The organism is Bradyrhizobium algeriense, from assembly GCF_003062295.1.
In the GTDB taxonomy this organism is placed as follows: Bacteria; Pseudomonadota; Alphaproteobacteria; order Rhizobiales; family Xanthobacteraceae; genus Bradyrhizobium; species Bradyrhizobium algeriense.
This window is the reverse complement of record NZ_PYCN01000020.1, coordinates 1-113,084: the sequence shown is the minus strand read 5'-3', so window position 1 is coordinate 113,084 and position 113,084 is coordinate 1. Positions and strand designations below refer to the sequence as shown.

104 protein-coding genes, 1 tRNA gene and 2 pseudogenes (1 of these 107 running past the window's edge) are annotated in these 113,084 nt (G+C 63.0%); 49 read left to right on the top strand and 58 right to left on the bottom strand.

Annotated features, from left to right (window positions below):
• From putA to C7G61_RS29700, 3 genes are all read left to right on the top strand, one after another.
• Positions 1 to 874, top strand: the end of a protein-coding gene (putA, locus tag C7G61_RS29710) for a bifunctional proline dehydrogenase/L-glutamate gamma-semialdehyde dehydrogenase PutA (RefSeq protein ID WP_108520481.1). Its footprint begins 2,138 nt before the window's first position; 874 of the gene's 3,012 nt are visible here — the last part of the coding sequence; its start codon lies off the left edge, out of view; its stop codon occupies positions 872 to 874.
• Between the two features lie 98 nt (positions 875 to 972).
• Positions 973 to 2,178: a CaiB/BaiF CoA transferase family protein gene (locus tag C7G61_RS29705; protein ID WP_108520479.1), complete on the top strand. Its 1,206-nt coding sequence runs from the start codon at positions 973 to 975 to the stop codon at positions 2,176 to 2,178.
• Positions 2,179 to 2,189: 11 nt separating this feature from the next.
• Positions 2,190 to 2,837: a glutathione S-transferase family protein gene (locus tag C7G61_RS29700; RefSeq protein WP_108520477.1), complete on the top strand. Its 648-nt coding sequence runs from the start codon at positions 2,190 to 2,192 to the stop codon at positions 2,835 to 2,837.
• Between the two features lie 9 nt (positions 2,838 to 2,846).
• Here C7G61_RS29700 and C7G61_RS29695 read toward each other — a convergent pair whose 3' ends face one another.
• Together C7G61_RS29695 and C7G61_RS29690 are read right to left on the bottom strand one after the other, a co-directional pair.
• Complete coding sequence (locus tag C7G61_RS29695) at positions 2,847 to 4,361, bottom strand: hypothetical protein (protein ID WP_108520475.1); 1,515 nt, start codon at positions 4,359 to 4,361, stop codon at positions 2,847 to 2,849.
• Between the two features lie 90 nt (positions 4,362 to 4,451).
• Positions 4,452 to 5,480: a hypothetical protein gene (locus C7G61_RS29690; protein WP_420836805.1), complete on the bottom strand. Its 1,029-nt coding sequence runs from the start codon at positions 5,478 to 5,480 to the stop codon at positions 4,452 to 4,454.
• A gap of 238 nt (positions 5,481 to 5,718) precedes the next feature.
• Between C7G61_RS29690 and C7G61_RS29685 the strand changes: the two genes are divergently transcribed.
• The 3 genes from C7G61_RS29685 to C7G61_RS29675 all read left to right on the top strand — a co-directional run bounded on the left by C7G61_RS29685 (position 5,719) and on the right by C7G61_RS29675 (position 7,726).
• Positions 5,719 to 6,093 (top strand): Crp/Fnr family transcriptional regulator, encoded by a 375-nt coding sequence (locus C7G61_RS29685; RefSeq protein WP_108520471.1) that lies wholly within the window; start codon positions 5,719 to 5,721, stop codon positions 6,091 to 6,093.
• On the top strand, positions 6,090 to 6,902 hold the full coding sequence (locus C7G61_RS29680) for an MBL fold metallo-hydrolase (RefSeq protein WP_108520469.1): 813 nt from the start codon (positions 6,090 to 6,092) through the stop codon (positions 6,900 to 6,902). The genes C7G61_RS29685 and C7G61_RS29680 overlap by 4 nt, the downstream gene beginning before the upstream one ends.
• A 209-nt stretch (positions 6,903 to 7,111) precedes the next feature.
• Positions 7,112 to 7,726, top strand: a complete 615-nt coding sequence (locus C7G61_RS29675; protein WP_108520467.1) for a glutathione S-transferase family protein — start codon at positions 7,112 to 7,114, stop codon at positions 7,724 to 7,726.
• A gap of 245 nt (positions 7,727 to 7,971) precedes the next feature.
• Here the strand turns inward: C7G61_RS29675 and C7G61_RS29670 are convergent, their stop codons facing one another.
• From C7G61_RS29670 to C7G61_RS29660, 3 genes are read right to left on the bottom strand one after another with little or no spacing between them, the layout of a single operon-like run.
• The gene (locus C7G61_RS29670) at positions 7,972 to 8,469 is read right to left on the bottom strand and encodes a TPM domain-containing protein (RefSeq protein ID WP_108520465.1); all 498 of its coding nucleotides are present in this window, start codon (positions 8,467 to 8,469) and stop codon (positions 7,972 to 7,974) included.
• A 1-nt stretch (position 8,470) separates the two neighbouring features.
• Positions 8,471 to 9,355: a TPM domain-containing protein gene (locus C7G61_RS29665; RefSeq protein WP_108520463.1), complete on the bottom strand. Its 885-nt coding sequence runs from the start codon at positions 9,353 to 9,355 to the stop codon at positions 8,471 to 8,473.
• A gap of 22 nt (positions 9,356 to 9,377) precedes the next feature.
• Positions 9,378 to 9,986 carry a LemA family protein gene (locus tag C7G61_RS29660; protein ID WP_108520460.1) on the bottom strand — a complete coding sequence of 203 codons (609 nt, stop codon included), beginning with the start codon at positions 9,984 to 9,986 and terminating at the stop codon, positions 9,378 to 9,380.
• Between the two features lie 163 nt (positions 9,987 to 10,149).
• Between C7G61_RS29660 and C7G61_RS29655 the strand changes: the two genes are divergently transcribed.
• From C7G61_RS29655 to C7G61_RS29645, 3 genes are read left to right on the top strand one after another with little or no spacing between them, the layout of a single operon-like run.
• A complete protein-coding gene (locus C7G61_RS29655) occupies positions 10,150 to 10,998 on the top strand; it encodes an enoyl-CoA hydratase (RefSeq protein WP_108520458.1) in 849 nt (282 codons plus the stop codon).
• Between the two features lie 19 nt (positions 10,999 to 11,017).
• On the top strand, positions 11,018 to 12,166 hold the full coding sequence (locus C7G61_RS29650) for an acyl-CoA dehydrogenase family protein (RefSeq protein WP_108520456.1): 1,149 nt from the start codon (positions 11,018 to 11,020) through the stop codon (positions 12,164 to 12,166).
• A gap of 13 nt (positions 12,167 to 12,179) precedes the next feature.
• Positions 12,180 to 13,376: an acyl-CoA dehydrogenase family protein gene (locus C7G61_RS29645; protein WP_108520454.1), complete on the top strand. Its 1,197-nt coding sequence runs from the start codon at positions 12,180 to 12,182 to the stop codon at positions 13,374 to 13,376.
• Positions 13,377 to 13,498: 122 nt separating this feature from the next.
• Here C7G61_RS29645 and C7G61_RS29640 read toward each other — a convergent pair whose 3' ends face one another.
• Both C7G61_RS29640 and C7G61_RS29635 read right to left on the bottom strand, forming a co-directional pair.
• Entirely contained in the window at positions 13,499 to 15,826 is a 2,328-nt protein-coding gene (locus C7G61_RS29640; protein ID WP_108520452.1) for a xanthine dehydrogenase family protein molybdopterin-binding subunit, read from the bottom strand.
• Positions 15,827 to 15,972: 146 nt separating this feature from the next.
• Positions 15,973 to 17,076 carry a S1C family serine protease gene (locus tag C7G61_RS29635; protein ID WP_108520449.1) on the bottom strand — a complete coding sequence of 368 codons (1,104 nt, stop codon included), beginning with the start codon at positions 17,074 to 17,076 and terminating at the stop codon, positions 15,973 to 15,975.
• 337 nt (positions 17,077 to 17,413) lie between these two features.
• Between C7G61_RS29635 and ftsH the strand changes: the two genes are divergently transcribed.
• Positions 17,414 to 19,255 carry an ATP-dependent zinc metalloprotease FtsH gene (gene ftsH / locus C7G61_RS29630; RefSeq protein ID WP_108520544.1) on the top strand — a complete coding sequence of 614 codons (1,842 nt, stop codon included), beginning with the start codon at positions 17,414 to 17,416 and terminating at the stop codon, positions 19,253 to 19,255.
• 2 nt (positions 19,256 to 19,257) lie between these two features.
• Here ftsH and C7G61_RS29625 read toward each other — a convergent pair.
• A pseudogene (locus C7G61_RS29625) lies at positions 19,258 to 20,135 on the bottom strand (dihydrodipicolinate synthase family protein).
• 146 nt (positions 20,136 to 20,281) lie between these two features.
• On the bottom strand, positions 20,282 to 22,951 hold the full coding sequence (locus C7G61_RS29620; protein WP_244608523.1) for a M1 family metallopeptidase: 2,670 nt from the start codon (positions 22,949 to 22,951) through the stop codon (positions 20,282 to 20,284).
• A 411-nt stretch (positions 22,952 to 23,362) separates the two neighbouring features.
• Between C7G61_RS29620 and C7G61_RS29615 the strand changes: the two genes are divergently transcribed.
• Both C7G61_RS29615 and C7G61_RS29610 read left to right on the top strand, forming a co-directional pair.
• The gene (locus C7G61_RS29615) at positions 23,363 to 24,922 is read left to right on the top strand and encodes a peroxidase family protein (protein ID WP_108520445.1); all 1,560 of its coding nucleotides are present in this window, start codon (positions 23,363 to 23,365) and stop codon (positions 24,920 to 24,922) included.
• 42 nt (positions 24,923 to 24,964) lie between these two features.
• On the top strand, positions 24,965 to 25,378 hold the full coding sequence (locus C7G61_RS29610; RefSeq protein WP_108520443.1) for a hypothetical protein: 414 nt from the start codon (positions 24,965 to 24,967) through the stop codon (positions 25,376 to 25,378).
• An 18-nt stretch (positions 25,379 to 25,396) separates the two neighbouring features.
• On the opposite strand, the gene C7G61_RS29605 is transcribed toward C7G61_RS29610, so the two are convergent.
• Together C7G61_RS29605 and C7G61_RS29600 are read right to left on the bottom strand one after the other, a co-directional pair.
• A complete protein-coding gene (locus tag C7G61_RS29605) occupies positions 25,397 to 27,505 on the bottom strand; it encodes a BTAD domain-containing putative transcriptional regulator (protein WP_108520441.1) in 2,109 nt (702 codons plus the stop codon).
• A 38-nt stretch (positions 27,506 to 27,543) separates the two neighbouring features.
• Positions 27,544 to 28,905, bottom strand: a complete 1,362-nt coding sequence (locus C7G61_RS29600) for a YcaO-like family protein (RefSeq protein ID WP_108520439.1) — start codon at positions 28,903 to 28,905, stop codon at positions 27,544 to 27,546.
• 68 nt (positions 28,906 to 28,973) lie between these two features.
• Here C7G61_RS29600 and C7G61_RS29595 point away from each other — a divergent pair, with 68 nt between their 5' ends.
• Positions 28,974 to 29,528, top strand: coding sequence for a hypothetical protein (locus C7G61_RS29595; RefSeq protein ID WP_145963705.1), 555 nt, complete (start codon positions 28,974 to 28,976; stop codon positions 29,526 to 29,528).
• Between the two features lie 58 nt (positions 29,529 to 29,586).
• Here the strand turns inward: C7G61_RS29595 and C7G61_RS29590 are convergent, their stop codons facing one another.
• From C7G61_RS29590 to C7G61_RS29570, 5 genes are all read right to left on the bottom strand, one after another.
• Positions 29,587 to 30,036, bottom strand: a complete 450-nt coding sequence (locus C7G61_RS29590; RefSeq protein ID WP_108520435.1) for a helix-turn-helix domain-containing protein — start codon at positions 30,034 to 30,036, stop codon at positions 29,587 to 29,589.
• Positions 30,037 to 30,094: 58 nt separating this feature from the next.
• On the bottom strand, positions 30,095 to 30,421 hold the full coding sequence (locus C7G61_RS29585) for a hypothetical protein (RefSeq protein WP_108520433.1): 327 nt from the start codon (positions 30,419 to 30,421) through the stop codon (positions 30,095 to 30,097).
• Positions 30,422 to 30,680: 259 nt separating this feature from the next.
• Positions 30,681 to 32,321 carry a phosphoglucomutase (alpha-D-glucose-1,6-bisphosphate-dependent) gene (gene pgm / locus C7G61_RS29580; protein ID WP_108520431.1) on the bottom strand — a complete coding sequence of 547 codons (1,641 nt, stop codon included), beginning with the start codon at positions 32,319 to 32,321 and terminating at the stop codon, positions 30,681 to 30,683.
• A gap of 94 nt (positions 32,322 to 32,415) precedes the next feature.
• Positions 32,416 to 32,670: a DUF3551 domain-containing protein gene (locus C7G61_RS29575; RefSeq protein WP_108520428.1), complete on the bottom strand. Its 255-nt coding sequence runs from the start codon at positions 32,668 to 32,670 to the stop codon at positions 32,416 to 32,418.
• Positions 32,671 to 32,921: 251 nt separating this feature from the next.
• Positions 32,922 to 33,437, bottom strand: coding sequence for an acyl-CoA thioesterase (locus C7G61_RS29570; protein WP_108520425.1), 516 nt, complete (start codon positions 33,435 to 33,437; stop codon positions 32,922 to 32,924).
• A 355-nt stretch (positions 33,438 to 33,792) separates the two neighbouring features.
• Between C7G61_RS29570 and C7G61_RS29565 the strand changes: the two genes are divergently transcribed.
• Complete coding sequence (locus tag C7G61_RS29565) at positions 33,793 to 34,302, top strand: MarR family winged helix-turn-helix transcriptional regulator (RefSeq protein WP_108520423.1); 510 nt, start codon at positions 33,793 to 33,795, stop codon at positions 34,300 to 34,302.
• A gap of 17 nt (positions 34,303 to 34,319) precedes the next feature.
• Here C7G61_RS29565 and C7G61_RS29560 read toward each other — a convergent pair whose 3' ends face one another.
• Positions 34,320 to 35,963, bottom strand: a complete 1,644-nt coding sequence (locus C7G61_RS29560) for an ATP-dependent acyl-CoA ligase (RefSeq protein ID WP_244608522.1) — start codon at positions 35,961 to 35,963, stop codon at positions 34,320 to 34,322.
• A gap of 173 nt (positions 35,964 to 36,136) precedes the next feature.
• On the opposite strand from C7G61_RS29560, the gene C7G61_RS29555 reads away from it, so the two are divergent.
• The gene (locus tag C7G61_RS29555; protein WP_108520419.1) at positions 36,137 to 37,756 is read left to right on the top strand and encodes an AMP-binding protein; all 1,620 of its coding nucleotides are present in this window, start codon (positions 36,137 to 36,139) and stop codon (positions 37,754 to 37,756) included.
• 17 nt (positions 37,757 to 37,773) lie between these two features.
• Here C7G61_RS29555 and C7G61_RS29550 read toward each other — a convergent pair whose 3' ends face one another.
• The 7 genes from C7G61_RS29550 to C7G61_RS29520 all read right to left on the bottom strand — a co-directional run bounded on the left by C7G61_RS29550 (position 37,774) and on the right by C7G61_RS29520 (position 44,772).
• Positions 37,774 to 38,931 (bottom strand): ABC transporter substrate-binding protein, encoded by a 1,158-nt coding sequence (locus C7G61_RS29550; RefSeq protein ID WP_108520417.1) that lies wholly within the window; start codon positions 38,929 to 38,931, stop codon positions 37,774 to 37,776.
• 27 nt (positions 38,932 to 38,958) lie between these two features.
• A complete protein-coding gene (locus tag C7G61_RS29545; RefSeq protein WP_108520415.1) occupies positions 38,959 to 39,744 on the bottom strand; it encodes a cyclase family protein in 786 nt (261 codons plus the stop codon).
• A 29-nt stretch (positions 39,745 to 39,773) separates the two neighbouring features.
• Positions 39,774 to 41,015: an SDR family NAD(P)-dependent oxidoreductase gene (locus tag C7G61_RS29540; RefSeq protein WP_108520413.1), complete on the bottom strand. Its 1,242-nt coding sequence runs from the start codon at positions 41,013 to 41,015 to the stop codon at positions 39,774 to 39,776.
• Positions 41,012 to 42,190, bottom strand: a complete 1,179-nt coding sequence (locus C7G61_RS29535; RefSeq protein ID WP_108520411.1) for a thiolase family protein — start codon at positions 42,188 to 42,190, stop codon at positions 41,012 to 41,014. The genes C7G61_RS29540 and C7G61_RS29535 overlap by 4 nt, the downstream gene beginning before the upstream one ends.
• A gap of 26 nt (positions 42,191 to 42,216) precedes the next feature.
• Positions 42,217 to 42,645 carry an organic hydroperoxide resistance protein gene (locus C7G61_RS29530; protein WP_108520408.1) on the bottom strand — a complete coding sequence of 143 codons (429 nt, stop codon included), beginning with the start codon at positions 42,643 to 42,645 and terminating at the stop codon, positions 42,217 to 42,219.
• A gap of 9 nt (positions 42,646 to 42,654) precedes the next feature.
• Positions 42,655 to 43,455, bottom strand: coding sequence for an aspartate/glutamate racemase family protein (locus C7G61_RS29525; protein WP_108520406.1), 801 nt, complete (start codon positions 43,453 to 43,455; stop codon positions 42,655 to 42,657).
• 492 nt (positions 43,456 to 43,947) lie between these two features.
• Complete coding sequence (locus C7G61_RS29520) at positions 43,948 to 44,772, bottom strand: alpha/beta fold hydrolase (protein ID WP_108520404.1); 825 nt, start codon at positions 44,770 to 44,772, stop codon at positions 43,948 to 43,950.
• 140 nt (positions 44,773 to 44,912) lie between these two features.
• Between C7G61_RS29520 and C7G61_RS29515 the strand changes: the two genes are divergently transcribed.
• The 4 genes from C7G61_RS29515 to C7G61_RS29500 are packed head-to-tail and all read left to right on the top strand — an operon-like array spanning position 44,913 to position 49,620.
• Positions 44,913 to 46,061, top strand: coding sequence for an ABC transporter substrate-binding protein (locus C7G61_RS29515; RefSeq protein ID WP_108520542.1), 1,149 nt, complete (start codon positions 44,913 to 44,915; stop codon positions 46,059 to 46,061).
• A 39-nt stretch (positions 46,062 to 46,100) separates the two neighbouring features.
• Positions 46,101 to 47,144: a branched-chain amino acid ABC transporter permease gene (locus tag C7G61_RS29510; protein ID WP_108520401.1), complete on the top strand. Its 1,044-nt coding sequence runs from the start codon at positions 46,101 to 46,103 to the stop codon at positions 47,142 to 47,144.
• Positions 47,141 to 48,910, top strand: coding sequence for a branched-chain amino acid ABC transporter ATP-binding protein/permease (locus tag C7G61_RS29505; protein WP_108520399.1), 1,770 nt, complete (start codon positions 47,141 to 47,143; stop codon positions 48,908 to 48,910). The genes C7G61_RS29510 and C7G61_RS29505 overlap by 4 nt, the downstream gene beginning before the upstream one ends.
• Positions 48,907 to 49,620, top strand: a complete 714-nt coding sequence (locus C7G61_RS29500) for an ABC transporter ATP-binding protein (protein ID WP_108520397.1) — start codon at positions 48,907 to 48,909, stop codon at positions 49,618 to 49,620. The genes C7G61_RS29505 and C7G61_RS29500 overlap by 4 nt, the downstream gene beginning before the upstream one ends.
• Positions 49,621 to 49,642: 22 nt before the next feature.
• On the opposite strand, the gene C7G61_RS29495 is transcribed toward C7G61_RS29500, so the two are convergent.
• From C7G61_RS29495 to C7G61_RS29470, 6 genes are all read right to left on the bottom strand, one after another.
• A complete protein-coding gene (locus C7G61_RS29495; protein ID WP_108520394.1) occupies positions 49,643 to 50,620 on the bottom strand; it encodes a 3-hydroxybutyryl-CoA dehydrogenase in 978 nt (325 codons plus the stop codon).
• Entirely contained in the window at positions 50,617 to 51,708 is a 1,092-nt protein-coding gene (locus tag C7G61_RS29490) for an NAD/NADP-dependent octopine/nopaline dehydrogenase family protein (protein ID WP_108520392.1), read from the bottom strand. Before C7G61_RS29490 ends, C7G61_RS29495 begins: the two co-directional genes overlap by 4 nt.
• Before the next feature lie 63 nt (positions 51,709 to 51,771).
• On the bottom strand, positions 51,772 to 52,416 hold the full coding sequence (locus C7G61_RS29485) for a flavin reductase family protein (RefSeq protein ID WP_108520390.1): 645 nt from the start codon (positions 52,414 to 52,416) through the stop codon (positions 51,772 to 51,774).
• Positions 52,417 to 52,425: 9 nt separating this feature from the next.
• Entirely contained in the window at positions 52,426 to 53,337 is a 912-nt protein-coding gene (locus C7G61_RS29480; RefSeq protein WP_108520388.1) for a fumarylacetoacetate hydrolase family protein, read from the bottom strand.
• Positions 53,338 to 53,347: 10 nt separating this feature from the next.
• Positions 53,348 to 54,322 carry a cupin domain-containing protein gene (locus C7G61_RS29475; RefSeq protein WP_108520386.1) on the bottom strand — a complete coding sequence of 325 codons (975 nt, stop codon included), beginning with the start codon at positions 54,320 to 54,322 and terminating at the stop codon, positions 53,348 to 53,350.
• A gap of 40 nt (positions 54,323 to 54,362) precedes the next feature.
• Positions 54,363 to 55,535 (bottom strand): acyl-CoA dehydrogenase family protein, encoded by a 1,173-nt coding sequence (locus C7G61_RS29470; RefSeq protein WP_108520383.1) that lies wholly within the window; start codon positions 55,533 to 55,535, stop codon positions 54,363 to 54,365.
• Between the two features lie 278 nt (positions 55,536 to 55,813).
• Between C7G61_RS29470 and C7G61_RS29465 the strand changes: the two genes are divergently transcribed.
• The 7 genes from C7G61_RS29465 to C7G61_RS29435 are packed head-to-tail and all read left to right on the top strand — an operon-like array spanning position 55,814 to position 63,611.
• A complete protein-coding gene (locus C7G61_RS29465; protein ID WP_108520380.1) occupies positions 55,814 to 57,976 on the top strand; it encodes a thiamine pyrophosphate-dependent enzyme in 2,163 nt (720 codons plus the stop codon).
• A complete protein-coding gene (locus C7G61_RS29460) occupies positions 57,973 to 59,517 on the top strand; it encodes an indolepyruvate oxidoreductase subunit beta family protein (RefSeq protein WP_108520378.1) in 1,545 nt (514 codons plus the stop codon). Before C7G61_RS29465 ends, C7G61_RS29460 begins: the two co-directional genes overlap by 4 nt.
• A 2-nt stretch (positions 59,518 to 59,519) precedes the next feature.
• The gene (locus C7G61_RS29455) at positions 59,520 to 60,485 is read left to right on the top strand and encodes a PDR/VanB family oxidoreductase (RefSeq protein ID WP_108520375.1); all 966 of its coding nucleotides are present in this window, start codon (positions 59,520 to 59,522) and stop codon (positions 60,483 to 60,485) included.
• An 11-nt stretch (positions 60,486 to 60,496) separates the two neighbouring features.
• Positions 60,497 to 61,810, top strand: coding sequence for an aromatic ring-hydroxylating dioxygenase subunit alpha (locus tag C7G61_RS29450; protein ID WP_108520372.1), 1,314 nt, complete (start codon positions 60,497 to 60,499; stop codon positions 61,808 to 61,810).
• Position 61,811: 1 nt separating this feature from the next.
• A complete protein-coding gene (locus tag C7G61_RS29445) occupies positions 61,812 to 62,324 on the top strand; it encodes an aromatic-ring-hydroxylating dioxygenase subunit beta (RefSeq protein WP_244608521.1) in 513 nt (170 codons plus the stop codon).
• 12 nt (positions 62,325 to 62,336) lie between these two features.
• Positions 62,337 to 63,065, top strand: a complete 729-nt coding sequence (locus C7G61_RS29440) for an SDR family NAD(P)-dependent oxidoreductase (RefSeq protein ID WP_420836804.1) — start codon at positions 62,337 to 62,339, stop codon at positions 63,063 to 63,065.
• Between the two features lie 18 nt (positions 63,066 to 63,083).
• The gene (locus tag C7G61_RS29435; protein ID WP_108520367.1) at positions 63,084 to 63,611 is read left to right on the top strand and encodes a MarR family winged helix-turn-helix transcriptional regulator; all 528 of its coding nucleotides are present in this window, start codon (positions 63,084 to 63,086) and stop codon (positions 63,609 to 63,611) included.
• Between the two features lies 1 nt (position 63,612).
• Here C7G61_RS29435 and C7G61_RS29430 read toward each other — a convergent pair whose 3' ends face one another.
• A complete protein-coding gene (locus C7G61_RS29430) occupies positions 63,613 to 64,428 on the bottom strand; it encodes a dienelactone hydrolase family protein (protein ID WP_244608520.1) in 816 nt (271 codons plus the stop codon).
• A gap of 180 nt (positions 64,429 to 64,608) precedes the next feature.
• Here C7G61_RS29430 and C7G61_RS29425 point away from each other — a divergent pair, with 180 nt between their 5' ends.
• Entirely contained in the window at positions 64,609 to 65,538 is a 930-nt protein-coding gene (locus tag C7G61_RS29425) for a GlxA family transcriptional regulator (RefSeq protein ID WP_108520362.1), read from the top strand.
• Positions 65,539 to 65,567: 29 nt separating this feature from the next.
• On the opposite strand, the gene C7G61_RS29420 is transcribed toward C7G61_RS29425, so the two are convergent.
• Genes C7G61_RS29420 through C7G61_RS29390 form a run of 7 tightly spaced genes read right to left on the bottom strand, consistent with a single transcriptional unit; the run spans position 65,568 to position 72,695 of the window.
• On the bottom strand, positions 65,568 to 66,989 hold the full coding sequence (locus tag C7G61_RS29420; protein ID WP_108520360.1) for an aldehyde dehydrogenase family protein: 1,422 nt from the start codon (positions 66,987 to 66,989) through the stop codon (positions 65,568 to 65,570).
• 48 nt (positions 66,990 to 67,037) lie between these two features.
• Positions 67,038 to 67,799, bottom strand: coding sequence for an SDR family NAD(P)-dependent oxidoreductase (locus tag C7G61_RS29415; RefSeq protein WP_108520357.1), 762 nt, complete (start codon positions 67,797 to 67,799; stop codon positions 67,038 to 67,040).
• A gap of 11 nt (positions 67,800 to 67,810) precedes the next feature.
• Complete coding sequence (locus C7G61_RS29410) at positions 67,811 to 68,779, bottom strand: Bug family tripartite tricarboxylate transporter substrate binding protein (protein WP_190242019.1); 969 nt, start codon at positions 68,777 to 68,779, stop codon at positions 67,811 to 67,813.
• Between the two features lie 43 nt (positions 68,780 to 68,822).
• On the bottom strand, positions 68,823 to 69,902 hold the full coding sequence (locus C7G61_RS29405; protein ID WP_108520351.1) for an alpha/beta hydrolase: 1,080 nt from the start codon (positions 69,900 to 69,902) through the stop codon (positions 68,823 to 68,825).
• Between the two features lie 58 nt (positions 69,903 to 69,960).
• Positions 69,961 to 70,932, bottom strand: coding sequence for a DUF6282 family protein (locus C7G61_RS29400; protein WP_108520349.1), 972 nt, complete (start codon positions 70,930 to 70,932; stop codon positions 69,961 to 69,963).
• 28 nt (positions 70,933 to 70,960) lie between these two features.
• Entirely contained in the window at positions 70,961 to 71,893 is a 933-nt protein-coding gene (locus C7G61_RS29395) for a cupin domain-containing protein (RefSeq protein ID WP_108520346.1), read from the bottom strand.
• Complete coding sequence (locus C7G61_RS29390) at positions 71,877 to 72,695, bottom strand: HpcH/HpaI aldolase family protein (protein WP_108520344.1); 819 nt, start codon at positions 72,693 to 72,695, stop codon at positions 71,877 to 71,879. The genes C7G61_RS29395 and C7G61_RS29390 overlap by 17 nt, the downstream gene beginning before the upstream one ends.
• A 133-nt stretch (positions 72,696 to 72,828) precedes the next feature.
• Between C7G61_RS29390 and C7G61_RS29385 the strand changes: the two genes are divergently transcribed.
• From C7G61_RS29385 to C7G61_RS29370, 4 genes are all read left to right on the top strand, one after another.
• The gene (locus C7G61_RS29385; RefSeq protein ID WP_108520342.1) at positions 72,829 to 73,608 is read left to right on the top strand and encodes a DNA-binding transcriptional regulator; all 780 of its coding nucleotides are present in this window, start codon (positions 72,829 to 72,831) and stop codon (positions 73,606 to 73,608) included.
• Between the two features lie 208 nt (positions 73,609 to 73,816).
• Positions 73,817 to 74,362 (top strand): TRAP transporter small permease, encoded by a 546-nt coding sequence (locus C7G61_RS29380; protein ID WP_108520340.1) that lies wholly within the window; start codon positions 73,817 to 73,819, stop codon positions 74,360 to 74,362.
• A 1-nt stretch (position 74,363) separates the two neighbouring features.
• Positions 74,364 to 75,671, top strand: a complete 1,308-nt coding sequence (locus C7G61_RS29375) for a TRAP transporter large permease (protein ID WP_108520338.1) — start codon at positions 74,364 to 74,366, stop codon at positions 75,669 to 75,671.
• A 41-nt stretch (positions 75,672 to 75,712) separates the two neighbouring features.
• A complete protein-coding gene (locus C7G61_RS29370; protein WP_108520536.1) occupies positions 75,713 to 76,675 on the top strand; it encodes a TRAP transporter substrate-binding protein in 963 nt (320 codons plus the stop codon).
• 51 nt (positions 76,676 to 76,726) lie between these two features.
• On the opposite strand, the gene C7G61_RS29365 is transcribed toward C7G61_RS29370, so the two are convergent.
• On the bottom strand, positions 76,727 to 77,671 hold the full coding sequence (locus C7G61_RS29365; RefSeq protein ID WP_108520335.1) for a CobW family GTP-binding protein: 945 nt from the start codon (positions 77,669 to 77,671) through the stop codon (positions 76,727 to 76,729).
• 2 nt (positions 77,672 to 77,673) lie between these two features.
• Positions 77,674 to 79,164, bottom strand: coding sequence for an amidohydrolase family protein (locus C7G61_RS29360; protein WP_190242018.1), 1,491 nt, complete (start codon positions 79,162 to 79,164; stop codon positions 77,674 to 77,676).
• 782 nt (positions 79,165 to 79,946) lie between these two features.
• Between C7G61_RS29360 and C7G61_RS29355 the strand changes: the two genes are divergently transcribed.
• From C7G61_RS29355 to C7G61_RS29345, 3 genes are all read left to right on the top strand, one after another.
• Positions 79,947 to 80,855, top strand: a complete 909-nt coding sequence (locus tag C7G61_RS29355; protein ID WP_108520331.1) for a hotdog domain-containing protein — start codon at positions 79,947 to 79,949, stop codon at positions 80,853 to 80,855.
• Positions 80,856 to 81,156: 301 nt separating this feature from the next.
• The gene (locus C7G61_RS29350) at positions 81,157 to 81,819 is read left to right on the top strand and encodes a hypothetical protein (protein WP_108520329.1); all 663 of its coding nucleotides are present in this window, start codon (positions 81,157 to 81,159) and stop codon (positions 81,817 to 81,819) included.
• A complete protein-coding gene (locus C7G61_RS29345) occupies positions 81,816 to 82,082 on the top strand; it encodes an HGGxSTG domain-containing protein (RefSeq protein ID WP_108520327.1) in 267 nt (88 codons plus the stop codon). Before C7G61_RS29350 ends, C7G61_RS29345 begins: the two co-directional genes overlap by 4 nt.
• Before the next feature lie 26 nt (positions 82,083 to 82,108).
• Here C7G61_RS29345 and C7G61_RS29340 read toward each other — a convergent pair whose 3' ends face one another.
• Both C7G61_RS29340 and C7G61_RS29335 read right to left on the bottom strand, forming a co-directional pair.
• Positions 82,109 to 82,495: an addiction module antidote protein gene (locus tag C7G61_RS29340; RefSeq protein WP_108520325.1), complete on the bottom strand. Its 387-nt coding sequence runs from the start codon at positions 82,493 to 82,495 to the stop codon at positions 82,109 to 82,111.
• The gene (locus C7G61_RS29335; protein ID WP_108520323.1) at positions 82,492 to 82,785 is read right to left on the bottom strand and encodes a type II toxin-antitoxin system RelE/ParE family toxin; all 294 of its coding nucleotides are present in this window, start codon (positions 82,783 to 82,785) and stop codon (positions 82,492 to 82,494) included. The genes C7G61_RS29340 and C7G61_RS29335 overlap by 4 nt, the downstream gene beginning before the upstream one ends.
• 297 nt (positions 82,786 to 83,082) lie before the next feature.
• Here C7G61_RS29335 and C7G61_RS29330 point away from each other — a divergent pair, with 297 nt between their 5' ends.
• The 7 genes and pseudogenes from C7G61_RS29330 to C7G61_RS45550 all read left to right on the top strand — a co-directional run bounded on the left by C7G61_RS29330 (position 83,083) and on the right by C7G61_RS45550 (position 89,832).
• Positions 83,083 to 83,940, top strand: a complete 858-nt coding sequence (locus C7G61_RS29330) for a hypothetical protein (RefSeq protein ID WP_145963704.1) — start codon at positions 83,083 to 83,085, stop codon at positions 83,938 to 83,940.
• Positions 83,940 to 84,503 (top strand): hypothetical protein, encoded by a 564-nt coding sequence (locus tag C7G61_RS29325; RefSeq protein WP_108520318.1) that lies wholly within the window; start codon positions 83,940 to 83,942, stop codon positions 84,501 to 84,503. The genes C7G61_RS29330 and C7G61_RS29325 overlap by 1 nt, the downstream gene beginning before the upstream one ends.
• Before the next feature lie 456 nt (positions 84,504 to 84,959).
• Positions 84,960 to 86,171 carry a hypothetical protein gene (locus tag C7G61_RS29320; RefSeq protein ID WP_108520316.1) on the top strand — a complete coding sequence of 404 codons (1,212 nt, stop codon included), beginning with the start codon at positions 84,960 to 84,962 and terminating at the stop codon, positions 86,169 to 86,171.
• 314 nt (positions 86,172 to 86,485) lie between these two features.
• Positions 86,486 to 87,043, top strand: a complete 558-nt coding sequence (locus C7G61_RS29315) for a hypothetical protein (RefSeq protein WP_108520314.1) — start codon at positions 86,486 to 86,488, stop codon at positions 87,041 to 87,043.
• 427 nt (positions 87,044 to 87,470) lie between these two features.
• A complete protein-coding gene (locus C7G61_RS29310) occupies positions 87,471 to 88,220 on the top strand; it encodes a hypothetical protein (protein ID WP_108520312.1) in 750 nt (249 codons plus the stop codon).
• Positions 88,221 to 88,606: 386 nt separating this feature from the next.
• Positions 88,607 to 89,169 (top strand): annotated as a pseudogene (locus C7G61_RS45555) (HEPN/Toprim-associated domain-containing protein); the annotation flags it as partial.
• A gap of 66 nt (positions 89,170 to 89,235) precedes the next feature.
• The gene (locus C7G61_RS45550; protein WP_108520308.1) at positions 89,236 to 89,832 is read left to right on the top strand and encodes a hypothetical protein; all 597 of its coding nucleotides are present in this window, start codon (positions 89,236 to 89,238) and stop codon (positions 89,830 to 89,832) included.
• 126 nt (positions 89,833 to 89,958) lie between these two features.
• On the opposite strand, the gene C7G61_RS29295 is transcribed toward C7G61_RS45550, so the two are convergent.
• The 3 genes from C7G61_RS29295 to C7G61_RS29285 all read right to left on the bottom strand — a co-directional run bounded on the left by C7G61_RS29295 (position 89,959) and on the right by C7G61_RS29285 (position 91,145).
• Positions 89,959 to 90,348, bottom strand: a complete 390-nt coding sequence (locus tag C7G61_RS29295; RefSeq protein ID WP_145963703.1) for a hypothetical protein — start codon at positions 90,346 to 90,348, stop codon at positions 89,959 to 89,961.
• Between the two features lie 251 nt (positions 90,349 to 90,599).
• Positions 90,600 to 90,674: transfer RNA gene (locus tag C7G61_RS29290), tRNA-Glu, on the bottom strand.
• A 132-nt stretch (positions 90,675 to 90,806) separates the two neighbouring features.
• On the bottom strand, positions 90,807 to 91,145 hold the full coding sequence (locus C7G61_RS29285) for a hypothetical protein (RefSeq protein WP_108520303.1): 339 nt from the start codon (positions 91,143 to 91,145) through the stop codon (positions 90,807 to 90,809).
• Here C7G61_RS29285 and C7G61_RS29280 point away from each other — a divergent pair.
• Together C7G61_RS29280 and rpoH are read left to right on the top strand one after the other, a co-directional pair.
• Positions 91,144 to 92,172 carry an RluA family pseudouridine synthase gene (locus C7G61_RS29280; RefSeq protein ID WP_108520301.1) on the top strand — a complete coding sequence of 343 codons (1,029 nt, stop codon included), beginning with the start codon at positions 91,144 to 91,146 and terminating at the stop codon, positions 92,170 to 92,172. The two genes, C7G61_RS29285 and C7G61_RS29280, sit on opposite strands and share 2 nt — an antisense overlap.
• Before the next feature lie 215 nt (positions 92,173 to 92,387).
• Entirely contained in the window at positions 92,388 to 93,287 is a 900-nt protein-coding gene (gene rpoH / locus C7G61_RS29275) for an RNA polymerase sigma factor RpoH (RefSeq protein WP_108520299.1), read from the top strand.
• 219 nt (positions 93,288 to 93,506) lie between these two features.
• Here the strand turns inward: rpoH and C7G61_RS29270 are convergent, their stop codons facing one another.
• The 4 genes from C7G61_RS29270 to C7G61_RS29255 form a co-directional block, all read right to left on the bottom strand.
• A complete protein-coding gene (locus C7G61_RS29270; RefSeq protein ID WP_108520297.1) occupies positions 93,507 to 94,130 on the bottom strand; it encodes a peptidoglycan recognition protein family protein in 624 nt (207 codons plus the stop codon).
• A 35-nt stretch (positions 94,131 to 94,165) separates the two neighbouring features.
• The gene (locus tag C7G61_RS29265) at positions 94,166 to 95,395 is read right to left on the bottom strand and encodes a GGDEF domain-containing protein (RefSeq protein ID WP_108520295.1); all 1,230 of its coding nucleotides are present in this window, start codon (positions 95,393 to 95,395) and stop codon (positions 94,166 to 94,168) included.
• 720 nt (positions 95,396 to 96,115) lie between these two features.
• On the bottom strand, positions 96,116 to 96,733 hold the full coding sequence (locus tag C7G61_RS29260) for a LysE family translocator (RefSeq protein ID WP_108520292.1): 618 nt from the start codon (positions 96,731 to 96,733) through the stop codon (positions 96,116 to 96,118).
• A 68-nt stretch (positions 96,734 to 96,801) separates the two neighbouring features.
• Positions 96,802 to 97,197, bottom strand: coding sequence for a response regulator (locus C7G61_RS29255; RefSeq protein ID WP_108520289.1), 396 nt, complete (start codon positions 97,195 to 97,197; stop codon positions 96,802 to 96,804).
• A 149-nt stretch (positions 97,198 to 97,346) separates the two neighbouring features.
• Here C7G61_RS29255 and C7G61_RS29250 point away from each other — a divergent pair, with 149 nt between their 5' ends.
• Positions 97,347 to 98,189: an SDR family NAD(P)-dependent oxidoreductase gene (locus tag C7G61_RS29250; protein ID WP_108520287.1), complete on the top strand. Its 843-nt coding sequence runs from the start codon at positions 97,347 to 97,349 to the stop codon at positions 98,187 to 98,189.
• Positions 98,190 to 98,449: 260 nt separating this feature from the next.
• On the opposite strand, the gene C7G61_RS29245 is transcribed toward C7G61_RS29250, so the two are convergent.
• Positions 98,450 to 99,256 carry a lytic murein transglycosylase gene (locus C7G61_RS29245; RefSeq protein WP_108520285.1) on the bottom strand — a complete coding sequence of 269 codons (807 nt, stop codon included), beginning with the start codon at positions 99,254 to 99,256 and terminating at the stop codon, positions 98,450 to 98,452.
• A gap of 195 nt (positions 99,257 to 99,451) precedes the next feature.
• On the bottom strand, positions 99,452 to 100,204 hold the full coding sequence (locus C7G61_RS29240; protein ID WP_244608527.1) for a lytic murein transglycosylase: 753 nt from the start codon (positions 100,202 to 100,204) through the stop codon (positions 99,452 to 99,454).
• A gap of 321 nt (positions 100,205 to 100,525) precedes the next feature.
• Between C7G61_RS29240 and C7G61_RS29235 the strand changes: the two genes are divergently transcribed.
• Positions 100,526 to 101,407: an OmpA family protein gene (locus C7G61_RS29235; RefSeq protein WP_244608526.1), complete on the top strand. Its 882-nt coding sequence runs from the start codon at positions 100,526 to 100,528 to the stop codon at positions 101,405 to 101,407.
• Between the two features lie 51 nt (positions 101,408 to 101,458).
• Positions 101,459 to 103,039 (top strand): glycosyl hydrolase family 79 N-terminal domain-containing protein, encoded by a 1,581-nt coding sequence (locus C7G61_RS29230; RefSeq protein ID WP_244608519.1) that lies wholly within the window; start codon positions 101,459 to 101,461, stop codon positions 103,037 to 103,039.
• On the opposite strand, the gene C7G61_RS29225 is transcribed toward C7G61_RS29230, so the two are convergent.
• Positions 103,002 to 103,970 carry a DUF817 domain-containing protein gene (locus tag C7G61_RS29225; RefSeq protein ID WP_108520533.1) on the bottom strand — a complete coding sequence of 323 codons (969 nt, stop codon included), beginning with the start codon at positions 103,968 to 103,970 and terminating at the stop codon, positions 103,002 to 103,004. The two genes, C7G61_RS29230 and C7G61_RS29225, sit on opposite strands and share 38 nt — an antisense overlap.
• A 132-nt stretch (positions 103,971 to 104,102) precedes the next feature.
• Between C7G61_RS29225 and C7G61_RS29220 the strand changes: the two genes are divergently transcribed.
• Positions 104,103 to 104,339, top strand: coding sequence for a hypothetical protein (locus C7G61_RS29220; RefSeq protein WP_057849867.1), 237 nt, complete (start codon positions 104,103 to 104,105; stop codon positions 104,337 to 104,339).
• A gap of 116 nt (positions 104,340 to 104,455) precedes the next feature.
• Here the strand turns inward: C7G61_RS29220 and rpoD are convergent, their stop codons facing one another.
• The gene (gene rpoD, locus C7G61_RS29215; protein WP_108520276.1) at positions 104,456 to 106,564 is read right to left on the bottom strand and encodes an RNA polymerase sigma factor RpoD; all 2,109 of its coding nucleotides are present in this window, start codon (positions 106,562 to 106,564) and stop codon (positions 104,456 to 104,458) included.
• 387 nt (positions 106,565 to 106,951) lie between these two features.
• Complete coding sequence (gene dnaG, locus C7G61_RS29210) at positions 106,952 to 108,964, bottom strand: DNA primase (protein WP_108520274.1); 2,013 nt, start codon at positions 108,962 to 108,964, stop codon at positions 106,952 to 106,954.
• 191 nt (positions 108,965 to 109,155) lie between these two features.
• On the opposite strand from dnaG, the gene C7G61_RS29205 reads away from it, so the two are divergent.
• Positions 109,156 to 109,722: a chlorite dismutase family protein gene (locus C7G61_RS29205; protein WP_108520272.1), complete on the top strand. Its 567-nt coding sequence runs from the start codon at positions 109,156 to 109,158 to the stop codon at positions 109,720 to 109,722.
• 60 nt (positions 109,723 to 109,782) lie between these two features.
• On the opposite strand, the gene C7G61_RS29200 is transcribed toward C7G61_RS29205, so the two are convergent.
• Genes C7G61_RS29200 through C7G61_RS29190 form a run of 3 tightly spaced genes read right to left on the bottom strand, consistent with a single transcriptional unit; the run spans position 109,783 to position 111,939 of the window.
• Positions 109,783 to 110,181 (bottom strand): gamma-glutamylcyclotransferase family protein, encoded by a 399-nt coding sequence (locus C7G61_RS29200; protein WP_108520270.1) that lies wholly within the window; start codon positions 110,179 to 110,181, stop codon positions 109,783 to 109,785.
• Positions 110,182 to 110,212: 31 nt separating this feature from the next.
• Positions 110,213 to 111,025, bottom strand: a complete 813-nt coding sequence (locus tag C7G61_RS29195) for a transglutaminase-like domain-containing protein (protein WP_108520268.1) — start codon at positions 111,023 to 111,025, stop codon at positions 110,213 to 110,215.
• 2 nt (positions 111,026 to 111,027) lie between these two features.
• On the bottom strand, positions 111,028 to 111,939 hold the full coding sequence (locus tag C7G61_RS29190; protein ID WP_108520266.1) for a transglutaminase family protein: 912 nt from the start codon (positions 111,937 to 111,939) through the stop codon (positions 111,028 to 111,030).
• Positions 111,940 to 112,041: 102 nt separating this feature from the next.
• Between C7G61_RS29190 and C7G61_RS29185 the strand changes: the two genes are divergently transcribed.
• Positions 112,042 to 112,842, top strand: a complete 801-nt coding sequence (locus tag C7G61_RS29185) for an N-formylglutamate amidohydrolase (protein ID WP_108520263.1) — start codon at positions 112,042 to 112,044, stop codon at positions 112,840 to 112,842.
• Here the strand turns inward: C7G61_RS29185 and C7G61_RS45665 are convergent.
• Positions 112,833 to 113,084 (bottom strand): hypothetical protein (locus tag C7G61_RS45665; protein WP_210205916.1); only part of this gene is annotated, 252 nt, incomplete at its 5' end. The two genes, C7G61_RS29185 and C7G61_RS45665, sit on opposite strands and share 10 nt — an antisense overlap.

Genomic DNA, 113,084 nt, shown 5'->3' with positions numbered 1-113,084 from the left:
GGTGGCAGGCGCCGGCCGGATCGGCGGCGCGCTCGTGGCGCATCCCGATGTCGCCGGTGTCGTCTTCACGGGCTCGACGGAAGTGGCGCGAACGATCAACCGCGCGCTCGCCGCCAAGGACGGGCCGATTGTGCCGCTGATCGCCGAGACCGGCGGCATCAATGCCATGATCGTCGATGCTACCGCGCTGCCCGAACAGGTCGCCGACGACGTCGTGACCTCGGCATTCCGCTCCGCCGGCCAGCGCTGCTCGGCGCTGCGGCTGCTGTTCCTGCAGGACGACGTCGCCGACCGCATGATCGAGATGATCGCGGGCGCGGCGCGCGAGCTTGTCATCGGCGATCCCTCCGATCCCGCTACGCATATCGGCCCGGTGATCGATGCCGAGGCCAAGCAGCGGCTGGACGCGCATATCGAACGCATGAAGAAAGAAGCCCGGGTGCACTTTGCGAGTAACGCACCACAAGGCAAGTATGTCGCGCCGCATATTTTCGAATTGTCAGATGCCGGCCGGCTCACGGAAGAAATATTCGGCCCGGTGCTGCATGTCGTGCGCTACCGCGCCGAACGGTTCGACCTGGTGCTGCAGGCGGTCGAGCGCTCCGGCTACGGGCTGACGCTCGGCATCCATTCACGGATCGACGATACGGTGGAGGACGCGATCGAGCGCCTCCAGGTCGGCAACATCTATGTCAACCGCAACATGATCGGCGCGGTGGTCGGCGTGCAGCCGTTCGGTGGCCACGGGCTATCGGGCACCGGGCCGAAGGCCGGCGGGCCGCATTATCTCGCGCGTTTTGCAACCGAGCAGACGGTGACCGTCAATACGGCCGCAGCCGGCGGAAATGCAGCGCTGATGTCCGGCGGGGAGTAGTTGCATCGCCCCTTCGAGATAGGCCAAATGGCGTTTGAACCGGATCGCTCATCGCGATAATTCAGCAAGAGCAACAAACGTCACGGAGCGGCGCTACGATGGATAAGGGTATTTTCGAAGGCCTCCAGGTTCTGGACTGCGCGAGTTTCATTGCAGCGCCTGCGGCCGCCACCGTGCTGTCGGATTTCGGCGCCGACGTCATCAAGATCGAGCCGCCCGGCGCCGGCGATCCCTATCGCAACCTGCCGAATTTGCCGGGCTACCCGCATAGCGAGCATAATTTCGCGTGGATGCTGGAAGCCCGCAACAAGAAGAGCCTCGCGCTCGATCTCTCGAAGCCCGAGGGGCAGGCGGTGCTGCATCGGCTGGCCGCGCAAGCCGACGTCTTCATCACCAATTATCCGCCGCAGGTGCGCGAGCGGCTCGGCATCACCCACAACCATCTGGCACCCCTCAACGAACGCCTGATCTATGCCTCCTTCACCGGTTACGGCGAAAAGGGCGAGGAAGCCAACAAGCCGGGCTTCGACTCCAACGCCTACTGGGCGCGCTCGGGCCTGATGGACCTGGTGCGAGCGGACGAACACACGACGCCGGCGCGATCGATCGCGGGCATGGGCGACCACCCCTGCGCGATGGCGTTCTACGGCGCGATCGTCACTGCGCTCTACAAGCGCGAGCGCACCGGCAAGGGCTCGCATGTCAGCTCCAATTTGATGGCCAATGGCGTCTGGGCCGCCTCGGTGCTGGCGCAGGCCAAACTGGTCGGCGCGAAGTTCGGCGAACGCCGGCCGCGCGAGCGCGCGCTCAACGCGGTCACCAATCACTACCAGTGCAAGGACGGACGCTGGCTGATCCTGTCGCTGCTCAACGAGGACCGGCAATGGCCGACGCTGGCGCGCTGCCTCGGCCGCGAGGACCTCATCACCGATTCGAGATTCGAAACCAAGAAAGACCGCCATGCGCGATCGCTCGAACTGATCAAGATCTTCGACGAGACCTTTGCGACCAGGGATCTTGCCGAATGGCGCAAGATCCTCGACGGCAACGGGCTGGTGTTCGGCGTGGTCGGCATCCTCGACGACATTCCGAACGACAAGCAGATGATCGAGAACGAGGTGCTGGTGCCGTTCGAGAACGATACCATGCTGACGATCTCCAGCCCGATCTGGGTGGATGGCAGCAAGAAGGTGCAGCCGCGCAAGCCGCCCGCGATCGGCGAGCACAGCGACGAGATCCTGCGCAACGCGGGCTATGACGAAGCCGCGATTGGCAAGCTGCGCGCGGCCGGCGCGGTGGCGTAAGGAAGCAGACCATGCCCAGCTATCGCCTGCATTACTTCCCGGAGTCGGGAAACAGCTACAAGCTCGCGCTGATGCTCACGCTGTGCGGCGAGCACTTCGAGCCGGTATGGACCGATTTCGGCGGCGGCGTCACGCGCACGCCGGAATGGCGGCGCGACGTCAACGAGATGGGCGAAATTCCGGTGCTCGAGGTCGACGGCGAACGCCTGACACAGACCGCGCCGATCCTGCTTAAGCTGGCAAAGCAATTCGGCCGGTTCGGCGGCGAGACCGAGCAGGAGCAGTTCGAACTGCTGCGCTGGCTGTTCTGGGACAACCACAAGCTCACCGGCTACATGGCAACCTACCGCTATTTTCGGACCTTCACGCCGTCGCCGGACGAGCACGTCCTGAAACATTTCCGCAGGCGGCTTGATGATTTCCTGGCGATCCTCGAACAGCACATGCAGAAGAATGCATTCGCCATCGGCGAACGGCCAACGGTGGCCGACATATCGATGATGGCTTATCTGCATTATCCCGCCGATGAAACCGGGTACGATCTGGCGGCGAGCCATCCCGCGATCAACGCCTGGCTTAAGCGCATGGCGCAATTGCCGGGCTGGAAATCGGCCTATGATCTGCTGCCCGGCAAGCGCCTGACGCACTACGCCAAGTGACAGTTCGCGCTAACGGCTTTTGACGAAGCACATGCCGATGCGCGAGATCTTGCCGGCGGCCTGACAGGTCAGGCCCTCGGCGCAGGTCCAATCCCGAAAACTTCCGTCATTGCTGGCGGCCGGCTTACCCTGCACATAACAATGCGCGCCCCAGCCGTCGTAGTAATTGGTGCCGGCGAGTTCGGTGCTGCCGCGCAACTGCGGACGGCTGGCGAACCCGCGCGAGTAATCCGGCGTCTTGCCGTCGCGCAGGCTTGCGAGAATATCGCGTCGGCGGATCTGGTCGCCGAAGAAATGCGGCGACGCCGGCACGACCGTCGAGTTCGACGGATTTTCCGCCATCCAGTCGACACCGGGGAAGTGAAAGCCGCCGATGCCGCGCGTCTGGTGGCAGCCCGAGCAGGTCACGTCGTTGAGCCGCCGCTCGAACCCGGCAGGCGAGCGGATGTTCTGCAGCTTCACGCCGCCTTCCACGGCCTTCCTCAACGCTGCCACGATGTCGGCCTCGCTGAACACGGCACCCTCGCCTTGCACCAGTCCGAATTCCGGCTCCAGGTCCGACGGATCGAACCCGACCGGCGTCGGCGCAATCGCGCCGCTGGCAAGGAATTTTTCCGGGATCAGCGCGGTGCCACGATCGAACGCGACGAGATTGACGGGATCGAGCAGCCATGCTCTGAACTCGCGCTTGAGGCCATCGTCGGCCAGAAGGCGCGCGCGATCGATCTGGTTTTCCATCGGCGCTTCCGCGAAGACGCGCGCGTTCCGATCGTAGCGAAACACCTTCAACAGATAGTCGGTGCGGAAATCGCGAACCGACGATTTCGGCGCGTGCGCGATCTGCAGATTGGTCTCGATGCGGTCGATATTCTCGTGGCCGATCAGGTCGAGCGGGCCATCCTTTGCCGCCGGTGTCCCACCGAGCGGCGCGGCGAGCCAGCGATTGGCGATTTTGGAACAGGTGATCGTGGATCCCTCGCCTTTCGCCTTCAGCACGAGGTTCAACGTCATCGGCAGCCGCGGCGGCGAAGCGTTGTCGCCGGCCGCTTTGTTCTTCCGCGTCAGCCGATAGATCATGCGGATCTCGCCGCAGCTTGCTTCGGATGCGTAAGCGCGGTCCATCCGGTTAACGATGCCGGCCAGCACGAACCGCGTCTCTGCCGAATAAAGCAGCGCGCGGTCGAACAATTGGAAATCAAAGCCCTCGCCGACGCCGATCGTCTCCTTCGGCAGGTTCGCTCGGTGCCGCGCGACATAGCGATCGAACTCGCCATCGATCGCCTGCCGGACTGGCGCCATCGACGGCACGGCGAACAGCTCGCTATTGGCGAGCGGAATATCAGCCGGCCGCTCCGGCAGCAGCATGCGATCGAGACGAAATTTTCCGCCGTCGAGTTCGCGCAACGTCGCGGGATCGGTGATGGCTGTTCCGCGTTCCAGCGCCGCATCCTGTGCCGCGCGCGCCGGCAAAGCGCCGCACAGCAGAGCAAATACGATGGCGAGAAATCCTGGCGCGCGGCTCATGTCCCAACTAACACCGCGCAATGAGACCTATTCAAGAAAAAAGGCGCTTCACGTCGCCGTGAAGCGCCTTCCTGTTCATGTGTCGTCCCGTCAGCGCGCGACGATCAGGCCCTTGCTGGTCACGACCACCCAGCGGCCGTCCTGCCTGCGAATGGCGTCAACACGGCCGAGGCCGGGAATGGGATCGCCGGCATAGACCTCGTACATGCCGCGGCGGCCCTCGATCAGGGCGCTGCCGTTGGCGACGTCCCGCAATACCCAGCCTTCGACCGTCGGCAGCCGGGCAACCTCGGGCTTGGGCGGAGCTCCAGAGGTAGGAGGAGCCGCAGGCGGCGCGGCGGCTGCGGCTTGCTGCGGTATCGACCCCGTGACTTCCTTCGCAGGAGCCGGCGCAGCGGCAGCCGTCGTGGACGCCTGAGCGGCGCGAAGCTTGTCGACGGTCTCGCTGAGCTTGGCGAGTTTCGCGCCGGGCTCGGCCTGCGCCTTCTCGACCTTGTCGAGGCGGTCGCTGGCCTTGTTGAGCTGGCCCGTCGTCGTCTTGGAATTATGCTCGAGGCTTGATTTCAGCGCGACGATCTCGGCGTCGATCCGTGCCACCGAGGCTTCGAGCACGCTGTCCTTTGCCGACGCCTGGACTGAGGCTTGAGCCGATTCTCCGGCCATCAGCTTTCCAAACCCCGCGGTTGCCAGCGCGCCACCAAGCGCACCCGCCACCGTCGCCAGCGCGACCACGGCGGCCATCGCCCCGAATCGGCGCTTGCCGGACGATCCTTCCGCCGGCGCAGCCTTCGCATCGGCTCCGACGCGGTCGCCGGGCGACATGATCGTCACATTGCCGGGAAAGCGCGGCGCTTCCGGCTTCACGGCGTCGATCTTGGGAGGCTCAGCCTTTGAGGCCTCGACCTTTGGCGCTTCCATCTTGACGGCGTCCACCTTCGGGGCGTCCTTGGCCACATCGGGCTTCGGCGAGGTCTCTTCCTGCTCGGGCGCGAGTTTTGCCGCCTCGACCTCCGCCGCGGCCGTCACCGGCTCGCCTGGCGCAGGCATGTCGGGAGTGGCCGGCCCGGCGCCAAGAGTTCCGGTCTCACCGCTGGCGGGCTGGGGTTGCTGATCGCTCACGTTAGATTCTCCAGAATTGATTGACCATTTGGTAACTTTTATTACTTGCCAAATCCTTACCGGTGGCGGCCTTACCGAAATTTTAGGAACTCTTCCGGCCCGGTTTTGGGCCGCAAATGTCGGCCGGCCCGGTACCGAGCCGCCTAATGCTGCCCCGCGGCATCCTTGCTGGTTCCGTTTGCGCCGGTCTGTTTCCCGACTAACATGGACCAACCAGCCAGAAAGGCAGGTGGCCACCATGACCATCGAGAAATGCATCAATGAGTTTGATGTAGATGACGTCATTTTTGAGGAAGGCTCGACCGGGCGGGAACTGTTCGTGGTGCTCGACGGCCAGGTCGAGATCGCCAAGATGAACGGCCCCAGCAAGACGGTGATCGTCACGCTCGGCAAGGGTGAGTTTTTCGGCGAGATGGCTGTCATCGACGGCTCGTCCCGTTCGGCAACCGCCATTGCGGCCGCCCCAAACACCCGCGTGATGCGGATCAACCATGCCCGCTTCGTTTACCTGGTCAGCCAGCAGCCGGCCTTTGCGCTGATGATCATGGATGCGCTCAGTAAACGGTTGCGCGCGTCGAACGCTGTCACCTTCAGAGCCGCGGCCAATTCATGAGCGAGCGGAAGCCGAGCCCATTCAAGACGCTGTTCGAGACCGAGGTCTGCACGCTGATCCAGGCCGCCGAAGACGTCTATCAGATCCGCTTCAAGAATCGCGCGGCGAACGCTTATCTGGTGCGCGGCAGTTCGCGCACCATCATGATCGATGCCGGGCTGTCGTCGAACTATCCGCATCTCGTGAAATGCCTCGAGCACCTCGACTGCCCGCCCGAGAAGATCGACATGGTGGTGCTGAGCCACGAGCATCTCGACCACATCGGCGCGGCCTATCATTTCCACGGCCGCGCCTTCATCGCCGCACATCGGCTGGCCGCCAACAAGATCATGCTGCGCGACGACTTCTCGATGCTGCGCAAGATGTTCAACGAGCCGAACGTGCCGATCAATATCGATCTCTGGCTGGAAGAAGGCAACTTGATCGACCTCGGCAATTTCCGCCTCAGCGTGATGTACACGCCCGGCCACACCTCGGCCTGCATCACGCTGTTCGAACCGGACAAGGGATTGCTGTTCGCCTCCGATACGCTGATGCCGGGCGGCGTGATGGGCGGCGTGTTCGGCTCCGGCAGCATCGCCGATTACATCCAGTCGCTGGAGCGGCTGAAGGGCCTGAACTCGAAGATCTTGCTGTCGGGCCACGGGCGACTGTCCGACACCCCGCAGGACGACGTGCGGATCGCGATCCAGCGCTCGCACGGATTGCTGTCGGACACTGCGCAATTGTTCGACGCACTGGATGCGCGGGCGAATTTCGAACCGATCATGCAATCGGTTCGCGACCTCAACAAGCTCGACGACAGCTAGGCCCGTAGCCCGGATGGAGCGAAGCGCAATCCGGGAACAGCACGCAACAATTCAGGACAGCCCCGGATTACGCTCCGCTCCATCCGGGCTACGCTCGGTCTCGGCTCTGCGGTGCCAGGCCGCCAATAGCGCGCCATTTGACAAACGCTGCGGCGGAATGTTCAACGGCTCCCACAACCATCACAAGAAAATAAGGGAGAGACAGCATCATGAAGTTCTACGACTCGGTCGGACCGAATCCCCGCATCGTCCGCATGTTCATGGCGGAAAAGGGCATCGAGGTGCCGAAGCAGATCGTCGATCTGCGCAAGGGCGAGAACCGTGAAGCCGAGCATTTGAAGCGCAATCCGCACGGCCAGATGCCGACGCTCGAACTCGACGACGGCAACTATCTGTCCGAGATCACCGCGATCTGCGAATACCTCGAAGAGAAGCACCCGGCCCCCGCGATGATCGGGACGACACCGGAGGAGCGCGCCGAATGCCGGATGTGGACCCGCCGCGTCGACCTCAACATCTGCGAGCATCTGGGCAACGGCTTTCGCTTCGGCGAAGGTCTCAAGTTTTTCGAAAAACGAATTCCCTGCGCGCCTGAGGCCTCGCCCGGGCTGAAGATGATCGCTGCCAACCGCCTGCAATGGCTCAACGGCCAGATGGCCGACGGCCGCGACTATCTCTGCGGCAAGCGCTTCACGCTGGCCGACATCCTGCTCTATGGCTGGCTCGATTTCGCCGGCCAGGTCGGCCAGCCGCTCGATCCCGCCAATGCCAATATCGTCGCATGGATGGCGCGTGTGGGAGAGCGGCCATCGGCGAAGGCGTGAACGGAGCAATCGTCCCTCATCAAAAGAAAAGGCCGGCGGGCGTTACGCCGCCGACCCTGTCTTGCAACTGCCGGCTCGTGGGTCCGGTTCCGTTGCTTTGCATTCCGTTGCTAGAACTATTTTGATCAATAGCACCCGGTGCCGGCTGACGCCATTGCGCGCAGGTATTGCCGAACCGTACCGAGGTAGGCTCACACCATGGAAACGGATGTGCCGACTATCCATTGGTTTAGGGTGGCGGTGAGCTACATCACCACTGGCGTATCCGGCAGTTCATTCGAGCCGCTACCGCTCCTCGGAAAATACGTGGCCAATTCGCGCGACACGGCTTCTATCCCCTTGATCACGCCGCGTTCGAAATTCCCTGCTCTGAAGTCCGTTTCCATCTCCCGGCATATTCTTTCCCAGCCCGCTGTGCCCACCCTCGCGTTGATGCCGCGGTCGGCGACGATTTCGACATCGCGATCGGCGAGCAGAAGATAGATCAGCACGCCGTTATTGTGCGCGGTGTCCCAGATCCGCAACTGCGAAAAAATATCCAGCGCCCGCTCCCGCGCCGGCTGATTGCGAAACAGCGGCGCGCCATCGAGCGCTCCTTCCACCACGAAACGCACCTCGCCGGAATGGGTGGCTTCGCCTGACTTGATCGCCTGCTCGATCCTCGCCAGCGCTTGCGGCGGAAAGATGCGCCGCAGCCGCCAGCGGTGTTCGAGGAGATGCCTGCCGATGCGCCTAATGCTCATGCTACCAGCTCCCCGATGCGCCGCCGCCGCCAAAGCTGCCGCCGCCGCCACTGAAGCCGCCGCTCGAACTGCCACTGCTGCTGCGACTACCGCTCCAATCGCTGCCGCCAGTCGACCAGCCGCCACGTGTGCCGCGGCTACCACCAGAGGGTATCAGATCGATGAACGCAGAAATGAGGAACACGAGTACGCCGATAGCCGCAGCCGCCCCGAGGCTGCCGACGAGGAGCCAGGCCAAAGCTCCGACGAAGCCGCCGGTCGCGGCCGAACCGATCAGCCGGCCAAGTGACGCCCTTAGCGCGCCGCCGACAATGAACACGAAGGCAAGGACGAAAGGATTGAACGGGTCGATGGTGTTGAACAGGCCGGGACTTTGCCAATGCGGCGGCTCCGGCTCGGGTAATTTTTCGCCCTCGGCGACTCGGATTATCCGGTTGATCCCGGCAGAAACTCCGCCGGCGAAATCGCCGGTCTTGAATTTCGGCGTGATGTCCTCGTCGATGATGCGCTTCGTGGTGACATCGGTGAGTGCGCCTTCGAGGCCATAACCGACCTCGATCCGCAAGCGTCGATCGTTCCTGGCGATGACGAGCAGCGCGCCGTCGTCGATCTTCTTGCGGCCGATCTTCCAGGCTTCCGCGACCCGAAGCGAAAATTGCTCGATTGCCTCGCCGTCCGTCGTCGGCACGATCAGCACCGCGATCTGGCTGCCCTTTCGCGTCTCCAGATTCTTCAGTTGCTGCGTCAGCGAGGCGATGTCGCTGGCCGCGAGGGTGCCGGTCTGATCGACCACCCGTCCGCTCAAGGCCGGCACCGCGACGAGCGCCAGCGCCGAACAAGCCCAGCAAAGCAGTAGCGCGAGAATGGAGGCTCTTGCAGCGTTCATCGCAAGTCGCCTGCTCACCCCGTCACTTCGCGGGCGCCGGCGTCGGGTTGAAGTCCACCTTCGGCGCCGTCGAGATCGCCTTCTCGTTATCGACCGTGAAGCCCGGCTTCTCCTTGTAGCCAAAGGCCATCGCCGTCAGATTGTTCGGGAAGGTGCGGATGCCGACATTATAGTCCTGCACCGCCTTGATGTAGCGGTTGCGCGCCACGGTGATGCGGTTTTCGGTGCCTTCGAGCTGCGCCATCAGATCGCGAAACAGGGCGTCCGACTTGAGCTGCGGATAGTTCTCGGTCACCACCAACAGCCGCGACAGCGCGCTCGTGAGTTCGCTCTGGGCGGCCTGGAATTTCTGGAATGCGGCGGGATCGTTCAGCACCTCCGGCGTCGCCTGGACGCTGCCGACCTTGGCGCGCGCATTGGTAACGCCGAGCAGAACGTCCTTTTCCTGCTGCGCAAAGCCCTTCACGGAATTAACGAGGTTGGGCACCAGATCGGCGCGGCGCTGGTATTGGTTGACCACTTCCGACCAACCCGACTTGACCTGCTCGTCGTTGGTCTGGATCGCGTTGTAACCGCAATTGGTCAGGCTCAGCGTCGCCAGCGCCGCCAGCACGGTCCAAAATCTGCGCATTGGGCTCTCCCAAAAGAAATCAAACGCCAACCTACCAGATTGGTTGCGTCAGGTATGCAGGTGTGAGCCTGCCTCAGGTCTGTTTCGCAGCCGAAGGGCCCTTGCGTATCATTTGCCGAAATTACAACATGGCCGCCAACAATAAGGGAAACGCGAGGGCGTCATGAAGTTCGAGACCATCGTCGTGGAACGGCCGGAGTCACGCATCGCGCGGATCGTGATGAACCGGCCCGAGGCGCGCAACGCGCAGAACCTGCAGATGACTTACGACCTCAACGCCGCGTTCGACCAGGCGGTGCAGGACGACGCGGTCAAGGTCATCATCCTCGCCGGCAACGGCCCGCATTTTTCGTCAGGACATGACCTGCGCCCCGGCGGCAAGAACAACGCTGGCATTGATTTTCCGCCGGTCGGAAATTGGGGCGGCTTCGCCGAACCCAACGCCCACGGCCGCTTCGCGCGCGAGCAGGAAATCTATCTGCAGATCACGCGGCGCTGGCGCAATCTGGCGAAACCTACGATCGCCGAGGTGCACGGCAAGTGTATCGCCGGCGGACTGATGCTGGCCTGGGCCTGCGATCTGATTGTCGCAAGCCACGATGCAGAGTTCTGCGATCCCGTGGTGACCATGGGCGTCTGCGGCGTCGAATGGTTCGTGCATCCCTGGGAACTGGGCCCACGCAAGGCCAAGGAATTGCTGTTCACCGCTGACGTCTGGAGCGCGGACGAAGCGCACCGGCTCGGTATGGTCAATCATGTAGTGCCGCGCGACGAACTTTCTTCGTTCGTGATGAAGCTTGCTGAAAGGATCGCAGCCAAACCCTCGTTCGCGCTGAAGCTGACAAAAGAAGCCGTCAATCGCTCGATCGACGTGATGGGCCAGCCGGCGGCGATCGAGCAGGCGTTCGCGCTGCATCAGCTCTGCCACGCGCATAACCTGCAGCAATTCGGAATGATCGTGGATCCCTCAGGCCTGCACCCCTCCGTCAGAAAACCGGCACAAACAAAATAGAACGAGCAAAGTAGATCAGATGGACCTTACCCCAAGTGACGAGCAGCGGTTGCTGCGCGAAAGTGCCGACCGCTTCGTCAGCGAGACCTATACCGCCGATCATCGCCGCAAGGTCGCCAGCGATCCGCTCGGCTTCAGCGCCGACATCTGGAAGCAGTTCGCCGAACTCGGCTGGCTGGCGCTGCCGATTTCGGAGGCCAATGGCGGGCTCGGCGGCGGCGCCATTGAGATCGGTATCCTGATGGAAGCGTTCGGCCGCGGCCTCGTCTCCGAGCCGTATCTCTCGACCGTCGTGATCGGCGCGTCGCTGATCTCGGAATGCGGTACGGAAGCGCAGAAGCAGGCGCTGTTGCCAAAGATCGCCGATGGTTCGCTGTATCTGGCATTCGCACATTCGGAGCGTCAGGCGCGCTTCGATCTGGCTAATGTTCGGGCGATCGCGAAGAAGACGCCTGACGGCTGGCGCCTCGATGGACACAAGATTGCGGTGCTGGACGGCAACGCCGCCGAACAGATCATCGTCTCGGCCCGCGTCGACGATGGCAATGGCAAGCCAGGTAAGCTTTGCCTGTTCCTCGTGCCGCAAGGCACGCGCGGCCTCACCTCACGCGACTTTCCGCGGCTTGGTGGCGGCCGGGCCTGCAATCTCGATCTCCGGGATGTACAGCTTCCTGCAGACGCCCTGCTCGGCGACGGCGGTGACGCGTTGCCCGCGATCGAAGCCGTGATCGACCGCGCCATGGCCGCACTTGGCGCCGAGGCCGTCGGCATCATGCAAACGCTGCTCGACCAGACGCTCGAATACACCAAAATTCGAAAACAGTTCGGGCGGCCGCTGTCCGCCAACCAGGTGATCCGGCATCGCCTCGCTGATATGGCGATGCAATGCGACGAGGCGCGCTCGATGGCCTTGCGCGCCGCGCTGATGGCCGACGCCGAACCAGTCGCGCGCAGCCGGGCGGCCTCGGGTGCGAAAGCCAAGATCGGCAAATGCGCGCGCTTCGTCGCCGAGCAGTCGGTGCAGCTTCACGGCGCCATGGGCGTCACCGAGGAGCTCGATATCGGCGCCTACTTCAAGCGACTGCTCGCCTTTGACACGCTGTTTGGCGGCAGCGCCCATCACTATCGCCGTCACGCCGCGCTCGGCGGCCGTGCCGTTCAGACCTGAAAAGGAGCGCACCATGGATCTTGCTTTCAACGCTGAGGAGCGCGCCTTCGAGAAGGAGGTGCGCGAATTCATCGCGGCCAATCTCACGCCGGAAATGAAACGCGCCACCGCGCTGACGCCGTCGGTATTCTCCGATCCTGATATCGGCATGGCCTGGCAGCGCGCGCTTCACAAGAAGGGCTGGGGCGCGCCGGGTTGGCCGGTTGACCATGGCGGCCCCGACTGGACCCCGTCGCAGCGCTGGATCTTCGAGGCCGAATGCGCCCGCGCCGGCGTGCCCAATGTGAACGTGATGGGCGTCAAGATGGTCGGCCCCGTCATCATCGGCTTCGGTTCGCCCGAGCAGAAGAACTTTTACCTGCCGCAAATTCTCTCCGGCGAGGACTATTGGTGCCAGGGCTATTCTGAGCCGGGCTCCGGCTCCGACCTGTCGTCGCTGAAGACCCGCGCCGTGCGCGATGGCGACGACTACATCGTCAACGGCACCAAGATCTGGACCACGCATGCCCATCACGCTAACCGCATGTTCGCGCTGGTGCGCACCAGCGAGACCGAGCGGCAGCAGGACGGCATCTCCTTCATCCTGATCGACATGAAGACCCCGGGCATCACGACGCGGCCGATTCTTACCATCGGCGGCGACCATGAGGTCAACCAGGTGTTCTTCGACGAGGTGCGCGTGCCTGTCGCGAACCGCGTCGGCGAGGAAGGCAAAGGCTGGACCTATGGCAAATACCTGCTCGAGTTCGAGCGTGGCGCCGGCATCGCCTCGGCGAAATTGCGCGACGCGCTGAAGACGATTTCCGATCTTGCCGAATCCGACGCCACCGGCTGCGCCATCGACGATCCCGATATCGCGGTGCGGATGTCCGAGATCGAGGTCGATATCGATACGCTTGAAATGACCGAACTGCGGGTGCTGTCGGCGTTGCAGACCGGACAAAATCCCGGCGCCGTGTCGTCACTGCTAAAACTGCGCGTCAGCGAAATCCGCCAGGCCGTGACGCGGCTCGGCGTCGACGTGATCGGCAATGACGGCCTCTATGTCGAGCCGGTGCGGCCGCTCTACCGGCTCAACGAGGCGCCGGGAATCCCGGAGGAATTGCTGCCGGTGGTGCCGGAATATCTCAACAGCCGCGCGTATACGATCTTCGGCGGCTCGTCGGAGATCCAGCGGGATATCGTGGCGAAGATGGTGCTGGGATTGTGATTGTTGTCGTTCCGGGGCGATGCAAAGCATCGAACCCGGAACCTCGAGATTCCCGATGTGCACTTGCACATCTGAGGTTCGCGCTAGCGCGCGCCCCGGAATGACGGGTTGAGAGAACGTGCCTATCCGCCCGCAGCCCTCGCATCCCTTATCGCCTGCCACACTTTCGCCGGCGTCAGCGGGGTATTGAGCTGCTTGATGCCGAGTTCGCTCAAGGCATCCATCACACCGTTGGTGACGCAAGGCGGGCCACCGATTGCGCCGGACTCGCCGCAGCCCTTGGCGCCGAGCGGATTGGTGCGGCACGGCGCGGAATCATCCAGCGTCACGATAATCGGCGGGATGTCGTCGGCGCGCGGCACGCAGTAATCCTGGTAGCTCGCGGTCAATAGCTGGCCTTCCTCGCTGTAGGCGACGCCCTCGTACAGCGCCTGCCCAATGCCTTGGGCGACGCCGCCATGCACCTGGCCGGTCACCAGCATCGGGTTGACCGCGATGCCGACGTCGTCGACGGTAGTGTAGCGCACCACCTTGCTGACGCCGGTTTCCGGATCGATCTCGACTTCGCAGATATGCGTGCCGTTAGGCCAGCTTGGCCCGTCGACTTCGCCTTCGGAATCGACGGACAGTCGCGCGCCGTTTTCATTCTTCGCGATTTCGAACAGGCTGATGCGCTTGTCGGTGCCGACCACCGTCAGCCAGCCGTCGCGATACTCAATATCCTCGATGGAGGTTTCGAGCACGTTCGAGGCTTTCTCGCGCGCCTTGTTGATCATGTCGTTACTCGAAACCGCGACCGCCGTGCCGCCGACGAACAGCGAGCGCGAGCCGACGCTGCCGAAGCCGGTCGCCAGATCAGTGTCGCCCTGCACCACGTCGATCTTGTCCATGGGGATGCCGAGCGTGTCGGACACCATCTGGGTGTAGGTGGTCTGAAGGCCCTGCCCCATCGCCATGGTGCCGGAATGCAGGATGATGCGGCCTTCTGCAGTGGCATGCAGGCTGACCTTTTCGGTGTGCGCGCGCCCGCCGGTCCATTCGATGTAGCTGGTGAGGCCGCGGCCGTAGAGCAGGCCCTTCTTCTTCGCCGCCTTCTTGCGCGCGGCAAAGCCGTCCCAGTCCGAAAGCTCCGAGGCGCGCGACAGCATGTGCCCGAAGGCGCCGGAATCGTACACTTGGCCGACCGCATTGGTGTAAGGTAGTTGCGCAGGCTTGATGTAGTTCACCTTGCGGATGGTACGCGGGTCCATGCCGATCTGCCGCGCGGCAGCATCCATCAGGCGCTCGACGATGAACACCGCCTCGGGCCGCCCCGCACCGCGATAGGCGCCGACCGGCGCGGTGTTGGTCATCACCGACTTCACTTCGAAATGCACCAACGGCAGGTCGTAGACGCCGGTCTGCACGAACGGGCCGAGCACCAGCGGAATGATGTTCGCGGTCCCCGACGAGTAGGCTCCGGTGCCGCCGATCGAGCGCACGCGATAGGCGAGCACGCGGCCTTTGGCGTCGAGCGCGAATTCGCCGGTCGAAGTGAGATCGCGGCCATGGGTGCCGCCGACGAACTCGTCGGTGCGGTCGCCGCGCCAGCGGATCTTCCTGTTCAGCCTGGTCGCGGCGTAGGCGACGATGCCATCTTCGGGATAGAGGCTCGTCTTCTGGCCGAAGCCGCCGCCGATATCGCCAACCAGCACGCGAACGCTCTCCTTCGGCCGCTTCAGGATGGATTCGGCGAGCAGGTCACGGGTTGAGCCCGGGGTTTGCGACTGCACATGCAGGATCAACCGGCCGGTTTTCTTCTCGACCTCGGCGATCGTCGAGCGTGGCTCCATCGCCGAGGGCACCAGCCGCTGGCTGACCAGATCGAGCGAAACTTTATGCGCCGCGTTTGCAAACGCTTCTTCGACCTTGGCGGTATCGCCGTAGCTCATGGCGGCCACGATGTTGTCGGGCGCCTCGGGCCACACCGCGGGTGCGCCCGGCTTCACGGCCTCGATGGGATCGACCACGGAGGGCAACACCTCGTAGTCGATTTCGATCGCCTCGGCCGCCGTCTGCGCCAGCACCCGCGATGACGCGACCACTGCCGCCACCGCCTCGCCGGCATAGCGCACGATTTCATGGGCCAGCAGCCGCCGCGGCGGCACCGTCATCGGCTTGCCGTCCGGCCGCTTGAAGATCGCGAGAGTAGGCAGGGTGCCGATATCGTCCTTCACCAAATCCGCACCGGTGTAGACGGCCTCCACCCCGGCCATATCAAGCGCGGCCTTGGTGTCGATCGACTTGATCCTGGCGTGGGCATGGGGCGAGCGCAGCACATAGAGCCACAGCGCGCCCTCCTCCGGCTTGTCGTCGATGAACTGCCCCTTCCCGGTGAGCAGTCTCTGGTCTTCCAAACGCTTGACCGGCTGGCCCGCACCAAAACGCATATTGCCGGGAAGAATGTTCATCTGCTTGTCCTTCGAGCTTCTTGTCGGATCGGGCGGGGTTTTAGCGGTTTTTCCGCTCGAGACAACTCATTCAATTCGCTGCAATAAATGCGCCAACGCGCCGGGCGCGGGGCCGCGAACGGGCAGAATGCCGCTAATGGGGACTACTAGCCGCGGCCGATATCCACGATATCGACATTAACATCGCGCGTATCCGAGCCGCGTTTCAGCGTGATGCGGACGCTCTTGCCCGCGCCGACCTGCTCGATCTGGTCGGTCAGGTCGGAAAGACGGTGAACCGGCTTCCCATCGACTTGAACGATGACGTCGCCCAGCGCGCCCGAGGCAAAATCGACGCCCCGGATGCCGGCACGTTCTGCCGGACTGCCCGGCGCGGTGCGAACGATGATCACCCCTTCGACGCCCATGCGGGTCGTAACCGCTTCACCGGCAGCAACGATGCCGATTCCGGGCGTCGGCACGCGGCCATTCTTGATCAGTTCGGGGACCACGCGATTGACGATATCGACCGGGACCGCGAATCCGATACCAGCGCTGGAGCCCGAAGGCGAGATGATAGCGGTGTTGACGCCGATCAACCGCCCCGCCGAATCCAGCAGCGGGCCGCCCGAATTGCCGGGATTGATCGCCGTATCGGTCTGGATCACGTTGGTGATCTCACGGCCACTGCTGGTCGGCAGCCGGCGTTTGAGCGCGCTGATGATGCCGCTGGTCAGCGACTGGTCGAGACCGAACGGGTTGCCGATCGCAAACGCAATTTGACCGACCTTGAGATCGTTCGAACTGCCGAGCGCTACCGGCGGTGGCAGTTGGCGGGGATTCCTGATCCGCAGCACCGCGAGGTCGTAGTTCGGCGCCACGCCGACGATTGAAGCTTGGGCCACCTCGCCTGAGGCGAAGCGAACGGCAACCTCGCGGCCATTTTGGACGACGTGATTGTTGGTGACGACGTGGCCGTTATTGTCCCAGACAAAACCGGTCCCCGAGGCCGCCGCGCCGGCTTCCGCGCCTTCGTCCTCGGCGAATGGATTGGTGACAGCGGATCGCGCCGCGACCTGCACCACCGACGGCGAGACGCGCTCGAAAAGCTCTATGTTGGCGCGCTCAGCCTCGGACAGCGGTCCCCGCTGATCGACGGTCCGGGCGGTCGAGTTGGTCCATGGGCCGTAGCGAATATTGATATTGGAGACGGTCAGCGCCACCAACACGCCTGCGACAATGGCTGCAAAGAGCACGAAGCGACGGTTCATCGATCACTCACCTGGTCATGCCGCTCGCGTGCGAAGGGCAAATGTGAAAGCAAGTCGGCCATTCGAAGGGCCCAAATAGCCAAACGCCCAGAACAGCCGAAAGTTTCTGGTTATTCAGCGACTTGCCGGTGCACTGAAGTTCGTTTTCCCAGCAGTGATTTAGGTGGCGAAATGTGCCCTGCAAGCCGTCAGCCTGCCATTGAAACCAAACCTTGCTGTTCCCATTGTCATGGAGCCATCCCGGTCTCGCCGTGGGTTCTCTTGACTAGGCAAATGTCCCGGCGCGGTCTTCCTGTGAGGATGTGCGCGGAGTTTGGTCATGAGCAACAATTCGATGATGAACAACAAGACCCGTTTCAACGTCGGATATGCGATCGCTGCAATCTTTGCCATCTTTGTGATCCAATACTTTATCTCCATGGCTAGCCAGATCGCCATCATCCCCTACAGCGAATATCAGCAACTACTGAAGCAGGGGAAGGTTGAGAGCGTCGGCATCTCCGACCGCACCGTGCAGGGCACCTTGAAGGAGCCGCTGTCCGGCGGACAAAAGCAGTTCGTCACCACGCGCGTCGATCAGGAGACCGCGCAGGAGCTCGAGAAATATAGCGTAAAATTCACCGGCCAGATCGAGAGCACGTTCCTGCGAGACCTGCTGTCATGGGTCATGCCGGTGCTGCTGTTCTTCGGCCTGTGGTGGTACATCGCCAGACGCGCCGCAGAAGGTGGCGGCCTTGGCGGCGGCCTGATGGCGATCGGCAAGAGCAAGGCCAAGATCTATGTCGAGGCCGATACCGGCGTGAACTTTTCCGATGTTGCCGGCGTCGACGAAGCCAAGGACGAACTGCGCGAGGTCGTCGACTTCCTGAAAAACCCGACCGACTACGGGCGGCTTGGGGGACGCATGCCCAAGGGCGTGTTGTTGGTCGGCCCACCCGGCACCGGCAAGACCCTGCTGGCCAAGGCCGTCGCCGGCGAAGCCAAGGTGCCGTTCTTCTCGATATCCGGTTCGGAGTTCGTCGAGATGTTCGTCGGCGTCGGCGCGGCGCGGGTACGTGATCTGTTTCAGCAGGCGCACCAGAAAGCTCCGGCGATCATCTTCATCGACGAGCTCGATGCGCTGGGACGCGCCCGCGGCATTGGGCCCTTTGCAGGCGGGCACGATGAAAAAGAGCAGACACTCAATCAATTGCTGGTCGAACTCGACGGCTTCGACTCGCGTTCGGGCCTGGTTATTCTGGCCGCGACCAACCGGCCAGAAATCCTCGATCCAGCGCTGCTGCGCGCGGGCCGCTTCGATCGCCAGGTGCTGGTCGACCGCCCCGACAAGAAGGGACGCATCGAGATCCTCAAGGTGCATATGAAAAAAGTGCAGCTTGATCCAGGTGTCGATGTCGAGGCGGTGGCCGCGCTTACGCCGGGATTTACGGGTGCGGATCTCGCCAACCTGGTCAATGAAGCCGCCCTGCTCGCAACGCGCCGCGGCGCCAGCGCGGTCGCGATGGCCGACTTCAACAACGCGGTCGAGCGCATGGTCGCCGGACTAGAGAAGCGAAACCGGCTGCTCAATCCGAAGGAGCGCGAGATCGTCGCCTATCACGAGATGGGCCACGCTCTGATTGCGCTGTCGCTGCCCGGTGTCGATCCCGTGCACAAGGTGTCGATCATTCCCAGAGGCGTCGGCGCGCTCGGCTATACCATCCAGCGCCCGATCGAAGACCGCTTCCTGATGACCAAGGAGGAGCTGGAGAACAAGATGGCGGTATTGCTCGGCGGGCGGGCGGCGGAATTGATCGTGTTCAATCATCTGTCCACCGGTGCCGCCGACGACCTGCGCCGCATCACCGACATCGCCCGCAGCATGGTGACGCGCTACGGCATGTCGGAAAAGCTCGGTAGCGTCGCCTATGAGCGCGACCCCGGCAATTTCCTCGCGGGCGCCGACCGTCCCTACCCCTTGCGCGAGCGCGAATATGCCGACGAGACCGCCGCTTCCGTCGACGAAGAGGTCCGCGCAATCGTCGATCGGGTGTTCGAGCGCGCGCAGGGCATCCTGAAAGCGCGACGCGCGATCCTTGATCGGGCAGCGAAAAAACTATTGGAGAAGGAGACCCTGGAGCAGAGCGATCTCGAGGCATTGATCCGCGAAACGCCGAAAGAGGCGCTGCGGGCCATTTAGGCCTATGCGAGGTCGCGCAGTGCCGCCTCGACCACCTTGCGCTGGTCAGCCGTCAGCGCCGCCTGCGGCGGAACGGGATCGCCGACCGCGTAGCCCTGAATGTCGAGGCCCGCCTTGATGCAGGCCGCCAAATTGAACCGCGCAAAGGCCTCGTTGATGCGCCACAGCTTGCGCTGCAGCGCCATCGCCTCATCCCAGCGCGCCGCCTTGCAGAGGTTATAGAGTTCGACACTTTGCCGCGGAATAATGCAGGCCGGACCGGCCATCCAGCGCCCAACCCGCCGATCAGCATCACCGCCGCCGGGATGTGGGCGGACGCGGAGAACACTTTGATGCTGTCGCCGCAGCGGTTCATGATCGACAGCAGCCGGCCGGTGTTGGTCGAGGCATCCTTGATGTAGCCAACGCGCGGATGGGTCGCGAGGCGGGCGATGACATCGAGCGTCAGATCGGAGCGCTGGAATTGCGGGTTGGTGTAGATCACGACGGGAATGTCGACGGCGTCGGCAATGGCGCGGAAGTAAGACTCGACCTGCGCGTCGGCGACCGGGAAATATGCCTCCATGATCGCGAGAATGCCGTCGGCGCCAAGCTTTTGATGCGCCCTTGCCTGCGCCACCGCGTCCGCTGTCGACGTCGAGGCGACGCCGGCGATCACGGGCACGCGCCCCTTTGCGGCTTCGATGGTGGCTTGTACAACGGCCGCGCGCTGCGCCTGGTTGAGATAGGCGAACTCGCCGGTCGATCCGAGCGGCGTCAACCCATGCACGCCCGCCTTGATAAGGTCATCGCAGAGCCGGCCCAGCACCTCCGTGCGGATCTCACCCGACGCATCGATCGGCGAGACCAGATAGGGAAAGACGCCGTGGAAATCAGCCATCGAAGAAAAATGCCTCAAGCGGGAAGTCTTGACCACCCATAATCTTGACTAGCCATAATCTTGACTAGCCATGATCTTAACTAGCCATGGCTATCCGGAATGCCGGCGCAAGGCAACGCTTCGCAAGAAACATGCGAAGCGCTCCATCATTTGCGCGCCTTGATCCAGGCATCGACCGCCGGCAGCGCGCGGGCTTTGAGGTCGGCAGAGATCGCGATCACTTCCTGCGCCCGGCCCACCATCGCTCGCCCGCCCGACGTCGCCTGCACCGGCGCAAAGGCGGCGAGTTCGGCGGCATGGCGCTCGTCGCTGAAGTTCGTCATGAAGTTCGCAATGAACTGGTCGCGGAATTGCGGTCCCTGCTTTGCGAACAAGGCATCGTAGTTCTTCTGCAGGAAATCCCAGGCCAGATCAGGCTGCTCCCCGGAGGAAGCGACCGAACCGATCAGGCCGGTGAGAATCGTGCCCGGCACTTCGTCGGTCAGTGTCAGCGCCAGTGTCGCATGTGCCAGCGCCGGATCGCGCGCGGCGGCCGCCGCATAGTAATAGCGCAATCGCTCATTGGTGACGGTGCTCTTGCGCGCCAGCGTCAGCAGCGTGTCGTAGGTCGCGCGATCCGCCGTGATGCCGACGACATGGGTAACGGAATCGCGCAAAGCCCCCGGCAGTGATTGCGGATCGCTGAGGAATCCGGCGAACCGCCGCTTCGCCTCCGCAATGATCGCTTCGTCGCCGAGCTCGCCGAGTGTCCAGATCAGGCTGCCGCGCAGCAGGGTGTTGTCGTCGTCGCCCGAGCCGCTGCCGTCCCAGCCGAGCCGGTCGAAAACGGTGCGCAATTTGGCGCTGATGTAACGCTGCAGCGCCGGACGCTCGGGCCGATCGCGCGACAGACGGTTGAGCGCGGAGAATGCCGTGATGATCTGATCCCACACCGGGCGGCGGTCATCGACGCCGATATTCTCGACCAGGCCGAGATAGGATGACGGCTCGGCGCGGCCGGCCTGCACCATCGCCCAGCCGTCGGCGAGGAAATTGACGCGGTCTGCCGGCGACATCTGCGGCAGCGCCTTTGCCAGCGCGGCCATGCTCGCCGGCCCGTACTCGACCCGGTAGTAACCGATGTCGCCGAGATTGACCTTGGTCGCCTCGCCACAGGATCCGGCCGGGACTTCGGTCGAGCCGTGCAGCAGCACGACATCGGCCGATTGCGCCATGCCCACCGGCCCGACCGCAACCGGTATTTGCCAGTTGCGCGGCGGCAAGGCAGCCGCCCGCGCCGGCGCGATCACGAAACGGCCCTGCCGCAATGTCAGCCGCTGCGCATCGCCGTTGCAGGCGGTTTCGGCTGATATCAGCGGCACACCATCCTGTTCGGTAAAGGACGCAGCGATATCGGTCACCGGCTTGCGGCCCGCGCGTTCCAGCGCCCGCCAGAGATCGGCCGTGGTGGTGTTGCCGTAGGCATGCGCGGACATGTAGGCGCGGATGCCGTCGCGGAACGCCGCTTCGCCGAGGTAATTTTCCAGCATGCGGATCAGCGCCTGCCCCTTGTTGTAGGTAATGGCGTCGAACGCGATCATGGCCTCGCTCTCGTTGGCGATCGGCTGCTGGATCGGGTGCGAGGTGCGCCGGGCGTCGAGCCCCATGGCGAACTGCTTCGCCCCGTAACCGTTCAGCCAGCTTTGCCATTGCGGATAAAACTGCTCCGCAGCCTTCGTCGCCATCCAGGTCGCAAAGCCCTCGTTGAGCCAGAGATTGTCCCACCACGCCATGGTGACGAGATCGCCGAACCATTGATGCGCCATCTCATGCGCGATGATGGAAAAGATGCCGCGCCGCGCGCTGTCCGGATTTGTCGCGGGATCGAACAGCAGCCGGCTCTCGAAGAAGGTGATGCCGCCCCAGTTCTCCATGGCGCCGCCGAAGCCGCCGGGCACCGCGATCAGGTCGAGCTTGGGCAGCGGATATTTGACACCGAAATAGTCGTTGAACCAGGCGAGCAGCTTCACCGCACTGTCGAGCGCGAACTGCCCTTGCGCAGCCTTGCCGGTGGTGGCGACGACGCCGATCGTCACGCCGTCCGCTTCCGCCGTGATACGCTCCAGTTCGCCCACCGTCAGCACGAACAGATAGGTCGACATTTTTGGCGTAGCCGCGAAAGCGACCTGCTTCAGGTTCGGCTCCAGCGGCTCCTCTTTCGTGATCGGCATGTTGCCGACGGCGAGCAAATGGCGCGGGATCACGACCGTCAACTTGAAGCTCGCCTTGAACGCCGGCTCGTCCCAGCACGGAAATATCCGCCGCGCATCCGCCGGCTCGAGCTTGCTCGTCAATAGCCGCTTCACGCCGCTGTCGGTCGGATAATCGACGAAGAAGAAACCGCGATCGAACTTGTTGATCCGCGCCGTAAACTCGATCCGCAGCCGATGCGCGCCCGCTGCGAGCGGCTGCGCGAAAGTGAACGTGACCGTCTCGGCCGCGGCATCGAGCGCGACGTCGGCGCGCTCGATGCTATCGTCGGCGGTAACGGAAGCAAACGTCGTGTTGACGGCGTTGAGCGTCAGCCGTGCTGTCGGTTCGCGCACCTCGATGTCGATCACTTCGACGCCGGGAAGCGCGAGGCTCTCGGCGTCAGGTCTCAGCTCGATTGAATAGTTGATCGGAACGACTGTCTTCGACAGTTTGCCCGGCGTGGCGTCGAATGAGAAAACCGGCTCGGCTCGCACGGCGCCTGAAACGACCAACATCAGTGCGAGCATTGTGCCGACATATCGCGCCAAGGGTGCTGTCAACGATGCTGTCTGGATAAGCTTCACGCCAAGCTCCTATGTCAGCCGGTACAACGGGATGCCGGACCATATAGATGCTTCGCTTGCCGGGAAACAGCGAGGACGCGCCGCGTCGCGCAGCATCCGGCTGAGGCAATCGGTTAAAGATGTCCACAGATGTTCACAGGGTTCTAACGATTTAACTCACGATAATTTCACGACTTTCTTCGCAGTCTCGCCGCCCGACCAAGCGCGAGAGTAGTTTTGATGGCTCTGCAGAAAGTCGCTGACGCATCCTCTTTCCGAACTTCCGAGTTCGACACGCGCGATTCTGCTCGAGCAACAGCAGCTCCCGGTTTTCGTCACTTCCTCGGGACCCCAAACCCATCGCAGCGCTTCCGCGCGTTCGGGATCGACCCGCTCACTTCACCTGAACATCTGCCGAAACTCCGGGCACTGATGCATCGCCTGTCGCGCCGGATGGATGCCGAAATACACTGGCCGCCCCACCGCAGTGGATCGGCAGAGCACTGGGAAAACCCGCTGATCCCCTCAGGTTACACCTATCTGCTGCAATTCGTGGCGCACGATCTGGTTCATTCGGCGATCCCGCTTTCAGTTTCGGGGGGCCTTGGCGCCGGCACCGCCAATGCACGCCGTGCGCCGCTTCGGCTGGAAACCCTGTTCGGAAGCGGTCCTGTCGGATCGCCGCATATTTACGCGCTCGACGCGCCGAGTGACGACCGGCGCACCAAGCTGCGGCTCGGGCGAATGCGCTGGAAAGAGAATGAACCCGTGACCGGCTGCCCGTTTCGCGACATCGCACGGACCCGGGCCGAGAACGTGACGGGGATCGACCGCAGCATTGCAGGTGTCCGCGTTGCGCTCACGGAGGCGCTGGTCGCCGATCCGCGGAATGACGATCACGCCGTGATGTCGCAGCTGACCGCGCTGTTCGCGCTGCTGCACAACGCCCTGATCGACCTCATACGCCGGCAGGAACGCAATAGCGGGCCGAACGGCCAGTTCGGCGCCGCCTATAAGCGCTTCCTGTGCGCCCGCGAGGCCGTTACGCTGATCTACCACAACATTCTCCGCAACGATCTGATGCGGCGGGTCATTCACCCGGCGATCTATGCGGCCTATAGCGGGCCGGCTCCGCATTTCATCGATCGGCCTGATGAATCCAGCCAGGGTCTTGCGAACGGCGACTGGGAAATTCCGTTCGAGTTCTCGCACGGCGCGTTTCGCTTCGGTCACGCCATGGTGCGACACGAATACTGCATCAATGATCTGTCAATTCAGGACCTCTACAGCACGCTTGAAAAGACTTCTGCAAACGATCCGGTCAACATGCCGCTCGATGAAACCTGGATGGTGCAGTGGTCGCGCTTCTTCGAGATCAATGAAACCAAGCCGAACTTCAGCCGGCGCATCGGACCGTATCTCAGCGACGGGTTGGGCAACGATCAGATCTTTCCGGCGTTCGACGAGACCGAGCGGGTTGGCCTGCTCTACCGTGATCTGCTCGGCGCCGGGATCGCCGGCATGTGGTCGGTGGACGCGCTGATTGCCGAGATCGCGACCCGGAAACCGCAGTTCATCGCCATGTCACGCCTGCTTGCCGACCGCTCCTATCGCGTCAGCCAGCTCCGCGATTGGCTGGTCGCCGCGCCGGCGTATGGCGCGCTGACGGCCGAAGACATCGAAACCCTTTCGAACGATCCCCCGCTGCCCTTCTTCATCCTGTTCGAAGCGATGCAGCAACCGCAGGCGGAGGGCCAGCGTCTGGGACCGCTCGGCTCGACCATCGTATCGGAAGTGATTTTCGGCGCGCTCGCAGGCGATCCGCGCTCATCCGGCGGCGACGCGCTCGCAGGCCAGCTTGCCGATTTGTCTCGCGAATACTATCCGGTGAATATTTTCCAGGAAATTCCCGACATCTCAAGCATGGCGCAGTTGGTGAAGTTCACCACCGAAATCGCCGAACTACAGCAGGCCGTGCCTGCATTCTTGTGAAGCGGAATTGTTCCGTCTCACCCAACCCGGAGGACTAAGACCATGCAGCGCATCGAAAGGCTACAGGTGACCAACCATGAGCGTTGGGGCAAATTGGTGAAGACCTGGGCGACCGGCACGAACTACCTCGACGACGACAACGCCTATCCGCTGCCGGAGACGATCGACGAGTTCAAGGAGCAGCTCGCCAAGGCCCAGGTATTCGCCATCGTGCCGGATCGCTTCAAGCACATCACGTTCGTGAAGCAGGAACAGGACACGATCACGGTAAAGTTGCCGCCGAAGGTGATGATCGAGGATTCCGAGGCGCTGCTCAACCAGCCCGGCGCCACCTATCCGCTTCCGCCGTTCTACAAGCGCCTGTTCAACGGTATGGATCCCGTGATCCCGGAGAGCGAGAAGTTCAGGGTGCATGCCGAACGTATCGGCGACTACACCATAAGCGCCTGCGCCTGAAATCCACGAGCGGCCTTGTCACCAGTACAATGGCGCAATGCCTTCGACCGGGAACCCGGCGCCGCGCAGGCTGCGGCGCAGGGTTTCCCACCGCGCCCTGATGGTGATGGGGTGCGCTTGCAGGAGCCAGCGTGTGATGGCCACGTCGGTCGGCGGGTCTGACCCAACCCAAAACGAGCGAATGCCGTTCAGAAATCGCTGCGCTTCCTCGCGCGCCAACTCGGGTTGCCCCAGCTCGAACAGCGCGGCCGCACGCCATGCGGGCAGCGTCTGAATGACATTATAGGCGCGGTCGCAGGCCTCTATGGCGCCCGCATAGTCGCCGCACAGGTAGTGAATGATGCAGTGATAGCCCCATTCGAGGCGTGAGGGCGCCAGCGAAAGGGCAAGCGATTGGCTGGCGCGTAGCTGAGCTTGTTCGATCGAGCCGCAGAAAGCGCAATAGTGAGCGCTGGACAGCAGCGTCCACGGATCGTTGTCGTTCAGCTCGCAAGCGAGGTCCATGTGCGGCGCCGCCTCGGCCTCGCGCAACGCAAACGTATATGACCAGCCGCAACAGAGATGCGCCCTGGAATCAACCGGATCGAGTTCAACGGCGATTTTCGCCAGTTCAAGGGTCGCCTTTGCCTTGTCGAGATTGCGAAGGACCCCGGGATGCACGAAATGCTCGATGTTGTTCATCTGCACAAGGCTGCTGTAGAACGGCGAGAAAGCAGGATTTTCCCGGATCGAGTCGCGAAAGATCGCGACCGCCCGCTGCCAGCTTTCCTTGTCGAACTTCGTGATGAGATTCTGGCCGCGCAGCCAGCGGTCGTGAAGATCGAGTGAAACGTCGGGCTCGCCTGCCAGCCGCATCAGCCGCTCGGTCGACAACTGCACGTTCAAGGAAGTCGCGATGCGGCGGATGATGCGCTGCTGGGTTTCAAACCAGTTTCCGAGGCCGAGCCGGAAGCTTTCGCTCCAGACGTAAATCCCGGAGGTATCGTCCCGCAACACCATCACGATGTTGATTTCGGCGCCCGCCTGGTAGGCGGTGGTTTCGATGCAGTATTGCGGCGCCGTGCCCGAGGCGGGAAGCACGACGGCCGCGGGCGGACGATCAACCACGCTCCATTCGCGGAAGCGCACGAGACAGGCGGCGAGATGCTGGGAGAACCCCTGCACCAGATGGCTGTGGTCCTCGTCGACGCCATGCATCGCAAAGGGCAGCAGCACCAGGCGCATCCTGGCCGACGCATTGACCGATGGCGACATCGGGGCCACCGGCTGGTGAGCGGTCCCCCTGACCATCCTGACAGCGAATTCGTCATTCGCTGCCGACGCGGCCCGATCGACCGGCGCGCGCTCCAGAATGCCGAGCTTGATGTTCGCGACGAGTTCTTCGGTGGCCGACGACGGCTCCATCGCGTAGTCGCGGTCCAAGAGATCCCACAGCGCCTTGTAGATGCGCAACGCACCGGCCGTGTCGCCCTCTTCCGCATGCGCCCGCATCAGATAGCGGCAGGCATATTCATGGGTCGGGTCGAGATTGACGATCGCGGCTGCAATCCTTTTTTTGGAATCGGCGGGAACGCTTGCGGAGGTCAGACCTTCATCGAGATTTCGCATCAGCCGTTCATGGATGGTCTGCCGCTTGGCCAGTACCCAGACCCGGAACGACGGGTCGAGATCGTCCATTCCTTCGAGCAGCCGCCCGTCGAGCTGTGGCGTATCGAGCAGCAGCGGGTGAACGCGCCCGCTTTCGGCGAGCTGGATCACGCTTTCGATATCGACTTCGATGCGTCCGACGTCGATGCCGATCATCAGCCGCTCCGCGACGAAGCCGTCATATCCGGCCTCCTCCAGCATCGACCGCAGCTCGCGAACGACCTGGCGCAGCGAAGCGCGCGCCTTTTCTTCGTCCGAACGACTCCAGAGCAGGCCGACCAGCCGCTCGCGGCTCTCCTGCTTCATCTCCGACAGCGCGAGGTAACTAAGGACCGCGCCGGCCTTGCGGGTTCGCAGTTCGACCGCCCGGCCGTTGAACCGCACGCCGAGCCGTCCAACCAGCGACACCGAAAGGCGCGGCGCGCTTTCGGGCGCCGCCGTGGCCTTGTCCGCTGTCATGGCGTTTGTTCTGGCCGGCATGCAGGGTTTCCGGAACCGGTTGGTTAATTCCAGCCAGTCTATATCAAAGAAACACCTCCGGTATAGGTTGCGCCGCCTCCGGTTCGCGCAATCGTATCCTGCAGCCTGGCCGTGACGATTTCGGATGGCTCGAGTTGCAGCCCTGGGGCAATCACGCGGACCACCGGAACAGCGAAGCTCGGGCGCTTCAGATCAAGGCAAAATGTCTCGATTCCCAGTTTCTCCAAACGCTGTACGATCAATCCAAATATCGCGCTCGCTTCAGTTGCGTGAAGGGGAAGATGAGCCGCGTACTCCGCGACCGGCTGCAACAGTCTGCACTGATCGGCATTGATCGCCGCGCGCTGCAGGTGGGTGCGATCCTGGGCGTTGAGCGCGTCATCGCCGCGCTCGCTGCGTTTGGTTGCGACGACAGCGTCGGCCAGTTCGAACTGACACATTTCAAGCGTTGCCGAGCGGACCGCGGCCTCGAGCGCCGGCCGCGCGGCGAGGCCGAAAGCAAAACCGGAACCGTCCGCCCGGCACGAGACGGCCGCGACGCAGGGCACGCCGATATCCGTCGTGATATCAAGCAGCCATGTCCGGCGCTGCACCGATGCGCCATGCCGGAGCTGCCGCAACAAACTTTCCGCCACCATGCCGGCTTCATGCTGCGGCGGAATCGATCGGGCCAGTTGACCGCCCCGCCACCATAGGCTGGCCGCATCGCGCTCGATCAATTCCAGCAGGCCGTGCAGTGCTGCGGCATCCCGTGACGGACCGGCGGCCGATCCGATGCTCAAGGGGAATGGCGGCGCGAAGTCGCGCTGCGCCGGCGGACGCCGCAGGCAGATGTCGGCCGGAAGCCACACCTCGCCACCGTCGGTCAGCCGCGTTGCACGACACCAGGAAAGCGCCCGCTCTGGTTGTATGCGGCGTTCCGAAACGGCAGCGACCAGCTCCAGCGCGTTCGGACCGAGTTTTCCGGCCCAGTCGTCGACGCCGGGTTTGAGCAACACGTCGCGCCCGGTCTGCAATTGAGAGAGATATTCGATTCCCTCGCCGACGCAGCCCTGAAATGCATCCCGCAACGTCAGACCGACGCCGGAAACGCCGACCATCGGGCTTCCGTCATGCAAGGGATCAGCAAGCGCTGGATCGAATTGCGCACCAAAGCTGAACAGACCGGGCGCATCGGGTGAGGCCAGTTCGAACACCCGCGCAAATCGGGAAGCAGCGATCAGCAAATGGGCACGATTGGCGGCCTCCGAATCAATCCGGTTGCTGGATTCCGAGGCATATTCCAGCGCCTGCAGGATACGTCCGGCATCGTGATCGCCGGCGGCGTCCACTCCGTTGCCGAGAAGCAACGATGCCGCGCGTGCAAACAATTCCTGTATCGAATTTTCGGTACCGCTCACGGTGACCTCACGACTTGGCGGGCAGACTGCGGACGAGAGGCCAGCCCGCCCTCGCCCTGGAGGAATTTATGCTCGCGAAAGCCTTAGTCATAGCCATGGCAGCAGATATTGCCCGTTCAGACTATGCCAAGCCGACCTTGATTCGTAGCCGTAGCCGCGAGTGGCTGATCGCCTGCCGTTGGGGACCAGAGGGCGAATATCTTTCGATCGCGACGGCCGGCCCGATCACGGAGCCTCTCGCGCTGGTTGCACCGCAGGTAATCGCGCCGATCCACTGCCTGGTCGGCGTACTGGTTTCCGAATCGGAATCGCAATCCACCAGCACATTCCTGTTGGTGCGTCAGTTGCCCGGTGCGATCGAGCTCGCCGGTACATTTTTTCCGGCTGATGGCTACGTGCTGCTGCAGGACCACGGCGATATCCATCTCGTCTGCAAGGCGCGCTACTCGCACAGCTGCGGCTGGCTCGACGGCAAGGAGATCCGCAAGGACATTCCCGATCCGGCACCCTATTCGGCCGAGGCAATGTCCTGGCATATCGAAGCGACGCGCCGTGACTGGATCGGCGAGTTCATTCCCGGCAGCAGGCCGCCGGAGCGGCTGGCGATTCGCGCGACGGGCTGACGCCTCCAACCGGATTTGCGGGGCGGCACAGGATTGCTGCTCGTCTTCCTGCGGAAGACTATCCTCGCGAGGGAAACTTCCGCCGCTCACCAAGATCGACAGTATTCAGACGCGCAACCGTGGCCTTGGTCCCGGAAGTTCGATCGGCGATGCTTTCAACCAGCTTCGCGATGCAAGACCGGACGCGCGGACCGGGCGTTCGCGCATAGGCCTTGAGAACGCGCAAGGCGCCCGGCTCGGCAAGCAAGCGAACCGCTGAATTCATGCCGGGAGATTTAGCCTGGGAAGATTCGAAAAACTCGCCAACCGAGACGTCCAGCACGGAAGCGATTTGCGCCAACCGGCTCGCGCCAACCCGGTTGGCGCCTCGTTCGTATTTCTGCACCTGTTGAAAGGTAACGCCGATTCGTTCTGCGAGTCCGGTTTGGCTGATGCCGCGGTTGATCCGCAACATACGAATCCTGGTACCCACCATCGCATCGAGCGGGCCAGACTTCCTCGTCGCCATGGGCGGCTCCCAACTGTTCAAGCTGGAACCTTAGCACAACCTCAGGGAGCCTAGGATACTAATTTGCGATCACAGGAAGCATTTTTACGCGCTGCTCGACATTGACGTGGTCAATCGTCAACCGCCCGTTCGGGTCGATCGCCGCCTTCATGGCCGGCGGACGGCCAGTTTCGAGAAATTGCTGCAGGACGGCACGGCTCTCGTCCGAGAGCGCAAACAGCCCACGCATCAATTCAAAGAATCCCGGTTCTTCCGCTACATAGAGCAGTTCGCGCAGTTCCGCGCCGGTATATTGCCCCAGTGCCGTCAAAAGCCATTCGGTTTGGTCATTCGGATCGCTCTCAGGCACGCGATTCAGATAGTAGACAACCGATTCCGCACTCATTTCATCCCCCGGTACCTCGATAGCTCCCAAGGCCCCCGCTCCCGGTCGGCGTTCTGGCAGCTAACTCCCGAGCCTAACACTGCTTGGGTCTTCGTGATTTCAGCGTGATCGCGAGCGCGACGGCGCCCGAACTTCAGTTCCGCAGTTCCAGCCTGGTCAGGGCTGGCGCAGCTGGGTGCTGCCTGGCGCAAGATTCTTCCGCCGTTCGGTAGCGATTCGGGATTTCCCATTGCAAAAACCTAATCGCCTCGCCGCGGAATCAGAAGGCCTTCGCGATGGCGCGCTGTGCGTCCTGCTGAATCGCCTTCAGATGGTTCCGGTCCCGGAAACTCTCGGCGTAGATCTTGTAGACGTCTTCGGTGCCCGATGGCCGCGCGGCAAACCATCCCGCCTCAGATTCGACCTTGATGCCGCCGAAGGATTGATCGTTACCCGGCGCCCGGGTCCGAATCGCACTGACCGGTTCACCGGCAAGCTGGCGCATATCAAGCTGCTCCGGCCCGAGCGCCTTCAGCGCACTCTTCTGTTTCGGCGTCGCCGGCACGTCGATCCGCTCGTAATAGGGCACGCCGAGTTCGGCCGTGAGGGTGGCAAACAACTGGCTTGGGTCGCCGCCGGTGCGCCCGAGGATTTCGGCAGCGAGCAGCCCCATCACCATGCCGTCCTTGTCGGTCGTCCAGACCGAGCCGTCGCGCTTGAGGAACGAAGCACCGGCGCTTTCCTCGCCGGCGAATCCGAACGCACCGGTGCCGAGGCCTTCGACGAACCATTTGAAGCCGACCGGGGTTTCGACCAGCTTGCGTTTCAGCTTGCCGGCGACACGATCGATGATCGAGCTGGAGACGATGGTCTTGCCGATCGCGGCCTCGCTGCCCCATTGCGGCCGATGCTCGAACAGATAGGCGATTGCCGCGGCGAGAAAATGGTTCGGGTTCATCAGCCCGCCCGTGCGCGTCACGATGCCGTGCCGGTCGGCGTCGGTATCGTTGGCAAAGGCGACGTCGAACCTGTCGCGCATCGCAATCAGGCTCGCCATCGCGAACGGCGAGGAGCAATCCATGCGGATTTTTCCATCCCAGTCCGCCGTCATGAACCGAAACGTCGGATCGACGGCATCGTTGACGATGGTCGCATCTATCCCATAACGCTCGATCAGCGGCGCCCAGTAGTGAACGGCGGCGCCGCCCAGCGGATCGATCCCGATTTTCACGCCCGATGATTTGATCAGCGCCATGTCCACGGCATTGCCGAGATCGGCGACATAGGGACTGACATAGTCGTGCAGATGTGTCGAAGGCGCCTTGCGGGCGCGCTCATACGACACCCGCACAACGCCCTTCATGTCGGCTTCCATGTAGGCGTTGGCGGCCTTTTCGACCCTGGCCGTCACATCCGTGTCGGCCGGGCCACCATGCGGCGGGTTGTATTTGTAGCCACCATCCTCGGGCGGATTATGCGACGGCGAGATGACGACGCCATCGGCAAGTCCGCTCGTTCGGCCTTTATTGTAGCTCAGGATCGCATGCGAGATCACAGGCGTCGGCGTGTAGCCGCCGCGCTCGTCGATCATGATGTCGACGCCGTTGGCGGCAAACACTTCCACCGCACTCACCAGCGCCGGCTCGGCGAGCGCATGGGTATCGATGCCGACGAACAGCGGACCGGTGAGCCCGGTTTCGCGGCGGTGGTCGCAGATCGCCTGCGTCGTCGCCAGGATATGGTTTTCGTTGAACGAGTTCTTCAGCGAAGTCCCGCGATGCCCCGAGGTTCCGAAGGCGACGCGCTGGGCAGGATCGGAGGGATCCGGTTTCGACGTGAAATAGGCCGTTACCAACTGCGACACGTTGACAAGGGAGGCGGGATCGACCGGTTTGCCGGCAGCGGGATTGGGAGCAGTCACGAGACCTCACGGAATGGGTGGTTTCGCCTGACTATACGTAGAAGCGATGACGTGGGCAAAGTTGAGCATGGCGCCTCCAGCGCGTGCTGCCGCCCTAGTAAACGCCGCGTTGCCGAGGCGGTTTCCTGTCGCCATGTGCGAAATACGGATTGTTCAGGCACTGCGCCGCGCGGCCCGATGCGGACCCGGCACACTGCGCCAGCGACGTAAAGCTGCAGTCGATACTGCCGCCGCCAATGGCGTAGGTTTGCAGGCAGACCGGGAAGTTTGGATCATAGGTCTGGGCGTGTGCAGGCGCGGCGACCAGCATCGGTCCGATCGTCAGAATCGTACAAGCCAACACGCGCATTGTGGAGGTCCTTCGGGACGGAGACACAAGACAATGTAGAGCTCAAGTACTTCCTGTCTACAAACAGATGGGAAGTGATCGCAAAAATCCAAGATCGACGAGTTGCCGGCCGCTTGCGGTCAATTTCGGCGTTTAAGCACGACGGACACTGGCGATTGGCAAACAATATCGCGTGGGATCGGCTAATGGCGGTCAAACGATGCCGGAAAAGACTTCGCAGCAATGGGCTCGCTCCAGCCTGATAGCGGCCATCACGCCGGCAGGCTGCTCGGTCCGTGTCTGAGGCTTGTTGAGGCAGGGCTGGCCGGCTCCTCGCAACGCGCCTGGTAATTCTTCAACGCGAGACGCATGTCATCCGGCAACGCAATCGATTTGTGGTCCACCAGCGAGGTCGTCACGGTTACGAAGGTGGCGCGGACGCACTCGGTGCCATCCTTGAACGCGTGAACCGTGAGCTTCATCGAGGTGCGTCCGATGTCGCGCACGATGACGGCGACGTCGAGCACGTCGCCCATGCTGCTGGGCTTGGCGAAATCCGCCGAGACGTGCGCATAGCCGAGGCCGGTCCGCCGTGTTCCGACCAGTTCATGATAGGGCAGTCCCAGCGCATCGCCGTACCAGTCCTCGATCACGCCGTTGAACAAATTGAGATATTCCGGCGTGTAGACGATTCCGGCCGGATCGCACGAGCCGAAGCGTACCCGCAGGCGCGTGCGCCAGACGCCGCTCGGCAACTCGGAGAGTGTCAGGGATTCAAAACGGGCCATGCGCCGGGCTCATTTAGTTTAGGTCTAAAGCATTTTTTTATAGCCGGGCCGGTGTGCAGAGTCGAGCATTGAAGTCTCCAGACGCCGTGCCACGCCCCTCAATCGGCGATTCCGTGTCGAGGCGCGCAGGCGCCTTTTTCAGAAATTTAAGCGGTTTCCTGCGTGGCGCAGGCCCGCCCCGCTTGCTTCGCCACGATATCCTCTACTACGGTCGTGGGTGCTGCAGGCAACCGAACCGGGAGCGGGATCGTTCGGACCGGGCACTTGATTTGGTCCCAAAGGATTTACACGTTCATTTCAGAGCCTTTGCGCCGATCCGCTCGGCTGCACAGGGAACGTCGGGAGGCATGGGTTGATGGCCGGCAAGGAGATCGCGCTGATCGACGAAGAGAACATGGCCGAGGACGACACGGACAACCGCGCCCAGGTCAGGGTATGGCTTCGCCTGCTTGCCTGTACGTCCTTGATCGGCGCCGAGCTTCGCCGTCAGTTCCGCGAAGAGTTCGACTTCACGATGCCGCGCTTTGACGTGCTGGCGCAGCTCGATCGCGAGCCTGTCGGGCTGGTGCTGGGCGAGTTGCCAAAGCGGTTGATGGTCACGGCCGGGAATCTGACCCCGATCGTGGATCGCCTGGTCGAAGACGGCTTCATCACGCGGTCGCCGTCGCCGCTCGACCGCCGCGTGCAGATCGTCTGCATGACGTCCGCGGGCAGGAAGGCGTTCAGGCGGATGGCGAAGAAGCACGGCCTCTGGCTGGCTTCGCTGTTGGCCGAGGTTCCGAAAGGAAGGCTCGACGGATTGGTCAAGGAACTCGACGACCTGAAGAACGCCGTGAAGCGCGCGACGGAGCAGGCCCGCGCTTGATCGCGCGCGCCGCGAGGCTAGCGGCGCAGCTTGTATCCTGCGGCATCGCGGTCCCACGTATCGGGAGTCCTCCCGGCCTCGCGCAGCGTGACCTTTCGGATCTTGCCGTTTTCAGTGAGCGGCATTTCGGCGACGATCCGGACAAACCGCGGAACGGCGAAATAGGCAATCTTACCCTCGCAGTACCTGACGACATCGATCGGCTCCAGCGCATGACCGGGTTCGAGCTGAACGGCCGCCGCAACCTCGTCCTCGCCGAGTTCGGATGGCAGCGGATAGACGGCGCAGGCAGCGATCGCCGGATGCTTCAGCAGCACCTGTTCGACCTCCCAGGATGAAACATTTTCGCCGCGCCGGCGGATGGAATCCTTCATCCGGTCGACGAAGCGGTAATGGCCATCCGCATCGCGCACGACGCGATCGCCGGTGTGAAACCAGAGATTTCGCCACGCTTCGGCCGTCTTGTCCGGCATTTCGAAATAACCCGTCGCGAAGGCCAGCGGCTCGCGCGAGCGCAGCAGCAGTTCGCCGGCCTCACCGTCAGGGAGAGGCGCGTCGTCGGGATCGACGATGCAGGCCTCCACGCCCTCGACAAGATGGCCCATCGTGCCGGGGCGATCGGACGGGATCGTGCCCGCGAACACGAAATTCGTTTCGGTCGAGCCGTAGCCGTCGAGCAGCGGCACGCCAAAACGTTCGAGAAACGGACCGTGAAACTGACCGGGGACGCCGCCGCCGAGTGCGACCCGCAGGAAATGCGCGGTGTCGGCCGCGGATTTCGGTTGCGCCAGCAGCATCACGGCCATCGCGCCGAGGAGATAGCCGACGGTTGCCTGATGCCGTCGCGCCGCGGCCCAGAAACCGGAGGCGGAGAATTTCGGCTCCAGCGCGTAGGTGCAGCCGTTCAGCAGCGCCTGATAGAACGCATTCAGCGCATTGGTGTGGAACAGCGGCAGCGTCGTGAACAGCACGTCGCCCTCGCGGACGTCGAGCGCGCGCGCCGAGTAGACGCCCCACCAAAACATCTGTGCCTGCGGGCAGCAGACGCCTTTTGAAGGCCCCGTGGTACCCGACGTATAGAGGATCGCGACCGTGTCGTCCGGCCGCACCGGCGCGGGCGATGCCCCCTCGCCGAGCGCGGGCAGCGGCCTGATCGATCCTGATATGACCGGAAGCGCGGCGCCTTCTCCGATCGTCCAGATAATATCCGGCAGCGCCACGTCGCTTTCCAGCGTTTCGATGGCCGGCATAAAGCCAGACTCGATCACCAGCAATTTCGGCGTGGAGTTGCGCAGGATGTGGCTGAGCTGAATGCCACGTAACGCGGTGTTGATCGGCACGGTCACGGCGCCCATCCAGGCACAGCCAAGATAGACTTCCAGAAATTCCGGCCGATTCGAGCACATCAGCGCGACACGGTCGCCGGCCTGAATTCCGGCGCGCATCAGGCGGGCCGCGGATGCGGCGGCGATCGCAGCCGTCTCGGCATAGCTCCATCGCGTTTCGCCGAAGACAAACAGCGTGCGGTCGCGGTATTGCGCGGCCTGCCGCGTCAGGATGGTCGAGAGAACCCGGTCCACCGGCGGGAAGCGCTCGACCGCCTGCGACCAGATCGGCGTACCCTGCCGCTGCCTGGCCGCGCTGCTCTCACCTGCCTGCACACGCGCCTCCCAAGGGTTTCGCCGGGCTGGTCTGCGATAGATCGCTCTTGGCCGACGAGATAGTTTAGGCTTAAAGTATTCACGAAAGCTGCCGCCGCAGCAAGGGGCTGCGCGCGGGTTCCGGCGGCCATCCGTTTCGGCGGCTGGAGGCACGAACAGGAGCCACATCCGCAATGAGCCTCGACACGTATCGATCGCCATCCGATGCCTTCGCGGCCACGGCCGCAAGGCGGCCGGACGCGCCATTCCTGCTGGCGCCTGCAAGCGCGGGACTGCCCTACGCGCCGGAAGGATTCAAGATCGAATACGGCGCGTTCAAGACCGAAGTAGATCGGCTGCGCGCCGAATACGCGGCTGCCGGCTACGGACGCGGGGCGCGGATTGCCTTGCTGCTTGAAAATCGCCCGGTCTTCTTCCTGCATTGGCTCGCTCTCAATGCGCTCGGGGTTTCGATCGTTCCGATCAACCCGGACGTCCGGCCTAACGAATTGTCCTTTCAACTCGAACTGTCGCAGGCCGACCTGCTGGTGGCGACGCCGGATCGCATGCTGGTGACGAAGGGGGCGGCACTCGGGCGCGCCCGCCTGATCGATACCGACAGCCGCATTCCCCCATGCCAGACGGACGTCGTCGCGCAGAATGCCGAGTTCAACGCCGAATGCGCGCTGCTGTTTACTTCAGGCAGCACTGGCAAACCCAAGGGCTGCATGCTCTCGAACCGCTATTTCCTGCAGGTCGCCGACTGGTACCTCGCACAGGGCGGCGTCGCCGAGCTGCAGCCGGACCGCGAGATCAACCTGACGCCGCTGCCGATGTTTCACATGAACGCGCTCGGCTGCAGCGCCGTCGGCATGATAGTGCTCGGTGGTGCCGTGGTGCCGCTCGACCGATTTCACGCCAACCGATGGTGGCAATGCGTGGCCGATAGCGGCGCAACCGTCGTGCATTGTCTCGGCGTCATCCCCGCCATTCTGCTGCAACTGCCGGTGACCGAAGTGGAGCGTCAGCACCGCGTGCGTTTCGCCTTCGCGCCCGGCGTCGATGTCCGCCACCGCGCCACCTTCGAGGAGCGCTATCGCATCCCGATCGTCGAGGCCTGGGCGATGACCGAGACCGGGGGCGCGGCGGCCACGACCACGTCGCGCGAACCGGCAGGCTTTGGCGCGCGCTGCGTCGGCCGGCCATCTGAAGGCATGGAATATCGCCTTGTTGACGATCAGGGCGGCGATGTCGCGCTTGGGAAACCCGGCGAATTGCTGGTCCGCGCCAAGGGCGACGATATCAGGGCCGGATTCTTCAGCGGCTATCTAAAGGACGAGGAAGCCACCGAAGCGGCGTGGCAGGACGGCTGGTTCCATACCGGAGACCTCGTCTTCGCCGACGAAGACGGGCTGATGTATTTCTTCGATCGCAAGAAGACCATCGTGCGGCGCAGCGGCGAGAACATCGGCGTGCTTGAGGTCGAAAGCGCGCTGTACATGGATACGCGCATCGGCGGCTGCGCGGTGACGCCCGTACCCGACGACATCCGCGGCGAGGAGGTCTTTGCGTTCGTCGTGCCGAATGAAAAGATTGACGACGCCGACGCGCTCGCGGCCTCGATCGTCAAGACCTGCGCCGAGCGTCTCGCCTATCACAAGGTGCCCGGTTACGTCGCCATCGTCGACGAACTACCGCTGTCATCGACGCGCAAGCTCGCCCGGGGTGAGATCAAGACGCTCGCGGCTGCCGCCGTCAGCGCCAACCGCGCGATCGACATGCGCGCGCTGAAGGCGAAGCTGCGCCACGCCTGAGCCGCGGGCTGCTGCTGTTACGGCAGCAGCTTGTACTTCCCGTTTTCGATCTGGACCAGGATCCGCGCACGGCTGTCGACGCCGTGGCGGTCGGCCGGCGTGTAGCTGTAGATGCCGTGCGCGCCGACGACGTCCTTGGTCGTGAACAGCGCCTCGCGCAGCGCGTTGCGGAAAGCCGGCGTCCCGGCCACAGCACCCGTCGCCTTTGCGCGTTTGGCGGCATCCATGAACACCAGCCAGCCATCGAAGGCATAGGGCGAGAATGCATCGGCCGGTGCCTCGCCATTGGCCTTCTCATAGGCCGCACGGAATGCGAGGACGACCTTGCGGATCGGATTGCTCTCGGGAAGCTGTTCGCCCGCTGTCACCGGCCCGGTCGGGCAGATGATGCCCTCGGCGGATTTGCCGGCAAGCCGCAGGAAGTCCGCGCTGATCATGCCGTGATTGCCGTAGAGCGGGCCCTTGTAGCCGCGCTCGGCCAGCGCGATCACGGGCAGCGCACCGGGCGTTCCGGTACCGCCCAGCATGATCGCATCGGGGCGCAAGGAAACCGCACGCAGCACCTGCGCGGTGACCGAGTTGTCGGAACGCGCATAGCGTTCGTTCGCGATCACCTTGATGTCGGCCTTCTCAGCGGCTTGCAGCAGCGAGTTGTACATCAGGTCGCCAAAAGCGTCGGAGAAACCGATGAAAGCCACCGTCTTCACGTTGCGGCTCTTCATGTGGTCGACGATGCCCTGAACGAGAAGCGGCGTCGGCTGCGGTGTTTGCACCACCCACGGTCCGCCCTCCCCGGCCGGCACCGGCGCGATCGGCGAGACCGCGACCATCGGAACCTTCATCTCGATCGCCGCGGTGGCCATCGCCAGCGTCTGCGGTGCACCTGACGTGCCGATCAGGAAGTCGACCTTTTCCTGCTCGACCAGCTTGCGGGCGTTGCGCGTCGACGCAGCCGGGTCCGAGCCGTCGTCGAGCTGGATGACGCGGACTTTCTCGCCATCGACCTCGCCGACATAGGCCTGTCCGGCCGCTAGCCCCTTGGCGTTCGGCACGCCGATCGAGGACACCGGCCCGCTAAGGCCGGTAACGAAACCGACGAGGATTTCGGCACGCGCCGGCGCGATCGCGCCGAGCAGGAGCGCGGCGCTGATCAACAGAGTCTTGTTGTTTTTCATGATGTCACTCGATGTGGACGAATGGGCTCAACCCTGCCCTGGTACCAGCGCAAGCACGCGCAGCGGACTGCCGGAGCCGTTCTGGATCTTGAGCGGCGCGGCCACGATCACCGCGCCGGTCGGCGGGAGCTGATCGAGATTGCACAGGCATTGCAGGCCGTAACGCCCGCCACCGTGAAGAAAATGGTGTGCCGGATAGGGCGGCTCGAGATGACCGGCCTGGCCGGCATCGGTCCCAATCGTCTCGGTGCCAAGGCCGATGATGCCGCGCTCCTCGACCAGCCAGCGCATCACGGCGGCATCCGGTCCGGGCGTGTGCGCGCCGTCGTCCTTCAAATTAGCGTAGTCGCGCCAGCCCTTCTTCGACCAGTCGGTGCGCAGCAGCACCCAGTGCCGTTCCGGAATCCGCCCGTGGCTTTTTTCCCAAGCCTCAATGACCGGAATCGTCAAAAGGAAATCCGCATCCTTTGCGGCTTGCGCCGAGCAATCGATCACGCAGGCCGGCGCGATCATGTCGCGCACCGGGAGCGTGTCGACTGCGTTGTTCGGCAGATCCTTGCCGGTGAACCAATGGATCGGCGCATCGAAATGCGTACCGGTGTGCTCGCCGAAGGTCAGGTTGTTCCAGTACCAGGCAGGACCGCTCGCGTCGTAGCGCGAAATCTGCTGGATGCGCACAGGCGCGGCCTGGCCGAATTCCGGCGGCAGCACGATGACGGGGAAGTCCGGGCTGAGCGTGAAGGTCAGATCGACGACGCGCACCGCGCCGGATGCGACCGCGCCGGCAAATTGCATGAGACCATTGCTGTCCATTGCGCTTCTCCCGTTTTTAGCATACCCGCCTACGCCCCGAGCTCACGTTCGACCGCCTTGGGGTTGGCCGCAAGGCGCTGGCGAATGTCCTCGGCGACATCACCCACGAACACGTCTTCCAGTCCGCGCTTGAGCGCCGACACGATCGCGGTCGCAACCGCGCGAGGCGCCACCTTCGGCGGCGGCACCGTCTGGAACCATTCGATATCGAGCGGCCCCGTGAACACGTTGACTACCTTGACGCCGCCCGGGCGAAGCTCCGCCCGCAGGCAGTGCGACAATGAGAGACAAGCTGCCTGCGACGCAGAATACGCACCGAACACCGGCCAGTTCGCGAGCGCATAGACTGACAGGATATTGACCCAGGCGGCCGCACTATTGACGCCGTCAGAACCACGCATCCGCATCGCCGGCCCAAACGCCTGCGCCAGATGCACGAAGCCGAGATAGCTCTGGTCGATCTCGTCGCGCACGATGCTGGTGCCCTGACGATCGAGCAACCCGCCGGCGCGGATATGCTCGGAAGTGTTGATGAGGATATCGACCTTGCCGCCGATATCAGCCGCGAGATCCGCGACGGACTTCTCGTCGCCGATATCGAGCGGCACGATCTCGACGCCCTCGAGCGCGCGCAGCGCATCCTCGCCGCGGAACGGCTTCCACGGCTCGGCGACGCCGACGAATACGATCGATGCGCCGGCAGCCTTCAGCCCGGCCACCACTTCCTGACCGACGATGCTCCGCCCGTTCGTCACCAGAACGCGCCGGAATTTCGGATCGGCGGTCATTTCACGCCACTGCCTGTCATCCGTCATGTTGGGGGTCTCACGTTCGGGGTGCGCGAAGGCCACTGCCTGCCCGCTCTTGTCCAATTGAAACGACATCACGACCGGCTGCCCCTCTTCGCAATCGGCATGCAGGTGCGTCACCAGTTTCGGTCCGCATTCCATCGCAACCAGGCCGACGCGCCATGGCGCGCGCTCGCGGAAGTGCACATCGGCCGGGACGTGCAGCGTGGTTTCGCTCAAGAGCGTGCCGCGCCGCGGCGCGTCCGTGAAAATAAGATCGGCGGAAAGGCACGCGGGGCACGCATCACGCGCCGGATAGCAGAACGCCCCGCAACCGCCGCAGCGCTGTAGCATGAAACGGCCTTCGGCAGCGGCCCGCGTAAAGCCGTGCGACGCGCGGCTGCGCGCGCGCGGCGGCGACGTCGGCAACCGCGTCCGCAACAGCGGATTCTTCCGGCGCGGTTTTACGATCGGTTCGATCATGAGCCTGGTCCCGCGAGGATCGCCGCGCCCGAGGCGAGGCCGCGATCATAGTTGATCATTCCAAAGCCTGACGCCAACCCGATGCGCGCATCCCTAACCTGCGTCGGACCGGCCTGCCCGAGCACCTGCCGCAATGCCTCGACCACCCCGAGATAGGCGCCGCCCGCGCCGGCCTGCCCGACCGAGAGCTGGCCGCCGGAGGTATTGTGCGGGAAGCTGCCGTCGATCGTAAGGTCATGCTGCCGCACGAAATCAGGCCCTTCACCCTTGCGACAGAAGCCGAGGTCCTCGAACTGCATCATCGAAATGACGGGGTAATCGTCATAGGTCTGGACGAAGTCGAGATCATCAGGCTTGACACCGGCCATCGCGTAGAGCTCGTCGACGTCCATCGCCCATCCACCGCGCACCTGAACGGGATCGTCGCTGAACGCATTGTGACGCTCGATCGTAGAGAGAATTTTGGCTGCGGGCAGGTTCAGGGATGCGGCGACGTCCTCGCTCATCACCAGGAAGGCCTCCGCGCCCGCGCACGGCATCACGCAGTCGAACAAATGGATCGGGTCGGCGATCGGCCGCGCCGACATGTATTGCTCGATCGTCAGCGGCGCTTTCATCAGGGCATGGGGATTGCGAAGCGCGTTGCTGCGCTGGGCCACCGCGATCTTGCCGAAATCCTCGCGCCGCGCGCCGAACGTCCGCATGTAGTTGCGTGCGATCAGCGCAAAGCTCGCATTGGCGCCACCTGCGCCATAGGGATAGACGGCATCCTGATTGAAGCGCGAGAAATTCTCCAGCGTGTAGCGGAAGGAGTCGACGTGGTTGGTATCACCCGCCACGCACGCCACGATGCGGGCGTCACCCGCCTGCACTGCCCGCGCGGCTTTCCGGAGCGCAGCAATCGCGCTCGCGCCCCCGAGCGGAATGGTGTCGATCCATCGCACGCACAGTCCGAAGTGCTGGGTGAGGCTGATCCCGCTATCGAGCCCCGCCGTGAAACTCGAAACACAGAAGCCGTCGATGTCGCGCGGCGTGATCCCGGCCCCATCGACCAGCGATTTCAGCGCGCGGCCGATCCACCATTGCGCGCTCTCGATCGAGTAGCGCGTATAGGGAATCGTTACCGGAACCGCCATCACGACCCGATCATAAGGTGTTCGGATGGAGTTCTGCATCGGACTGCCGGGTTCCTGTGAGCCGCTCAGAGTACGGTCAGCTTGACGTCGATATTGCCGCGCGTTGCGTTGGAATAAGGGCAGCGCTCGTGGGCGCCGGCAACGACTTCCTCGGCGACGGATTTCTCCAGCCCGGGCAACAGTACCTTGAGCTCAACGGTGAGCGCGTAGCCGACCGCGACCGGCCCCATGCCGACCTTGGCGGTAACGGTCGGTTCCGCCGACGGCGTGATCTTGCGCGTGCGCGCGACGAGTTTTACCGCGCCGAGGAAGCACGCGGCATAACCGGCGGCGAAAAGCTGCTCCGGATTGGTTCCCGGTCCGCCCGGGCCGCCCAGTGATTTCGGTAGCGACAGCGACACCGACAAAAGACCGTCCTCGCTCGCGGCCTTACCGTCGCGCCCGCCGGTCGCGGTTACTTCGGCTTCATACAGAATCTTGTCTGGCTGCAGCATGTCTTGTCCTCAAGAGGTCTTTGGTTTGTCGGCCTGCGAGCGCGCTACGGTGGCGCGGAAATCCTGGCGGGCGCGATCATTGGCCAGCGCGAAGCTCGGACCGCGGCTCGGCTCGGTGCCGTTGAGGCGCTGCAACTGCACCCACATCTCGGCGCTCTTGAGCGCAACCGCTGCGCAGTTCACCACGGGCGCATGACCGATCTTGAAGCCATGCTCGCTCGCAATCAGGAGGCCGGGCAACACGCCGGCCGGAATGATGACATCGGCGCCGCGATCGACCAGCGGCTGCGCGCAGGCCGCGAAGTCGGCCAGCATGCGCGCCCTTGCCGCCGCGTCGCCAGCGAACGCCGCGCTGAAATCCTCCGGACGGCAACCCATCCCGGTGACATGCACCACGCGGCCGGAAAGCCCGTAGCGATCTGCCTGCTCGTAATGCCAGACCTCGAACGCTGCATCGAGCGTGACAAGGCCGAGCCGCCGCCCAAGCTGCGAGGCCGCGAGCAGCGTCGCCTCCCCCGTCCCGACCACTGGAATCGTCAGTGCGGAGCGCAGCTCGTACAATCCCGGATCCTGGAAGTGGCCCATGACATAGGCGTCGAAACCGTCCTCCTGCGCCGAGAGCCCGTTGTCAACCGCCTGGATCGCGCAACGAAATTCGCTCAGGCGGCCGAAGTCGCGATCGGCGGGCGTGATGCCCTCGACATGGACGCTGGTGCCGGGCGCCGCGATATCGTTCAGATAGGCCGCAAGCCGCGCCATGTAGGGCGCGCTCGTAGCCTGGTCGACGAAGCTCTGCCAGAAGATGCGCACAGCGGATATCCTGTTCACGGGCGCGCGTGCCGGTCCTCGAACCTCCGCAACCTGAGTGGGCTGACGACACGCACATGCCGGTCGCTGCGAATGCCTGCCGGAGCGTGGCGCCATTCGATCGACCGAAATATTTCAACCACAAAATAATTTTGGCGTCAATTGAACCGCGTGCCGATGCTCTCCGCGCGCGTCAAGATCGAGTGCCGAAAGGACAGGCAGGTAGCGCCTCACCCTTTTGCACAGGTGAATTCAGCCTTCGCGCCCGCACGCGCCGCCGCAAACTTTTTCCGCGAGGCACGAATCTGGCGTATTGACCTTCGGCCAAGAAATACTTTAGGCTTTAAACAATTGGCAGGCAGCGGCGCTTGGGCGGGCGTATGTTGCATTGGTAGTTGCGTTGATAAAGGCTCATCACTCGTGGCTGAGATCATCAACCTCGGAACAGCAGGCGCTGCGGGCGAATTCCCATTCGCCGCGGTCGAGCGGGGCGTTTTAGTTTCCGGATCTCTGAGCGGCAACGAAATCGCGGACGAGGCCGGCGAAAGCCTCCGGCATCTGATCGGGAAGCGGCACCATGCCTCCTGAGAGCTCGCGCAAGATGCTGCCTTCGATAGCTCCAGCGACCTTCGGAGCCACCGGATGAACGTGCGGATCGCCCGTCGGAGCAATGACCAGCGTGGGACAGTGGATCTGCCCCAGACGGTCTTCCATCCGATAGCGATTCACCACCCGGTGGCCTTCCGCCGCCATCTCGCCGGCCCGCAGGGCGTCGACCATGAAGCGCTGCAGCAGATCGATATCATCAGCGGGGTAGAACGGTTGCCGGCGCGCCCAGAGCTCAGTGAGATGGGCGCCGTCGGTACGTGCTTCCACATCGTCGATGACGCGCGTGCCGTGGTGTTTGGCCCGGCGCGCCGCATCGACGAAAGGACACGCCGAGAGCACCAGGGCGCTGACGCGCGCGGGCACAGAGGCAGCCATTTCGACCGCGATCACCGCGCCGGTATGATGGCCGACGATCGCGGCGCGCGGTTCTTCCAGCGCATCGAGCAGCGCGAACGCGCCCTCGGCCCACAGCTCAATCGACGGGTCGCCGGCAGGCGAAGCGGAATCCCCGAAGCCGAGCGTGTCCATCGCGATCGCGCGGAAATCGCGGCCGAGCAGCGGCAGCACATCGCGATACTCGTCCCACGAGCGCGGCGTCTGATGCAGCAGGAGAACAGGAAAACCGGTTCCCGCCATGGCGACGTGAATGCGACCGAGAGGCGTCGTGACGAAGCGGCGCTCGACATTGGAACCGGCTCTAGTGACGCTCATTTCATAACTCCCATGCCGACGCGGGGATCATGCCTGCGCCGGGCTTCGACGACAACTGCGGCATCGATCGTGCTGGTCCGACCTCGATCCATGCTGACATCTCGCTCAGGTCGCGGCTGTTTTCAACCAAGGGGAATGCAATGCGCAAGATGTTGAGTTTGACTGCACTCATCGGCGGCCTCGTCGCGGCCTCGACCGCACAGGCCGATATCACGATCGGATTCGTGACGTCGCTCAGTGGACCCGGCGCCTCGATCGGAATCCCGTATGGGCGCGGCATCCAGGCGGCCATGGAATACAAGAGCGAGGTCAACGGCGAGAAGATCAAGCTGATCCAGCTCGATGACGGCTCCGATCCCTCTGCCGCGACCCGCAACGCGCGCAAGCTCATTGAGGAAGAAAAGGTCGATCTCCTGATCGGCACCGCAACGGCACCTTCGACCATCGCGATGATGGCGGTCGCGACCGAACTGAAGGTGCCGATGATCGCCGTCTCCCCGGTGATCGGACAGCCCAACCCGGCCGACCAGTGGGGCATCTCCGTTCCGCAGCCCGCCTCGCTGCTGGTCAAGGTCGTCGCCGATCGCATGAAGCGCGATGCCATGAAGAATATCGGCTATATCGGCTTCTCCGATGCCTGGGGCGATCTCGTCTACAACGGCGCCAAGGCTGTCGAAGCCGAGGACGGCATCAAGGTGCTGACCAATGAGCGCTACGCGCGCGTCGATACGTCAGTCACGGGCCAGATCCTTAAAGTTCTCGCGGTGCGTCCGGATGCCGTGCTGATCGGCGGATCGGGTACACAGGGCGCGCTGCCGCTGCTGGCGCTCGGCGAGCGTGGCTTCAAGGGCAAGACCTACGGTACGGTCGCGCTGGTCAATCCCGACTTCGTGCGCGTCGGCGGCAAATCCGCGGAAGGCATTCAGGTCTCGGCCGGCCCGGTCATCGTGGCCGAGCAGCTTCCCGACAGCCATTTCGCCAAGAAGCTTGCGCTCGAATTCCGCGCCGCCTTCCTGAAGGCCAACAACGTCCCGACCACGGACGGATTCTCGGCCTATTCCTTCGACGGCTGGATGATCTTCACGACCGCCGCCGCTCGCGCGCTGAAGACCGCCAAACCCGGCACCGTCGAATTCCGCAAGGCCATGCGCGACGAGATCCTCAACACCAAGGAGCTCTCGGGCGTGCATGCGGTCTACAACTTCAAGGCCGGCGCCTACCACGGCGTGGACGAGCGCGCGCTGGTGATCGTCCGCCTGGTCAACGGCGCCTGGACCTACCAGCCCTGAGCGAAGCCTAAGGCGTAACACGGAAGGACGGCCGACAGCATGACGGCAGACATCGCAGCGATCCTTGCGATCGACGGAATAGCCACCGGGGCGGTCTACGCCCTGGTGGCGATCGGAACCGTGCTGATCTTCACCGTAACGCGGGTGATCTTCATTCCGTTCGGCGACATCGCAGCCTTCACGGCGCTGACACTGGCGGCGCTCGATGCCAGGCAGCTTCCCGGAACGGTCGGGCTGGTTGTCGTGCTGGCGTGCATGGCCTGCGTGATGGAGGTCGTCTCGCTGGCGCGCGCCGGCGAGTTTCGCGCGGTGCCGAAGGCCGTCCTCGGCTATCTCGTACTGCCCTTGATTGTCGTCGGGATCGTCTGGCTGACGATGCGCTTCAATCCGCCGATGCCGGTCCGGATCGTGCTGGCGCTGCTGTTGATCATGCCGATCTCGCCGCTGCTGGACCGGATCGTGTTCCGCCCGATCGCGGACGCCTCGGTTCTGCTGCTGCTGACGGTCTCGGTCGCGCTTCACTTCGCGCTGGTCGGACTTGGCTTGCTGTTCTTCGGCCCCGAAGGCGTCAGGACCGAGCCGTTGACGTCGATGGCGATGGAGATCGCCGGCGTTCACGTTTCCGGACAGACGGTACTGATCCTCACCGCCGCGCTGGTGTTCAGCGGCCTGCTGTTTCTGTTCTTCGACTTCACACTGATCGGCAAGGCGTTGCGCGCGACCGCGCTGAACCGGACCGGCGCCCGGCTGATGGGAATCCGCCCGGCGCGCGCCGGGACCATCGCCTATCTCCTGGGATCGCTGATGGCCGGCGTCTCCGGCATCCTGATCGCGCCGGTGAACACCATCTTCTACGACTCCGGATTCCTGCTCGGCCTGAAAGCCTTTGTCGGCGCCATCGTCGGCGGCATGGCCAGCTATCCGGGCGCGGCGCTCGGCGCGTTCGGCGTCGGCATTATCGAGAGCTTCGCTTCGTTCCAGAGCAGCACCTTGAAGGACGTCATCGTCTTCTCGCTGCTGATCCCCGTCCTGCTCTGGCGCTCGTTCGTCTCGCAGCATTCCGAAGAGGAAGTCGAGGAATGACACTGCAGCAGATCCGTCTCATCATTGCCGCGGCGATCGCCTGCCTCGTGGCGGCGCCCTTCGTGCTCAATCCGTTCAGCATCACCTTGCTGAACTACATCGGCATCTACTCGCTTGCCGCAATCGGGCTCGCGCTGCTGACCGGGGTCGGCGGCATTGTCTCGTTCGGCCAGGCGGCCTTCGTCGGCGTCGCAGCCTACTCAACCGCCTGGGTCACGGCGGTGAACGGCTATTCGCCCTGGCTCGGGCTTGTGCTGGCCGTCGTCCTGACCTGCAGCATCGCCGCGATCCTGGGCTTCGTGACGTTGCGTCTGGGCGGCCACTTCCTGTCATTGAGCACGGTCGCCTGGGGACTGGCGATTGCGTTCCTGTTCGGCAACATCGATGGCCTCGGTCAACATAACGGCATCTCGGGCATTCCGCCGATCTCGATCGGCCCGGTCGCGCTGGTCGAGAGCCGGCAGATCTATTTCCTGATCTGGGCGATCGTCGTGGCGGTTCTTTTCGTCTGCTACAATCTGCTCGACTCCCGCATCGGCCGCGCCATGCGCGCGCTCCGCGGCGGAAATACGCTGGTCGAAAGCCTCGGGATCAGCGCATTCCAGATCAAGCTGGTGACGTTCGTCATCGCCGCGTTCCTTGGCGCGCTGTCCGGATGGCTTTATGCCCATCTCGGCCGTTTCGTCAGCCCCGGACCGTTCGACGCAGCCATGGGCATCGAATATCTGATGATGGCGATGGTCGGCGGCGCCGGCAGCATTCTGGGCGGCGTGGTGGGTGCGGCAATCGTCACGCTGCTGAAGAACAGCGTGCAGGACTATCTGCCGCTGATCGCCAAGGGCGCCTCCGGCCAGCTCGAGATCGTGGCGTTCTCGGCGCTGTTCATCCTGTTCCTCCAACGCGCCCGGCAGGGCATCGTCCCGTTCCTCGCAGGTTTTCTGCCGGACCTGAAACAGTCCCGTCCGCAAGCGGCGACGCCATTGCCGCGCCGCGAGCAGCCGGCGCCCGGCACGCTGCTTCTCAAGGTCAGCGGCGCGCAGCGGCGATTTGGCGGTCTCGTCGCCGTCAACAATGTCAGCTTCGACGTGAAGTCCGGCGAAATTCTAGGCCTGATCGGGCCGAACGGCGCGGGCAAGACCACGATGTTCAACCTGCTCACGGGAGCGCTGCGCGCCAACAGCGGCGAGATCGCGTTCGCGGGCCGCTCGATCACCCGCGACCAACAGTTTCACATCGCCCGCGCCGGAATCTCCCGCACCTTCCAGCACGTCAAGCTGCGCCCGCGCATGACGCTGCTCGACAACGTGCTGCTCGGCACCTATTCGCGCACCCGGACGGGCCTCTTCGCCGGCGCCCTGCGCCTCAACCAGGCGGAAGAGGCCAGTGCACGCTACGAAGCGCTGCGGCAGCTCGAACGGGTCGGGCTCGGCGACAAGCCGTTCGAGCTCGCCGGCAATTTGCCGCTCGGCAATCAGCGCGTGCTCGAAATTGCCCGCGCGCTCGCAGCCGATCCAACGCTGCTCGTGCTCGACGAGCCGGCGGCCGGCCTGCGCCGCCAGGAAAAGCTCAAGCTTGCCGAACTGCTGCGGTCGCTGCGCGCCGACCACCTGACCATCCTTCTGGTCGAGCACGACATGGAGTTCGTGATGTCGCTGGTCGACCGCATCGTCGTACTCGATTTCGGCTCAAAGCTCTGCGAGGGCGAACCGGCGGCGATCCGCAGCGACGCCCGCGTCCAGGAAGCCTATCTCGGAGGTGTCGCGTGACGCAGATGTTCTCGATCGAGGATGTGTCGGTCGGCTACGGCAAGGTGGAAGCCGTGCGCAATGTCTCGCTGTCGGTCGAAGAAGGGCAAATCGTGACCGTGATCGGCCCGAACGGCGCCGGCAAGACTACCCTTCTGATGGCCGCCATCGGTCTGCTGAAGTCCACGGGGCGGATGGTGTTCCAAGGCACTGATCTGGCGCGGATCGATGTCGAGGGCCGCGTCGAGCGCGGCCTCTGCCTTGTGCCCGAGAAGCGCGAACTGTTCGCCGACATGTCGGTCGCCGACAACCTTTTGCTCGGCACCTACAGCCTGCGTGACCGCTCAACGACGCGCAAAAGCCTCGACGACGTGTTCGACCGTTTCCCCCGGCTGAAGGAGCGCAGCAAGCAGGCCGCCGGCACGCTGTCGGGCGGCGAGCGGCAGATGCTGGCGCTCGGCCGCGCGCTGATGGCGAAGCCGAAACTCCTGGTGCTCGACGAACCCAGTCTCGGCCTCGCGCCGCTCATCGTCCGCGAAATCTTCCGCACCATCGCCTCGCTGCGAAGCCTCGGCGTCTCGGTCCTGCTCGTCGAGCAGAACGCCCGCGCCGCGCTGGAGACCGCGGATTACGGCTATGTGCTGGAAACCGGCGAGATCATCCAGTCCGGTCCGGCGGACACGCTGATCCACGACCCGAAGCTGATCGCAGCCTATCTGGGCGGCCACTGACGCGAGGCGCGCGGCTCCTGCATCACACGACAGGTTCGCGCGCCAGCCCCATGGCCCGCAGCGCCGCGGCAAAGGCCGCAAGACGCTTCTCACGATAGGCCGCCTGATCGACGCCTTCGTAGTTCATGAATCCCTGCCCGGTCTTCATGCCGATCCGTCCTTCGCGCATATTCGCCGCGATGATGTCAGGTGCGGCGTAGCGGCTGTCGCCCAACGCCTCGACCAGATAGCGGCTGGCATGATGCAGGATATCGCCGCCGCCCCAGTCGATGAACTCGAGCAGGCCGAGCACCGCAAAGCGGAAACCGAAGCCGTAAATGACGGCCTTATCGATATCCTCCGCCGAGGCGACGCCCTCCTCCACCATGCGGGCGGCCTCGTTCATCGCCAGCGACTGGATTCTGGGAACGATGAAGCCCGGCCGCGCCGCGCAGACGACCGGCACCTTGCCGATGCCTTCGAGCAACGTCTTCATCCGCGCCGTGACCTCCGGCGAGGTGAGCCTCCCGGGCGACAATTCGATCAGCGGCACCAGATAGGCCGGATTGAGCCAATGCGCATTGAGGAAGCGGCCGGGGTGTTCGATCGATCCCGCGAGATCGTCGACCAGTATCGTCGACGTGGTCGACGCGATGATCGGGCCTTCGCCCGCCAGCCGCGAGGTCTCGGCCAGCGCGGCCTGCTTCAAGCCCAGGATTTCCGGCACCCCCTCAAAGATGACGTCGCAACGCGGCAGCACCGCATCCGCCTCCTGCCGGGGCATGATCCTGATCCGTTCGGCAATCGTGGGCACAAGCCCCGGCGGGAGCAGATCGATGCGTGATAGGATCTCGAGCGTCGAGCGGATCTCCGCCCTGGCCTCGGCTGCCAGCGCCTCAAATGCCGACGCTTCCCGTTCCTTGAAGTCGACGACGACAACCTGATGGCCGGCAAACGCGAATACCACCGCAATCCCGCGGCCCATTCGGCCGGCGCCGAGGCATCCGATAACTGGTTTCATCGAAAACCCTCGTTCAGAAGAGTCTGCAACGCGGCCCGATCGAGATCGCCGAGGCCGAGCGACGCCAAGCTCCGGCCCGTCACCGCGAAATCTTCGCCGGTGATGGCGGCGCCGATCGCCAGGAACGCCCTAACCAGCGGTGTTTGCACGCCGACGAGGCCAGCCACTGAAGCAAGGAACGACAGGCCAAGACGCAAATCCTCCAGCATGTAGCGGTGCTCGACAAGAACGAGGCGCTCGGACCAATCGCCGGAATCCGTAAGCTGGTCGTGCGCGTCGCGCGCATACATCCAGGGTTCGCCATCCTTCGAATAGTGATCCGCAAGGGGAAAGTGCGGCCCGCCATAGCCAAGCGCCTCGCGGATGGCGATGCGTTCGGCATCGAGCGCATCCGTCACGCGGCGAATCGCCGGCTGGGTTCCTTCCTTGTGGATATCCCACTTGTCGAAATGCTCGATCGGGCCGGCATTCATGGTGATCAGCGGTGGATGGATGATCGGACCGGCATTCATCAGCGCGCCCGACAGCGCATCGCCGCATGGCTCGATGGCGTTCGGAAACGCAGCCTCGATCACGCCCAGCGCGTGCTTGGCAAGGCGCAATGGAAACACGCCGGTCGGCAGCCGCGCGCCTCTGCCCGAGATACGCACCGCATAAGGGCCCTGCTTGCGCGCAAGCCATGGCAGCGTTCCAGTTTCCGCGGTTGCGATCTCCGCGCGGTTGCCGGCGTCTTTTGCCGCGCGAGCAAAGATGTAGGAGCCGAACGTGCCGGGCGGCAGAAACACGACTTGGCCGTCGCGCAGATGCGGCGCGGCCAGTTGGGCGATTGCGGGCTGCGCGAAGGCCGGCGCTGGACACAGGATGAGATCGGCCGCTTCGATCGCTTCCGCGATCGAAGACGTGATCATGGCCAGCCTGATATCACGTCGCCCCGCCCGATCGATGACCGTTATCGTGCCGCCCTGCGCGCGATGCGCCTCGACATCTCCCGGATTTCGCCGCCACAGCCTGACTTCGTGACCGGCCAAGGCGAAGTCGCCGGCAGCCGCAAACGAACCGTTGCCCCCACTCAACACTGCAATCTTCAAGATGTCCTCCGCTTTTTGTTGGCCGGCCGGTTCGATGTGAATCCTGCCACGAAAGGGAAAATGCTACGCGGGCCCCGCTTTGTTCTTTTCCTGCCAGGCCACCCAGCTCGGACGATCGATCTGGAACAGGTCGGTGGAGCGCGCATACCAGCCGCTGCCGTGCATGCGGGCGATCAGGCGCAGCGCCTGCGTATCGATGTGACAGCGCTCCTTGTCCAGGATCACCGCATCATCGACATGGGCGCGGACCACGCGGCCGATCACGGCGGTCTGCCGGGGCCCCGTCACCAGCGACGTGAGCACCCGGCATTCGAACGACACCGGCGATTCCGCGATACGCGGTGGACGCACCGACTGCGAGGCAGCCGGCGTCAACCCAGCCAGTGTTAGTTCGTCGATCTCGGGCGGTGCATCGATGCAGGTGATGTTCATGGCCTCGGCGTTGGCTTCGCCAACGAGGTTGACGACGAACTCGCCGGTATCGAGGATGTTCGCCGCCGTGTCCTTGAAGCGTTCCGAGCCCGCTAGAAGACCGATCGCGACCGTGGGCGGCTCATGGCCCATCACGTTGAAGAAGCTGAACGGCGCGGCATTGATCACGCCGCTCGCGGAGAGCGTGGTGATCCAGGCGATCGGCCGCGGCGTCACCGTGGCCGTCAGGATCTTGTAGCGGTTCTGCGCTTCCAGCGTCTCCATGTCGAAGATCATGCCGGCCTCTCAGATCGCCACCACCGGATGACGCAGCCGGCCGATGCCCGTGACTTCCGCTTCCACCACGTCGCCCGGCCACAGCCATTCCTGCGGAGAGCGACCGGCGCCGACGCCCTCGGGCGTTCCCGTCGCGATGATATCTCCCGGCTCCAGCGTCATCGCGGCCGAAATGTCCGCGATCAGGAGCGGCACCTTGAACAGCATGTGGCGCGTGTTGGAGCGCTGCTTCTCGACGCCGTTCACCGTCAGCCACAGATCGAGCGCGTGCGGATCGGTGATTTCATCCGCCGTGACGATGCACGGCCCGAACGGCGCGTAGGTGTCCTGTCCCTTGGAGTAGATCCATTGGCCGGCGCGGCGATTGTCGCGGGCGCTGACGTCGATCATCACGCTGTAGCCGAACACGAAGCCGAGCGCTTCCGCCTCCGACACCCGCCGTGCGGTCCGTCCCATCACGACGGCAAGCTCGACTTCCCAGTCGAGCTGCTGCGTGATCGCCTTGTTGTGATGGATGGCCTCGTCAGGCCCGATCACGCTGGTTGGCGGCTTCGAGAAGATGATGGGCTGCTTGGGCAGGTCCTTTGCCGTGTCGAGGGCGCGGGACGACTCCGCGACGTGCTCGACATAATTGAGGCCGATGCCAAAAATGTTCTTGCGCGGACGCGGGATCGGCGCCAGCAGCCTGACATTCGCCAGCGGCAATGCGGCGCCGACGGGCCAATGATCCTTGCCCTCGTTCAGTATCTTCTTGAGCGCTGCCAGCGCGGGCGGCCCAAGATCGATAAAGTCGAGCATCGATGACGGAAGGGAAGCCCCGACATGCTGGCCAACCTTCTCAACGTCGACGACCAGATCGCCGACGACGGCGCCAAGACGGGCGGCAGCCTCAACTGTGCTGCGATAGGTAACGAGGCGCACTGATTCTCTCCTAGGATACGAGGGGCTGCCGGCCGCCATTGTCGCCAAAGGCTTCCTCGCGGTAGAGCCCGAGCGCGTGCATGACCGGCAGGTCGTTGAAGGTGAACAGGCAGGCGTCCTCGCTGGCGGAGGCATTCACATGTTCATGCCAGGCCCAGGACGGAACACAGAAGATGTCGCGCTCTTTCCAGTCGAAGCGCTTGCCATCGATGATGGAGTGACCGCGTCCCTTGGCGACCTGATAGATGAAACTGCCGGTGTGACGATGCGCGCGCGTGCTCTCGCCCGGCCGCAGCATCTGCATCGACGCGCCGATCGTCTGCATCACCGGATCGCCGGTCACCGGGTTCACATAGTTCATGAGCACGCCGTCATACGGCGAACCGTCGGTGGCCTTGGCGTAGCGCTGCAGCGCCTCGTAGGTCGGACCCCACTCATATTTCAACAGCGGCGAATATCCCTTGGACCATTCGGCCCCCGCCGGACGCAGGCCGGGATTGCCCCAGGTGTGCGTCATGTCGTCGACGGGATAGCCGACGCTCTGCTGCAGATCGGGGTGAACCACATAGAAATTGGCTTCGAGCGTATTGACCAGCGGGATGTCGAGACCGTCCTGCCAGATGCAGGGCGTGCCGTCGCTGGAGACGCCGTGTTCATGCCAGGTGCCGTTCGGCGTCAGCACAAAATCGTTGGCGCCGAGCGTCATCTTGTGGCCGTCGACGATGCGCGCCGAATATTCTTTACGATCGAGCAGGAACCACGTCATCGACACGATATGCTCGGGCCCCGCGCCGCCGGCACGCACCACAGCATCGACGTTCTTCAGGGTCTGGCCGATCTGAGCCACCAGATCGTCGGACTCGAACTTGCATTGTTCGTTCCAGCCGATCTGGCCTGCGACGAAGATCATCTTGCCGCGGGCGGCGATGCCGTTCGCATAACCGCTCGGCTTGGCCCAACCGGGCGGCTGCAAGAACTCGAACATTTCTTAACTCCCGTGGCAGGACGCGACTGGACGCCCGCAGCTAGGCTTTCAGGACGTCGCGTCCGATAATGAGTTTCTGGACTTCGGTCGCGCCTTCATAGATGCGCAACGCGCGTATCTCGCGATAGAGCTGCTCGACCATCTCGCCGGAGCGCACGCCGCGGCCGCCGAACATCTGCACGGCGCGGTCGATCACTTCTTGCGCGGTTTCGGTCGCGACCATCTTCGCCATCGCCGCTTCGCGCGTCGTGGAAGCTTTCTGCACGTCGCGCCGCCAGGCCGCCCGATAGGTGAGAAGCGCACTGGCGTCGACACCCGCCGCCATGTCGCCAAGCGCCGCCTGCGTCAATTGCTGGTCGCCCAGCACGCCGCCGAACATCCGCCGGCTCCGCGCATGCGCTGTCGCCTCATCGAGCGCGCGGCGGGCAAAGCCAAGTGCCGCGGCTGCGACCGAGGCGCGGAAGATATCGAGGGTGCGCATCGCGATCTTGAAACCTTCGCCCGGCGAGCCCAACAGCCGCGCCGCCGGAATCCGGCACGAATCGAAACGCAGCGTCGCCAGCGGGTGCGGCGCCATCACGTCGATGCGGCCGGCAATCGAGAACCCGGGATCATCCGGCAGCACCACAAAAGCCGAAATGCCCCGCGCACCCGGCGCCTCGCCGGTCCGCGCAAACAACGTATACACGTCGGCGATGCCGCCGTTGGAAATCCAGGTCTTCTCGCCATCCAGGATATAGTGGTCGCCCTCGCGCCGCGCGCTGCAGGCCATGGCGGCAACGTCGGAACCGGCTTCCTTCTCCGACAGGGCAAAGGCCGCGACCCAGTCGCCGCGCCGCGCCTTCGGCAGCACCAGCGCGCGCAATTCAGGCGAGCCGGCAATTGCCACCGCCCCGGTGCCAAGTCCCTGCATCGCAAAGGCGAAATCGGCGAGCCCGCTGTGCCAGGCCAGCGTCTCCCGGGCCAGACAGATCAGCCGGGAATCGATCACCGCATCGGGCCGATCGCCCGCGACCGACGCCTCCAGCAATCCTGCAGCGCCAAGGCTACGAACCAGCGAACGGCAAGTCCCGTCGACGTCGCCGCCGTGCGTATCGCCAAGACCGGCTGCAAATGCATCGAGCACTGCCGCATATTCGCCGTGACGGGAATCGAAGAACGGCCACGCGAGATGTTCGCGAGACGGCCCGCGCAACTGCGAAACCGGGGTCATGTCAGTCTCCCGCAAAGGCCGCTTTTAGCGTACGCCACCAAGCGCGACGCGTGCCAATAATGTTTCATGGCTAAAATATCCTGTCAAGCGAGCCGATCTGGTGCCAGAGCCGGCCGGCTGTGCACAAAGCCTGCGAAATAGGCTACAAAACTGCAGATAGATTCGCGAAGGATGTTTTGCCGTGCCCAAACCCGCAAGTTTGATTGACATCATTTTTGTTTGATGTCTAAAATTATATTCGGTCGTCCGGAGTTCCCCGCAAGGCCGAGGAGGCGAGCATGGCAGAACGCTCTTTCGCGCGCGAGGTGGAGGACCTGAAGCTGGGCGCCGGCCAGGAATTTCGCGGCGAAGGCATCCTCGCGATCACCAAGGCATTGCTCGAATGCGGCGTCAGCTATGTCGCCGGCTACCAGGGCGCGCCGATCTCGCATCTGATGGACGTGCTGTCGGACGCGCAGGATATCCTTTCCGACCTCGGCGTGCATTTCGAATCCAGCGCCAGCGAGGCGACGGCGGCGGCCACCCTTGCCGCCTCCGTGATGTATCCGATCCGCGGCGCAGTCACGTTCAAGGCGCCGGTCGGCATCAACGTCGCGTCCGACGCGCTCGCCAACCTGTCCTCGGGCGGCGTAACCGGCGGGGCGCTCATTATCATCGGCGAGGATTACGGCGAAGGCTCCTCCATCATGCAGGAGCGTTCGCACGCCTTTGCGATGAAGTCACAACTCTGGCTGGTCGATCCGCGGCCCAACGTGGCGTCGATCGTCAAGGCCGTGCACGATTCCTTCGAACTATCCGAGGCGTCGAATACGCCCGTCATGCTGGAGGTGCGGATACGTGCCTGCCATGTCCATGGCCGCTTCGCCACCCGCGACAACGTCCGCCCTGCCTTTCCGCTTTCCCGCGCGCTCGATGCGCCGTCGCGCGACACCAACCGTATCGTGCTGCCGCCCGCCTCGTTCCTGCACGAAAAGGAGAAGATCGAGCACCGCTGGCCTGCGGCGGTCGAATTCATCCACGCCCGCGGCATGAACGAGACGTTTGACGGCGATATCGACGACATCGGCATCATCATGCAGGGCGGCATGTATAACGGCGTCATCACCGCGCTGCGCGAGGCTGGCCTTGCCGATATCTGGGGCGAGACGCGCGTGCCGCTCTATGTGATGAACGTGACCTACCCGATCGTCGACCGCGAGGTGATCGACTTCTGCCGGGCTAAGAAGGCCGTGCTGATGGTCGAGGAGGGCCAGCCCGAATTCATCGAGCAGGCGCTGCACAAGATCCTGCGCAACGCCGACATTCCGGCCAAGCTGCACGGCAAGGACCTGTTCCCGATGGCCGGCGAATACACCGCGCAGGTCATGGGCGCAGCGATCGGTGCCTTCATCCGCCGATGGCGCGCGGACGCGCTTCCCGATGCCGCACGCGCGCCGAACATCGACCGTGTCGAGGTCGACGACAAGATCCGCGCGCTGGCCGACGTGGTGCCGCCGCGACCACCGGGCTTCTGCACCGGCTGTCCGGAGCGGCCGATCTTTTCCGCGATGAAGCTCGTGGAAAAGGAGCTCGGCCCGCATCACATCGCCGCCGATATCGGCTGCCATTTGTTCTCGATCCTGCCGCCGTTCAATATCGGCGCCACCACCATGGGATACGGACTCGGTCCTGCATCGGCCTCGGCTTTCAACGTTCCGGCGAGCAAGCGCTCGATCTCGATGATGGGCGACGGCGGCTTCTGGCATAACGGGCTAACCAGCGGCGTCGGCAACGCCGTCTTCAATCAGCACGACGGCGTGATCGTCGTGGTCGACAATTATTATTCCGCCGCGACCGGCGGCCAGGACATCCCCTCTTCGCGCGCCGACAACCGTTCGCGCTCGACCAAGCATCCGATCGTCGAAGCGGTGAAGGGCGTCGGCGCCAAGTGGGTGCGCCAGATCGACCGCACCTATGACGTCACGCGCATGCGCGACACCCTGCGCGAGGCGCTGACGACGGAGGAGAAGGGGCCGAAGATCATCGTCGCCTCGTCGGAATGCATGCTGAACAAGCAGCGGCGCGTGAAGCCGCTGGTGGCGGCCGCCGCCAAGCGCGGCGAGCGCGTCGTGCGCGAGCGCTTCGGCGTCGACGAGGACACCTGCTCCGGCGACCACGCCTGCATCCGCCTGTCCGGCTGCCCGTCGCTGTCGGTGAAGCCGACCAGCGATCCCCTCAAGGACAACCCGGTCGCCGCCGTCGACAATACTTGCGTCGGCTGCGGCCATTGCGGCGAGGTCGCGGACGCTGCCGTCTTGTGTCCCTCCTTCTACCGCGCCGACGTCGTTTCCAACCCGACCGCCTTCGAAGCGCGGCTCGACCGCATCTGGCAACGGATGATCGGCGCGTTGCAGCGCTGGCGGGCGGGGCGGCGGGTCACATTCGAGCAGGAGGCGGCATGAACGTCTCAGTCGCCCCCTCCTCCATCGCGCTCAGTCAGGCTCGCCCCATCACCGTCGCGGTGCTCGCGATGGGCGGCCAGGGCGGCGGCGTGCTGGTCGACTGGATCGTGGCGCTGGCCGAGCGGCGCGGCTGGTTCGCGCAATCGACCTCGGTGCCCGGCGTCGCCCAGCGCACCGGCGCCACCATCTATTACATCGAGATGATCGCGCCCGACGCCGGCAAGCCGGATCGTTACCCCGTGCTGTCGATGATGCCGGCGCCGGGCAAGGTCGACATCGTGATCGGCGCCGAATTGATGGAGGCCGGCCGCGCCATCCTGCGCGGGCTGGTCTCGCCTGACCGCACGTTGTTGATCGGCTCCTCGCACCGCTCGCTGGCCGTGAGCGAGAAGACCGCGCCCGGCGACGGCACCGCCGACGCGTCGCAGGTCTATGAGGCGGCCAATGTCGCCGCCAACCGCTTCATCGCGTTCGACATGTCCGAGATTGCGGATGCCACCGGCAGCGTGGTTTCCTCGGTGTTGTTCGGTGCGCTCGCGGGTTCCGGCGCCCTGCCCTTTACGACCGAGGATTTTGAGGCAACGATCCGCTCAGCCGGCGTCGGCGTGGATGCCAGCCTGCGCGCCTTCACCGCCGGCCGCGAGCGGGCGGTTGCCACGCTCAAGCAGGATCCCAAGATCAAGCCGACGGCAAAACCGCCGCTCGCCAAACGCTTTCCGCGCCTTGAACCGATCGGTCATACCGATTACGACGCGCTGGTCGCGCGGGCGCGGCAGTTGCCGGTTGAGATACACGGCATCGTCGCGGCCGGCCTGCAGCGCGTGGTCGATTATCAGGACGTCGCCTATGGCGGTGAATATCTCGACCGGCTGGAAGCGATGCCGCGCGACGCAATCGGGCTGATGCAGGCCTTTGCAAAATATCTCGCCATCGCGATGGCCTATGATGACGTCATCCGGGTGGCGGATCTCAAGACCCGCGCGGGGCGGTTCGACCGCGTGCGCCGCGAGGCGCGGGCCGGCGATGACCAGATCCTCGGGATCACCGAGTTCTTCCATCCGCGGATCGAGGAAATGGCGGGGTTGCTGCCGCCGCGGCTCGGCGAAAAGGTCGAGCGTAGCAAAGGGCTCGCCCGGCTCATTGATCGTGGACGAAAATTGCGCACGACCTCACCCTCGGCGTTCCTGATGCTGTACTGCGTGGCAGGCTTGCGGCGATTCCGTCGGCGCATGCTGCGGCATTCGCGAGAGATGCGCCATCTCGATCAATGGGTGCAACGCGTCCGGAAGTTCGCCGCTGACGATACAGCGCTCGCGACCGCCGTGTGCGAGGCGCGCCGTCTCGTCGGCGGCTACTCGGACACGCGTTCCCGCGGTGAATCGAAATTCGACAAGGTCATGCTGGCGTCCGAGCGTCTGGCCGGCCGGCCCGATGCTGCCGAATGGGTGCAGCGGCTGATCAAGGTGGCGCTGAAGGACGCCGATGGCGCTGAACTCGACGGCGCGTTGCGCACCGTCGAGACATTGTTCGAGGACGCCTGAGGATGGATCAATTCGAGGTCGTGGTGTCGAAGGCCGAGGCGCTCACGCCGCGAATTCGCGAATTCGTGCTGGTGCGCGCCAACGGCGCCCCGATGCCGGGCTGGGCTCCCGGCGCCCATATCGACGTCCACCTGCCAGATGTCGGCCGGCGTTCCTACTCGCTGATCGAGACAATTTCGCCGCGTGCGGCCGCCGAACATCCGACCGCCTATCGCATCTCCGTGCTGCAGGAAAGCAAGAGCCGCGGCGGCTCCAACTTCATGCACGGCCTCAAGACCGGCGATCGCCTGACGATCTCGCCTCCGGCGAACAATTTTCCGCTTCGAGCGGGCGCGGGCGAAGTCGCACTCGTCGCCGGCGGAATCGGCGTGACGCCGCTGCTGGCCATGGCCTGCGAATTGAGCGCGGCGAAGCGGCCGTTCTCATTCTATTATGCCGGACGCAGCCGCAGCGAGCTCGCCTTTCTCGGCGATATCGAGCGGCTGGCCAGCGCCAGCGCGACCATCCACGCCGACGACGAAGCCGGCCGGTTCTTCGATCTCGAAGGCCTGATGACGCGGCTCGCGCCCGACGTGCCGCTTTACTTATGCGGACCGCTGCCGATGATCGAGGCTGCCATCGCGTTGGCCAAGCAGATGAACTGGCCGCAGGGGCGGCTGCATTTCGAAATCTTCACCGCGCCCGAGGAGAAGTCCGGCGATACCAGTTTCGAGGTCGAACTCAAGGGCAGCGGACGCGTCTTCGAGATTCCTGCCGGCAAGACCATCCTCGACGTGCTGCTCGAGGCCGGCGAAGACCCGATGCATGACTGCAAGCGCGGCGATTGCGGCATCTGCCAGACCACTGTCGTCGAGGGTATTCCCGATCATCGCGATTACATCTTGAGCGAAAGCGAGAAGGCGTCGAACAAGGTGATGCAGATCTGTATTTCGCGCGCGAAAACCAAGCGACTCGTGCTCGACCTGTGAAGGAGGAACGCATGACCCGATATGCCGGCAACGCCGAGGCGCTTCGCGCGCTGGTCCGCGAGCAGGAAGTTCACCGCGACGTCTATGTCAGCGAAGAGGTGTTCCAGCTCGAAATGGAGCATATGTTCCCGAACAGCTGGGTCTATGTCGGCCACGACAGCCAGGTCCCCAATCCCGGCGATTATTTCGGCACCACGATCGGCACGCAGCCGGTCCTGCTGGTGCGCCATACCGATGGCAAGGTGCACGTGTTGCACAACCGCTGCCCCCACAAGGGCACGCGCATCACGTCCGAGACCTGCGGCAACACCGGAAAGTTCTTCCGCTGCCCCTACCACGCCTGGAGCTTCAAGACCGACGGCTCACTGCTCGCGATCCCCCTGAAGAAGGGCTACGAGAATACAGGCTTCGAACAGAGCCGTGCGGCGAGCGGAATGGCGCCGGTGCGCCATGTCCGCAACTATCGCGGTTTTGTGTTCGCCAAGATCAACGACGGCGGCCTCGATTTCGAGGAGTTCTTCGGCGAAAGCCTGTCGAGCTTCGACAACATGATCGACCGTTCGCCGGCCGGCCAGCTCAAGGTCGCCGGCGGCGTGCTGCGTTACATGCACAATTGCAATTGGAAGATGCTGGTCGAAAACCAGACCGACACCTGCCATCCCATGGTGGCGCACGAATCCTCGGCCGGAACCGTGGTCGAGGTCTGGAAGAAAGCACCTCCCGGTACAAAGAAGCCGATGGCGGTAGAGATCATCGCGCCGTTCATGAGCCCGTACGAATTCTTCGAGAACATGGGCATCCGGATCTGGGACAACGGCCACGGTCACACCGGCGTGCACCACTCGATCCACTCGGACTATTCGGCGGTGCCCGGCTATTTCGAGAAGATGACGGCGGCGTATGGCGAGGCCCGGGCCAAGGCAATCCTGGACGAAAACAGACACAACACGGTCTACTTCCCCAACATCATGATCAAGGGTCCGATCCAGCTGTTGCGGCACTTCAAGCCGATCGCGGCCAACAAGACGCTGGTTGAATCCTGGACCTTCCAGCTCGTCGACGCGCCCGACATGCTGCTGGAGCGCACGCTGATGTACAACCGGCTGATCAATGCGCCGACCTCCATCGTCGGCCATGACGACCTCGAAATGTATGAGCGCGCGCAGGAAGGCCTGCATTCGAACGGCAATGAGTGGGTGAACCTGCAGCGCCTCTACAGCCCCGACGAGGCCGGACAGACCAATGTGGCGGTCAACGGGACCAGCGAATGGCCGATGCGCCACCAGTTCCGGGCCTGGTCCAAGTTCATGACGATGGGGATGTGACATGAGCATGCTCGCCGAGGCTCCCCTCAAGAATGCGGTCCCCACCGATCAGGAGTTGATCGACTTCGTCGTTCGCGAGGCGCGGCTGATCGACCAGCAGCGTTTCGACGAATGGCTCGACATGTACGCCGACGACGCCTTCTACTGGATGCCGCTGGAATGGAATCAAACCGATCCGCGGCTGACCTGCTCGCTGATGTACGAGGACAAGCTGTTGCTCTCGATCCGGGTTGAGCGGCTCAAGGGCGCGCGGACCTTCAGCCAGAAGCCGAAGAGCCGCTGCCATCACGTGCTGCAGACACCGCAGGTGGATTCGCGCGACGCCGCCGCCAACAGCTATGTCACCTGGACGGCGATGCACTATGTGGAGACTCGCCTGGAAGAGCAGACGCTCTATGCGGCCTGGGCGACACATCATCTGAGCGTCGAACACGGCAAGCTGAGGATCAAGCTGAAGCGCGTCGACCTGATCAATTGCGATGCTGCCTTCGGCAACATCCAGCTCTTTATGTGACGGAGAATGAGCGTGGTCCACCACACGGCGATCGTAAGCGGCGGCAATACCGGCATCGGCGCGGCGATCGCCCGCGGCCTCCTGGCCGAGGGCTATGACGTGATCTCGCTGTCGCGGCGCAAGCCCGACTGGGGCCATCCAAAGCTCTCCTCGCGCGAGGTCGACCTGCTCGATGCGGCTGCGACGCGGCAGGCGGCGAACGAGATCGCTGCGAAGGTTGCGATCACCCACGTCGTGCACAATGCCGGCGCGATCCGCGCCAAGCCGCTGGAAGAGGTCGCCGACGAGGACGTCGGCGCATTGGCCCAATTGCATTTCGGCGCCGCGATTGCGCTGGCGCAGGCGGCGCTGCCGGGCATGAAGCAGGCGCGCTTCGGCCGCATCGTGCTGCTGTCGTCGCGCGCCGCGCTGGGGGCCGCCACGCGCACGGTCTATTCGGCGACCAAGGCCGGTATCATCGGCATGGCGCGGACCTGGGCGCTGGAGCTTGCCCCCTTCGGCATCACCGTCAATGTCGTAGCCCCCGGCCCGATCGGAGATACCGAGATGTTCGAGAGCGTGATGTCGCCGGAATCCGAACGAGCAAAGAAGCTGGCGCAGGCGATTCCGCTCGGCCGCCTCGGAAAATCCGCCGACGTCGCGCGCGCGGTCAGTTTCTTCAGTTCACCTGATGCCGACTTCATCACCGGGCAGACGCTGTATGTCTGCGGCGGAGCCAGCATCGGATCGATTTCCATCTAGCCCGGTGAGACCCAAGCCATGGATGCCACAGTCAAGCGAAAGGCCCGATCCCCGAAGCGCGCACGCGGGCAAGCGTTGCGGCCGGTCGAGCCGGCGCATGAATCCGACGGCGCGCATCTGGAATTGCGGATCTGGCTGCGGCTGCTCTCCTGCGCCACCCGGATCGAGAAGGCGCTGAACGCGCGGCTGCGCAAGGAGTTCAACACCACACTGGCCCGCTTCGACCTGCTGGCGCAGCTCACGCGCAAGCCGGCGGGCGCGACCATGTCCGAAGTTTCGGACCTCCTGATGGTTTCAAACGGTGCGATCACCGCGCTGGTGCAGAAGCTGGAAGCTGATGGCTTCATCCATCGCGAGGTCGATTCCGAGGACCGCCGCACCTTCCGCCTGCGCCTGTCGCAGGAAGGCGCCAGGGAATTCAGCCGGATGGCGCGCCGGCATGAGGAATGGGTGATTGCTCTGATCGGCGAACTGTCGCCCGTCGCGCAGTCGGATCTGTTGCAACATTTGACGCTGCTCAAGCGACGCCTCGACAAGCATTCCTGACTTAAACCCCAGGCGAAGGCGCGAGCCTGCGCTTGAAGAACGCCAGTATCTCGTCGCGGGCCGCGATCGTCGGCTGGCCGGCCTCATCGATCAGGTGCGCGGTGACGACGCTGTGCGGGGTCGTGACGTGGCGCTCGAAGAACGGCGCAAGATCGGTATTCGCCGCACCGTCCGGAAGCACCCGCCCGATGAAGCGATCACCGAGCGCCTCCGCATAGGCCGCGAAGCGTTGCGCCATGCAGAACTTGTCGCCCGCGAAGCGATAGGCCAGCACCGTCAGATCTTCCCGGTCGAGCCGTTCGCGAACGGCCCTGACTTCGTCGGGTGCGATTTCAATGCCTGCCGGGTTGTTCAGCGGCAGCGACGGCTGCGAGAGCACTGGCGCCAGCATCGACGGTTCGAGCATCATGGTCAGCGCAAAATTTCCCGTAAAGCACATCCCGATGGCGCCGACGCCGGGACCGCCGCACTCGCCATGGGCAAATTGCGCCAACGAACGCAGCCATTTTGTCACCGGACTGGATTCGTTTGCGGCCAAAGCGCGAAACTCGGAGCTCACACAGGCGCGCTGAAAGATCGCGGCGCCTTCCTCCGCGCCTGGAACGGCACCATCGCGGCCGAACAGCGACGGCATGTAGACGGTGAAGCCGGCGTCGCGGACCCAGCGGGCAAACCGCGCGACATGCGGGCTGATACCCGGCATCTCAGTCATCACGATGACGGCAGGCCCTGCGCCGGCCACCTGCACGACCTTGCTTACGCCATCGAGCGTGATATCGCGGCGCGTGAAATCCTCAAGCGGATCGTCCTGTTTCATGGACCGTTTCGGCATCGGCGCAATTCCTTGTTGGTCGATGGAATACTCAGACAGGATCCGCAGCGCAGCGGCCGAAGATGCCTGCAGCCAAGGCTCTCCGGGCAGTCTTCACAGATATCATTGCGATTTCGAGGCCGGCGGGCTAGTGTCAAAAATGACATTTATCAGGTATTTTTTGACATGACCAAAATCGCGGTTGTCGAGATCGAGGGGTGCATGGCCTCGAGCGCGGCGATCACCCACGACGTGATGGCAACGGCCAACCGGATCAGCGCTGCGAAGCGCGTTCCGCCCTTCAAGGTTACGACGGTGCGTTGCGGATCCCGCCGCAGCAGCGTCGACCTGCGCGGAATCGAACTCGTCATCGTTCCCGGTCTTGGCACGGCGACGGCGGACGCACTGGACGTGAAGTTGAAGAGCCCGGCGTGCCGGCACGCGGGCGACATGCTGAGGCGGGCGCACGGACGGGGTGCCATGCTCGCTGCGTCCTGCGCGAGCACCTTCCTGCTGGCGGAGACGGGCTTGCTCGACGGCCGGCGGGCGACCACAACGTGGTGGTTCGCGCCGTTGTTCCGGCAGCGCTATCCCGCCGTCGAACTGCTGACGGAGCAGATGGTGGTCGCCGATTGGCCGATCGCAACCGGCGGCGCAGCCATGGCGCAGATGGACCTAATGCTTGCGGTCGTCGGCCGGTTTGCAGGACCAGGCCTGGCGAAAGCCTGCGCCAACTATCTCCTGCTGGATGGGCGGCGCTCCCAGGCACCATTCATGGCGATCACCTATCTGGCGAGCCAGGACCCCAGGATCGCCAAGGCCGAGAAATGGGTGCGCGACAACATCGCGCGCGACTTTGCGATCGAGGAACTTGCCGAAGCCGTCGCGCTGGCGCCACGGACATTCGCCCGGCGAGTTGCAGCGACATGCGGCGTCTCACCGATTCAGTTCGTGCAACGGATCAGGCTGGAGACCGCGCGATTCCTGCTTGAGACCACGCGCCTGTCGGTCGAGCAGATCGCGCGGCAGGTCGGTTATGCGGAGCCTTCCACGCTTCGCCGGCTGATCCGGCGCGATACGAAACATCCGCCCGGTCATTTCCGTCCCGCCGCCTGAGCGTCTCCTTCGCTCGCGATGCGCCAGCCTCAGCAACCGAGTATGGCCTTCACCTCGAGATATTCCTCAAATCCGAACACCCCGAACTCACGCCCGTTGCCGGACTGCTTGTAGCCACCGAAGGGCAGGCTGCGGTCGAACGGCGCACCGTTGAGATAGACGCGCCCGGCGCGGATGCGGTTGGCGACGGTGCGAGCGCGATCAGGATCGCTGGACTGCACAAAACCCGCCAATCCGAACGGCGTGTCATTGGCGATCTCGATCGCCTCATCCTCGGTGTCGTAACTCATGATCGATAGCACCGGGCCAAAGATTTCCTCACGTGCAATCTTCATGTGCGGCGTCACGTCACCGAACACCGTCGGGCGAACATAATATCCGCGGTTGACGTCGGATGGCCGCCCCGTTCCGCCGGCCACCAGCGTCGCCCCTTCTTTAACGCCGGACTGGATGAGGTCCTGCACTTTCTCAAACTGCGCCTGGCTCACCAGCGGCCCCATGGTGGACGCCGGATCGAGCGGGTCGCCTAAGCGGATCGTGTCGACAGCCTCACGCGCCGCCGCGAATGCCGCGTCCCGCTGCGCGCGAGGGATAAGCATGCGCGTCGGAGACTGGCAATTTTGGCCGCCGTTCGTGTAACAGGCGTGAACGCCCTGGATCACGGCAGCTTTCACGTCGGCATCGGCCAGGATGATATTGGCGGATTTGCCGCCCAGTTCCTGCGCGACGCGCTTGACCGTATCCGCCGCAAGCTTGGCCACCCTTACGCCGGCCGTCGTCGACCCGGTGAAAGACACCATGTCGATCTCGGGGTGGGCGGCCATCGCCTCGCCTACCGTAGGCCCGTCTCCGTTGACGAGATTGAAGACGCCCGCCGGGACACCCGCGGCGTCGACGATCTCCGCAAACATCATCGCGCTGAGCGGCGCGATCTCGCTGGGTTTCAGGACGACGGTGCAGCCGGTGGCGAGCGCCGGCGCGACCTTGGAGGCAACCTGGTTCAACGGCCAGTTCCACGGCGTGATCAGTCCGCAGACACCGATCGGCTCGCGGCGGATGATCCCGTTCCCCATCCGCTCCTCGAACCTGTAGTTCGCAAGCACGCGCGCAGCCTCTTCGAAATGAAACAGCGCGACGGTTGCCTGGCGCTCGGTGGCAAACGTGATGGGGGCGCCCATCTCCAGGGTCATCATCCGCGCCAGTTCCGGCAGACGCGCCCTAAAGCCCTCGATGATCTTCTCAAGCCAGAACAGACGCGCTTTGACATCAGTTACGGAATACGTCGCGAAAGCGCGGCGCGCCGCCTTGGCGGCCCGATCCACGTCCAGCCTCGAGCCAAGGCTGATCTGCGCGAATGTCTCCTCCGTCGCAGGGTTGACTATTCCGAGGGTTGAAGGCGTGGTGGCTGGATCGACCCAGGCGCCGTCGATGTAGAATTTCAATTTTTCCATTGTTTCCCGTCCACGACGTTACGCCGCGCTACCGTCTGCAGTGTGTTTCTAGAGGTGCCTGCCCTCATCCACCGGCACCACAATTCCCGTCGAGCTGGTCAGGTTGACGATGCAGGCTACCGTCGCCCTTGCGACATCGTCGGGCGTGGTGACGTGGGCCAGCGGCAATTTTTCCGCAATCTTCTGCAACTGTTCGCGGCTCCGGCCGGCGACAAAATCCGTATCCACACCGGCCGGCGAAACCGAGAACACGCGGATCTTCGGTGCCAGTACTTTCGCGAGCGCGATCGTGAGCGCATCGACGCCCGCCTTTGCAGCCAAGTATGCCAGGCTGCTGCCCAAACCCGTGCGCGCCGCAATCGACGAGATGTTCACGATGGCCGCTCCGCTGCCGCGTTCCAGCAAGGGACGGAAGGCGCGAACCATGGCGAATGGTCCGCGCAGATTGAGCGAAACGGTCCGGTCGAAGATATCGTCCGTCAGTCCGTCAAGATCGGCGGCGGGCACAGGGGTGGTGGCGCCTCCGCAATTGACCAGCACATCGAGCCGCCCGTACTGCTTCTCCACGGCCGCCGCAGCCTCACAGATGGAAACCGGATCGTCGATCGCGATGCGCATCGCGAGATGCCCGCGGCCTTGCAAGCCCCCGGCTACCTCTTCGGCCTGCCCGCGGCGGCTGTTGTAGCCGACCACGACAGCTGACCCCATGGCGGCAAGCCGCGCCGCCGTCGCTTTGCCGATGCCACTGTTGCCGCCGGTGACGAGCGCAACTTTTGGAATCGACAGCGCAGGAATTTCAATAGCAGTCATCTACAGCGGCCTCACATCGTGATCTTTGCAGCCTCGATCACGGGACGCCATTTGGTGCGCTCGCCGTCGATGAATGCCTTGAGGTCATCGGGAGAGCCCCCGACGCCTTGCAACGAGTTTTGTTCGAGGATGGTCTTGCCTTTTTCGCTCTTCAGGAAGGCATTCACCGCGTTGTTCACCTTGCTCACGATGTCAGGCGGCGTTCCGGTGGGAGCCACGATCGCGTACCACGCCGTCGCCTCGAATCCCCTGAATCCCGCTTCCTGCACCGTCGGCACATCGGGCAGTTGCGCGACGCGTTGGCTCGTCGTCACGGCAAGCGCGCGGACCTTGCCGCTAGCCACCAGCGGCAGATAGGTCGGCATGAAATCCATGGCGACGTTGACTTGTCCCCCCAAGAGGTCCGTGATCAGCGGCGCCGAGCCGCGATAAGGCACATGTGTCATCTCGACGCCGGAAAACTGCTGGATCAGCGCCGAGGTAATGTGTCCGAGCGTTCCGTTGCCGGGATGGCCGACATTGACCTTGCCCGGGTTCTGCTTGGCATAGGCGATCAGCTCGGGAAGCGTCTTCGCCGGAAAGTCTGATGTCGCCGCGATGATCAACGGAGACTTGGCGACGAGCACGACCGGCATGAAATCGCGCTCGGAATCGTAAGCCAGGCCCTTGTACATGAACTTGTTGAGCGCGATCGGCGCCGGCGTCCCGAACAGCCACGTATGGCCGTCGGCAGCCGCCTTGGCGACCGCCGTCCCACCGAGATTGCCGCCCGCACCCGCACGATTTTCGACGATGAACTGCTTGCCGAAATCTTCGCTCAGCGCGTGCGCGACGGCGCGCGCCAGCGTGTCGACAGCGGCGCCGGCCGGGAACGGCACCACCATGGTAACCGGACGGTTCGGCCACTCCTGCGCGACGGCGTGGTGACATGGCGCAACGGCAAGTGCAAGGCCCAGCAGGCCGAAAGAGAGCAGGCGCATGTTTCCTCCGAGTAGTGTGCGGGCCCTACATTGGAGCCAGCGCTCATTCTGCAGCAAACTTGTCCAGGCCCTTGCGGCCCAACCATTTGGATAATTCGTCCGCAACAGCTTCGTTATTGAGATCGGCAAAGGCAATGTGCGTGTTGCCGCGCAGCCCTGCATCGGGGAGCAGCAAGACCTCGCAATCTCCGCCATGACGATTGACGATATCGCAGAAGGTTCGCGCCACCTTGACCGATGCGGCCCAGATGGGTCGCGTATCGGTGTAGTCGCCGAACACCATCTGGATCGGAAATTTCGTCAGCTTCTTGAACTCTGCCAGCGGCACGGCATTGGGACCATACGGCGCATCCGGCTTGGGCTCGGGCCCCTCGCCCTCCGGGAAGACGAAGCCCGGGGTTTCGTAGGCAACGATGCCCTTCATGTTGTCGCTTTTTGCCTTCAGTGCCGACAACAGCGCGCGCCAGCCGCCCGCGGAATTGGTGACGGCAATGACGGGGCCGATCTTGTCGATCGCCTGCCCGCCGGCCTCCGCCTGCAGCAATGCATTCTCAAGCGTATCGAACTCGTCGTAGCGGGCGCGCGTCGCCTGATTCCAGGCTTCCTTGTCGGCAGTCGGAAACTGCAGGCCCGGATGCCAGTTGAGATGGGTCAGACCGAAGCGCCAGGCGGCAAAGTTGCGTTGATCGAAATAATCAGGCGTGTAGGTGATCGGCTCGCAGCTCCAGTTCGCGCGACCGACGCGCGGACCGTCCCACAGGTAGACGGGATATCCCTTGCGCAGGAAGATGCTCTTGTAACCTTCGCCGCCGTCCCAGCGATTTTCCCACACCTTCGTGCTGGAACTGTGCCACATGATCAGGCCGACGCTGCGCCTCTTCGCGGGAATGAAATACTCGACGTAGCCGTGGTCGCAGGAGAGCGTCTGGCTGGGGTCACCGGGCTTGGCGACGACCTTGCCGCCCACTTCATACGCGCCGGTCGATTCCAGGATGATCGGCGGCTTCGGTGGTTTGCGCCCCTCTTCGGCGACGGTCGCGTTGCTTAGTCCGGCGAACAGCAATGCCGCAGCAAACGGCTGCAATTGCTTCCAGCCTTTCAAACGGCGTCCACCGCAATTCATGATCGTCCTCCTCCCCAAGTAATGCGCGCCGCCTTTCGCGGTCTCTGCGCGCGTTTTGCTATGCGGCGTCTTGCGCGGCCGACTGCGTCACCGGAAGATTCAAGAACCCTGCAGCATTGTCGCTGATGAGCTTCCTGACGGCGGCGCGCGGCATCTGCAGATCGAGCAGGATCTGCGTGATGCTGCGGAAACCATCGACCGGACGCTGCGACCCTTGCAGCCCGAGGTCGGACGACAGGATCGTGTTGTCGACGCCGGCCACCTCGATCAGGTGCGCAAGATCATCCGGGCTGTACTTCAAGGATTTGCCTTCGATGAACATGCAGATCGAGTGCTCCATCTTGACGCCGCGCGCGACCAGCTGGCGGATATCGGTGTCGTTGCAGCCGACGATGTAGGTCGGATGATTGACCATCATCTTCTTGACGCCGCGCCGCGCCGCCTCGTCGAACAGGATATGCAGCTCGCTGGCCGGCAGGTGGCCGCCGGCCAGGATGATGTCCGCGTCCGCAATGAGATCGATTACCTTCTTCGTATCGTCCGTGAGCTTGCCGTTGGCATCGAGCGCCGAAAGCGGAACCGGATCGAGCATTTTTTGCGAGGTCTTTGGAAAGGTAGAGTTTCCGGCCGCCATGGCCTTGATATGGTTCGCGGCTGACAAAGTCGGCATCCAGACGATCTTGGCGCCCAGCTTGATGGCATGGTCGACGGCGTGAGGGTTGATGCCGCCCGACGCATTGTTCAGCACAATGCCTGAGAACAGCTTCACATTGGTTTCGGGAAACAACTTCTCCAAGAGGATCGCATGCGCCATGCCGGCGTAGAAGTGATCCTTGTAGAGCACGGCACGGAATTTCGCGGCCGCCGCATCGAGCAGTTCCTCGTGATGATCGAGAATCCGCGGCATCGCCGCCGGGCCGCTATGGCAGTGCAGATCGATCGCACCGACCAGAAGCTCGGCGACCTCAGCCGCCCGCGACAGCGGCGGCAACGGCACGGTGGTTGGATAGGACACTTGCTTGTCGGCCATGGTGGGGGCCCTTTCGATTGAAAACGTATCAGGCAGCGGATTTTCCGGCGGGGCTTTGCGCGGGCATCGGATAATCGTCTTCGTTCAGCACCCAGCCCGGCTTGGCCGAAAAATCCATGCGCGGCGGGCAGAAGATGTCGACGAGAACATTGAGATTGGGATCGACGGCCTGCGAGGTGTGGATGGAGGGCGGCGGAATCACGGCGATCGAAGGCGATCCGCAGCTCTCGTGATCGTCGTCGCGCCACTGGGCCATGTCGGTCGTCCATGGCCAGCGCAGGTGATGAATGAAGGTGCCGGCCAGCGCCAGCGAGCATTGCTCGAAATCGTCATGGTGATGCGGCGACATCTTGCTCGGATCGCGCGGGCCTTTTCTCGGCTCGAGGAAATTCACCATGAAGGTCGAACAGCGGAAGATCCGGCCGAAACGGCTCGGCGTCGCCGCGACGTCGAGGCTGTAGGTGCGGATCTTCGCGCCACCGACAGCTTCCGGCCACGGCTCGAACGGCGGCAGATTGGGATGCGGCGTCGCGTAAGACGCAGCGTTAGAGCACAGAGTTGCGAGATCTTCCGATCGCGTCGTCACCATGCGCACCACCTTGGCAGCGCCGAGCAGCGTGACGGCGCTTGCGCCCGCCGGCACGAAACTGATGGAGTGACCGCCGACGACCTTGCGCTCGTTGCCCCACACGATCTCGGCGCCCGCGCCCGGGTCAGGAAGCAGCACGACATATTCGTCGGGCTGGTTGGTCCGGCTCAGCACGGCGCCCTTGTCGGCGTCGCTATAGGCGATGATGAAATTCTGGCCGCGGGCGTACCAGGTACGCGCGCCGTTTTGATTCTCAGTCGGCGGCGTTTCGTAGAATTTCGCATATTCTGCACCCGCAAAATGGGTGGCGGCGGGTTTTGCGCCGACCGGAGCGGCGGCGAGCGCTGCGCGGGGATCAGTGCTGTGATACATGTGAGCCATCCGTGGTTTGAACGAGGGTCTTGAAATCGGTCAGCGTTTGCGCCGCCGCCCGGCGCATCTGGCCCTGGTCCGACGAGATGATGAAGGCGCTGGCGCCGAGGCCGGCGAAATCCTTGGCTTCCGCCGCGCTCGCCACCATCACGCAGACCGGCTTGGCGGCTTTCTTTGCCGCCGCGATGATCCTGATAACCGCATCCTTCACGGACGCGTCGGCCGACGACTTGGCGCCAAGCGCAACGGTGAGATCGCCACGGCCGATGAAGAGCCCGTGGATTCCGTCGACGGCAGCGATGGCGTCGATGTGATCGAGCGCTTCAGGATCCTCGATCATCGCGATCGCGCAGACCGATGCATCCTGTTCATCGACAAGGGACCACATCGGGGTGCCGCCATAAGCGCCGGCGCGGGCCGAGCCGGAATAGCCGCGCCGTCCGCCGCGGTATCGCGCCGCCGCCGCAACCGCGCGCGCCTTCTCGACGGTTGCGATATGGGGCACCAGCACACCGGCGGCGCCGCAGTCCAGGCAGGACAGCATCTTGGCCGGGTCGTCCGACGACACCCGCACGATGCCGGCGAGGTTACTGGCGCGCGCGGCCAGCAACATGATGTCGGTCATCGCGCGATCGATCGGCGCGTGTTCCTCGTCGATCACGACGAAATCGTAGCCGAGCGCGCCAAAAATCTCGGTAGCATGCGTGGTCGGCGTCTTGATGAACGTGCCGACGACGGTCTGCCGCGCGGAGAAGCGGCGGCGGAATGACGAAAAGTGCGGCCTGACGACATCTCCGGACACGGCTGTTCCTCCCCGCCATCTGCTCGGGGCCGTCCTAAGAGGACGGGCACCGGCGTGGCTTGGCGAAAACCATTGCAGGGAGGGCGCCGGTGGGCCATAGCTATTCCACCGTGTTCCACCAGGTGGAATTCCAATGCCGCTTAAGTCCGACACCGTCGAAGCCGCCTCTCGCACCCTCCTGCTGCTGGAGGAGCTCAACCGCCACCGCGTCACCTCGATCGATCGCCTGCACAAGGCGACCGGGCTGCCGAAATCGACGGTAGTACGGTTGATGAAGTCGCTCTGCGCGATGGGCTATGCCGCCAACGACCGGCGGCAGGGCGGCTATGCGGTCGCCTCGCGGGTCAAATCACTGAGCAACGGCTTTCATGGCGATCCGCTGGTGGTGGAGGCCGCACGCCCCTGGGCGCTCGCCTTCACGCGACAATATCACTGGCCAATCGCCATCGCCGTCCTCGACAGGAGTTTTGTCGTGGTCCGCTTCAGCACCATTCCCGACAGCCCGGTCTCGCCGTTTCACGGCACCCTCAACACGCACCTCAGCCTGCTCGGGCGAGCGCTGGGGCGCGCCTACCTGGCATTCTGCCCCATGAGCGAGCGGTCAATGCTGCTCGACATGCTGACACGGTCGCAGGAGAGCGAAGACAAACTCGCCACGGAGCGAAAGCGGGCGTTGTCCTTGCTGGCCGCGATCCGCAAGCAAGGTTTCGCCGAACGCGACCCGATGGTGGAGCCGCGCTCGTCCAGCACGATCGCACTTCCCATCATCGTCAACCGGCGCGTGCTCGCCACCGTCGGCATGACCTATTTCACCTCGGCGCTCGACCGTGCGGACGTCGTCCAGCGCTACGTGCCTCTTGTGAAGGCGCTGGCCGACAACATCGCCGCAAGTGTTTCGTCGTTGCAGCAGTAGAGGCTGCGCTTGACCGTATCCGTCGTGAGTCGGCCTTGACGGCCCGGAGCAATTCCGAAACCCTGTCTGCCTCTTCTGGGGACTGATTTCAGTAGTCGCTTTCGCCCACGGCCAGGATCGATAGACTCCTTTCGGAAGAGGACGACGGTTACCGGAATTGGCACCACTATTGCTTGCGGGCAATGGCGTGCGAGGAGAAGGACACAGTATGATCCGCGTGTTTCTTGATCGAATCTACCTTTTCTCCGGCTATCTCGCCGGACTTTTCCTGATTGCGATTTTTGTGCTGATGCTGCTGTTGTCGGGCGGCCGGCCGCTCGGCGTCAATATTCCGGCGGGCGATGATTTCATCTCCTGGTGCATGGCAGCGACGGCCTTCCTCGGGCTCGCGCATACGTTCAAGCACGGCGAGATGATCCGCGTCGGCCTCTTGATCGACCGCCTCAACGACAACGTCCGCCACTATGTCGAGATCGCAGCGCTCCTCGTCGGCGTCGGCTTCATCGGCTTTTTCGCGTGGCATGCCGCGATCATGACCTGGCAATCCCTTAAATTTTCCGACATTTCGCAAGGCGTCATCGCGGTGCCGCTGTGGATTCCGCAGCTCGGCTACAGTGGCGGGCTCGTGATACTCTTCATCGCTTTCGTGGATGAGCTGGTCCATGTCCTGCGCGGCTTCGCGCCGCGCTACGAATTGCCGAAGCCGACGAGCGCCGAGGAGATCGTCGAACGCGCCATGCAGAGCGGGGTCTGACATGGAGCTTCTCTCCATCGCCGCGATCCTGCTCGGATTTCTTGCGCTGCTGCTCGGTGCCGGCGTCTGGATCGGCGTCGCCTTGATGGCGACGGGATGGGCCGGCATGCAATTCGCAGGCGGCGCCATTCCGGCGGGCAGCGTGCTGGCGACAACGGTGTGGGGCAACAGCGCGTCGTGGTCGCTCGCGGCCTTGCCACTCTTCATCTGGATGGGCGAAATTCTTTTCCGCACGCGATTGTCGGAGGAAATGTTCCGTGGATTTGCGCCCTGGCTGAACTGGCTGCCGGGCCGGCTCATGCACGTCAATGTGCTCGCCTGTGGCGTATTCGGTTCAGTATCGGGATCATCGGCCGCGACCTGCGCCACCGTTGCCAAGATCGCCCTGCCGGAATTGAAGAAGCGCGGCTATGATGAAAACCTGAGCCTCGGCTCTCTGGCCGGTGCGGGCACGCTCGGCATTCTCATCCCGCCGTCGATCACCATGGTGGTCTACGCCGTGCAGGCGAACGTCTCCATCATTCAGGTTTTCCTCGCCGGATTTCTGCCGGGCCTGTTGGTAATGATGCTCTATTCCGGCTACATCGCGATCTGGTCGCTCGCCAATCCGACGCGCACGCCGCCGGCCGATCCGCCCATGAGCCTTCGCAGGCGCATCGCAGAATCGCTCAATCTCATTCCTTGCCTGCTGCTGATCGTTTTCGTCTTTCTGTCGTTGCTGATGGGCTGGGCGACGGCAACGGAATGCGCGGCCTGGGGCGTGCTGGGCGCGCTCGCCATCGCATGGTGGCAAGGCGCGCTGAGCTGGGAATCGTTCTGGGCGAGCGTCATGGGCGCGACGCGGGTCAATTGCATGATCCTCTTGATCCTCGCGGGCGCCTCCTACATGGGCACGTCGATGGCCTATACCGGCATCCCATTGGCGCTCGCGAACTGGGTGAACAGCCTCCAGCTCAGTCCCTATGCGCTGATCGCGGCGCTGACCGTCATGTACATCGTGCTCGGCACGGCACTCGACGGCATTTCCATGATCGTGCTGACCACCGCCATCGTTATTCCGATGGTGAAACAGGCCGGCTTCGACCTCGTCTGGTTCGGCATTTTCCTGGTGCTGGTGGTGGAAATGGCGGAAGTCTCTCCGCCCGTCGGCTTCAATCTGTTCGTCCTGCAGACCATGAGCGGCAAGGATTCCAACACGGTCGCCAAGGCCGCCCTGCCGTTCTTCTTTTTGCTCGTTCTGGCGGTTGCCATCATCACGGTCTTTCCTGCTATCGTGATGCTGCTGCCGCGGATAGCATTCCCTGGCTAGAGAAAGGTATTGTCATGTTCAGGCTTATCAAGACGTGCGCTATGGCCGCCTGCGTGGCGGCGCTTGCCGCTCCCGCACTTGTGGTTCCAGCAGCGGCGCAGACCAAATGGAATCTCCCGGCCGCCTATCCGGCGGACAATCCGCATTCGGTGAACCTGATGGCGTTCGCCAAGGACGTCGGCGACGCCACCGGCGGCAAGCTGCAGATCACCGTGCATGCCGCCGCCTCGCTGTTCAAGGCGCCGGAAATCAAACGTGCGGTCGCCACCGGACAGGCACAGGCCGGCGAGGTCCTGATCTCGCTGCATGAGAACGAGGATCCGATGTTCGGCATCGATGTCATCCCGTTCCTGTCGACGAGTTACCCGGCAGCCAAGAAGCTATGGCTTGCCTCGAAACCCGCAATCGAAAAGAAGCTCGCATCGCAAGGCCTGATGCTCCTCTTCGCGGTGCCGTGGGGTCCGCAGGGCATTTATGCCAAGAAGGACCTTGCCACCGTTGAGGATATGAAAGGCTTGAAGTGGCGCGCCTATAATGTCGGCACCTCGCGCATCGCCGAGCTTGTCGGCGCGCAGCCTGTCACCATCCAGGCGGCAGAATTGCCGCAGGCGCTGGCTACCGGCGTTGTGAACGCGTTCATGACCTCAGGCTCGACCGGCTACGACAGCAAGGCGTGGGAAACCATGACGCATTTCTATGATACGCAGGCCTGGATTCCGAAGAACGTCACCTTCGTGAACAAGGCGGCTTTTGACGCGCTCGACAAGCCGACCCAGGACGCGATCCTCAAGGCGGCCGCGGTCGCCGAAGAGCGCGGCTGGAAACTCGCGGAAGAAAAAGCGAAGTGGTATCTCGAACAGCTTCAGGCCAACAAGATGAAGGTGCTGCCGCCGCCTCCGGCGCTGAAGACGGGCCTTGAGAAGATCGGGGAGCAGTTGACGGCCGATTGGCTCAAGAAGGCCGGCCCCGACGGTGAAGCCGTGATCGCAGCCTATAAGAAGTAAGACGATCGTTATTGCGCTCCAGTCGCGTCCGGCATTCGATTGCCGGACGCTTCACCCGGCTTCGATGCACGCTTCCATGACCCTGTCGATCTCGGCGGTCGAGAGAACCCCGATCTCGGCAATGAACACGATCCGCGCCCGCGCTACCCGGGCCGCCAGTGCCCCGGCCGGCAGCTCCCCGCCCGGCGCCAACGTCGCGCGCCCGCCGGCCAGCTGAAACACCGTCAACCGCCCCGGCTGCTCCACGGTCTCGAACAACCCCTTCGCCCGGGCGAGCTTCGGCGCCAGCCGGCCGATCGCCTGCTGCAGCCGCGGGAGCGACACCAGATGTTCCGATGTCCAGCTTAACGTCTCGAACCGATCAACTGCCGGCCGTCGCGGCCCCATCTCGCGCGGCGCCGGCACGCGGTCCGCGTCCACGGGGAACAGCAGCGCTGCGGGGACTTCACCATGCAGGGCATCGACCACCACCGCCGCCGGCCGCAGCGCCCGGACGACATCGCGCAGCTGTGCGCGACCTGCTGCGTCCACCAGGTCCACCTTGCTTAGCGCCACCACGTCCGCCGCCCGCAGCTGAGATCGCAGCAACGCGTCGTTCAACGCTTCTTCCGTTGTCGTCGCGTCCACCACGCACAGCACCGTTTCCAGCGGCGCCTCCCGCCAAATCATCGGATCCATCAGGTTGCGCACGATATCCGAGGGATCGGCGATCCCGCTGGTTTCGATCACGATGAACTCCGGCCGCGGATCACGCCGCAGCAGGGCGGCGAGCGTGCGTAAGAGATCGCCTTCCAGCGAGCAGCAGATGCAGCCGTTACTTAGGCTGACCACCCCATCGCTGGCGCCAGCGATCAGCTCCGCATCGATGTTGATCGCGCCGAAATCGTTGACCACGGCGGCGATCCGCCGCCCCTCGGCATGCGCCAGCAGGTGGTTCACGACCGTGGTCTTGCCTGCCCCGAGGAAACCGGTGACCAGCAGGATCGGGACCGGCACAATCAACTCTCGGCAACGGGCCGGCGCACCGGCCGGCCGGGCCTCGCCGCCACATCCAGCACGCCATCTGATATCAGCGGCTCGCCGCTGACCACCAGATGCCGGACGCCCTCTGACGGACGGTTCATCGCCGAGAAAGTCGCCCGGTCGGTCAGCGCTTCGAAATCGAACACGACAATGTCGGCATCCGCGCCTGGCTGCAGCCTTCCCTTGGTACGCATCGCGGGCGTGCTGTGGGAAAGGATCTCCGCCGGAATGAGTGCGCATTTGCGGACGCCTTCCAGCAGCGAAAGCGTCTTGCGCTCACGCACCCACTCGCGGATGAAACGGGTGAAGCAACCCGCCGAGCGCGGATGCGAGGTGGCGTCGTCAGGCAGCGGCCAGGCGTCGCCGGTGTAAGCGCTGCCGTCCGACAGCGTCCAGGGCATCGCGTCGGACGCGATCGCGCCGCCGGGATAGAGCACCGAAATGTCCAAGAGGTCGCGATGGTGCGGATTGTTCTCCGTATCCAGGATATGCCACAGCACCAGCGTGGAAGGCTCCTCCGCCTGCGCCGCCAGCAATTCCTTGCGGTCGCGGAAGCGCCGCCCGTCGGTCACCCGCTGCACCGAATCGTAGCCTAGTCCATTGCGCGCCTCGAATTCGGGATCGCTGAAGAAGGCCGCCGCCAGCACCGTCGAACCGGTGCCGTACGGATAGGCCTCCACCGTGATCGGCAGGCCCTGCGCCTGCGCCTTGGCCACCAGCACGGCGCAACGCTCCACGTCCGTCTTGCTGGAAGAGTTGAAGTGGCAGATGTGCATGTGCGCACCGGTGGCCCCGGCATAGCCGATCAGGCGGACATAGGCCTCGGCGGCGCTTTCCGGGTCGATGCGGGACATGTAGGCGACGTGGGTGAAGGTCGCGACATCATGCGCCGCCGCCAGTTGGCACACCGCGGTCAGCTCCTGCACGCCGGCGCCCGGGGCATAGGCGTTGAGGATGCCGATGCCGATGCCGCCCTCGTTCAGTCCAATCGCAAGACGGTCGAGGATGCCGGCCACCTCGGTATCGCTGGCCACGTTGTCGATCCAGCGACGATCGCGCATGGCATTGCCGAACGCCTCCAGCGAGCTTTCCGCGTTGGAGCCGGTCATCGCGCCGATGCGCGCAAAAGCCCAGTTGGCGGCGGCGCCATAGTTCAGCACGCGTCCCTTATCGGCCTGGCGCCGATACCAGGGTGCGACCGGCAATACGCCCGCCTCGAGGTCGAGCGTCGTCGTCACCCCATCGAACGCCTGCATGCGGTCGGCCGGGATCGACTGGCCGTGGGCGTGTAGGTCGATGAAGCCGGGCGCCACCACCAGCCCGGTCGCGTCGATCACCCGTTCGGCGCCGCCGAGCCCGGTGCCGACAGCGGAGACCCGGCCATCCACCACCACCACATCGCCAATGGCGTCCATCCCGCTCGCCGGATCCACCACCCGGCCGCCACTGATCACCAAACTACCCATATCGCCACTCTCCCGCGCTAAAACTTCAGGCTCCGGCAAGGCCGGCAGCTGCAGATACCCAGGGCCGGCTACGTGCCGGCCGTCTTTCCAATAGAGGCAGATTTTCGGGCCGACGACCACCTCCACCGATGCCGACGCATCATGCGTATCGCTCCACATATTTGGCACTCATCGCGACGGTAGCCTCTTCAGATCGATCGCCGATATTGCGGCATCGCTTCTGCAACGGGGACGGGAAGATTTGGGGCAAGCGGCCAACAGCGGGAACAACTGTAACTCCGTTACCACATTCGCGAGTTCAGTGCTGTTGTGCTCGCTGCGCTACAGACTCTGCGCAAACCATCAGCAAGTGTGCACGATGGGGGGCCACCAAAGCGGCGCGGTGGTTGCGGGCTCGTCGAGGGCTACGTGGTTTGACCTCTACGAGTCCGCACGCTCCGTTTTTCGAGCGCACGTGTGACGATCTACACGTGTGACGATCTACAGGTTCTTGGAGAGGGCGGAGGGATTGAAATGCGCAAACGTCCCGCTACGGCTACTTCAGCTGATTTCAACTTCGTCAAAGCGTATTTCGAGCTGAAGAAATTACGAGAAGACATTGAGTGCATCGAAAGATCATCAAGGCCGGCCTCAGGCCAGGCGACGGTAGCGGGTCGCGATACATCCAGGGGTGATGATCGCATTCAAGACGTTTTGCGGTCTTAGCGCACCACCTCCGGCGATGCCGGCACCTTATGCATATTGCTGCACAATTCATCTCGGCGGCATGCTAAACCGCCAGCATGTCTGAAATCTCGACAAATGAGGGGCGGCCGCTGCCGTTCGACAAACTGGCGAAGGCGATCGCGGAACGCCGGTCGCTCTATGGCCGCGCCAGCGGACTTCGCATCGATCGTGCCGAGCGCGGCGAGGCCTGGTCCAGCCTGCCCTACCAATCCGTCTTCGCCGGCGACACGGAAACCGGCGTGATCCACGGAGGCGTGGTCACCGCCATGCTCGACGAGAGTTGCGGCATGGCGGTGCAGCTGGCGCTCGACGGTAACCGCGCGATCGCGACGCTTGATCTGCGCATCGATTACCAGAGGCCGGCCAAGCCCGGTCTCGACATCAAAGCGCATTCGATCTGCTACCACGTCACGCGTTCAATCGCCTTCGTGCGCTCGACCGCCTATCAGGAGACCGAGCAGGACCCTGTCGCGACCGCCGCCGCGTGCTTCATGATCGGCGCGAACCGCACGAACATGCTGCAGGACCGGGGAGCGCATGAGGTGCCGGTCCTCGACGCGCCCGAAGACAACTCAGGCCCATTCGCCAAAAGCCCGTTTGCCCGCTGCCTCGGTATCGGCCTCGCTGAAGACGGCGTGCTGCGCATGCCTTTCTCGCCGAAGATCATCGGCAATCCGGTGCTGCCCGCCATCCACGGCGGCATCACCGGTGCCTTCCTGGAAACGACTGCGATTATCGGTGTGGCGCGCGAACTCGGCATTGCAACGCCGCCAAAGCCGATCGGCCTGACCATCAACTATCTGCGTTCGGGACGTGCCCTCGACAGCTTTGCGAATGTTTCAATCGTCCGGCAGGGCCAGCGCATCGTCGCCTTCCAGGCGCAGGCCTGGCAGGAGGATGCGGCCAAGCCGATCGCTACCGCATTCGGGCACTTCAAGCTGAGGCAGTCCGGGGAGAAGGAATAGGAAGCTGCGCTTCCGACATGCACACTCCCAAAATATCGAAAACAACCCCATGCAAAGTAGCAGCCGACCGCCGTCATTCGAAGAAGCAACTTGACACGTCGGGCAAATCAGCGGCATTCCTTCATCATCCCGCAACCTCTGAAATCCCCGTCGCCCCGCAATAGCGGGAGCGTTGGTACGATTGCGGCTTAAAATCCTCACCCACAACTGAAATTGCTCTCGCGTCGCCGCAGCGAACGATCGCCTGCACGTGGCCGAACGGCGCGCGCAGGCCCGCGCGCGGGCTTAAGGGAATCCCGACATGAACACCGCTCCGGACCTCACGACGTCAACGATAACAGCGGCAACCGACCAGATCGAAGCTGCCGAAGCCCCACGGATAAAGCTTCAGTCCCACGGCTTCGCCATCGACCATCAAGATCAGGAGCTCGGCGAACGGCTGATGGCGAACGCGCTGGGGGTCGCCGATCGCGAAGCGATGCATGGCATTATCCGACAATTGGTGAAGGCCAGCGTGAACGGCGAGAGCCCTGACGAGGTCAACCTCTCCTTCATGATTTCGATGGTGAAGAGCATCAAGCCGAGGGATTCCATCGAGGCCATGCTGGTGGCGCAGATGGTTTCGGTTCATGTGATGGCGATGCGATGTGCCCATCACCTTGCGAATGCGGACAATCTCGCCCAGCACGACAGTGCCGCGCGCGCATTGGGCAGGCTCGCCCGCACGTTTCCCGCCCAGATCGAGGCGCTCAACCGCTACCGGAGCCATGGCGAGCCCGCCATCACTGTGCAGAACGTGTCGGTGGGCGACGGCGGCAAGGCCATTGTCGGCAACGTCACGCAGCATGCGCGCGTGATCGTTTCGGACAAGAACCCGCCATCCGCGGCGCGGAATGCGCCGAAGGCCTCGGGCTCCAGGCGAAGGCGCGATTCCGCTGATGCCAAGCGGGAAGCACCGGCATGAGCGATCACGCCCGCACTATCGGTCCGATGCTGGCGAGCCGACGTTGTGGCGCCAAAACCCGTTCCGGCGGCGCGTGCCGCTCGCCGGCCGTGCACGGCAGGAAACGCTGCCGCATGCATGGCGGCGCACCGGGATCCGGCGCGCCAAAGGCGAACAAGAACGCGCGCAGGCACGGCCTGTTCACCAGGGATGCGATCGCCGAGCGAAGGCAGATTCAGGCGTTGTTGGGGGAAGCGCGGAAGCTGTTGGAAGAGATGAAGTGAGTGGCTTTCGCAGCCTCGCTCGCCACCTACGCCGCTTTCAACTTGCGGGCCTTCTTCTTCGCGCGCACTGGCAACCTGCTTTCGACTGAAAACCCGACATTCAGCGCCCGCATGATGGTGGCAATCGTTTCGAAACGCGGCTTGGCGCCCGGTGCCAGCGTCTTGTAGAGGCTTTCCCGGCCGAGACCGGACGCCTTCGCGACCTCCGCCATGCCGCGCGCCTTGGCCACGTCACCAAGCGCCTTGAGCAATACGCCGGGGTTTTCGTCGCGGGCTGCGAGCGAAAGATATTCCGCAATCGCTTCCTCACTATCGAGATAGTCAGCGACCTCGAATGGCGCGTAAGTGACCTTTGCCTTCGCGTTTGCCTTGACGTTTGCCTTGACGTTTGCCTTGGCTTTGGCCTTCTTCATCGCCCGCCCTCCTTCAATTCCCTCGCCATGCGCTTTGCCCTGGCGATATCGCGGCGCTGGCTGGACTTGTCGCCACCGCAAAGCAGCACATAGACGGCGGCACCATGACGCACGAAATAGATACGGAATCCCGGACCATGGTGGATACGCATTTCCGAGACGCCCTCGCCCACCGGCTCGCAATCCCCGAAATTGCCCAGGGAGGCTTGCGACAGCCGGTGCAGTATCCGCGCCTTGGCCTTCTGATCTTTCAAGCTATTCAGCCAATCGGAAAAGACGGATGACCGAATTCATGGCCAGATGTATCTAACTGGATACAGTTTGTCAAGAAGAAGCCGCGCACTGGCTCCATTCCGCTTTGCGCTCCGAACGCGGGCACGGTGCCGCGGCACCAAGCAGCAAGCACAGGCATGAGCGATCACATCAGAAATACCGGAGATTACGGTGACAGTGCACTCAACTGCGGGTGAGAGCTTCATGCACTGTCACCGTAATTCCATAAAGCACCTGCTAGTTGCGCCTATTCATCTGGACTAGCCACTACAAATCTTTATGGTAGTGTGAATTAGCTTATGCAACGGTGCTCTATGTCCATTAGACTTGCGCTGACGTGTCTGGCGGTATTTCAATTCTTTTCTGTTGCCGCACACGCGGCAACAATAAATGAGGCCACCGCGTCGAGTCCCTATGCAATGTTCTTGAAGATGCGGGATATTCCAGGCCCGTTGATAGAACCCGACCCAATGTCAAAGAACTATAAGCCGACCGCAGCGGAAAAAAAGGCTGCGGCCGAAGGGGAAAAGCTGTCGTTGAATCACCCAACGGTCGACATGTGTTTATACTGGGATGGGCCAGGATTCGGATTGACAGATTATCTGTTTGTTGCCGTCGGCAAGGAGCGCTCCATCCGCGATATGCTAACGAAATCAAAATATCCCGCAGAAGTTTTCGAGGCACCACTTGATGAACTAATGAGAGCGTTAGTGAGCACCTTAGTTGTACATGCCAACAAAAGAGCGCTCGAGATCTCGTCTGTTAAGAAAAGTATGTTGCCACATGAACGAAAGTTTGTGGCTGTATTAGACAAATATCGAGCCTCTAAAGGCGGTCTTCCAAAGGTGATTTCTCCGGGAGGCTGCGGAGGCGATTGGATCGCGATAGTGACAGCAAAGACCAATCCGCCAGGAGGCAGCGTCAAGGTCATGCGCGAGTTTTATTATCAGCTCTGCAAAGCGAATAGCATCAGACCCTACTCGGATGATTGCGACAAATGGGACAGGGTAACTCCAAAGACAACGTTTCCTGCAGGTATGTATCGCTACCGTGTCAAGTGGGGCAATGATCCAGAGGAATGTAGCAGAATGTATTTTCGGAGAGATAACCGCGACGGGCCCGACGAGGCCTCGGTCAATGTGATTTCGAAATCGGGAGGTGGGTGCAATTAATGTCCGGCCTTGATAGATTTTGGCAATTACTTCACGAATATAGCAAGTTATCATTATGGGCCGCCGGCGGTTCGATAGTCATTCCGTTCGTCGCGTCATTTCTTTCGATCATTCCACCTTGGCCGACAGGATTGAACATCATCACCTCGGTAATTCAGCTCGCGTCGCTCGCTATCTCATACCAATCAGCTTCAAACAAAGCCGGGAAGGTCGCCTTCAACATGAAGATCCTGGGTGCAGTGGGTTTCGCTCTGGTTCTCGTATACATGTTCTTATTCACTACCTTCACCATTTTCGTGCCACAGGCGCAACGTTCTATCGTAATTGGGTACGAATGCCTCCCCGACGCGTTGAAAGTGTTCAACGGTCGATCATGTTTGTCGCTAAACGTCGATGACTTGGCTACCGTCGCATTCGATGAGTTTCTGATTTGGACAAAAACGTCCGTAGCTGTCATCCGAGCAGTACTCGTCGGCGTGTGGCTCAGCCTCTTTGTTGTAATAGCGTCCTTGCTCGGTCAGTTCCTAGCCTATCAGATGAAGTTGAAAGTGGGACCAAGGTAGACCTGCTTCTTAGAAAGAAGCCCCTTAAGCGCTCCGAGCCTCGCACTTATATCGTTGGTTCGACAGTGTTCATTGTTCGCCCCGGCGAATGTTCGCCAAGCTCGCTGTTTGTCATCGTCAATTGACTTGACCGCTATCGCGATAACAACCGGCGACTTCTCATCTTCATTGGCTGCTGGAGCCGTTAACATCATCGTATGGATTACGGTGACAGTGCGCTCAACTGCGGTGATGAGAGTTCCCAGTACTGTCACCGCAATTCCGAGCGATGCCTGATAAACGGCACTCTCAAGATGTTCTCAGGGCCGCTTTCTCGCCCCCTGTCGGCGGCGCGATGCGCAGGATTGTCGCCCATGTGGCACCGGGCCGCCGCTATGGCCCCACGATTTCGCCATACGCATCGTGTTGTTGGCCCGCACGACCCTTCCCGTCAGGCTAGCCTTCGGAAACATGGACATGGGCGGTGATTTCATTGGCCGCTGGCGTGCGGGTAGCGGCAGGAGAACGGCACGGCAAGCGAAACCCGGACAGTGCAGCGCGACGGTGCTTGCTTGCGGCTCATTGCTGCTCTCGTGTGTCATCGTCGCTGGCATGGCGACGCAAACGGCATTGGCGGAAATAGCCGCGCCGGCCGCGACACGCGTCGCTGCCAACGAAAAAGAGCAGGGTGGGCCTGGCGTCGCGCAGGCATCCCACACGCAGAAGTCGGAACCCGAAACAGTCCTGCGACAGCCTGAGGTGCAGAAGCCAGCACCTGAGGTGCAGAAGCCAGCGCCGGAAGCTGCCGTTCAAATGCCGGAAGCACGGAAATCGAGCCACGAGGCCAAGGATTTACCCAAGAATTTACCTGTACCACAGCTGGTCTTGCCGGGCGATCTGGCGAAGAAGATCGGCCAGAAGATCTGGCTGAATGAAACAGGCGGAAAAATTGATGCGATCACGTCATGGAGTGCGAACGAGGAATTCGCTTCCTTAGGGATCGGTCATTTCATCTGGTTTCCTGTCGGCAAATGGCTGCCATTCGAGGAGAGCTTTCCGGCCCTGCTCGAATTCATGCGCAAGAAGAACGTGCGTTTGCCCGCCTGGCTGGACCAGCCGCAAATTCCGGCCAACCCGTGGACAAGCCGGGCCGAGTTCAGGAAGAACGCCAATTCACCGCAGATGAAGGAGTTGAAGCAGTTTCTGCTCGACACCGTGGCGGAGCAGACGCAATTCATGGTGGAGCGGGCGCAAGGTGCGATGGAGAAGATCCTCAAGACGACGCCCGACGGCGCGGAGCGCGAACATATCGTCATCCAGTTCACGCGCGTCGTTCGCGCCTCCGAGAATTTTTATCCGCTGATCGACTACATCAACTTCAAGGGCGAGGGCACCAACCCGAACGAAGCCGCCATGAACAGGGAGACCGGGCGGCGGCAGGGTTGGGGTCTCAAGCAGGTGCTGCTCAAGATGAACGGCGTGACCGGCGATCCGAAGGCCGTGCGCGCCGAATTCGCCGATGCAGCGCAGTTCGTCCTGCAGCAGAGGGTTCGCAACCTTCCATCCAACCGTGTCTTCGAGGTCGGCTGGCTGCGCCGCATCGCGACCTACCACCGCCCGATCGCGGATCCGGAATCGAGCCCCAAACAGGCTCCGAGGAAATCGTTGCGAGTGACGGCGGCTCAATAGCTTTCCTATGAAGGGGACAGTTGCCGTTTTTGCGTATGCGTGAGGCTGCTTGTCCCGCGAGGTTCGTCAGGCAATCGCGGGTTGCGCCTCGCTGACGTCAGCCTTTGGCCCTCTTCGCCATCACCTTCTCATAGGCCGCCTGCAGCTGCACTCAACTCCAGTGAGAGTTTCGTGCTCACCGTAATTCTGTCACCGTAATTCATTTACTCAAAGTAGTAATTTACTTAAACGGGTGTGCGTGATATGGTTCCCGTTCGGCGATTGCCGCCATCAGCCCGTCTCTAATAATTTTCAAATAAGAAATTCGCTCCCAAGTGCTCCAGCAGGGCTGGCGGACCTATGAGGAAATCATAGCCAAGGAGGATTTTCAGATGAACTCTTGCTCCAAAAAATCAGTGGCTCGCTCGCTCCATTCTAAAACTGTCTCGATCCTCTGTGGGATCCTTTTAACTCCGCTCGCCAACGTTGCCGTCGCCGCCGAGGCGAAGGATGTTGTGCTCCAGATCATGGGCGAAGCAATCCCTCAGCTCCAAAATACAATGGCGTCGATGAGCCAGGGTTGCTCAGGCGGCTCCGGCGGGGTTCCCCCGTTGAACTGGCAATCCAGGCAGGCTCCCGGTAATTCGGCAGTGAATACATTAGGCAACGCAAGAGTGGCTTTGGCAGCTGCCCAGACATCGGATGCTGGTGCTATGCAACAGGTCAAGCAACAGATCAATTCTGGTCTGAGTCAGTGGGACACATTAATCAGCAGTCTGGAAAGGAGTTGTTCTGGGGGCTCGGGCGGGGAGAATCCCGTGAACTACGGCAGCTATGTGCAGTTTAGAAATCAGCTGAAGGCTGAACTGCAGACGGCGATGCGCTTTTTATAAGGCTAAAGGATCGTTTCGTCCCGCCGCGGCTGCCGCGCTGGATCGACAGCCGCGGGGGGCGGTAAACGATGTGATTGCCCTATCCGGTATCTACCTGCGAACAGATTCATCGCTATCATCGAAGATCCGCCCGCCCAGTTCGACGATCAGCGTGTCTTTGCCCATTACGGTGACAGTGCACTCAACTCCAGTGAGAGTTTCGTGCACTGTCACCGTAATTGCTTCGTAGTTGCTTGGAGCCGCGCAAAAAGTCTCTTTGCTTCCAAGCGACTAACACGTGTGGAGACGGTCAGCGCGTGGCGCCCCGTGCCCCGACATCACCAGCCCGCGCGGCCAAAGCATCTCGCGATTGGCCTTTTTTTGTGCTACCTTTGGCTGCCGTTTTGGCTTTGTAACAACCAGACAAATTTGAGGGCGGGGCATTCAAATGGCCGAGGGAATAGTTTTCACACTTAGATTGTCGTCCGATGATTGGGATTCTGGACTTTCGGCATGGCGCTGCCCAGCTTTTGACATCCCCAGTTCGTTTATCAAGGACGCTTATGACCCCAAGGGTCAGCCTATTGCAATGACGTTACTCAAGATAGACAAGGGGCCTGCGCGAGTGACATGGAGGGGGCCGAACCGGCCAGCACAGATTGCGCTCGTAGTGGGATTGGGTGAGCAACTATCGCCTGCTACTGAAGAGGCTTTCTGGAAACGACTTGCAATTGTCGTTCCTATAATAACCGCTTTGATCGGCGCCTTCGTGACCTACGTATCGGGGCCTATAGCGCCCGGCCCTTCTTACGCTCTGCGGCTGAACGTCTATCCAAATGACGTCGACAAGTCAGGCCTGCCACCGGCAAAGATTAAGGTGAACGGTGAAGAACTTAGTCAACCTATCAAATACAAGATTGTATCCGATGTGACAGCAGACGTTGATGTCAATCGAACATACCAATTAGCGCGGACCTTGAAAGAGAATGCAGTCACTACCGTCGCGGAGCTAAATGCAGCCACGCAGCAAGTTACCGAATTCACCGGCCGCGTCAGTGGTAACATCTGTAGCGGTGGCGGCAGCGGTGTTGCTTCACCCTTGAGCGGCAGTATTGCCGCACAGGGTTCGGGCATTTCCCAAAAACTCAAGGGCATTAGTTCAGGACTTCAGGCAACACTTGCAACCGTCTCCCAATAATCCACAACCGTCTCCCAATAATCCACACGCGCTTTGACCGAAAGAAACTGCCGATGCGGCGATCGCTAAATTGTTAGGTCGAACTTGCTCTCCTGATTACTGATTACGGTGACAGTGCACTCAAACTCCGGGCAAGAATTTTATGCACTGTCACCGTAATACTTATCCGGAATAACGTTCATTTTCGTCACGCGGTTTTGTGCCGTTTAAGTTTTCATCGATTTGGCAGTTTGCTAGGGTTTCGCAAAAATTGATAGCGCCAAAAGACACTAAATCGGCGGAGCGGCGAACCTAACAGTGTAGCGCGATCAGGAGATCATCTTCTCGTGGGGACCGAAATTCGACTGACTATAGGCCACGTTTCGCTGGACTATGCAAAAAATGACATGGGGAACGACTATGGCTTTCTGTTCCAAGTTGGCGATCTCACTCGACGCCGGTCGGATGCCATCAACTATGATTACTATAAGGACAATCCAGAAGAGGAGAACGATCTCGCTGCGCATGAAGCCGCGTTCGCGCGCCCCCTGAAGCGCGTGTTACCGAGACTTCAACTGCTCGGCTATACGCTTGATAAAGCCCGACAAGAGTATCAAGCGCTAGTCGATTCCACGATGGAAATGATTGATGATGATGCGCCAGAAGAGGCGGCATCCCTTCTGACATTTGAGGAATTTTGTTCCCTTGCATGCCGATATCCGCTCTCGACCCTTGCATCTGATTATATTGACTTCGACGCACCTGAGCGCGCGGTAGTCGCTCAAGGTCGGCTAGCGAATGACAAGGACAATATTGAGCGTCTCCCCTGGGCCGGCGGTTCGGATTTATATTGGTCGGAAGCCAGCTATTTGTCGGATAGATTGTGCATTCTCAGTGCGCCGGCGATGCTGCAAGTTTCGGCACAAATCCAGCAAATGCCGAAGTCGAGGTTATTTGGGAATTTGGCCCACTTGTGCACGCAGGCTGGGCCTCCCAAGAGGACTTCCAGCCCGGGGCAACGCGAGCTCAAGCAATTTTGGTTGCCACCGAAGGCGCCTCGGATGCCCGCATCGTAAGCCGCGCACTCGAAATCCTCCGGTCGGATGTCGCTGACTTCTTCCGCTTTATTGATGTTGAAGAGCGGCATCATTTTTGGGGCACCGGCAATCTAGTGAAGTTCGCGGAAGGTCTTCTTCGCATCGACATACAGAACCAGGTGCTCTTCCTGCTCGATAACGACGCTGAGGGAGTTGATGCCTACCGAAAACTTCAGCTCTTGAATCTTTCCAGCAATATGCGCTCGATGCTCCTGCCAGATATGGACGAGTTTCGAAATTTCCCTGCGCTTGGTCCCGAAGGCGTGAGCGCTTGCGACATCAACGGGCGCGCGGCCGCAATTGAGTGTTACTTAGATCTGAATCTCAGCGGGTACCCGCCAGCGCAGGTGGTATGGAGCAATTACAAGAAGGAAATCGACGCCTGGCAGGGAGCGTTAGAACACAAGGAGTCCTACATGCGGCACTTCCTGGAGCAGACCGGCGGTGGCGCACCGAAAGGGTATGATCTGTCTAAGCTCGCAGAGCTATTGGACGCGCTTATCGCTGAAGCAGGCGAGTTAAGGGAATCGCTGTAAAGTTGGAAATACGGTGCACTCAAACTTCGGGCAGAATTTTATGCACTGTCACCGCAACCTTCATGGTCTGGAACAGCAAGCCTCCCGCTGACATCGTCGCACTACGAAAGCATAGTGCGCGGTCCGCTATTGTTTCAGGCGCTTCCGGAAAAGCGCTTCTCGTTTTTCGCGCTTCTCGATTCTGCGAAACAAAGCTTCACGTGTTGCGTCCGATTGCCGTCGTTCATCCAAGACACGTTGGACATCTGCCCATTCTTTGTAGCGGGCGAATTCGCCAGTTTTGTTGGTCCAATCGAGATAATGCCTATGGTCCGGATCGTCGGGCTTAGGAAAGTTTAGCGGCCTGATTGGCGCGAACTCCCGAAGAAGGAGTCCACAGAGCCGTAGGAAACCCCAAGCCAAAAAGATCAGAATGAGCACGACCAAGAGTGCCCAAAGGCCGAAGTGCAAAACCGGAACAATTGCGCCCGTGAGGACGAGCGCTAACAGAACGATGACCCAAAAGAGAACTGCCACGTGAACGATCCCAAGTTCGGTTGCGTCCAACGTATCATGCTCGCCGCGTGTCCGGGGGGCCTGTAAATTGCGTCCGACCTAGCGCAAGCAGGCCGGGCGGCCGTCCGGCCCTTCACTGGGCCTCCATTTCGGATTTTGCAGTGCTGAAGCGTGACCCGGCGCGGTGCCCCCTGCGCCTCTACGAGCCGTCGCCGGATATTAGACTCGTGTTGGACTCGCGCCCGAACAATCCTGCTAAGTCATTGATTTCTTGGCGCTCCCTAGGGGAATCGAACCCCTGTTTCAGCCTTGAGAGGGCCGCGTCCTAACCGCTAGACGAAGGGAGCGTTGGCCTCAGGGAATAGCCGCGAAATGTGCGGCGGGCAAGGCAAGTCTGAAGGCCCTCGCACGGTTGGGTAAACCTGTTGCCAGCCCTCCTCGCCCCCGGTGCCGGGCACTTTAAGCCAATCGCGCAGGCCTCAGGGCTCATTGACAAATTTGAGCTTTCCGGCCGGTTTCAGCGTCTTGGCATCAAACGTGCGGATTTCGGTCACCCCGCCGATATCCAGCGTCAGCACCAGCCGCTCGCCGGCCACCGTGGTCGAGACGATGCGGGCGCCCTTGGGCAGGGTTGCGATAATGTCCGCCGTGGCGGCCGCGGGGCTTCCCTCGCCACGGTAAAGACGGTACCCGACGGCGATCAGGACCACGGCCACCGCCAGCGCCGAGGTCAGGCCCGCGATCAGCATCATCCGCCGCACCCGCGCGATCAGCGCGGCCTGGTCGGGGGTCGGTTCGGGCGCAACGGTATCGGTCATGCAAGGCTCTGCTTTGGAACAAGGCTCATCTAACGTCGGTCAAAGGCTGGAGGTCACCGTCGGCGGCGACGAGGGATCGCCCCGCCTCGACCGCGTGCTCGCGGTGCTCCGCCCGGAACTGTCGCGCTCGCGGCTGAAGGCGCTGATTCTGGCCGGTTCCGTTACCGCGAAGGGCGCCCCCATCCGCGACCCCGCTTATCATGTCATTGCCGGAGATACGATCACAATCGACGTCCCCGAAGCGGTGGCGCCGGAGCCGCAGGGCGAGGATATCGCGCTCGACATCATCTATGAGGACGACGACATCATCGTCATCGACAAGCCGAAAGGGCTGGTCGTGCATCCGGCCGCCGGCCACGAGAGCGGCACGCTGGTCAACGCGCTGATCGCCCATTGCGGCGCCAGCCTTTCCGGCATCGGCGGCGTTCGCCGGCCGGGCATCGTGCACCGGCTCGACAAGGATACGACCGGCCTGATGGTGATCGCCAAGAACGACCAGGCGCATCAATCGCTGACCGCGCAATTCGCCGATCACGGCCGCACCGGGCCGATGCAGCGGGGCTACATGGCCTTCATCTGGGGGGTGCCCAACCGCCAGCGCGGCACGGTCGACGCGCCGATCGACCGGCATCCCTATGCCCGCGAAAAGATGGCGGTGCGCCAAAGCGGCCGCGAGGCGATCACCCATTGGGAATTGCAGGCGGCCTATCAGGGGCGCGACGGCAAGCCGGTCGCCTCGTTTCTCGCCTGCCAGCTCGAGACCGGGCGGACCCATCAGATCCGGGTGCACCTCGCCCATATCGGCCACCCCCTGATGGGCGATGCCGTCTATGGCCCGCACTTCAAGACCAAGGCCGGGCAGCTCGGTGCCCAAGGTAAGGATGCACTCACCGCGCTCGGCCGGCAGGCCCTGCACGCCCATCTGCTCGCCCTGGAACACCCCCGAACCGGGGAATTTTTGCACTGGGAGGCGGCTTTGCCGGAGGATTTGCGCCTCCTGCAACAGGCGCTGGAAGCGGCCCTATGACGCAGCCCTTTCAGGAAAGATAAGCTATACCAATAGGTTATATCTGCCACACGGGGACGTGACGTCAGCATTCCTTCCCTATTTGTTCGTTTTCGGCTATGTTGCACCTGCGCTGAATATCCAGCGCGGAACATCGCAGCCTGGTCGGCTTTAACACAGCGATCACCTGCCGGGCCCGCCGCTATCGGGGGCCTGAACCACTGGAGGGCGCTCAAATGGCCCGTACAGCTACGTTGCCGGTTCTCAATGGAGAATCCGGCCTTTCCAGATACCTCGCCGAGATCCGCAAATTCCCGATGCTGGAGCCCCAGCAGGAATACATGTTCGCCAAGCGTTGGCGCGAACATGACGATCGCGACGCGGCACATCACCTTGTCACCAGCCATCTCCGGCTCGTGGCCAAGATCGCCATGGGCTATCGCGGCTACGGCTTGCCGATTTCCGAGGTCGTCTCGGAGGGCAATGTCGGCCTGATGCAGGCGGTCAAGCGGTTCGAGCCCGAGAAGGGTTTTCGTCTCGCTACCTACGCCATGTGGTGGATCAAGGCGTCGATACAAGAGTACATCCTGCGTTCCTGGTCGCTCGTGAAAATGGGAACCACCGCGAACCAGAAGAAGCTGTTCTTCAACCTGCGCAAGGCGAAGAGCAAGATCTCCGCGCTGGACGAGGGCGATCTCCGCCCCGACCAGGTGAAGCTGATTGCCAAGCGTCTCGGCGTGACGGATCAGGACGTTGTCGACATGAACCGCCGCCTCGGCGGCGACGCGTCGCTCAACGCGCCGATCCGCGACGACGGTGAAGCCGGCGAATGGCAGGACTGGCTGGTCGATAACTCGCCCAACCAGGAAGCCGTGATGGCCGAGCACGAGGAGTTCGATCATCGCCGTCAGGCGCTGAACGGCGCCATCGGCGTACTCAACCCGCGCGAACGCCGCATCTTCGAGGCGCGGCGCCTGGCGGAAGAGCCGATGACGCTGGAAGACCTCGCCGCCGAATTCGGCGTCTCGCGCGAACGCGTGCGGCAGATCGAGGTCCGCGCTTTCGAGAAGGTGCAGTCGGCCGTCAAGGGCACGATTGCCCGGCAGGAAGCGGAAGCGCTCGAAGCCGCGCACTGACCCGCGCGATCAAGGTCCAGTTGACGAAAGCCGGCGGCAACGCCGGCTTTTTGTCTTTTGGGGGGCTGCGTTTCACCTTGCTGTCGTCCCTGCGAAAGCAGGGACCCATACGCCGCGGCGGTAATGATTTACACGCCGGTAGTCATCATTCATCTCCAACTACGACGGCCGCGGCGTATGGGTCCCCGCGTTCGCGGGGACGACGAGTTGAGAGAGCCCCTACTCGCCCCAGTCCCGCGCCATCTTTGCCAGCACGCAGCCTTCGCAATAGCGGGCGTCCTTGTAGTCGATCCAGTTATGCGCGTAGACGCGATCGAGCGGAATGCCGTAACGCGCGCGCAGCACCTTCACCAGAATCCGCCACGCCGCGATTTGCGCATCAGTAGGCCCGCGCGTCACGTCCGGAAAATTGCCGGCGAATTCGACGCCGATCGAATTGTTGCCGACCACCTGCCGATAGGTCGGGCCGTTATCGATATACTTGTTGTCGTTGCGGTTGGCGCCGTCACCGTGGGTCGGAACCAGATGTTCGGCGACCGCCCAGTACACCGTGCCGTCGGTTTCGACCCAGACCATGACGCCGCGCCGGGTCGGGTTCTTCGACTGCGCCTGCGCGCCGCCGCGCGCCGAGCCTGCCGGCCCTTCGGTCTGGTGCACGATGATGTTGCGCCAGGGATGAGATTTCGCGAGGTCGCCCCATGGCGCGAGCCAGACCATCTTCAGGCCGGGAATATCGGGTGTGCCCGACGCGCGCGCGATCGCGGCGAGGTCGGGCGCTTGCGCGGCGGCGCAAGCCGAAAACAGCAGGGTGAACAGTGCGGCCGCGACGAGACGAAAATTCATGATCGAGGTCCAGTGACGGACCTGAGTAGCACGTCTCAGGCCCGCTGGCGCTGGCCCACAGCCGATAGCTCCCGCGTTGCGGGTTCGGGCGCCAGCGGCGGCGCCGGCTCGTAGGTCGCAAAGTCGTTGCGGCCGGCCTTCTTGGCGTCGTAGAGCGCATGGTCGGCGGCCGCAATCAGGCGGTCGGGATAGGCGCCCATCTCGCGGGCCCATTGCGCGACGCCGATCGACACCGCGATCGGAATGTCGTTGCCGGCGCATTGTTCGGCGTCGGCGCGGCAGACCTCCAGCACGCGGCGCGCGATCATGGCGCCTTCGCGCAGCGTCGAGGACGGCAGCACGATGCAGAACTCGTCGCCGCCGGTCCTTGCCAGCATGTCGCCGGGCCGCAGGCGTGTCTGCGCCATCAGGGTGAAATGCTGCAGGCAGGCATCGCCCGCTGCGTGGCCATGGGTGTCGTTGATGCCCTTGAAGCCGTCGAGATCGATCACCAGCAGCGCGAACGGCTGACCTGAGCGTTCGGAGCGCGCGCATTCTTCCGTGAGGCGCTGCAGCAGATGGCGGCGGTTGCCGACGCCGGTGAGATCGTCGAGCAGCGCGAGATCCGCGACCTCATTGCGCAGGCGGTCCATCGCCATCAGCAGGAAGCCGAAATTCAGCGACATCGACAGGAACACCAGCACCAGGATGACGACCGATTGCGCCGGGCTGAAATGCATATAGGAGAACCCGCCGCCCATGGTAGTCACCGCGCCGATCCACCTGGCGACGAAAATGGCCATGATGAGAATGGTGACGACGCCGGCCAGCCGCGCGCCCGGATTGACGCGACCCTCGTGCCGGCCGAGCAACAGCTTCAGGCTCAGCACCATCGGCAGCGCCTGGGCGATCGTGAAGACGGTCATGCGCGCGGGCACGCTGTCGTAGACGAAAGTGAAAAAGCACAATCCGGCTGCGCCAAGCCCGGTGACCAGCACGGTGAGGCGCCAGGAAACCGGCTGATCGAAGAACTTGCGGATGCCCATCGCAGCCAGGCAGATCGCCAGGATCAACGCGGTGCCGGCAAACAGCAGCGGCACCAGCGAATCCGGGAAAGCCACGCGCAGCATCGCCATTGCAGCACCTGCCGCCGCAACGAATGCCGAACCGGTCCAGAACCGCGCGGCTTCGAACGACGGATAGCTGCGCATGACGTAGGCCCAGATCAGGCCCAGCGCGAGAAAGTTGATGACGAACACCGTCCAAAGCGTCGGAACGCTCAGCATCGCGACCCCGGAACGCGCGCGTCCCGTCTCCCCAGTTGTCTAACGACCGCTCAAGACTTCCGCCTCGAGCATTCCTCCCACGACGCTTCTTGTTGTCTTGCCCCGTCGTCTTGCGGGACAAGGTGCATCCGCGACGCTTAACGGACCCTGACTGCCGCCGGCCAATCCAAACCGTGGTTTTGAATTGATGAAGATCGTCGACGTGGGGACATCGTTAAGCATGATGCGCGCGATGCGAACGGAGGTGATGAGGTTCGTTTCGGCAAAAAATCGCATCAAAATGCATAACAACTGTGGATAACGTGATGACAACGCCATGACAGCACGCGGCAGCGCCTCGCGAATCTGCTGGGATTGTCATCGAGGATGTTGCGAGGCTGGCCCTCCGCCAAGCATGCCTCGGTGTCGCGTTTCAATCCATGAAAACCTTGAGAGGATACTATGGCTAAGAAAGCGAAGAAGGCGAAGAAGGCCAAGGCGAAGAAGGCCAAGAAGTCGAAGAAGAAGTGAATTTTGGCCCGGGTGGAGTGCTCAGCTCCGCCCGGGCTCCCAACTCCGGGTGCAATTTTGGAGAATGGCGGGCCGCGGGCCCGCCTTTTTCATTCTGGTACGCGCGAACACGTAGCCCGGATGGAGCGAAGCGAAATCCGGGGTTGTCGCAGCGGAACGAACGATTATCCCGGATTGCGCTTCGCTCCATCCGGGCTACGGCTGAAACGCCTAGCGCTCCGCCAGCGCCAGCTTGGCGCCGAGTGCGGCAAATCCCGCCGCAAAACTCCGGCGCAGCCAGGCCATCACCTTCGGGCGCGTGATGACGCGGTCACGCAGCGAGGCTGCGAACAGGCCATAGACCGCGAACACCGCAAACGTCATCGCCATGAAGGCCGCGCTCAATTCCAGCATCCGCGCCAACGGGTGCGGCTCGTCGACGGCGACGAACTGCGGCAGGAAGGCCAGGAAGAAGATCGACAATTTCGGATTGAGGATGTTGATCAGGATCGCGGTCACGATGACACGCCGGCTGGAGCGCACTGACGCCGCGGGGCGCGCGTCGATCGACAGCGCGCCTGTCTCGCGCAACGCCTGCCAGGCCATGTAGAGCAGGTACATTACGCCGCACCATTTCAGCGCGGCAAACGCCAGGGCACTCGTATGCAGCACCGCGGCAAGCCCGAGCATGGCGGCCAGCATGTGCGGCAGGATGCCGAGCGTGCAGCCGAAGGCCGCCGCAAGGCTCGGCCGCGCTCCCAGCGTCAGCGCCACCGCGAGCGTATAGAGCACGCCGGTGCCGGGCGAGGCGACTACGATCAGCAAGGTCAACAGAAACGACAGCGTCATGCCCTGCCATTACCATGGCGGCATCCGGCGTGGAAGCATGGCGCCGCCCTCCACGAACGCGCGCGTGGTCAGCCTTCGTGGTGATGCCGCCTTTCATACAGCATCCGTTCCGCCTCGCGGATCACGTCGAGCGGCGCCCACGGCTTGGACCAGAACTGGACGCCATCGGGCAATTCCTGATGCAGCGGTTTGCCCGAGGTGACGATCACCCCCATCTCGGGATTGTACTTCCTGGCGATGTGCGCGAGCTCGACCCCGTCCATGTTGCCGGCAAGCTGCACGTCGGTCATCATCAGGACCAGGCTATCGGCGGCGCGCTCCAGCACCAGCTCGGCAGCCTCCGCACTCTCGCATTCGATGACATCGACCTCGCTCTCTTCCAGCAGCAGGCAAATCATGTCCCGTTGCATCGGATCGTCTTCGACGATGAGGGCCGTCGGGCGATATGGTTTTGATTGTCCCATGGTGGCCTCCTCGAAAAGGATCGTGCCGGTTAAGGGCGTCATTTGTGTCGGGTAGTCGACGTTAAGGCCCGAAGCGCTTTATTGTTCAGTTCCAATTTGCGAAAGTTGCGGAACCCGCCTTCTTCTCGATCCTCGTGGAGCCCATCCCAATGACTGCAATATCCGGAAGTGCGGCCGCCGTGACCGGCGCCGCCAGCGGCATCGGCCGTGCGCTCGCGCTGGAACTGGCCGCGCGCGGCTGCGATCTCGCGCTCGCCGACCGCGACGAAGCCGGGCTGCAGCAGGTGGCCGCCGAGATCGCCAAGGCCGGCACGCGCAAGGTATCGACCCACCGCGTCGATATCGGCGAGCCCGCCCAGATCCAGCAATTCGCGCAAGCCGCCATTGCCGCCCACCCTTCGCTGAACATCGTCATCAACAATGCCGGCGTCGCACTCCTTGGCGCCTTCAACGAGGTCGACCAGGCGCAGATGGAATGGCTGATCAACATCAATTTCTGGGGCGTGGTGCACGGCACGCGCGCGTTCCTGCCGCATCTGTCGCTCAAGCCGGAGGCGCATATCGTCAACGTCTCCTCGATCTTCGGCATCATCGCCCCGCCCGGCCAGACCGCCTATTGCGCGGCCAAATTCGCGGTGCGCGGCTTTTCGGAAAGCCTGCGGCATGAACTGGCTGTCGCGAACAGCCCGGTGAAGCTGTCGGTGGTGCATCCCGGCGGGGTCTTGACCAACATCGTGCGCAACTCCCGCACCGGTGTCGGCATCACCGACAATGCGCGCCGCGCCGAATCGATCGATCGGTTTGACGCAATCGCCAAGACCACGCCGCCGGTTGCAGCCCAGCGCATCATCGCCGGCATCGAGAAAAACCAGCCACGCATTCTGATCGGCAACGACGCGTGGTTCATGGATCTGTTGCAACGGTTTCGTCCGGCGACGTACTGGGCGGCGCTGGCGAAGCGGATTGGGAAGGTGGAGGAGAAGGGGAAGTGAGGCTGGCGTGCGGATGGCGTCCCTTCGTAGGATGGGTGGAGCGAAGCGATACCCATCAATGCCGGCGCGGGTGATGATGGGTTTCGCTTCGCTCTACCCATCCTACGATCGACACGATGGCCGACGCCCTCAGCAAATCAGTTCGCAGCCCGTAGGGCGGGCAAAGCGCAAGCGTGCCCACCTTTCAAGGATGATGTCGCGGATAGATGGTGGGCACGCTGCGCTTTGCCACCCTACGGAGTTACGAAGCGACGAGGCTCTTAACGCCCCACCAGCCTGTCGGCAAAATACCCGATCGTCTTGCGGTAGATCGTTGCCCTGTTCCATTCGCGCATGGCTTCGAAATTCGCGGTGCCCTCGCCGTACGGTGCGCCGCCCTTGAAGCCGCTCGTGTGCAGCAGGTTGGCAGTGGAGGCCAGAACATCGGGCACGCTGTGGCGCAAATCGACATGGCCGTTGCCGTCGAAATCGACGCCGTATTTGATATAGGACGACGGCAGAAATTGCGTCTGGCCGATTTCGCCGGCGAAGGCGCCGATCAAATCGCGCAAGGGGAGATCGCCGCGCTGCACGATCTTCAGCGCCGCCAGCAACTCGCCCTGGAACAGTTCGGTGCGGCGGCAATCATGCGCCATGGTAGCGAGCGTGCGGATCACCGGCATCTTGCCGATGTCGCCCTTGCCGTAATCGGACTCCAGCCCCCAGATCGCGACCACGATTTCCGGCGGCACGCCAAACTTCTGCTCGATGCGCGCCAGCAGCGAGCCGTGCCGCTGCAGCATCTGCCGGCCGATATTGATCCGCCCCGGACCGACGCGGGTGGAGACATACTGCTCGAACGTCTTGTTGAAGGTGCCGCGCTGGCGCCGGTCGAAGGCGAGCACTGCGGGATCCTGCGTGACGCCCGAAAGCGCCTGGCTGATCACGGCCTGCGAAACGCCAGCCGCGACGGCTTCCTGCGACATCGCCGCCACGAAGGTGTTGAAATCGCCGCCGCAGCGGGCGGCGTAAGTGGGGCTGGAGCAGATGACGGCGCTGAGGAAAATGGCCCAGTGAAGTATGCGCATGCGAATCCCTTGTTCATTCTGGCGCCGATCATGCCATGGGAAAACGGCGTGCGAAACCTCGTCGTCCCTGCGAACGCAGGGACCCATACGCCGCGGCCGATGTCGTTGGAGCGGACTGGTCGACGGCTTGGCTTCAACAATTGCCGCCTGTGGTTATGGGTCCCTGCGTTCGCAGGGACGACTGCAGAAGTCCCCTCACTCCCCACCGTCGATCTGGCGGCCCATCAGCGCGATCGCTTTCTGATAGACGCCCGCGGCGTTCCAGGCCTGGATCGCCGCAAAATTCGGCTCGCCCGGCTGATAGCCCGCGCCCGCGCGCCAGCCATGGGCTTTCAGAAAGTTCGCGGTCGAGGTCAGCGCGTTGGCCGCGTTTTCGAGATTGCCGGTGCCGTAGGCCAGAATGGCTTTGGGCATGAACTGGGTCTGGCCGACTTCGCCATGCATCGAGCCGCGCTGCGACGGCGAGAGCGCGCCGCGATCAATCAGTTGCAGCGCCGCGTAAAGGTGTTCGGTGAAATAGGCCGAGCGGCGGCAGTCGTAGGCGAGCGTCGCGATCGAGGCGAGCATGTTCTGATTGCCGCGCTGGCTGCCGAACCCCGTCTCCATCCCCCAGATCGCGAGCAGCGGACCCGGCGGCACGCCGTAGCGGCTCTGAATGGACGCGAACAGCGCGCCCTGCGATTGCTTGAGCTGCCGCCCCTTCGCGACGATGGTCGTGGCCCCGCGCTTGGCAAGAAACTGATCGAGCGAGAGGCTAAAACTGCGCTGGCCGCGATCGGCATTGATGGTCGTTTGCGCGTAGTTCGTCGCCATCAGCGCCTGGATGGTCGGGGCGCTGATGCCCTTGGCGCGGGCTTCGCCGGCGAACTCCTGCTTCCAGGCGGAATAGCCGGCGGACGAGCTGCCGCATTGGGCGGCGTGGGCCTTGGAGCTGAAGCATGCGAACATGGCCAAGGTGGCGCTGAAAGCAAATGCGAGGCGGAGCATGGAAAAGCCATTCCTGAGAGATTGCAAATAAGCATCGGCTTCTAGCACGTCCGTGGCCGCGCTTCGAGGGTTGCGGCAAACGCGCGGGGCAGAATCTCCCTGAAAACGGCCATGATTGCGGCTCATTTGAACCGGGTGATCTCGGCCCGCGACCTTTACTCGTCGTATTTCGTTCCGCCCCCGCCGCCATCGATCGTTTCTCGAACAAATGGATTTCCCATGACCTCACCGCACAAATTGTTCAGGCCGATCCTCCTGCTGCTTGCCGTGTCGCTCGGCGCGATGACCAACGCTGCCGCACAGACGCGCGACTTGGCCGGCGCAAAAGATTATCCCGGCATCGGCCGCTTCGGCGGCAGCGCCATCACCGGATATCAGGTGAAGGATTTCGACGCGGCGCGGATGCAGGGGGCGGCCTTCAAGGACGGCCAGCCCACCGATGCGCGGCGGCTGGAGGGACGCATCACGCGTATCGCCTATCGCACCAATCCCGGTCCCTCGATCCTGGAGGTGTCGCGCAATTTCGAGACCCAACTGGCGAAGGCCGGCTTCGAGACGCTGCTCGCCTGCGACGTCGATGCCTGCGGCGGCATTCCCTTCTCGGAAGCGATCGACGCGCTGCCGATCCCGCAAATGTGGGTGGACGGCTTCAATTACCGATACTATGCGGGGCGCAAGGTGGACGGCGGCCGCGAGACCTACGCCGGCCTCATCGTCAGCGAGAACAACCGCGAGATCTACGCGCAGCTCGTCGTCGCCGAACTTGGCGCGATCGAGAACAAGATGGTGGATGCGGCGGCAATGGCCAAAGGCCTCGGCGACGCCGGCCACATCGCGCTCTATGGCATCTATTTCGACACCGACAAGGCGGTGGTCAAACCCGAAAGCCGCCCGACGCTCGAACAGATCGCAAAACTGCTGACGGGCCAGCCACAGCTCAACGTCTTCATCGTCGGCCACACCGACAATCAGGGCGCCCACGACTACAATCTCGATCTGTCGCGGCGGAGAGCCGAGGCGGTGGCGGCGGAACTGGTGAAGAACTTTCGCATTGTGCAGGCGCGGCTGAAGACAGCGGGTGTGGGATTCCTCGCGCCGGTGGGCTCCAATGCCAATGAGGCCGGGCGCGCGCTGAACCGGCGGGTGGAGCTGGTGGCGCCGTAGCATCAATGCGCGGGCCAATCTCCGCTTTGGCTCGCCCAAGGGACAATGGCTATGACCAGGTCCAGTGGTTTCAAAGTCGGAATCGGAATTGCGATCACCGCGCTGGCGGGATGCCAGCAGGCGGCCGCGCAGGCACCAGCGCTTTCGGTAGACCCTTCACGATTGCCGCGTCTCGGCACCATCGACGCGCGTTTTCAATCGTACAATTTGGAGATGGTCGAGGTCACCGGCGGGCGCTTCTGGAAGCCTTACAACGCGAGTGCCTCATCGCCGTCGGCTCGCGGCGCTGACAACGCCGGGAATATGCCCGCAGGCGGCAATCCCGACCTCTTCGCGTATCGGGAGCCCGTCGATCTGTCGAACCGCCGGCTGCGCACATTGGCTGCCGCGCTGGCTCCGGCCTACCTGCGCGTCAGCGGCACCTGGGCCAATAGTACCTACTTTACTGAAAACGATCAGGTGCCCTCCACGCCGCCCGGCGGCTTCAGCGCGGTGCTCAGTCGCGAACGCTGGAAAGGCGTCATCGACTTTGCCCGTGCGGTCAACGCCGAGATCGTGACCTCGATGGCGGCGAGCCCCGGTGCCCGGGACGCAGCAGGTCTATGGCAGAGCGATCAGGCGCGGCGCTTGTTTGCCTATACCAGATCCATCGGCGGCAGAATTGTCGCCGCCGAGTTCATGAATGAGCCGACGCTCGCCGCGATGGGCGGTGCGCCGAAAGGATACGACGCGGCAGCCTACGGGCGTGACTTCAAAGCCTTTGTTGCGTTCATCAGGGCGAGCGAACCGGATGTGATGGTTCTGGGACCCGGCTCGATCGGCGAGACGGCAGCGCCGCAATCATCCAGACCATCCAGCTCCGGATTCATCAGCACGCGGGACTTGCTTGCGGCATCCGGCCCCGGCATCGACGCTTTTTCCTATCATCACTACGGCGCGGTCTCGCAACGATGCTCTCCGGGCCAAACCACACCCGAGGCCGCGCTTTCGGAAGCGTGGCTGGCGAGCACGGACAAAGCGCTCGCATACTACCGATCGCTCAGGGACGAGTTTGCGCCTGGCAAGCCGATGTGGCTTACTGAAACCGCCGAGGCGGCTTGCGGCGGCAATCCCTGGGCCTCCACGTTCCTCGACACGTTCCGATATCTCGATCAGCTTGGCCGGCTTGCCAAAGCCGGCGTCCAGATGGTCGCGCACAACACGCTGGCCGCAAGCGATTACGGCCTGCTTGATGAGAAGACGTGGCGGCCGCGGCCAAGCTACTGGGCGGCGCTGCTGTGGCGCAGGCTGATGGGCACAATTGTTCTCGACGCCGGCACGCATCATGGAATGCACCTCTACGCGCATTGCCGGCGCGGCGTGCGCGGGGCCGTCACGCTGCTGGCCATCAATACGGACCGGACGAACGCCGTAACCTTGCGATTGCCCGTGACCAGCGAGCGTTACACGCTGTCGGCGGATGATCTGCAGAGCGCCGGCGTGAAGCTGAATGGAACGGCTTTGGAACTCGGTCCGAATGACGATCTTCCGCAGTTTGCCGCGGTGACATCGCCACCCGGTTCGGTCGATATCGGACCGGCCACGATCACTTTCCTCACAGTCGGGGAAGCCAAAAATCCGGCATGCGATTGAATTTTTTCCGGACGGCGATCGTACGCCCGTCCCTGCGCTTCTCCCGCGGCGCATTGACCAGGCTCACCAGCGTGTAGCTGATGATCAGCAGCAGGAACCAGGAGCCGAACTTGTCGATGGAAACCATCGACCAGCCGTGCCGCTGCGACGGATAGAGCCAGGTCTTGGTGAAGGTGCCGATGTTTTCCGAGAACCAGATGAAGAGCGACACCAGCGCGAGCCCGAGCAATAGCGGCATCGAGCGGCTGACATGCCAGACCCTGAAATAGACGCGAGTGCGAAAGAACAGCCAGCCGGCAAGAGCGAACAGCAGCCAGCGCAGGTCCGGCATGAAGTGGTGGCTGAAGAAATTGACGTAGATCGCGACGCTGAGCACAGCCAGGCCGAGGCGCCGCGGGTGACCGGAAAACTCCAGATCGAACAGCCGCCACGCGCGGCAGAGATAGCTGCCGATGCAGGCATACATGAAGCCGGAGAACAGCGGCACGCCGGCGATCCGAAAGAAATTCGGCTCCGGGTAGATCCAGGAGCCGACCTGTGTCTTGAAGATCTCCATCACGGTGCCGACGACATGGTAGATCAGGATCACCTTCGCCTCGTCCGCTGTCTCCAGTTTCCCCGCGAGCAGCGCGATCTGAACCGCGATCATGCAGAGAAACAGGAAGTCATAGCGCGGAAGCCACGCGGTCGCCGGATAGAACCACCAGGTGGCGATCATCAGGAAAACGGCGATCCCGCCGAACAGGCAGGCCCAGCCCTGCTTCAGGCCGAAGCGGAGGAATTCATAAAGCGCTGAGGTCCAGCGGCGGCGGGCCATGAAGCGGCCTAGCCGATGTTCGCCTGATATGAAGGGGCGCAGCGGCGGCCAGATGGCGGCGGCGCTCGGCAGGGGTTTGGAGGTGTCGGGCTTGTGGTCAGGGGGGCGAAGCATGCCATCGACGGTGGCCGTGGAACGCGATGCAAAATTGGCAAATATTTGCAGATTCCGCTTAGTCCCAGCGCTTTTCTTGCGCACCGCTATTTTGCTTTGACAGCGGCGCCCTGATCGACGAAAAGCCCGCCCATGGCCAAGAAACCCGGGACCAATCCCAAAGGCGAATTTGCCTTCTTCAACGTCGTCTATGAAGACGACTCGCAGCGCTCCAACCGGCGCGTGCCGTCCGAGCTGCTCGGCGGCCTCGACGGCGACGAGCCGGCGCGCGGATACATCATGGAGCAGGACCGCGAGATCGCCGAGAAATCCGGCCGCACGCCGCTGGCGATCAAGAGCATCAGCCGGGTCGGGGCGAAGAAGAAGTAGGGCTCTGAGGCTCGTCTACCATCGCGTTGACTTAGACAAAGCAAAACGGCGGGCTATTCGCCCGCCGTTTGTTTTTGGATGGATTGCCGGGTCAAGCCCGGCAATGACAGCCTGAATCAATTATCCAGGAAGCTCCGCAGCTTCCGGCTCCTGCTCGGATGCTTCAGCTTCCGCAGCGCCTTGGCTTCGATCTGGCGGATGCGTTCGCGGGTGACCGAGAACTGCTGGCCGACTTCTTCCAGCGTGTGATCGGTGTTCATGCCGATGCCGAAGCGCATGCGGAGCACGCGTTCTTCGCGGGGGGTGAGCGAGGCCAGAACCCGCGTGGTGGTTTCGCGCAGGTTGGACTGGATCGCAGCATCGATCGGGAGGATCGCATTCTTGTCCTCGATGAAATCGCCGAGGTGTGAATCTTCTTCATCACCGACGGGCGTTTCGAGCGAGAGCGGCTCTTTCGCGATCTTGAGAACTTTTCGGACCTTCTCGAGCGGCATGCCGAGCTTTTCGGCGAGCTCTTCGGGGGTCGGCTCGCGGCCGATCTCGTTGAGCATCTGGCGGCTGGTGCGCACGATCTTGTTGATGGTTTCGATCATGTGCACGGGGATGCGGATGGTGCGCGCCTGATCCGCAATACTGCGCGTGATCGCCTGCCGGATCCACCACGTGGCGTAGGTCGAGAACTTGTAGCCGCGGCGATACTCGAATTTATCAACCGCCTTCATCAGGCCGATGTTGCCTTCCTGGATCAGGTCGAGGAACTGCAGGCCGCGGTTGGTGTACTTCTTGGCGATCGAGATCACGAGACGCAGGTTGGCCTCGACCATTTCCTTCTTGGCCTGGCGCGCCTCGCGCTCGCCCTTCTGCACACCGTGCACGATCTTGCGGAATTCGCCGATCTCAAGACCGGTCAGCGCCGCCAGCGACTGGATCTCGTGGCGCAGATCCTTGATGCGGTCCTTTTCGTGATGGACGAAATTCTTCCAGCCCTTGGCGGAAAGTTTCGAGACACGGTTGAGCCAGCGCGGATCGAGCTCCGAGCCCTGATAGTTGCGCAGGAAGTCTTCGCGCGCGACGCCGTGGCTGTCACCCAAACGAAGCAGGCGGCCTTCGAACGAAACCAGTTTCTTGTTGATGTCGTAGAGCTGCTCGACGAGGGAATCGATGCGGGCTTGATTGAGCCGCAGCGACTTCACCTCGACGATGATCTCGTCCTTCAGCTTCTTGTACTTGCGCTCCTGCGAGGGCGAGAGCGACTCGCTCTGCAGCTGATTGGCGATATCCTGTTCCTGAAGACGGCGCAGCTTCTTGTATTCGGAGGCGATCTTGTCGAACGTCTCGACCACCTTCGGTTTCAGCTCGGCCTCGATGGCGGCGAGCGACATCTGGTTTTCGAACTCGTCGTCATCCATGTCGCCTTCGGCGGCGGCTTCCGCCGGATCCTTCTCCTCGGTGTCCGCACCGGGCGCGGGCGCGGCGCGGAACGGCGTCGCCGACGGCGGAGCGGCGGGCGGGGCGACATGCGCGGGCGCAGCCTCGCCATTGGCGGCCTGGCCTTCGGCAGGCGCGGCGATCATCGCCGGGTTCATGTTGTTCTTGGCGTCGGGGCCGGCGTAAGTGGCTTCGAGATCGATGATGTCGCGGAGGAAGATCTTTCCTTCGTTGAGTTCATCGCGCCAGATGATGATGGCCTGGAAGGTCAGCGGGCTTTCGCAGAGCCCTGCGATCATCGCCTCGCGGCCGGCCTCGATGCGTTTGGCGATCGCGATTTCGCCTTCGCGCGACAGCAATTCCACCGTGCCCATCTCGCGCAGATACATGCGGACGGGATCGTCGGTGCGCTCGCCGGGCTCGGATTTCTTGACCTCGGTGACAGCCTTCTGCGTGACCTCGACAAGCTCGTTGTCGGTATCGTCGTCGGCCTCTTCCTTTTCCTCGTCGGCGTCGGCCTCTTCGGCTTCCGACACGTTGATGCCCATGTCCGAGAGCATCGACATGATGTCCTCGATCTGTTCGGGCGAGGTGGTGTCGGAGGGCAGCACTTCGTTGAGCTGATCGAAGGTCACGAAGCCGCGCTTCTTGGCCTGCTTGATCATCTTCTTGACCGCGGCATCCGAGAGGTCAAGCAACGGCGACGGCGCGTCGGGGCTATCCTTCTCAGGGGCGTCCGCTGCCTTGTCGTCTTTTTCCTTGTCCTTAACCTGCAGCGTCTTTGCCTTGGTGGCCATTCATCAAGCTCCCGAAACGCGCTCGTGCGGAATGGCGTGCAACGCCGTCCGCCTCTGAATTACTGAAGTCGACAGCAGGATGTCTTTTGTTTGAAAAGCCAACCCGCTAGATCCTTGCTCGTTGCGCGTGATCGTTTTGGAAAACCGGATATCCACTTTTCCGGATCACGCTCGTGCCCCTGAGTATTCCGCATGCACGACGCGGAAAGGGCGGCGCAGACGTCGCCACCCCTTTAACCCGCCATCGCCGGTGTTATGCCAATAGCCCTCGGACGTCTTTGCTTTTAGTAACCTCGGACTATTAAGCTTCGCTTAACCCTGTTTTTGCCGCCAAACCATGGATTTGGCGAGTCTTTTTGCGGGCATGGCCGCCGCCGTCCGCATTTATCACACGCTCTTCCGGAACCGGCCCGAAAGCTCGCCAAAACCCTCGATCAGGGCCTCCGTGCCGTCGAGCGACTCCAGCCGGGCGCTCACGTCCTTCAGCCACGCCATGTTGGCGTCAGTGGGCTCATCACCCAGCGCCAGCTCGGCATCTTTCTTCTCCCTAAGTAGGGCGTGCGTTTTCTGATGCAAGACAACGAGTTGCTGCCAGGTGGCCAAAACATCCTCCCGCGCCGCGCCCGGCTTGGTGCCCCACACGGCCGAGGTCGTGATCGCCCGCTCAACCCTTTGAAGAACCTCGCTTAATCCTCGCGCCTCGAGATCGGCCCGCATTTTCTCGGCCTGCTCCTCGACATCGGGAGAGTGGTGATGGTCGTTGGCGAAGGCTGTAATAATACCGGCGCGGAGCTTGGTGGCCTCGGGATGCGCCAGTTCCAGCATCGCCACCTCCTCCAGATGGTCGTGCAGCAGCCAGGGGTGGTTAATCAGGGATTGCAGGATCAGTGCTTCGCGGCGGGACATCGCGCTGCGCTGGCCGCGCATGATCGGGCTGGTCGCCAACTGAGGGCTGGCCGCTTGGTAGGGGCCCGGGGCGATCGTGGGGCTACCGCCGCCCGCCCCAGGTCCGCGCCCGCCCCGGGGGGCGAATCGGCCGGTTTGGCCTGCTCCGCGCGGGGCAAACGCGCGGGGTGATTCGCCCTGCCCGGTCCGGAAATTACCCCGGCCATAGCCGCCGCCCCCACCTTGCGGCGCAAAGGCGCGCCGCAGGCGATCGGCGAGATCGTCGCGATAATGGCGACGCACCACCTCATCGCGGATGCCCTTGGAGAGTTCGTTGATGCGTGCCTCCAGCGCGGCGCGCCGCTCAGGCGTAGCAAAGCTGCCGCCCTCGATCTCGCGCGACCAGAGCATGTCGACGAGCGGACGCGCCGCTGAAATCACTTCCTCGATCGCAACGCGGCCGCCGGAGCGCGCGAGGTCGTCGGGGTCCTGCCCTTCCGGCAGCAGCGCAAAGCGCAGGCTCTTTCCCGGCAGCAGCGCAGGCAGCGCCAGATCGGCGGCGCGATACGCCGCCTTCTGGCCGGCGCGGTCACCGTCGAAACAAAGAATCGGCTCGTCCGCCATCTTCCACAGCAGCGCGAGCTGGTTTTCCGTCAAAGCCGTGCCAAGCGGCGCCACCGCGCCAGCAAAGCCCGCGGTGACCATGGCGATGACGTCGACATAGCCTTCGACCACGATCAGCGGCGAGCCGTTATGCGTCGCCTGCCGCGCGGTCGACAGGTTGTAGAGATTGTCGCCCTTGTGAAACAAGGGCGTCTCCGGCGAGTTCAGGTATTTTGCCGCAACGTCCTTTTCCAGCGCGCGGCCGCCAAAGGCGATGACGCGGCCTCTGGAATCCGTGATCGGAAACATCACGCGATCCCGAAAGCGATCGAAGGGCACGGGCTTGTCCTCGCCCGCCACGAGCAGCCCGGCTTCCACCATGTCCTCGGTCGAAATGCCCTGCGCGCCGAGATGCTCCTTCAGCGCGAAGCGGTCCGGTGGCGCATAACCCAAGCGAAACTGCAGCTGCGTCGCCGGCGAAATGCCGCGGTCGCCGAGATAGCCGCGCGCCTTGGCGCCGTTGCGCGAGGCCAGCGTATCGGCAAAGAATTTTGCCGCGAGTTCCACCACGTCGTGCAGCGTCTTGCGGCGCTGCTCGTGGCGCGCGGCATCGGGGGTCGCCGCCGGCAGCGCCATGCCGGCCATGGAAGCCAGCCGCTCGACGGCTTCCGTGAAGCCGACGCCCTCGGTCTCCATCAAAAACGAGATGATGTCGCCGTGCTTGCCGGAGGAGAAGTCGTGGTAAAAGCCCTTCTGGTCGTTGACCGTGAACGAGGGCGACTTCTCCTGCTGAAACGGCGACAGCCCCTTAAACTCCCTCCCTGCCTTCTTCAGCTTGACGCGGCGGCCCACGACTTCCGAGACCGGAAGCCGGGCGCGCAGCTCTTCGAGGAATTGGGGCGTGAAGCGCATAAGTGAGTTCTTGCCGAGTCGCAGGGCCGTGCCAACCGATTAGCGATATAGGGATGGGTCGATAAAATACGACGGTTGTTCGGATTCTCCCGGTTATTCACAGGGCCCGTCATTCCCCGGTGCGCCGTTGCGCACCGGGGAATGACGGTGAATAACTTGATCCGAACCCGGTTCCGGGCTTCCATATCCGCATGTTCACGGTCTTCCGAGGCGGCCATAGCGGGGCATGGCGGGTCACGCGGTTCGTGCCGGTGAAGGGCGCGTCGCTGGCGCCGACGCCGGCGCTATCGGTCGTGCATTCGCTGTCGATCGCGCTGCCGATGCTGCCCTCGGCAACTTCGTGGCGGCTGGCCGGGGTCGCCAGCCATCTGCGCTATACCGAGCGTGACGAAAAGAAGCGGCTTGATGCCGATCGGGCCGAGATCGGCCGCCCGGAGGCGACCTATGCCGCGCTGATCCCGATCAAGAAATCGGCGACGTGGTGGGAGCTGACGCAGGAGGAGCGGCGGCAGATTTTTGAAGACCGATCGCACCACATTGCGGCGAGCCTGAAATACCTGCCGGCGATCGCCCGGCAGCTCTATCACTCTCGCGATCTCGGCGAGACCTTCGACTTCCTGACCTGGTTCGAATACGCGCCCGCCGATGCGGATGCGTTCGAGGAACTGGTCCGCACGCTGCGCGCCACCGAGGAATGGCGCTATGTCGAGCGCGAGGTGGATATCCGCGTGGAGCGTGAGCGGCTGGACGCGGGGTAGAGTTTTTGTTTTGACGCGTTTTCTTGACGCGAACCGGTACCCACTTCGCTTGAAAACGCTTTAGTTCTCCAGAAATTTCCCCGAGGCGATCTGCGGCAGGCCGGTGACGGGCCAGTTGTAGACATAGGTCCACGCCTCGCCGGCCGCGCCGTCTTCGTGCGTCACGGACAGCATCCGCCTGACATACTCGGTCGGTTCCGGAAAGCCGGCACCGCAGGCCTCATACATGTCGAACTCGCCGAGCAAGGCGTCGCGATCGCGCAGGCGGTACAGTTCGCCGAACACGATGTCACCAGCATCGTCCGAGAGCACCAGCCCCGGATAATGCTTGATCAGGTAGAGCCGGCCGCGGCAGGTGGCGGTCCCGAGAAAATCCGCGCTGCGCGACAGAAGCTGCGCCATCGGATGGTCGAAGCCACGCATCAGCGTGCCGTAGACGAACAGACGATCTGAAATCATGGGCACAGTTATCCCGTCAATGCGTTCGGGATCAAGCCGGCACGACCTCGTCGCTAATGACAAGAAACTTCACCAGGTCCATCCGGCCAAAACTCGTGGTCAGCGCGACATCGGCGGCATCGCGGCCGGTGCCCATCAGGATGCGGCCGATGCGCGGGTGATTGTGGCGCGCGTCAAAAGTGTACCACTGGCCGGAGAGATAGGCCTGGAACCAGCCCGAAAAGTCCATCGGCGCGGGATCGCGGGGCACGCCGATGTCGCCGAGATAGCCGGTGCAGTAGCGGGCCGGGATATTCATGCAGCGGCAGAAGGTCAGCGCCAGATGCGCAAAGTCGCGGCAGACGCCGGCGCGCTCGGCGTAGACGTCGTGCGCCGACTTCATGTGATGCGCATGCTCGTAGCCGAAGCTGACATGGTTGTGCACGAAATCGACAATCGCCTGCACCCGCGCCCAGCCCGGCTGAGTGTTGGCGAACAGCGACCAGGCGATATCGGTGAGCTTGTCGGTCTCGCAGTAGCGGCTCGGCATCAGATATTGCAGGACGTCGTCCGGCAACTGATCGATCGGCAATTGCTGCGCGGTCGGCACCACCGCATCAGGCAGGCCGCAATCGCGGACCAGCGCATCGCCCCGCAGCGTCACGCCGCCGGCGGGCGCGACGAGGCGGCCGCAGACGTTGCCAAAGCCGTCGCGGTAGAAGCCGATCGGCACGTCAGGCCCGGCTGTGATCCGCTCGGTGCCGACGATGTCGGCAAAGCGCGACGGATGGATCGAGAGCATCATCACCATCGGCGTCGGTTGGGCGGCCGCATAGGAAATCTCGAAGCCGACCTTGATCTCCATGATCAGACTTCCTCCGCCTGCGGCGCTTCGCGTTGCTCGTCGCCTTCTGAGACGACGTCGATATGGACCTCCATGCCGGCGAAGGCATCGGGGGAGCCGAGATAGCTGCCGTGCAGCGGGATCGCCTGATGCGGATCGCGCGCCACCGCCACCCGAATGAGATCGCGGGTACCGACGATGCCGTTGGTCGGATCGAACTCGATCCACCCCGCGCTCGGCAGATAGACCTGCACCCAGGCATGGGTGGAGCCGCCGCCGACATAGCCATGCGCGCGATCGCCGGGAATGAAGACATAGCCGGAGACGAAACGCGCGGCGATGCCGAGCCGGCGCAGCGCCTCGATCATGAACAGCGCATAGTCGCGACAGGTGCCCGAGCCGGTCTGCAGCGTGTCGAGCGGATGCTGGGTGCCCTGCTCGTGGCGCTTGCGATAGGTGAAGGCCCCGCGGATGCCATGCGTCATGCCGCTCAGGATGTTGAAGGTCGGCGTCGGTCCCTCGGCGTCGAGAAATTTCCGTGCCCAGGCCGACAGCTCGCCATGGGGATCGCCATATTGCGGCGTGACGAACTGCAGCAGGTCCGGAAACTCCTCGTCGTCATAGAGGAAGGGATAGAAATAGGCGGGATCGTCCGGCGTCAGCGCGAACTCTTCCGCCGGATTGTGCTCGACGGTGGCGGTCGCCGTGAACGACAAGGTGTCGGCGCGCTCGTCGAAGGTCGCGATCGCCACGGAATTGCCGAACACGTCGTGGATCCAGCGCAGCTGCATCGGCTTCGGTTCGATCTCGAGGTGGCTTGCGCGTATCCGCAAATCATGGCCCGGCAGCGGGCGCAGCATGATGCGGTGCTCGCCGAACGCAACCGGACGGGCGTAGCGATAAACGGTCTTGTGGTTGATGGTCAGGAGCGGCATCGTCAAACAATCATCGATTCTGGTACGACTAATCTAGGCCGAATCCTGCTCAATTGTAGACCGGGGTGCCGCTTCGGTAGGCACTGCTTTAAGGAAAACGCTTTGGACGCCGCCGCCACAACCCTACTTCTCAGCTCCGAAGATGTGCCTCCGGTCCACGAATTCAACGCCGCGGGACGGTCGCCGTTCCTGTTGACCTGCGACCATTACGGAAGGCTGATCCCGCGCGTGCTCGGCGATCTCGGCCTGCCGGAGAGCGAGCTGACGCGCCATATCGCCTGGGACATTGGCATTGCCGGCGTCGCGGAGGCGCTCTCAAAGCATCTCGATGCCCATCTGATCGTGCAGCGCTACTCGCGGCTCGTCATCGACTGCAACCGCCCGCCCCACGTCGCAAGCTCGATCCCGCGCATCAGCGAGGCCACGACGATATCAGGCAACGAGGGCATTTCGCGCGAGGCGGCCGAGATGCGGCGCGCGCAGGTCTTCGATCCCTATCACCGGCGCATCGACGAGATCATCGACCAGCGCGGCAGCGCCGGCTTGCCGACGGTATTGGTGTCGCTGCACAGTTTTACGCCCGTCTATGCCGGCATCGCGCGGCCCTGGCATATCGGCACGCTCTATCACCGCGACACGCATCTGCCGCCGCTGCTGTTAAAGCTGCTGCGCGCCGAGGGCGATCTCGTGGTCGGCGACAACGAGCCCTATGCGGTCAGCGACGAGACCGACTACACGATTCCCGTGCATGGCGAGGCGCGCGGATTGATGAACACGGGCATCGAAATCCGCCAGGATTTGATCTCGGATCAGGCGGGCGAGCAGGCTTGGGCCGACCGACTGGCGCGGATTCTTGGTGAGATTGAAGTCACGCTGCGTGCGCGGCGGTTGATTTATTCGTAGCGCATGATTCGAGGCTGCGGTTTCGGAGCTTGAATCACGACCACGGCCGTACCATCAACCTGCAGCGGCCGTCGCGGAGCCGGTAATTCTCTGAATGTACTTCCGCTTTCGGCGCGATTGTGTTGCAAAACTCCCGTTGAGACGACTCGCGAACCGTGATTCCTTGGTGGAGAGGGCATCAGCGGGAGCGGCGCATGATGGGGCGGCAGGAAGATGGGCAAGGACAGTTTTTCTATTCGTTT

What these genes read in the sequence shown, in the direction of transcription:
- C7G61_RS29705 (WP_108520479.1), top strand. Translation starts at nt 973, where the DNA reads ATGGATAAGGGTATTTTCGAAGGCCTCCAGGTTCTGGACTGCGCGAGT.
- C7G61_RS29700 (WP_108520477.1), top strand. Translation starts at nt 2,190, where the DNA reads ATGCCCAGCTATCGCCTGCATTACTTCCCGGAGTCGGGAAACAGCTAC.
- C7G61_RS29695 (WP_108520475.1), bottom strand. Translation starts at nt 4,361, where the DNA reads ATGAGCCGCGCGCCAGGATTTCTCGCCATCGTATTTGCTCTGCTGTGC.
- C7G61_RS29685 (WP_108520471.1), top strand. Translation starts at nt 5,719, where the DNA reads ATGACCATCGAGAAATGCATCAATGAGTTTGATGTAGATGACGTCATT.
- C7G61_RS29680 (WP_108520469.1), top strand. Translation starts at nt 6,090, where the DNA reads ATGAGCGAGCGGAAGCCGAGCCCATTCAAGACGCTGTTCGAGACCGAG.
- C7G61_RS29675 (WP_108520467.1), top strand. Translation starts at nt 7,112, where the DNA reads ATGAAGTTCTACGACTCGGTCGGACCGAATCCCCGCATCGTCCGCATG.
- C7G61_RS29670 (WP_108520465.1), bottom strand. Translation starts at nt 8,469, where the DNA reads ATGAGCATTAGGCGCATCGGCAGGCATCTCCTCGAACACCGCTGGCGG.
- C7G61_RS29665 (WP_108520463.1), bottom strand. Translation starts at nt 9,355, where the DNA reads ATGAACGCTGCAAGAGCCTCCATTCTCGCGCTACTGCTTTGCTGGGCT.
- C7G61_RS29660 (WP_108520460.1), bottom strand. Translation starts at nt 9,986, where the DNA reads ATGCGCAGATTTTGGACCGTGCTGGCGGCGCTGGCGACGCTGAGCCTG.
- C7G61_RS29655 (WP_108520458.1), top strand. Translation starts at nt 10,150, where the DNA reads ATGAAGTTCGAGACCATCGTCGTGGAACGGCCGGAGTCACGCATCGCG.
- C7G61_RS29650 (WP_108520456.1), top strand. Translation starts at nt 11,018, where the DNA reads ATGGACCTTACCCCAAGTGACGAGCAGCGGTTGCTGCGCGAAAGTGCC.
- C7G61_RS29645 (WP_108520454.1), top strand. Translation starts at nt 12,180, where the DNA reads ATGGATCTTGCTTTCAACGCTGAGGAGCGCGCCTTCGAGAAGGAGGTG.
- C7G61_RS29640 (WP_108520452.1), bottom strand. Translation starts at nt 15,826, where the DNA reads ATGAACATTCTTCCCGGCAATATGCGTTTTGGTGCGGGCCAGCCGGTC.
- C7G61_RS29635 (WP_108520449.1), bottom strand. Translation starts at nt 17,076, where the DNA reads ATGAACCGTCGCTTCGTGCTCTTTGCAGCCATTGTCGCAGGCGTGTTG.
- ftsH (WP_108520544.1), top strand. Translation starts at nt 17,414, where the DNA reads ATGAACAACAAGACCCGTTTCAACGTCGGATATGCGATCGCTGCAATC.
- C7G61_RS29615 (WP_108520445.1), top strand. Translation starts at nt 23,363, where the DNA reads ATGCATCGCCTGTCGCGCCGGATGGATGCCGAAATACACTGGCCGCCC.
- C7G61_RS29610 (WP_108520443.1), top strand. Translation starts at nt 24,965, where the DNA reads ATGCAGCGCATCGAAAGGCTACAGGTGACCAACCATGAGCGTTGGGGC.
- C7G61_RS29605 (WP_108520441.1), bottom strand. Translation starts at nt 27,505, where the DNA reads ATGCCGGCCAGAACAAACGCCATGACAGCGGACAAGGCCACGGCGGCG.
- C7G61_RS29595 (WP_145963705.1), top strand. Translation starts at nt 28,974, where the DNA reads ATGCTCGCGAAAGCCTTAGTCATAGCCATGGCAGCAGATATTGCCCGT.
- C7G61_RS29590 (WP_108520435.1), bottom strand. Translation starts at nt 30,036, where the DNA reads ATGGCGACGAGGAAGTCTGGCCCGCTCGATGCGATGGTGGGTACCAGG.
- C7G61_RS29585 (WP_108520433.1), bottom strand. Translation starts at nt 30,421, where the DNA reads ATGAGTGCGGAATCGGTTGTCTACTATCTGAATCGCGTGCCTGAGAGC.
- C7G61_RS29575 (WP_108520428.1), bottom strand. Translation starts at nt 32,670, where the DNA reads ATGCGCGTGTTGGCTTGTACGATTCTGACGATCGGACCGATGCTGGTC.
- C7G61_RS29570 (WP_108520425.1), bottom strand. Translation starts at nt 33,437, where the DNA reads ATGGCCCGTTTTGAATCCCTGACACTCTCCGAGTTGCCGAGCGGCGTC.
- C7G61_RS29565 (WP_108520423.1), top strand. Translation starts at nt 33,793, where the DNA reads ATGGCCGGCAAGGAGATCGCGCTGATCGACGAAGAGAACATGGCCGAG.
- C7G61_RS29555 (WP_108520419.1), top strand. Translation starts at nt 36,137, where the DNA reads ATGAGCCTCGACACGTATCGATCGCCATCCGATGCCTTCGCGGCCACG.
- C7G61_RS29550 (WP_108520417.1), bottom strand. Translation starts at nt 38,931, where the DNA reads ATGAAAAACAACAAGACTCTGTTGATCAGCGCCGCGCTCCTGCTCGGC.
- C7G61_RS29545 (WP_108520415.1), bottom strand. Translation starts at nt 39,744, where the DNA reads ATGGACAGCAATGGTCTCATGCAATTTGCCGGCGCGGTCGCATCCGGC.
- C7G61_RS29540 (WP_108520413.1), bottom strand. Translation starts at nt 41,015, where the DNA reads ATGATCGAACCGATCGTAAAACCGCGCCGGAAGAATCCGCTGTTGCGG.
- C7G61_RS29535 (WP_108520411.1), bottom strand. Translation starts at nt 42,190, where the DNA reads ATGCAGAACTCCATCCGAACACCTTATGATCGGGTCGTGATGGCGGTT.
- C7G61_RS29530 (WP_108520408.1), bottom strand. Translation starts at nt 42,645, where the DNA reads ATGCTGCAGCCAGACAAGATTCTGTATGAAGCCGAAGTAACCGCGACC.
- C7G61_RS29520 (WP_108520404.1), bottom strand. Translation starts at nt 44,772, where the DNA reads ATGAGCGTCACTAGAGCCGGTTCCAATGTCGAGCGCCGCTTCGTCACG.
- C7G61_RS29515 (WP_108520542.1), top strand. Translation starts at nt 44,913, where the DNA reads ATGCGCAAGATGTTGAGTTTGACTGCACTCATCGGCGGCCTCGTCGCG.
- C7G61_RS29510 (WP_108520401.1), top strand. Translation starts at nt 46,101, where the DNA reads ATGACGGCAGACATCGCAGCGATCCTTGCGATCGACGGAATAGCCACC.
- C7G61_RS29505 (WP_108520399.1), top strand. Translation starts at nt 47,141, where the DNA reads ATGACACTGCAGCAGATCCGTCTCATCATTGCCGCGGCGATCGCCTGC.
- C7G61_RS29495 (WP_108520394.1), bottom strand. Translation starts at nt 50,620, where the DNA reads ATGAAACCAGTTATCGGATGCCTCGGCGCCGGCCGAATGGGCCGCGGG.
- C7G61_RS29485 (WP_108520390.1), bottom strand. Translation starts at nt 52,416, where the DNA reads ATGATCTTCGACATGGAGACGCTGGAAGCGCAGAACCGCTACAAGATC.
- C7G61_RS29475 (WP_108520386.1), bottom strand. Translation starts at nt 54,322, where the DNA reads ATGTTCGAGTTCTTGCAGCCGCCCGGTTGGGCCAAGCCGAGCGGTTAT.
- C7G61_RS29470 (WP_108520383.1), bottom strand. Translation starts at nt 55,535, where the DNA reads ATGACCCCGGTTTCGCAGTTGCGCGGGCCGTCTCGCGAACATCTCGCG.
- C7G61_RS29465 (WP_108520380.1), top strand. Translation starts at nt 55,814, where the DNA reads ATGGCAGAACGCTCTTTCGCGCGCGAGGTGGAGGACCTGAAGCTGGGC.
- C7G61_RS29460 (WP_108520378.1), top strand. Translation starts at nt 57,973, where the DNA reads ATGAACGTCTCAGTCGCCCCCTCCTCCATCGCGCTCAGTCAGGCTCGC.
- C7G61_RS29455 (WP_108520375.1), top strand. Translation starts at nt 59,520, where the DNA reads ATGGATCAATTCGAGGTCGTGGTGTCGAAGGCCGAGGCGCTCACGCCG.
- C7G61_RS29450 (WP_108520372.1), top strand. Translation starts at nt 60,497, where the DNA reads ATGACCCGATATGCCGGCAACGCCGAGGCGCTTCGCGCGCTGGTCCGC.
- C7G61_RS29445 (WP_244608521.1), top strand. Translation starts at nt 61,812, where the DNA reads ATGAGCATGCTCGCCGAGGCTCCCCTCAAGAATGCGGTCCCCACCGAT.
- C7G61_RS29435 (WP_108520367.1), top strand. Translation starts at nt 63,084, where the DNA reads ATGGATGCCACAGTCAAGCGAAAGGCCCGATCCCCGAAGCGCGCACGC.
- C7G61_RS29430 (WP_244608520.1), bottom strand. Translation starts at nt 64,428, where the DNA reads ATGAAACAGGACGATCCGCTTGAGGATTTCACGCGCCGCGATATCACG.
- C7G61_RS29425 (WP_108520362.1), top strand. Translation starts at nt 64,609, where the DNA reads ATGACCAAAATCGCGGTTGTCGAGATCGAGGGGTGCATGGCCTCGAGC.
- C7G61_RS29420 (WP_108520360.1), bottom strand. Translation starts at nt 66,989, where the DNA reads ATGGAAAAATTGAAATTCTACATCGACGGCGCCTGGGTCGATCCAGCC.
- C7G61_RS29415 (WP_108520357.1), bottom strand. Translation starts at nt 67,799, where the DNA reads ATGACTGCTATTGAAATTCCTGCGCTGTCGATTCCAAAAGTTGCGCTC.
- C7G61_RS29410 (WP_190242019.1), bottom strand. Translation starts at nt 68,779, where the DNA reads ATGCGCCTGCTCTCTTTCGGCCTGCTGGGCCTTGCACTTGCCGTTGCG.
- C7G61_RS29405 (WP_108520351.1), bottom strand. Translation starts at nt 69,902, where the DNA reads ATGAATTGCGGTGGACGCCGTTTGAAAGGCTGGAAGCAATTGCAGCCG.
- C7G61_RS29400 (WP_108520349.1), bottom strand. Translation starts at nt 70,932, where the DNA reads ATGGCCGACAAGCAAGTGTCCTATCCAACCACCGTGCCGTTGCCGCCG.
- C7G61_RS29395 (WP_108520346.1), bottom strand. Translation starts at nt 71,893, where the DNA reads ATGTATCACAGCACTGATCCCCGCGCAGCGCTCGCCGCCGCTCCGGTC.
- C7G61_RS29385 (WP_108520342.1), top strand. Translation starts at nt 72,829, where the DNA reads ATGCCGCTTAAGTCCGACACCGTCGAAGCCGCCTCTCGCACCCTCCTG.
- C7G61_RS29380 (WP_108520340.1), top strand. Translation starts at nt 73,817, where the DNA reads ATGATCCGCGTGTTTCTTGATCGAATCTACCTTTTCTCCGGCTATCTC.
- C7G61_RS29375 (WP_108520338.1), top strand. Translation starts at nt 74,364, where the DNA reads ATGGAGCTTCTCTCCATCGCCGCGATCCTGCTCGGATTTCTTGCGCTG.
- C7G61_RS29370 (WP_108520536.1), top strand. Translation starts at nt 75,713, where the DNA reads ATGGCCGCCTGCGTGGCGGCGCTTGCCGCTCCCGCACTTGTGGTTCCA.
- C7G61_RS29360 (WP_190242018.1), bottom strand. Translation starts at nt 79,164, where the DNA reads ATGGGTAGTTTGGTGATCAGTGGCGGCCGGGTGGTGGATCCGGCGAGC.
- C7G61_RS29355 (WP_108520331.1), top strand. Translation starts at nt 79,947, where the DNA reads ATGTCTGAAATCTCGACAAATGAGGGGCGGCCGCTGCCGTTCGACAAA.
- C7G61_RS29350 (WP_108520329.1), top strand. Translation starts at nt 81,157, where the DNA reads ATGAACACCGCTCCGGACCTCACGACGTCAACGATAACAGCGGCAACC.
- C7G61_RS29345 (WP_108520327.1), top strand. Translation starts at nt 81,816, where the DNA reads ATGAGCGATCACGCCCGCACTATCGGTCCGATGCTGGCGAGCCGACGT.
- C7G61_RS29340 (WP_108520325.1), bottom strand. Translation starts at nt 82,495, where the DNA reads ATGAAGAAGGCCAAAGCCAAGGCAAACGTCAAGGCAAACGTCAAGGCA.
- C7G61_RS29330 (WP_145963704.1), top strand. Translation starts at nt 83,083, where the DNA reads ATGTCCATTAGACTTGCGCTGACGTGTCTGGCGGTATTTCAATTCTTT.
- C7G61_RS29325 (WP_108520318.1), top strand. Translation starts at nt 83,940, where the DNA reads ATGTCCGGCCTTGATAGATTTTGGCAATTACTTCACGAATATAGCAAG.
- C7G61_RS29320 (WP_108520316.1), top strand. Translation starts at nt 84,960, where the DNA reads ATGGGCGGTGATTTCATTGGCCGCTGGCGTGCGGGTAGCGGCAGGAGA.
- C7G61_RS29310 (WP_108520312.1), top strand. Translation starts at nt 87,471, where the DNA reads ATGGCCGAGGGAATAGTTTTCACACTTAGATTGTCGTCCGATGATTGG.
- C7G61_RS29280 (WP_108520301.1), top strand. Translation starts at nt 91,144, where the DNA reads ATGCAAGGCTCTGCTTTGGAACAAGGCTCATCTAACGTCGGTCAAAGG.
- C7G61_RS29285 (WP_108520303.1), bottom strand. Translation starts at nt 91,145, where the DNA reads ATGACCGATACCGTTGCGCCCGAACCGACCCCCGACCAGGCCGCGCTG.
- rpoH (WP_108520299.1), top strand. Translation starts at nt 92,388, where the DNA reads ATGGCCCGTACAGCTACGTTGCCGGTTCTCAATGGAGAATCCGGCCTT.
- C7G61_RS29270 (WP_108520297.1), bottom strand. Translation starts at nt 94,130, where the DNA reads ATGAATTTTCGTCTCGTCGCGGCCGCACTGTTCACCCTGCTGTTTTCG.
- C7G61_RS29265 (WP_108520295.1), bottom strand. Translation starts at nt 95,395, where the DNA reads ATGCTGAGCGTTCCGACGCTTTGGACGGTGTTCGTCATCAACTTTCTC.
- C7G61_RS29260 (WP_108520292.1), bottom strand. Translation starts at nt 96,733, where the DNA reads ATGACGCTGTCGTTTCTGTTGACCTTGCTGATCGTAGTCGCCTCGCCC.
- C7G61_RS29255 (WP_108520289.1), bottom strand. Translation starts at nt 97,197, where the DNA reads ATGGGACAATCAAAACCATATCGCCCGACGGCCCTCATCGTCGAAGAC.
- C7G61_RS29250 (WP_108520287.1), top strand. Translation starts at nt 97,347, where the DNA reads ATGACTGCAATATCCGGAAGTGCGGCCGCCGTGACCGGCGCCGCCAGC.
- C7G61_RS29245 (WP_108520285.1), bottom strand. Translation starts at nt 99,256, where the DNA reads ATGCGCATACTTCACTGGGCCATTTTCCTCAGCGCCGTCATCTGCTCC.
- C7G61_RS29240 (WP_244608527.1), bottom strand. Translation starts at nt 100,204, where the DNA reads ATGTTCGCATGCTTCAGCTCCAAGGCCCACGCCGCCCAATGCGGCAGC.
- C7G61_RS29235 (WP_244608526.1), top strand. Translation starts at nt 100,526, where the DNA reads ATGACCAACGCTGCCGCACAGACGCGCGACTTGGCCGGCGCAAAAGAT.
- C7G61_RS29230 (WP_244608519.1), top strand. Translation starts at nt 101,459, where the DNA reads ATGACCAGGTCCAGTGGTTTCAAAGTCGGAATCGGAATTGCGATCACC.
- C7G61_RS29225 (WP_108520533.1), bottom strand. Translation starts at nt 103,970, where the DNA reads ATGCTTCGCCCCCCTGACCACAAGCCCGACACCTCCAAACCCCTGCCG.
- C7G61_RS29220 (WP_057849867.1), top strand. Translation starts at nt 104,103, where the DNA reads ATGGCCAAGAAACCCGGGACCAATCCCAAAGGCGAATTTGCCTTCTTC.
- rpoD (WP_108520276.1), bottom strand. Translation starts at nt 106,564, where the DNA reads ATGGCCACCAAGGCAAAGACGCTGCAGGTTAAGGACAAGGAAAAAGAC.
- dnaG (WP_108520274.1), bottom strand. Translation starts at nt 108,964, where the DNA reads ATGCGCTTCACGCCCCAATTCCTCGAAGAGCTGCGCGCCCGGCTTCCG.
- C7G61_RS29205 (WP_108520272.1), top strand. Translation starts at nt 109,156, where the DNA reads ATGTTCACGGTCTTCCGAGGCGGCCATAGCGGGGCATGGCGGGTCACG.
- C7G61_RS29200 (WP_108520270.1), bottom strand. Translation starts at nt 110,181, where the DNA reads ATGATTTCAGATCGTCTGTTCGTCTACGGCACGCTGATGCGTGGCTTC.
- C7G61_RS29195 (WP_108520268.1), bottom strand. Translation starts at nt 111,025, where the DNA reads ATGGAGATCAAGGTCGGCTTCGAGATTTCCTATGCGGCCGCCCAACCG.
- C7G61_RS29190 (WP_108520266.1), bottom strand. Translation starts at nt 111,939, where the DNA reads ATGCCGCTCCTGACCATCAACCACAAGACCGTTTATCGCTACGCCCGT.